83 protein-coding genes and 14 pseudogenes (1 of these 97 only partly in view) are annotated in these 108,453 nt (G+C 71.7%); 35 read left to right on the top strand and 62 right to left on the bottom strand.

Features of this window, described 5'->3' with window-relative positions; all coding sequences use genetic code 11:
- Nucleotides 1-190, bottom strand: a pseudogene (locus ACFSL4_RS13640) (hypothetical protein); the annotation flags it as partial.
- A 47-nt stretch (nucleotides 191-237) separates the two neighbouring features.
- On the bottom strand, nucleotides 238-498 hold the full coding sequence (locus ACFSL4_RS13635; protein ID WP_381082141.1) for a transposase: 261 nt from the start codon (nucleotides 496-498) through the stop codon (nucleotides 238-240).
- 66 nt (nucleotides 499-564) lie between these two features.
- On the opposite strand from ACFSL4_RS13635, the pseudogene ACFSL4_RS13630 reads away from it, so the two are divergent.
- Nucleotides 565-888: pseudogene (locus tag ACFSL4_RS13630) on the top strand (biotin transporter BioY); the annotation flags it as partial.
- 370 nt (nucleotides 889-1,258) lie between these two features.
- Here the strand turns inward: ACFSL4_RS13630 and ACFSL4_RS13625 are convergent.
- From ACFSL4_RS13625 to ACFSL4_RS13605, 5 genes are read right to left on the bottom strand one after another with little or no spacing between them, the layout of a single operon-like run.
- Nucleotides 1,259-3,574, bottom strand: a complete 2,316-nt coding sequence (locus ACFSL4_RS13625; RefSeq protein ID WP_381082139.1) for a lantibiotic dehydratase — start codon at nucleotides 3,572-3,574, stop codon at nucleotides 1,259-1,261.
- 54 nt (nucleotides 3,575-3,628) lie between these two features.
- On the bottom strand, nucleotides 3,629-3,889 hold the full coding sequence (locus ACFSL4_RS13620; RefSeq protein ID WP_381082137.1) for an acyl carrier protein: 261 nt from the start codon (nucleotides 3,887-3,889) through the stop codon (nucleotides 3,629-3,631).
- On the bottom strand, nucleotides 3,886-4,938 hold the full coding sequence (locus ACFSL4_RS13615; RefSeq protein WP_381082134.1) for a threonine ammonia-lyase: 1,053 nt from the start codon (nucleotides 4,936-4,938) through the stop codon (nucleotides 3,886-3,888). The genes ACFSL4_RS13620 and ACFSL4_RS13615 overlap by 4 nt, the downstream gene beginning before the upstream one ends.
- The gene (locus ACFSL4_RS13610) at nucleotides 4,935-6,422 is read right to left on the bottom strand and encodes an amino acid adenylation domain-containing protein (protein WP_381082131.1); all 1,488 of its coding nucleotides are present in this window, start codon (nucleotides 6,420-6,422) and stop codon (nucleotides 4,935-4,937) included. The genes ACFSL4_RS13615 and ACFSL4_RS13610 overlap by 4 nt, the downstream gene beginning before the upstream one ends.
- Complete coding sequence (locus ACFSL4_RS13605; protein WP_381082128.1) at nucleotides 6,410-8,773, bottom strand: lantibiotic dehydratase; 2,364 nt, start codon at nucleotides 8,771-8,773, stop codon at nucleotides 6,410-6,412. Before ACFSL4_RS13605 ends, ACFSL4_RS13610 begins: the two co-directional genes overlap by 13 nt.
- Nucleotides 8,774-9,142: 369 nt before the next feature.
- Between ACFSL4_RS13605 and ACFSL4_RS13600 the strand changes: the two genes are divergently transcribed.
- The 3 genes from ACFSL4_RS13600 to ACFSL4_RS13590 all read left to right on the top strand — a co-directional run bounded on the left by ACFSL4_RS13600 (nucleotide 9,143) and on the right by ACFSL4_RS13590 (nucleotide 10,978).
- Complete coding sequence (locus ACFSL4_RS13600; protein WP_381082157.1) at nucleotides 9,143-9,331, top strand: MbtH family protein; 189 nt, start codon at nucleotides 9,143-9,145, stop codon at nucleotides 9,329-9,331.
- Nucleotides 9,324-10,106, top strand: coding sequence for a 4'-phosphopantetheinyl transferase family protein (locus tag ACFSL4_RS13595; protein ID WP_381082126.1), 783 nt, complete (start codon nucleotides 9,324-9,326; stop codon nucleotides 10,104-10,106). Before ACFSL4_RS13600 ends, ACFSL4_RS13595 begins: the two co-directional genes overlap by 8 nt.
- A gap of 131 nt (nucleotides 10,107-10,237) precedes the next feature.
- On the top strand, nucleotides 10,238-10,978 hold the full coding sequence (locus tag ACFSL4_RS13590; protein WP_381082123.1) for a Type 1 glutamine amidotransferase-like domain-containing protein: 741 nt from the start codon (nucleotides 10,238-10,240) through the stop codon (nucleotides 10,976-10,978).
- A gap of 165 nt (nucleotides 10,979-11,143) precedes the next feature.
- Here ACFSL4_RS13590 and ACFSL4_RS13585 read toward each other — a convergent pair whose 3' ends face one another.
- Complete coding sequence (locus ACFSL4_RS13585; protein WP_381082120.1) at nucleotides 11,144-11,746, bottom strand: helix-turn-helix transcriptional regulator; 603 nt, start codon at nucleotides 11,744-11,746, stop codon at nucleotides 11,144-11,146.
- Nucleotides 11,743-12,351 carry a LuxR C-terminal-related transcriptional regulator gene (locus ACFSL4_RS13580; protein ID WP_381082117.1) on the bottom strand — a complete coding sequence of 203 codons (609 nt, stop codon included), beginning with the start codon at nucleotides 12,349-12,351 and terminating at the stop codon, nucleotides 11,743-11,745. The genes ACFSL4_RS13585 and ACFSL4_RS13580 overlap by 4 nt, the downstream gene beginning before the upstream one ends.
- A 401-nt stretch (nucleotides 12,352-12,752) precedes the next feature.
- Here ACFSL4_RS13580 and ACFSL4_RS13575 point away from each other — a divergent pair, with 401 nt between their 5' ends.
- From ACFSL4_RS13575 to ACFSL4_RS13565, 3 genes are all read left to right on the top strand, one after another.
- Nucleotides 12,753-15,860: a type 2 lanthipeptide synthetase LanM family protein gene (locus ACFSL4_RS13575; RefSeq protein WP_381082114.1), complete on the top strand. Its 3,108-nt coding sequence runs from the start codon at nucleotides 12,753-12,755 to the stop codon at nucleotides 15,858-15,860.
- Between the two features lie 63 nt (nucleotides 15,861-15,923).
- The gene (locus tag ACFSL4_RS13570; protein WP_381082112.1) at nucleotides 15,924-16,157 is read left to right on the top strand and encodes a hypothetical protein; all 234 of its coding nucleotides are present in this window, start codon (nucleotides 15,924-15,926) and stop codon (nucleotides 16,155-16,157) included.
- A 161-nt stretch (nucleotides 16,158-16,318) separates the two neighbouring features.
- Nucleotides 16,319-19,234 carry a helix-turn-helix transcriptional regulator gene (locus tag ACFSL4_RS13565; protein ID WP_381082109.1) on the top strand — a complete coding sequence of 972 codons (2,916 nt, stop codon included), beginning with the start codon at nucleotides 16,319-16,321 and terminating at the stop codon, nucleotides 19,232-19,234.
- A 16-nt stretch (nucleotides 19,235-19,250) separates the two neighbouring features.
- Here ACFSL4_RS13565 and ACFSL4_RS13560 read toward each other — a convergent pair whose 3' ends face one another.
- From ACFSL4_RS13560 to ACFSL4_RS13530, 7 genes are all read right to left on the bottom strand, one after another.
- On the bottom strand, nucleotides 19,251-20,516 hold the full coding sequence (locus ACFSL4_RS13560) for an MFS transporter (RefSeq protein WP_381082106.1): 1,266 nt from the start codon (nucleotides 20,514-20,516) through the stop codon (nucleotides 19,251-19,253).
- Between the two features lie 33 nt (nucleotides 20,517-20,549).
- Entirely contained in the window at nucleotides 20,550-21,779 is a 1,230-nt protein-coding gene (locus ACFSL4_RS13555) for a cytochrome P450 (RefSeq protein ID WP_381082103.1), read from the bottom strand.
- On the bottom strand, nucleotides 21,776-29,029 hold the full coding sequence (locus ACFSL4_RS13550) for an amino acid adenylation domain-containing protein (RefSeq protein ID WP_381082100.1): 7,254 nt from the start codon (nucleotides 29,027-29,029) through the stop codon (nucleotides 21,776-21,778). Before ACFSL4_RS13550 ends, ACFSL4_RS13555 begins: the two co-directional genes overlap by 4 nt.
- A gap of 64 nt (nucleotides 29,030-29,093) precedes the next feature.
- A complete protein-coding gene (locus tag ACFSL4_RS13545) occupies nucleotides 29,094-35,381 on the bottom strand; it encodes an amino acid adenylation domain-containing protein (RefSeq protein ID WP_381082097.1) in 6,288 nt (2,095 codons plus the stop codon).
- A 442-nt stretch (nucleotides 35,382-35,823) separates the two neighbouring features.
- Nucleotides 35,824-36,462, bottom strand: a complete 639-nt coding sequence (locus tag ACFSL4_RS13540) for a TetR/AcrR family transcriptional regulator (protein WP_381082094.1) — start codon at nucleotides 36,460-36,462, stop codon at nucleotides 35,824-35,826.
- On the bottom strand, nucleotides 36,459-38,183 hold the full coding sequence (locus tag ACFSL4_RS13535; RefSeq protein WP_381082091.1) for an AMP-binding protein: 1,725 nt from the start codon (nucleotides 38,181-38,183) through the stop codon (nucleotides 36,459-36,461). The genes ACFSL4_RS13540 and ACFSL4_RS13535 overlap by 4 nt, the downstream gene beginning before the upstream one ends.
- 22 nt (nucleotides 38,184-38,205) lie before the next feature.
- Nucleotides 38,206-41,484 (bottom strand): carboxyl transferase domain-containing protein, encoded by a 3,279-nt coding sequence (locus ACFSL4_RS13530; protein WP_381082088.1) that lies wholly within the window; start codon nucleotides 41,482-41,484, stop codon nucleotides 38,206-38,208.
- Here ACFSL4_RS13530 and ACFSL4_RS13525 point away from each other — a divergent pair.
- On the top strand, nucleotides 41,483-42,142 hold the full coding sequence (locus ACFSL4_RS13525; RefSeq protein WP_381082085.1) for a CocE/NonD family hydrolase: 660 nt from the start codon (nucleotides 41,483-41,485) through the stop codon (nucleotides 42,140-42,142). The two genes, ACFSL4_RS13530 and ACFSL4_RS13525, sit on opposite strands and share 2 nt — an antisense overlap.
- A 112-nt stretch (nucleotides 42,143-42,254) precedes the next feature.
- Here ACFSL4_RS13525 and ACFSL4_RS13520 read toward each other — a convergent pair whose 3' ends face one another.
- The 9 genes from ACFSL4_RS13520 to ACFSL4_RS13480 all read right to left on the bottom strand — a co-directional run bounded on the left by ACFSL4_RS13520 (nucleotide 42,255) and on the right by ACFSL4_RS13480 (nucleotide 51,533).
- A complete protein-coding gene (locus ACFSL4_RS13520) occupies nucleotides 42,255-42,437 on the bottom strand; it encodes a hypothetical protein (RefSeq protein WP_381082083.1) in 183 nt (60 codons plus the stop codon).
- A 906-nt stretch (nucleotides 42,438-43,343) separates the two neighbouring features.
- Nucleotides 43,344-44,372: an aldo/keto reductase gene (locus ACFSL4_RS13515; protein ID WP_465269756.1), complete on the bottom strand. Its 1,029-nt coding sequence runs from the start codon at nucleotides 44,370-44,372 to the stop codon at nucleotides 43,344-43,346.
- Nucleotides 44,369-45,343: a Gfo/Idh/MocA family oxidoreductase gene (locus ACFSL4_RS13510; RefSeq protein WP_381082080.1), complete on the bottom strand. Its 975-nt coding sequence runs from the start codon at nucleotides 45,341-45,343 to the stop codon at nucleotides 44,369-44,371. Before ACFSL4_RS13510 ends, ACFSL4_RS13515 begins: the two co-directional genes overlap by 4 nt.
- Before the next feature lies 1 nt (nucleotide 45,344).
- On the bottom strand, nucleotides 45,345-46,652 hold the full coding sequence (gene ligA / locus ACFSL4_RS13505; RefSeq protein WP_381082077.1) for a protocatechuate 4,5-dioxygenase subunit alpha: 1,308 nt from the start codon (nucleotides 46,650-46,652) through the stop codon (nucleotides 45,345-45,347).
- A gap of 25 nt (nucleotides 46,653-46,677) precedes the next feature.
- The gene (locus tag ACFSL4_RS13500) at nucleotides 46,678-47,598 is read right to left on the bottom strand and encodes an amidohydrolase family protein (RefSeq protein WP_381082074.1); all 921 of its coding nucleotides are present in this window, start codon (nucleotides 47,596-47,598) and stop codon (nucleotides 46,678-46,680) included.
- Nucleotides 47,599-47,600: 2 nt separating this feature from the next.
- Nucleotides 47,601-48,290 carry a 4-carboxy-4-hydroxy-2-oxoadipate aldolase/oxaloacetate decarboxylase gene (ligK, locus tag ACFSL4_RS13495; protein ID WP_381082071.1) on the bottom strand — a complete coding sequence of 230 codons (690 nt, stop codon included), beginning with the start codon at nucleotides 48,288-48,290 and terminating at the stop codon, nucleotides 47,601-47,603.
- Between the two features lie 17 nt (nucleotides 48,291-48,307).
- Nucleotides 48,308-49,333, bottom strand: a complete 1,026-nt coding sequence (locus ACFSL4_RS13490) for an amidohydrolase family protein (protein WP_381082068.1) — start codon at nucleotides 49,331-49,333, stop codon at nucleotides 48,308-48,310.
- 27 nt (nucleotides 49,334-49,360) lie between these two features.
- Nucleotides 49,361-50,572, bottom strand: coding sequence for a 4-hydroxybenzoate 3-monooxygenase (locus ACFSL4_RS13485; RefSeq protein ID WP_381082066.1), 1,212 nt, complete (start codon nucleotides 50,570-50,572; stop codon nucleotides 49,361-49,363).
- 193 nt (nucleotides 50,573-50,765) lie between these two features.
- Nucleotides 50,766-51,533, bottom strand: coding sequence for an IclR family transcriptional regulator (locus tag ACFSL4_RS13480; protein ID WP_381082064.1), 768 nt, complete (start codon nucleotides 51,531-51,533; stop codon nucleotides 50,766-50,768).
- Nucleotides 51,534-51,608: 75 nt separating this feature from the next.
- On the opposite strand from ACFSL4_RS13480, the gene ACFSL4_RS13475 reads away from it, so the two are divergent.
- Entirely contained in the window at nucleotides 51,609-52,310 is a 702-nt protein-coding gene (locus ACFSL4_RS13475; RefSeq protein ID WP_381082061.1) for a substrate-binding domain-containing protein, read from the top strand.
- A gap of 436 nt (nucleotides 52,311-52,746) precedes the next feature.
- On the opposite strand, the pseudogene ACFSL4_RS13470 reads toward ACFSL4_RS13475, so the two are convergent.
- Nucleotides 52,747-52,979: pseudogene (locus ACFSL4_RS13470) on the bottom strand (ISAzo13-like element transposase-related protein); the annotation flags it as partial.
- A gap of 405 nt (nucleotides 52,980-53,384) precedes the next feature.
- Between ACFSL4_RS13470 and ACFSL4_RS13465 the strand changes: the two are divergent.
- Nucleotides 53,385-53,597: pseudogene (locus tag ACFSL4_RS13465) on the top strand (D-arabinono-1,4-lactone oxidase); the annotation flags it as partial.
- Between the two features lie 18 nt (nucleotides 53,598-53,615).
- Here the strand turns inward: ACFSL4_RS13465 and ACFSL4_RS13460 are convergent.
- A complete protein-coding gene (locus ACFSL4_RS13460; protein WP_381082055.1) occupies nucleotides 53,616-53,804 on the bottom strand; it encodes a hypothetical protein in 189 nt (62 codons plus the stop codon).
- 86 nt (nucleotides 53,805-53,890) lie between these two features.
- On the opposite strand from ACFSL4_RS13460, the gene ACFSL4_RS37700 reads away from it, so the two are divergent.
- Both ACFSL4_RS37700 and ACFSL4_RS37695 read left to right on the top strand, forming a co-directional pair.
- Nucleotides 53,891-54,931, top strand: a complete 1,041-nt coding sequence (locus ACFSL4_RS37700; protein WP_465269755.1) for a transposase — start codon at nucleotides 53,891-53,893, stop codon at nucleotides 54,929-54,931.
- A 12-nt stretch (nucleotides 54,932-54,943) separates the two neighbouring features.
- Entirely contained in the window at nucleotides 54,944-55,630 is a 687-nt protein-coding gene (locus ACFSL4_RS37695; protein ID WP_465269754.1) for a hypothetical protein, read from the top strand.
- Nucleotides 55,631-55,660: 30 nt separating this feature from the next.
- Here ACFSL4_RS37695 and ACFSL4_RS13445 read toward each other — a convergent pair whose 3' ends face one another.
- Nucleotides 55,661-56,332 (bottom strand): ScbR family autoregulator-binding transcription factor, encoded by a 672-nt coding sequence (locus tag ACFSL4_RS13445; RefSeq protein WP_381082052.1) that lies wholly within the window; start codon nucleotides 56,330-56,332, stop codon nucleotides 55,661-55,663.
- Nucleotides 56,333-56,435: 103 nt separating this feature from the next.
- On the opposite strand from ACFSL4_RS13445, the gene ACFSL4_RS13440 reads away from it, so the two are divergent.
- The 5 genes and pseudogenes from ACFSL4_RS13440 (at nucleotide 56,436) to ACFSL4_RS13420 (ending at nucleotide 60,862) form a co-directional block, all read left to right on the top strand.
- The gene (locus ACFSL4_RS13440) at nucleotides 56,436-57,476 is read left to right on the top strand and encodes a ScbA/BarX family gamma-butyrolactone biosynthesis protein (protein WP_381082050.1); all 1,041 of its coding nucleotides are present in this window, start codon (nucleotides 56,436-56,438) and stop codon (nucleotides 57,474-57,476) included.
- 218 nt (nucleotides 57,477-57,694) lie between these two features.
- Complete coding sequence (locus tag ACFSL4_RS13435; protein WP_381082047.1) at nucleotides 57,695-58,447, top strand: acyl-CoA dehydrogenase family protein; 753 nt, start codon at nucleotides 57,695-57,697, stop codon at nucleotides 58,445-58,447.
- Nucleotides 58,448-59,128: 681 nt separating this feature from the next.
- Nucleotides 59,129-59,604: pseudogene (locus tag ACFSL4_RS13430) on the top strand (transposase); the annotation flags it as partial.
- 148 nt (nucleotides 59,605-59,752) lie between these two features.
- Nucleotides 59,753-60,289: a hypothetical protein gene (locus tag ACFSL4_RS13425; protein WP_381082045.1), complete on the top strand. Its 537-nt coding sequence runs from the start codon at nucleotides 59,753-59,755 to the stop codon at nucleotides 60,287-60,289.
- Between the two features lie 366 nt (nucleotides 60,290-60,655).
- Nucleotides 60,656-60,862, top strand: coding sequence for a hypothetical protein (locus ACFSL4_RS13420; protein WP_381082042.1), 207 nt, complete (start codon nucleotides 60,656-60,658; stop codon nucleotides 60,860-60,862).
- A 435-nt stretch (nucleotides 60,863-61,297) separates the two neighbouring features.
- Here ACFSL4_RS13420 and ACFSL4_RS13415 read toward each other — a convergent pair whose 3' ends face one another.
- Nucleotides 61,298-61,612 carry a hypothetical protein gene (locus ACFSL4_RS13415; RefSeq protein WP_381082039.1) on the bottom strand — a complete coding sequence of 105 codons (315 nt, stop codon included), beginning with the start codon at nucleotides 61,610-61,612 and terminating at the stop codon, nucleotides 61,298-61,300.
- A 128-nt stretch (nucleotides 61,613-61,740) separates the two neighbouring features.
- Here ACFSL4_RS13415 and ACFSL4_RS13410 point away from each other — a divergent pair.
- A pseudogene (locus ACFSL4_RS13410) lies at nucleotides 61,741-61,896 on the top strand (sensor histidine kinase); the annotation flags it as partial.
- Here ACFSL4_RS13410 and ACFSL4_RS13405 read toward each other — a convergent pair.
- From ACFSL4_RS13405 to ACFSL4_RS13390, 4 genes and pseudogenes are all read right to left on the bottom strand, one after another.
- Complete coding sequence (locus ACFSL4_RS13405; protein WP_381082036.1) at nucleotides 61,871-62,779, bottom strand: COG4705 family protein; 909 nt, start codon at nucleotides 62,777-62,779, stop codon at nucleotides 61,871-61,873. The pseudogene ACFSL4_RS13410 and the gene ACFSL4_RS13405 sit on opposite strands and share 26 nt — an antisense overlap.
- Nucleotides 62,780-62,932: 153 nt before the next feature.
- Nucleotides 62,933-63,067, bottom strand: a complete 135-nt coding sequence (locus ACFSL4_RS13400; RefSeq protein ID WP_381082033.1) for a hypothetical protein — start codon at nucleotides 63,065-63,067, stop codon at nucleotides 62,933-62,935.
- 264 nt (nucleotides 63,068-63,331) lie between these two features.
- Nucleotides 63,332-63,847: pseudogene (locus tag ACFSL4_RS13395) on the bottom strand (AMP-binding protein); the annotation flags it as partial.
- A 70-nt stretch (nucleotides 63,848-63,917) separates the two neighbouring features.
- A pseudogene (locus ACFSL4_RS13390) lies at nucleotides 63,918-64,130 on the bottom strand (SDR family NAD(P)-dependent oxidoreductase); the annotation flags it as partial.
- 139 nt (nucleotides 64,131-64,269) lie between these two features.
- Between ACFSL4_RS13390 and ACFSL4_RS37625 the strand changes: the two are divergent.
- A pseudogene (locus tag ACFSL4_RS37625) lies at nucleotides 64,270-64,519 on the top strand (IS701 family transposase); the annotation flags it as partial.
- Nucleotides 64,520-64,795: 276 nt separating this feature from the next.
- Here the strand turns inward: ACFSL4_RS37625 and ACFSL4_RS13385 are convergent.
- The 3 genes and pseudogenes from ACFSL4_RS13385 to ACFSL4_RS13375 form a co-directional block, all read right to left on the bottom strand.
- Nucleotides 64,796-65,518: a potassium channel family protein gene (locus tag ACFSL4_RS13385; protein ID WP_381082031.1), complete on the bottom strand. Its 723-nt coding sequence runs from the start codon at nucleotides 65,516-65,518 to the stop codon at nucleotides 64,796-64,798.
- Entirely contained in the window at nucleotides 65,511-66,923 is a 1,413-nt protein-coding gene (locus ACFSL4_RS13380; protein WP_381082028.1) for a TrkH family potassium uptake protein, read from the bottom strand. Before ACFSL4_RS13380 ends, ACFSL4_RS13385 begins: the two co-directional genes overlap by 8 nt.
- A 146-nt stretch (nucleotides 66,924-67,069) precedes the next feature.
- A pseudogene (locus ACFSL4_RS13375) lies at nucleotides 67,070-67,526 on the bottom strand (sensor histidine kinase); the annotation flags it as partial.
- A 1,106-nt stretch (nucleotides 67,527-68,632) separates the two neighbouring features.
- Between ACFSL4_RS13375 and ACFSL4_RS13370 the strand changes: the two are divergent.
- From ACFSL4_RS13370 to ACFSL4_RS13360, 3 genes and pseudogenes are all read left to right on the top strand, one after another.
- A complete protein-coding gene (locus ACFSL4_RS13370) occupies nucleotides 68,633-69,064 on the top strand; it encodes an NfeD family protein (protein ID WP_381082027.1) in 432 nt (143 codons plus the stop codon).
- Between the two features lie 4 nt (nucleotides 69,065-69,068).
- On the top strand, nucleotides 69,069-70,106 hold the full coding sequence (locus tag ACFSL4_RS13365) for an SPFH domain-containing protein (RefSeq protein WP_381082024.1): 1,038 nt from the start codon (nucleotides 69,069-69,071) through the stop codon (nucleotides 70,104-70,106).
- A gap of 430 nt (nucleotides 70,107-70,536) precedes the next feature.
- Nucleotides 70,537-70,710 (top strand): annotated as a pseudogene (locus ACFSL4_RS13360) (transposase); the annotation flags it as partial.
- A gap of 13 nt (nucleotides 70,711-70,723) precedes the next feature.
- On the opposite strand, the pseudogene ACFSL4_RS13355 reads toward ACFSL4_RS13360, so the two are convergent.
- From ACFSL4_RS13355 to ACFSL4_RS13345, 3 genes and pseudogenes are all read right to left on the bottom strand, one after another.
- Nucleotides 70,724-71,118 (bottom strand): annotated as a pseudogene (locus ACFSL4_RS13355) (hypothetical protein); the annotation flags it as partial.
- Between the two features lie 181 nt (nucleotides 71,119-71,299).
- Nucleotides 71,300-71,734: a hypothetical protein gene (locus tag ACFSL4_RS13350; RefSeq protein ID WP_381082022.1), complete on the bottom strand. Its 435-nt coding sequence runs from the start codon at nucleotides 71,732-71,734 to the stop codon at nucleotides 71,300-71,302.
- Entirely contained in the window at nucleotides 71,731-72,165 is a 435-nt protein-coding gene (locus ACFSL4_RS13345; protein ID WP_381082019.1) for a MarR family winged helix-turn-helix transcriptional regulator, read from the bottom strand. The genes ACFSL4_RS13350 and ACFSL4_RS13345 overlap by 4 nt, the downstream gene beginning before the upstream one ends.
- A 227-nt stretch (nucleotides 72,166-72,392) precedes the next feature.
- Between ACFSL4_RS13345 and ACFSL4_RS13340 the strand changes: the two genes are divergently transcribed.
- Both ACFSL4_RS13340 and ligA (ACFSL4_RS13335) read left to right on the top strand, forming a co-directional pair.
- Nucleotides 72,393-72,683, top strand: coding sequence for a hypothetical protein (locus tag ACFSL4_RS13340; protein WP_381082017.1), 291 nt, complete (start codon nucleotides 72,393-72,395; stop codon nucleotides 72,681-72,683).
- Between the two features lie 559 nt (nucleotides 72,684-73,242).
- The gene (gene ligA / locus ACFSL4_RS13335) at nucleotides 73,243-75,339 is read left to right on the top strand and encodes an NAD-dependent DNA ligase LigA (protein WP_381082014.1); all 2,097 of its coding nucleotides are present in this window, start codon (nucleotides 73,243-73,245) and stop codon (nucleotides 75,337-75,339) included.
- Nucleotides 75,340-75,460: 121 nt separating this feature from the next.
- Here the strand turns inward: ligA (ACFSL4_RS13335) and ACFSL4_RS13330 are convergent, their stop codons facing one another.
- From ACFSL4_RS13330 to ACFSL4_RS13320, 3 genes are all read right to left on the bottom strand, one after another.
- On the bottom strand, nucleotides 75,461-76,201 hold the full coding sequence (locus tag ACFSL4_RS13330; protein ID WP_381082011.1) for a DUF6193 family natural product biosynthesis protein: 741 nt from the start codon (nucleotides 76,199-76,201) through the stop codon (nucleotides 75,461-75,463).
- Between the two features lie 562 nt (nucleotides 76,202-76,763).
- The gene (locus ACFSL4_RS13325) at nucleotides 76,764-77,765 is read right to left on the bottom strand and encodes an alpha/beta hydrolase (RefSeq protein WP_381082008.1); all 1,002 of its coding nucleotides are present in this window, start codon (nucleotides 77,763-77,765) and stop codon (nucleotides 76,764-76,766) included.
- Nucleotides 77,766-77,866: 101 nt separating this feature from the next.
- Nucleotides 77,867-78,184, bottom strand: a complete 318-nt coding sequence (locus ACFSL4_RS13320) for a putative quinol monooxygenase (RefSeq protein WP_381082153.1) — start codon at nucleotides 78,182-78,184, stop codon at nucleotides 77,867-77,869.
- Between the two features lie 143 nt (nucleotides 78,185-78,327).
- On the opposite strand from ACFSL4_RS13320, the gene ACFSL4_RS13315 reads away from it, so the two are divergent.
- The 3 genes from ACFSL4_RS13315 to ACFSL4_RS13305 all read left to right on the top strand — a co-directional run bounded on the left by ACFSL4_RS13315 (nucleotide 78,328) and on the right by ACFSL4_RS13305 (nucleotide 80,792).
- Complete coding sequence (locus ACFSL4_RS13315; protein WP_381082005.1) at nucleotides 78,328-79,233, top strand: AraC family transcriptional regulator; 906 nt, start codon at nucleotides 78,328-78,330, stop codon at nucleotides 79,231-79,233.
- Nucleotides 79,234-79,389: 156 nt separating this feature from the next.
- Complete coding sequence (locus tag ACFSL4_RS13310; protein ID WP_381082003.1) at nucleotides 79,390-80,139, top strand: SDR family oxidoreductase; 750 nt, start codon at nucleotides 79,390-79,392, stop codon at nucleotides 80,137-80,139.
- 293 nt (nucleotides 80,140-80,432) lie between these two features.
- Nucleotides 80,433-80,792: a DUF6204 family protein gene (locus ACFSL4_RS13305; protein WP_381082000.1), complete on the top strand. Its 360-nt coding sequence runs from the start codon at nucleotides 80,433-80,435 to the stop codon at nucleotides 80,790-80,792.
- A gap of 950 nt (nucleotides 80,793-81,742) precedes the next feature.
- Here the strand turns inward: ACFSL4_RS13305 and ACFSL4_RS13300 are convergent.
- The gene (locus ACFSL4_RS13300; protein ID WP_381081997.1) at nucleotides 81,743-83,326 is read right to left on the bottom strand and encodes a class I adenylate-forming enzyme family protein; all 1,584 of its coding nucleotides are present in this window, start codon (nucleotides 83,324-83,326) and stop codon (nucleotides 81,743-81,745) included.
- Nucleotides 83,327-83,330: 4 nt separating this feature from the next.
- Nucleotides 83,331-84,320: a phosphotriesterase family protein gene (locus tag ACFSL4_RS13295; protein WP_381081994.1), complete on the bottom strand. Its 990-nt coding sequence runs from the start codon at nucleotides 84,318-84,320 to the stop codon at nucleotides 83,331-83,333.
- A 411-nt stretch (nucleotides 84,321-84,731) separates the two neighbouring features.
- On the opposite strand from ACFSL4_RS13295, the gene ACFSL4_RS13290 reads away from it, so the two are divergent.
- The gene (locus ACFSL4_RS13290) at nucleotides 84,732-85,697 is read left to right on the top strand and encodes a helix-turn-helix domain-containing protein (RefSeq protein WP_381081992.1); all 966 of its coding nucleotides are present in this window, start codon (nucleotides 84,732-84,734) and stop codon (nucleotides 85,695-85,697) included.
- A 267-nt stretch (nucleotides 85,698-85,964) separates the two neighbouring features.
- Here ACFSL4_RS13290 and ACFSL4_RS13285 read toward each other — a convergent pair whose 3' ends face one another.
- Nucleotides 85,965-86,162, bottom strand: coding sequence for a hypothetical protein (locus ACFSL4_RS13285; protein WP_381081990.1), 198 nt, complete (start codon nucleotides 86,160-86,162; stop codon nucleotides 85,965-85,967).
- A 112-nt stretch (nucleotides 86,163-86,274) separates the two neighbouring features.
- Nucleotides 86,275-86,640, bottom strand: coding sequence for a hypothetical protein (locus tag ACFSL4_RS13280; protein WP_381081987.1), 366 nt, complete (start codon nucleotides 86,638-86,640; stop codon nucleotides 86,275-86,277).
- 231 nt (nucleotides 86,641-86,871) lie between these two features.
- Here ACFSL4_RS13280 and ACFSL4_RS13275 point away from each other — a divergent pair, with 231 nt between their 5' ends.
- Nucleotides 86,872-87,930 carry a PucR family transcriptional regulator gene (locus ACFSL4_RS13275; RefSeq protein ID WP_381081984.1) on the top strand — a complete coding sequence of 353 codons (1,059 nt, stop codon included), beginning with the start codon at nucleotides 86,872-86,874 and terminating at the stop codon, nucleotides 87,928-87,930.
- Nucleotides 87,931-88,131: 201 nt separating this feature from the next.
- Here the strand turns inward: ACFSL4_RS13275 and ACFSL4_RS13270 are convergent, their stop codons facing one another.
- The 3 genes from ACFSL4_RS13270 to ACFSL4_RS13260 all read right to left on the bottom strand — a co-directional run bounded on the left by ACFSL4_RS13270 (nucleotide 88,132) and on the right by ACFSL4_RS13260 (nucleotide 91,690).
- On the bottom strand, nucleotides 88,132-89,196 hold the full coding sequence (locus ACFSL4_RS13270) for a cobalamin B12-binding domain-containing protein (RefSeq protein ID WP_381081982.1): 1,065 nt from the start codon (nucleotides 89,194-89,196) through the stop codon (nucleotides 88,132-88,134).
- Nucleotides 89,193-90,839 carry a PP2C family protein-serine/threonine phosphatase gene (locus tag ACFSL4_RS13265; RefSeq protein WP_381081979.1) on the bottom strand — a complete coding sequence of 549 codons (1,647 nt, stop codon included), beginning with the start codon at nucleotides 90,837-90,839 and terminating at the stop codon, nucleotides 89,193-89,195. Before ACFSL4_RS13265 ends, ACFSL4_RS13270 begins: the two co-directional genes overlap by 4 nt.
- A gap of 302 nt (nucleotides 90,840-91,141) precedes the next feature.
- Nucleotides 91,142-91,690 (bottom strand): hypothetical protein, encoded by a 549-nt coding sequence (locus tag ACFSL4_RS13260; RefSeq protein WP_381081978.1) that lies wholly within the window; start codon nucleotides 91,688-91,690, stop codon nucleotides 91,142-91,144.
- A gap of 269 nt (nucleotides 91,691-91,959) precedes the next feature.
- Between ACFSL4_RS13260 and ACFSL4_RS13255 the strand changes: the two genes are divergently transcribed.
- Complete coding sequence (locus ACFSL4_RS13255) at nucleotides 91,960-92,142, top strand: hypothetical protein (protein ID WP_381081975.1); 183 nt, start codon at nucleotides 91,960-91,962, stop codon at nucleotides 92,140-92,142.
- A 568-nt stretch (nucleotides 92,143-92,710) separates the two neighbouring features.
- On the opposite strand, the pseudogene ACFSL4_RS13250 reads toward ACFSL4_RS13255, so the two are convergent.
- The 4 genes and pseudogenes from ACFSL4_RS13250 to ACFSL4_RS13235 all read right to left on the bottom strand — a co-directional run bounded on the left by ACFSL4_RS13250 (nucleotide 92,711) and on the right by ACFSL4_RS13235 (nucleotide 95,329).
- A pseudogene (locus ACFSL4_RS13250) lies at nucleotides 92,711-93,190 on the bottom strand (HIT family protein).
- Nucleotides 93,191-93,295: 105 nt separating this feature from the next.
- Nucleotides 93,296-94,069 (bottom strand): hypothetical protein, encoded by a 774-nt coding sequence (locus ACFSL4_RS13245; protein ID WP_381081972.1) that lies wholly within the window; start codon nucleotides 94,067-94,069, stop codon nucleotides 93,296-93,298.
- Nucleotides 94,070-94,556: 487 nt separating this feature from the next.
- A complete protein-coding gene (locus tag ACFSL4_RS13240) occupies nucleotides 94,557-94,925 on the bottom strand; it encodes a DUF202 domain-containing protein (protein WP_381081970.1) in 369 nt (122 codons plus the stop codon).
- On the bottom strand, nucleotides 94,922-95,329 hold the full coding sequence (locus ACFSL4_RS13235; protein ID WP_381081967.1) for a YidH family protein: 408 nt from the start codon (nucleotides 95,327-95,329) through the stop codon (nucleotides 94,922-94,924). The genes ACFSL4_RS13240 and ACFSL4_RS13235 overlap by 4 nt, the downstream gene beginning before the upstream one ends.
- Nucleotides 95,330-95,667: 338 nt before the next feature.
- On the opposite strand from ACFSL4_RS13235, the gene ACFSL4_RS13230 reads away from it, so the two are divergent.
- Entirely contained in the window at nucleotides 95,668-96,003 is a 336-nt protein-coding gene (locus ACFSL4_RS13230; RefSeq protein ID WP_381081964.1) for a MarR family winged helix-turn-helix transcriptional regulator, read from the top strand.
- Between the two features lie 33 nt (nucleotides 96,004-96,036).
- Here the strand turns inward: ACFSL4_RS13230 and ACFSL4_RS13225 are convergent, their stop codons facing one another.
- The gene (locus ACFSL4_RS13225; protein ID WP_381082151.1) at nucleotides 96,037-96,636 is read right to left on the bottom strand and encodes a TetR/AcrR family transcriptional regulator; all 600 of its coding nucleotides are present in this window, start codon (nucleotides 96,634-96,636) and stop codon (nucleotides 96,037-96,039) included.
- 55 nt (nucleotides 96,637-96,691) lie between these two features.
- Here ACFSL4_RS13225 and ACFSL4_RS13220 point away from each other — a divergent pair, with 55 nt between their 5' ends.
- On the top strand, nucleotides 96,692-97,156 hold the full coding sequence (locus ACFSL4_RS13220) for an SRPBCC family protein (protein WP_381081962.1): 465 nt from the start codon (nucleotides 96,692-96,694) through the stop codon (nucleotides 97,154-97,156).
- A gap of 151 nt (nucleotides 97,157-97,307) precedes the next feature.
- Here ACFSL4_RS13220 and ACFSL4_RS13215 read toward each other — a convergent pair whose 3' ends face one another.
- Nucleotides 97,308-98,324, bottom strand: a complete 1,017-nt coding sequence (locus ACFSL4_RS13215; protein WP_381081959.1) for an amidohydrolase family protein — start codon at nucleotides 98,322-98,324, stop codon at nucleotides 97,308-97,310.
- Between the two features lie 396 nt (nucleotides 98,325-98,720).
- The gene (locus ACFSL4_RS13210; RefSeq protein ID WP_381081956.1) at nucleotides 98,721-99,722 is read right to left on the bottom strand and encodes an EamA family transporter; all 1,002 of its coding nucleotides are present in this window, start codon (nucleotides 99,720-99,722) and stop codon (nucleotides 98,721-98,723) included.
- 41 nt (nucleotides 99,723-99,763) lie between these two features.
- Here ACFSL4_RS13210 and ACFSL4_RS13205 point away from each other — a divergent pair, with 41 nt between their 5' ends.
- Entirely contained in the window at nucleotides 99,764-100,288 is a 525-nt protein-coding gene (locus tag ACFSL4_RS13205; RefSeq protein WP_381081954.1) for a MarR family winged helix-turn-helix transcriptional regulator, read from the top strand.
- A 282-nt stretch (nucleotides 100,289-100,570) separates the two neighbouring features.
- Here the strand turns inward: ACFSL4_RS13205 and ACFSL4_RS13200 are convergent, their stop codons facing one another.
- Nucleotides 100,571-101,473 carry an SDR family oxidoreductase gene (locus tag ACFSL4_RS13200; RefSeq protein WP_381081951.1) on the bottom strand — a complete coding sequence of 301 codons (903 nt, stop codon included), beginning with the start codon at nucleotides 101,471-101,473 and terminating at the stop codon, nucleotides 100,571-100,573.
- A 79-nt stretch (nucleotides 101,474-101,552) separates the two neighbouring features.
- Here ACFSL4_RS13200 and ACFSL4_RS13195 point away from each other — a divergent pair, with 79 nt between their 5' ends.
- Together ACFSL4_RS13195 and ACFSL4_RS37690 are read left to right on the top strand one after the other, a co-directional pair.
- Nucleotides 101,553-102,149 (top strand): TetR/AcrR family transcriptional regulator, encoded by a 597-nt coding sequence (locus tag ACFSL4_RS13195; RefSeq protein WP_381081948.1) that lies wholly within the window; start codon nucleotides 101,553-101,555, stop codon nucleotides 102,147-102,149.
- A 75-nt stretch (nucleotides 102,150-102,224) separates the two neighbouring features.
- A pseudogene (locus tag ACFSL4_RS37690) lies at nucleotides 102,225-103,001 on the top strand (transposase); the annotation flags it as partial.
- A 608-nt stretch (nucleotides 103,002-103,609) separates the two neighbouring features.
- Here ACFSL4_RS37690 and ACFSL4_RS13185 read toward each other — a convergent pair.
- The 5 genes from ACFSL4_RS13185 to zwf form a co-directional block, all read right to left on the bottom strand.
- On the bottom strand, nucleotides 103,610-104,647 hold the full coding sequence (locus ACFSL4_RS13185; protein ID WP_381081943.1) for a cytochrome d ubiquinol oxidase subunit II: 1,038 nt from the start codon (nucleotides 104,645-104,647) through the stop codon (nucleotides 103,610-103,612).
- A complete protein-coding gene (locus ACFSL4_RS13180) occupies nucleotides 104,644-106,143 on the bottom strand; it encodes a cytochrome ubiquinol oxidase subunit I (protein WP_381081941.1) in 1,500 nt (499 codons plus the stop codon). Before ACFSL4_RS13180 ends, ACFSL4_RS13185 begins: the two co-directional genes overlap by 4 nt.
- A complete protein-coding gene (locus ACFSL4_RS13175) occupies nucleotides 106,140-107,438 on the bottom strand; it encodes an NAD(P)/FAD-dependent oxidoreductase (RefSeq protein ID WP_381081938.1) in 1,299 nt (432 codons plus the stop codon). The genes ACFSL4_RS13180 and ACFSL4_RS13175 overlap by 4 nt, the downstream gene beginning before the upstream one ends.
- 132 nt (nucleotides 107,439-107,570) lie before the next feature.
- Nucleotides 107,571-108,389: a Cof-type HAD-IIB family hydrolase gene (locus tag ACFSL4_RS13170; protein ID WP_381081936.1), complete on the bottom strand. Its 819-nt coding sequence runs from the start codon at nucleotides 108,387-108,389 to the stop codon at nucleotides 107,571-107,573.
- A 13-nt stretch (nucleotides 108,390-108,402) separates the two neighbouring features.
- Nucleotides 108,403-108,453, bottom strand: the end of a protein-coding gene (zwf, locus tag ACFSL4_RS13165) for a glucose-6-phosphate dehydrogenase (protein WP_381081933.1). It continues 1,386 nt past the right edge of the window; the window shows 51 of its 1,437 coding nt (coding positions 1,387-1,437); its start codon lies beyond the right edge, outside the window; it ends in the stop codon at nucleotides 108,403-108,405.

Genomic DNA, 108,453 nt, shown 5'->3' with positions numbered 1-108,453 from the left:
ACTGCACCTGTGTGGTGCGATGCTCTGGCTCCGAAGCATCGCACCACACTCGTGATCCGAACTCCAGACAGGACCTAGAGGTCTTCAACTCCCCCAGCAGAAAATTGATGCGGGCCTTCAGCCCCTTGGACGGCTCCCGCATGAACGCCTCCCAGCCGGCCCGCTCAAGGGCACCATCGATGTCCCCCACTGGTCACCTCCCGTCCGTGAACAGGCTGTGACCGTAACGCTGGGGGATCAGGCGGGCGCCTGCAGCGGGAACGAGGTCCACGACCAGGCACTCGCCCACACCGGAGGCCGTGGTGGCGCCGGCTCGGCCACCAGCCGGTCCGACGACGGCGACCCGTTGCGCCGTGCCCGCGAGACCCAGCTGTGCAGCGTCCCGGAACGGATGCCCAGATCCTCGGCCACCTCCGGGATCGGCTTCCCGGTCTCCGTCACGATCCGCACCGCCCCCTCACGGAACTCAGCGTCGTAGACGCGCTTCCTGGATGCCATGACCCCCAACCATCCCTCCGGTCACGGTCTCCACAGTAGGAGGGGAGCCTCACCGCCGGAGTCCCCTGGTTCGCGGGCCACGCCCACGGCGCGGGCGGCCCGGCCTTCGGCTACGTCATCGGCTTCGTCCTCGCAGCCGCGCTCGTCGGCGAACTCGCCCGCCGCGGAAACGACCGCAGCGTCGTAGGCACCATCGGCCTCATGGCACTCGGCAACACGGTCGTCTACCTGGTCGGAGCGACCTGGCTGGCCATGGCCGCCGGCCTCGGCCCGACACGGGCTGTCGCCCAGGGCGTCACCCCGTTCCTCGTCACCGACGCCCTGAAGATCGCCGTGGCGGCGGGACTGCTCCCGCTGGCCTGGAAGGGCGTGACGCGGACGGGGCGCTGAGGGACCGGCGGCGGCCCGCCGACACGAGCGCTGCGGTTCAGTGGCATTCCCGCGCGAGCGGTGCAGGAGCGAATGCCGTCGCCCGGGCCGCCGCAGAGCGGACCGCGCGCCACTCGGTGCCAGCTCCGACCAGGTGGTCCCGGGCGCCGGAGCAGCGCCCAAAACCGCCCGCCCAGGCGGCTCTGCGGCGTTGCTCCGGCGGTGTGCACCGCTTCCGCCGCCACGCCGTGGTCCGGGTCGCGGCGACCGCCCGTGCGCCGGCCACCGGAGACGGGACCGCGCGGACCCGCATCGGCGCACCCGGCGGGCTCGGGAGGCCGTACACGCCCAAGGCCATGGGCAAGGGCGGCCGGCCCGTGCGAGCCGTCGGTCACCCGCCTGAACTGGTCTCGCAGGCCGACGGCGCTCCGTCCGTGTCGAAGGCGACGAATCTCAGCTCCGACGTGTAGCGCCGGCCTTCGTCGTCCGTGAGCCAGGTCTGTTCCGGGGTGGGCAGCATTTCCGTGAAGGTGACCGTGGCCGTCGGGTCCTTGCGGGCCGCACGGCGCAGCGCCTTGGCCAGGATGGTGACGTAGACGGGGCTGTCGAAGTCGGCGTAGAACGGGCGGGGCTCGGCCGGGGAGACGACGAACACATAGCGCGGCAGGCCGAGTTGCGCGCGCCAGTGCCGGGCGCGGACGAAGCGCCTGGCCTCGTCCTTGTCCTCGGCGAACTCCGCGTCAGCCGCGCGCAGTCGCCAGGTCTCCCGGGCGACGACCATCCGGTCGACAGTGACCCGGGGGGTGTGGTCCGCCGGCGGGAGGAGCTGGAAGAGGTCCATCGACAAGGTGGTCAGGACATGGGAGAAGACGTCCACCGCCGGGAAGAGCGAACCGTCGGGGAGCCGGACGACGAGGGCGCCGTCGCGTTCCTCGACCCGGGAGTCGGCACTGCGCACGATCCGGGGACCTGCGGGATCCGCGGTGAAGTCGGTGAGGGCCACCTGATGGTCCTGCGGCCGTAGGAGCGCGTGGCGGACCCGCACGGACAGGCGTGCCCGGTGCTCCTTGGGGATCAGCGGCGTGAGGCGCGGGCCGGGGTGGTCTCGGTCGGTGAGCGCGATCAGCTCGGCGATGTCCGGGTGCTGGTGGGTGAACAAGGACGCGCCCAATGTGTTGGCGGCCAGGTGCAGTTCGCCAAGGACGAGGGTGAAGTCGCCCCGGGCCACCGACGCGGCGCCGTCGGCTGCGATCATCACGTCGGGGCTCAGATAGCGGGCCGCCGTCCAGCCGCCGCCCATGCCGCCGAACTCCTGCCGTACCGCGGCCGCGATGTCCGCGGACCGTACGGTCACCCGGCGGACGTCCGCGGGGGCCGCGAGGATGCGCTGCCAGCGTGCGGCGAAGTCACTGTGGAGTTCGCTCGCGGCGGTGCGGGCGGCGCCGTGCAGCACCGGCAGGCACGCGAACCAGAAAGCCGCGAGGTCCACCGGGCCCTCGGCCGCCAGCCGGTCGTAGACGCGACGCGTCTCGGCCGTCACGGTCGCGGCCAGTCGTGCGGTCAGCCAGCCGGCACTGTCCATCAGCAGCCGGAGCGGGCGCAGGGCGTCGAACACGGCCGGGCCGAGGCGGGCGGTGGCGGAGCGGCGGCTGTCGGAGTACACCAGCGCCCTGCAAGGTGCCGTCGACGCGGACTTCTCCCGCACGGCGGCCGTCTCGGTCAGTTCGGTGAAGTCCCGCTCCAACTCGGCCAACGCCTCAACCAAAGCGTCCGCATCGCCGGCCGCGGCCACCCTCGCGCGCCCCCGCTCCAGCCGGTCGAGCGCATCGAGCCCCCGGCGGCGCGGCTGCGGCGCGCCGACAGTGTCGAGCCAGGCCCGCAGGGAGCGGTCGGGGTGGGTGCCGGCGGGCATCTCCAGCCGCCACACCACCCAGCGCCGGGTGACCAGGTCCGACAGGACAGCGGGCACGTCGGTGCCGGGCAGGTCCACAGCAATCGACCGCGCCGGCCTGACACCGTCGCATCGGGCAAGGACCGCCGCCGCCTCGGCAGAAACGGTCACCGACCGCCGGCCAGGCACCCGGACCCGATCGCCGTCCAGCGCCACGAAGGGCACCCGCCGGGGCGCGATCCACTCGCGCAGAGCAGGATCGGCGTCCAAAGTCCTCGCCAACGCGTCGACACCCCAACTCGCCCAGTAGACAGTGGAATCGGCGATCAAGCCGAACCCCGGATCAACGACGGCACCGGGCGCTGCCGCGTCCCAGCGGCCCCAGCCGACCGGGCCGAAGAACCCGATGGTGTCGTTCTTCACACAGAACCGCTGCCAGTAGTGCGCGACAAGCTCCTCACGCTGGCGCGGCATGCTGCTGCGGCTGTCCACCCCCGGCGTCCAGCGCAGGAACGGGGCGATGCCGGAGGCGAGGACGGGGCGGTTCTGCCAGGCCACCGCCTTCCGGAAGGACGGCATGCGGGCGATGTCCTGGAGGGTGCGCGCGGTCTTGGCGGCCGTCTCGGAGAACAGGCGCGCGAAGTCCTCCCAGGCGGCCCCGCCGAGGGGATCGCCTGCGGCGAACTTGTCCGCCGCCTCGGCGAGACCCGCCGGGGCCAGGCGCAGCACTCCGTCGGCGGGGAATCCCGGCCCGCGCAGGGCGAACTGCTCCCACAGCCGCCACCGGCCGAGGGACGGCACGAGGTCTTCGGTCATGGCACGGCACTCCTTGGCGAGCGGGGACGGACGGACGGTGCGCAGACGCGGTGGTCAGGCGGTGCCGTAGTCGGCGTCGACGACCTCGGCCAGGTCACGCGGGGTGGGATAGGCGAAGACCAGGGAGACCGGAACATCCGCGCCGAGGTGTTCCTGGAGGCGCCCGGTGATCTGGAACGCGGTGAGCGAGTCGCCGCCCGCCTCGTAGAAGTCGGTGTCCGCACCGAGGTCCGGCAGACCGAGGACCTCCCGGAAGATGCCGACGAGCAGGTCGAGCGTGCCGGTCGAGGCGACGGTGGCGGTGTTCTGTGTCATGGCGTGTGCTCCTTCGTGGGGAATCCGGTGGGGGCGTGGTACAGGGCGTGCAGGCGGGCGGGAGTGTTGCCGCCCGAGACGATGGCCACGGCCCGTTCGCAGCGGTCGGCCCGCAGCGCTCCGGCCAGGGCGACGGCTCCGCTGGGTTCGGCGTCGACGCCGTGCCGGCGCAGCAGCGCGGTGGCGGCGAGGATCTCGGCGTCGCCGACGGCGATCAGGTCGTCGACGCGGTCACGGATGATCGGATACGGGACCCGTCCGGGGTGCTGCCCCCGCAGCCCGTCCGCGACGGTCGCGGAGGCCGGGAGCCGGACGGGGTGGCCCGCGGCCAGGGAGCGGGCGTAGCGGGGGGTGAGGGCGGGTTCGACGCCGACCACCCGGACCGGTCGGCCCTCGGCGGCGAGGCAGACTCCCGCCAGGAGTCCGCCGCCGCCGGTCGGGACGTAGACCGTGTCGGTCTCCCGTGCGTCGGCGAGCAGTTCTGCGCCGGCGGTGCCCTGCCCCGCGATGACCAAGGGGTGGTCGGAGGACGGGACGAGGAGGGCGCCGGTCTCGCTCGCGAGCGCCCGGGCGCGTTCCTCCCGCTCAAACACGCCTGCGCCCGCCTGGACGGTCTCGGCGCCGAGTGACCGGATCGCGGCGGCCTTGGCGGGGGCCGCCCCCGCCGCGAGGACGACGGTCAGCCGGATGCCGAGCGAGCGGGCGAGGTGGGCGAGGGCGATGCCGTGGTTCCCGGAGGACCCCGTGACGACCCGGTCGGCGCCGAGGGCCAGGACGGCGTTCGCGGCACCGCGCATCTTGAACGAGCCGCCGGTCTGCAGGTTTTCGGCCTTCAGCAGCAATGCGGCCCCACACACCCCGGTCACCGGGCCGGGCAGCAGCGGTGTGCGGACGACGTACGGGGCGATCCGGGCCGCGGCGGCAACCACATCGGCCCCCGCAGGGACGGTATCCGGGTCGGCAGCGACCACTGCGGCGCCGCCGACGGCATCGGTGCCGGTGCCGCGGGGCGCTCCGGCCGTCGGCAGCCGCAGGCCGGTGGTGGTCATGCCGTCCCCCCGGCGACCAGAGCGCGGCGGTCCGCCTTGCCGGCCCGGTTCGTGGGCAGCGTGTCGTGGCGCTGGAAGCGGCGGGGCATCAGATGGGGCGGCAGCGACCGGAACAGATGGGCGCGCAGCGCCGCGTCCGCCGTCGCGGCCAGGTCGCCGGTGACATGGGCGAGCAGGTACACACGACCCCGGTCATCTGTGTGCGGCACGACCACGGCGCCGGTGACGCCCGGAAAGGCCAGCAGCGCCCCCTCGATCTCGGCGGGGTCCACGCGGTAACCGCGGATCTTGACCTGCCGGTCCGTGCGGCCGGCGTAGTGAAGTCCTTCCGGGCCCCACCAGCCGAGATCGCCGGTGCGGTAGAGGCGGGCGCCGGGCGGCCCGAGGGGGTCGGGGAGGAAACACCCGGCCGTGCGGGACGGCCGTCCGCCGTAGCCGCGGGCCACGCCCGCCCCACCGATGTACACCTCGCCCACGGCGCCGTCCGGGACCGGTGCGAGGTCCGCGTCCAGGATCCGCACGAGGGTGCCCGCCCGGGGCGCACCCACGAGGTCGGCGGACGGGTCGGGGTCGGCGGGGACGTTGTGGCGGGTGGTGGTCATGGTGCACTCCGTCGGGCCGTACTGGTTGACGAGCCGGCCGGGCACGAGCGTGCGCCCGCCTGCGGCGAGGAACGGCCGCAGCGACTCCCCGCTGGAGGCGACCAGCGTGACCCCGGCCAGCGGATCGTCGAGCCCCGGCTGTCCGGCCAGGTGCGAGAGGAAGGACGGGGTGACGCTGAGCAGCGCCGTCACCCGGTGGTCGCGCACGGTGCGGGCGAACGCGTCGGGGCGCAGCACCCGGGCCCGCTCCACGATCACCACGCGGGCGCCGGCGAGCAGCGGTGCGAAGGTGTCGCGTATCGAGGCGTCGTAACCGAGCGGCGCCGTCTGGAGGGCGACGGTGTCCGGGCCGAGGCCGAAGGCGCGTGCGGTGTCGCGCAGGTAGGCGTCCAGAGCCTGGTGCTCGACCAGGACGGCCTGGGGCTCTCCGGTGCTGCCGGAGGTGTGGCTGACGTAGGCGAGGGACCGGGGCTCGACCGGTGGCGGTGGTGCGGCGGCCGTGGGCGCGGGCTCGTCCAGCGGCACGGTGGGCACCTCGAGGTTCGGGACGCGGGCGTGCCCGGTGCCGGTCAGCAGCAGACGGGCGCCCGCGCTGCGCACGAAGGCTGCCAGGCGGTCGCGGGGCTGGCCCACGTCCAGGGCGAGGAAAGCGGCTCCGCAGCGCAGGACCGCGGCCATGGCCGCCACGGCGTCGGCGCCGTGCTCGACGGCGACGGCGCACACCGTCTCCGGTCCCACGCCGTGGGACCGCAGGAGCCGGGTCAGTTCCTCGACACGGGCGGCGAGCCGGCCGTACGTCGTCTCGCCGGTGGGGGTCTCCAGCGCGATCCGCTCCGGGTGGCGGGCGGCGTGCGCGGCGATGTCGTCGGCTACCGTGCGCATCGGGACTCCCCCGCGCCGGTGGCGCTCTGGCCGCCCGCTCCGGTGACTGTCTGGTCGACGGCCACGAACCGCAACTCCGACGTGTGGCGGTGCCCTTCGTCGTCGGTGAGCCACGCCTGCTCGGGCGTGGGCAGCATCTCGCTCACCTTCAGCCGTGCCCCTGCGTCCTTGCGGGCGAGCCTGCGGGCGGCCTTGGCAAGGATGGTGACGTACACCGGGCTGTCGAAGTCGACGTAGAACGGGCGGGGTTCGGTCGGGGACACGACGAACACGAAGCGCGGGAGTTCATGCCGCTGCCGCCAGTGCCGGGCCCGGACGAAACGGGCGGCCTCGTCCTTCTCGTCGGCGAAGTCCACCTCCGCGACGGGCAGTTGCCAGGTCTCCCGGGCCACCACCATGCGGTCGACGGTGATGCGCGGGGTGTGATCGCCCTCCGGGCGCAGGGTGAAGCGGTCCATGACACGCTGGGTGAGGGCGTTGGCGTACACGTCGAGCAGGTCGTGGGTGGTGCCGTCGGGCAGGACGGCGACCAGCCGGCCGTCTCCCCGGTCGGTCACCCGGACGTCCGAGCCCAAAACGGTGCGGGGGCGGTGCGGGTCGCCGGTCTGGTCGACCACGGCCACGTAGTGGTCCTCGGGCCGATCCAGCGAAGGGCGGCTGCGGGTGGACCACTTCAGGGGCAGTTCCTTGGGAAGCATGGGCAGCAGCCGGGGCGCGGGGAAGTCCCGGGTGGTCTCGGCGATGAGCCGGCCGCGGTCGGGGTGCTGGTACACGAACAGGGAGGCGCCCATGGTGTTCAGCGCGCAGTGCATCTCGCCGAGGACGAGTTCGACGTCGGCGCGGGCCAGCGCGGCCTCGTCCTCCGCGACGACCAGCACGTCGGGGCTGAAGTACCGCGCCAGCGACCAGCCGTCGCCCGGCTCGTCGAACTCCCGGCGCACCGCCTCTGCCAGTTCGGCGCTGGTCCGCCGTACCCGGCGCGCCCCCGGAGGAAGGTCGAGGATGCGGGCCCACTTGGTGCGCAGTTCCGCCTGCACGGCGTCGATGAGGTCGCCGGCCTCGGGGTGCGGAGAGGGCAGGGTGTTCAGCCACAGGGTGCACAGGTCCACAGGCTCCCCGTCGGCGTGCAGGCGGTCGTACACGGTGCGCAGGCGGGCACGGACGGCGCCGGCGAAGCGGTTCGTCATCCAGCGGGCGGCCGTCAGGCACAGCTGGAGGGGCTCCAGGTGGGCGAGCAGCCCGGCGCCGGCTGTGGCGGTGGCGGAGCGGCGCGCGTCGCAGTACACCAACCCCCGGCAGGGCGCGGTGCGTTCGCCCTTGGCGCGCTGGGCCTCGCTGTCGGTGAGCGCGGCGAAGTCGGTTTCCAGAGCGGTGATCGCGGCGGTCAGCGCGGTGGCGTCGGAGCCGGCCGCGCGCACCGCGTCCCGGCCGCGTTCCAGGACGGCGAGTTTCGCCAGCGCGCGCTGCCGTACCGCCTCGTCGGGGACGCGTTCCAGGATGCGCCGCAGGGCGCGGTCGGGATGCGTGGCCGCGGGCACCTCCAGCCGCCAGTGCACCCAGCGGCGGCGCACCAACTCGGTTACGATCTCGGCCACTTCAGCGGCGTCGAGGCCGAGCTCGGCGGCGATGACACCGGTGTGCCGGGTGCCGTCGCACCGTTGCAGCACGGCCATCTGGCGTGCGCCGACCGGCTGCGCGGGACGCCCCGGGACACGTACCGTGCCGTCCGCGCACCGCGCCAACGACACCCGGCGCGGCGGGATCCAGCGCATCAGGTCGCGGTCCTCGGCCAGTACCTTGGCCAGGGCGTCGATGGCCCAGCCGGAGAAGTACACCTCCTGCGCGGCGAGGAAGCCGTGCCCGGGATCCACGGTGACGGCGTCCGGTGCGGACGTGTCCCAGCGGCCCCAGCCGACCGGGCCGAAGAACCCGATGGTGTCGTTCTTCACGCAGAACCGCTGCCAGTAGTGCGCGACGAGTTCCTCACGCTGGCGCGGCATGCTGCTGCGGCTGTCCACCCCCGGCGTCCAGCGCAGGAACGGGGCGATGCCGGTGCGCAGGACGGCGGGGTTCTGCCAGGCGAGGGCCGCCTGGAAGCGGGGCTGCCCGGCGACCTCCTGCAGCCGGCGGGCGGTGCGGACGGCGGCCTCGGACAGCTCCGCGGTGAAGGCCCGCCACTCGGGACCGGACAGGTCGGTGCCGGGGCCGAACTTGTCGGCGGCCTCGGCCAGTCCGGGCGGCGCGAGGCGCAGCACCCCGTCGGCGGGGAAGCCGGGGCCGCGCAGCGCGAACTGCTCCCACAGCCGCCAGCCTCCTCCCGGCAGTAGAACGGGTGCGTGTTCGTCCGACATCGCGTGCTCCTTCCGGATGGGGGTGCGGGACCTCGCGGCGCGGGCGGCGCGGTGGCACCGCTTCACCGGGCTCCGCGGCCCGCCGCGCGGCCCGGCCGGACGGTGGGCCCGCCGCGCCGGTCGCCGGGCGCCCCGGCCGGACAGCACGGTCCCCCGCCGCGGCCGTGGACCACCAGAGAAGATCCGGCAGCAACGCGCGCCGCGGGCTCGGCGCGTTCGGCCCTGCCCCGTCCCGCCGCCCGCGGGCACGCTGGCCCCGTCGGCCCCTGACCTGTGGCCGGCTCCATCACCTGCGGGAGGTTCACCGTGACGCAACCCAACCTCACGACCTGCGCGGACGGCGAGGAGTCCCGCCCGGGCACCGACGAGGTGTACCTCGTGGTGCGCAACGACGAGGAGCAGTACTCGATCTGGCGGGCGGACCGCGAGCTGCCCGCCGGCTGGTACCCGGAGGGACGGCGCGGCAGCCGGCAGGAGTGCCTCGATCACATCGACGCGGTCTGGACGGACATGCGCCCGCTCAGCCTGCGCCGCCGGCTGGCCGGGGCAGATGTCTGACGGCCGACCGGGCGGGCTCCTCGGTCTGTCGGCGCACGCCCCGCCGTCGCCGGTGCCGCCGGAGCGGCTGTGCCCGGCCGTGCTGGACCTGTCCGGGCTGCGCCGCCGGACGGACGTCCCGGGTCCGCGTCCGCTGCGGGAGCCGCTGGAGCTGTATCTGGCCCAGGTCGCCGCGCAGGACGAACAGGCCCTGGAGCGCGCCCGGGAGTTGCTGGACGCGGAGGAGCGGGCGCGGGCGGCGGCCTTCCGGCACGACCGGGACCGCGATGCCTACGTGGTCGCGCACGCGGCTCTGCGTGGAGTGCTCGGCGTGCTGCTCGGCGTCCGCCCCCAGGCGCTGCCGCTGGCTCGTGAGCCGTGCGCGGGCTGCGGCGGACCGCACGGCCGTCCGACGCTGCGCACCTCCGGGGTGCACTTCTCGCTGTCGCACAGCGGGGGGCTGGTGATGGTGGCGCTCGCCCCCGCCCCGGTCGGTGTCGATGTGGAGGGGCTGGTCAAAGTCCGGGCGATGCTCGGCGCGCAGTCCGCGCTGCATGTGGCGGAGGCGGAGGAGCTGGCACGGTTGCCCGCGCCCGAGCGTCCGGCGGCGTTCACCCGGACCTGGGTGCGCAAGGAGGCGTACCTCAAGGGACTCGGCACCGGGCTGGTGCGCAATCCGGCGCTGGACTACGTGGGCACCGGTCCGTTGCCGGGGGTCCCGTCGCCGGGGTGGACCCTGCGGGATGTGCTGGTCCCGGCCGGCTACGCGGCGGCTGTGGCCCTGCGTACGCCCTGACAGCGTGCGGACAGCGGTGAGGGGACCGGTTCAAAAGCCGGTCCCCTCACCTCCGTTGCCGCCCTGCGAACCGGAGCGGTCTGCACGGCTTCCACACCCCGTGCGGGCCCTCCCACGTTACGATCAAGCGCGTGACCGCTCCGGAGCCGACCATCCTCGCCACCTCGGGGGGCCATCGCGTCGGCGCCCGCACCCGGGTGCTGTTCGATGCCCTGGTCCACCACGCGGTCGACCTCTCCGGCGTGCACGGCAGGCGTCCGCGCATCCTCTACGTCGGTACGGCGGTGGGCGACGCGGAACACGTCACGGCGCGGGTGGCCGAGGCGGCCCGGGTGGCGGGGTTCGACCTCACCCCGCTCCAGTTGTTCCCGATGCCGAACGTCGATGACGTCGAGGGCACGGTTCTCGACCACGACGTGGTATGGGTGATGGGTGGCTCGGTGGCCAACCTGCTGGCGGTGTGGCGGGTGCACGGGCTGGACGCGGTGATGCGGCGCGCGTGGCGGGCGGGAGTGGTGCTGGCCGGCGTGAGCGCGGGTTCCATCTGCTGGTTCGAGGGTGGCACGACGGACTCGTTCGGCCCCGAACTGCGGCCGGTGACCGATGGTTTGGGCCTGCTGCCGTACGGCAACGGCGTGCACTACGACTCCGACCCCGGCCGGCGTCCGCTGATCCATCGGCTGGTCGCCGACGGCGTCTTCGAGGCTGCCCACTGCACCGACGACGGGGTGGGCCTGGTCTACCGGGGCACCGAGCCGGTCGAGGCGGTGACGGAGCTGCCCGGCAAGGCCGCCTATGTGGTGCGTCGCGACGGCGGGCGGGTCGTGGAGGAGCGGCTCGAACCGCGGTCGCTGCCGGCGGCGGCCTCCTGACCGGGTCCGGACGGGACCGCGTGGGGTGACGGGGGACGGGAGTCCTGCATGATCCCCGGCCCGTGGATCCCCCGTCTGTGGGTCCCCGGCCCATGGATCCCCGGCCCATGGATCCCGTCCCTCGCGTCGTCATCCCGCCCCCGCGTCGTCGTCTCTCCCCCCGGCTCAGACCAGGCCGTGACGGACGGCGTGGGCGACAGCGTGGGCCCGGTTGCGGACCTGGAGGCGGGCCATGATCTCGTAGATGACGTTCTTGACGGTGTGTTCCGAGCAGCCCAGCAGGCGGGCGATGTCCGCGTTGGCGCGGCCGTCGGCCATGAGGCGCAGCACGGACGACTGGCGGCCGGTCAGGGCGGCCGGCCTGCCGCCGGTGGGCGCCGACTCGCCGGGCCGGGGGCCGGGGACCAGCAGATGGGCGAGTTCCGTGTAGGGGATGCCGCGGTGCGGCTGTGCGGCTCGGCGCACCGCCGCCGCCAGGGTCTCCACGGCGAGGTCCGCGGCCGGCAGGACGACCGCCCCGGCGCGCAGGGCCAGCAGCCGGCCGGCGCGCCCGACGGTGTCGCACACGAGCACCAGCGGTCCGGCCTCCGGTGCGAGGCGCAGGGCCCGTTCGGCGTCCGCGGCGACCACCACGGTGACGGTCCCGGCGTCGCCCGGCTCGAACACGCAGGTCAGTCCGGCGCGGCGGGCGAGGGCGCGGACCTGGTCCGCGCCGCGTGCCGGCGGGACGCGGACCACCGCGGGCGCCGCGGTCAGGGCGGGGGTCACAGCAGGCCCGCCCTGAGCGCGTAGGCGACCGCGTGGGCTCGGTTGCGCAGCCGGAACCGCTGGGTGATGTCGTGCACGACGGTGGTGACGGTGCGCGGCGAGTAGCTCAGCCGCTGGGCGATCTCGGCCGTCTCGTGCCCGTCGGCGACCAGCCGCAGGACAGAGCGCTCCCGGTCCGACAGCATGCCGTCGGCCCAGACGCCGCCGTGCCGGGCGTCGGCGGGGCGGTTAAGGATCTGGTCGAGGAGGCCCGGTGGCAGGGTGCAGTCGTCCCGGGCGGCGGCCAGCACCGCGTGGGCCAGCCGCGAGGCGTCGGCCTCCCGGCGCAGCAGCAGGCCCCGGGCACCGGCGGCGAGACCGTGCACGACGTCACCGGAGGCCAGGGTGCCGGCCACCAGGACGACGGCGGGCCCGTGACGGTGGGCGCGGATGGTGCGCACCATGTCCAGTTCGGCCGGGCCGAGCCGGTCCACGGTGAGGACGGCCACCCGCGCGTCCTCGGGCTCGCACACGGTGAGTTCCGGGCAGGCGAGCAGGGTCGTGCGGGTGCCGGCCTCCAGCACCGGGTCGAGGGCGAACACGCCGACGGGTACGGATGCTCCCATCTACTGCTCCCAGGAAGGTCGTCCGCCCGGTCGTGAGCAGCTCGGGCGGTCAGGGGTAAGGACGTGGGCACCACCGTGCCGTCGTCGCCGGTGCGGGGGCATCGGTAACCGGTCCCCACCTTTCCCGCGGACCACCCGGTCCCCTCCCCGCCTGCCCCGCCCTCCGCCGCGCCGTGCCGCGCCCCGGGCGGCCGTACGGCGCAAGGGCCCGGGTAGGGGGCCGCAGGCGCCCGGCCATGGGGGTACCCGGAGTCGGGGCGAGGCGGGCCCCGGCTGCGTTTTCGGGTCCTTCCGGGGCGGTGGTAGCCGGGCCGCGTCCCCGGGGTGGGTGGGGGCCGCTGCAGAATATGGGGGCCGCTTACCCATGTGGGGGCCACCGGGGATCTGCGACGTTCTTTCCCGTGACCGAGACCTCCAGCCTCCCGACTCCCCAAAGCGCCGGGCTTCCCTCCGAGTGGTGGGCCCCCGCGTTGTCCCTCGCGGAACGGCTCGCCGCCCCCGGGCTGCCCGAGTCGCCCGCGGGACCGGCCTGTGCCGGCGCGGCGCCCTGGGCCGTGGGGGACCCGGAGGGCTTCGCCCTGCGGCTCGCCCGCCTCGGGGTCGGCGTGGCCACGGCGGCGGCTCTGGCGACGGAGCCAGCCGCGCGGCTGGCCGCCCGGGCCGCCAAGCCCGACTGGGCCCGGTTCGTCGAAGCGGTGCTGGAGTCGCCCGCCGGGGAATCCGCCGGGCCGGGCGCCGGCGGCGAGGGGCCCGACGCCTTCGCACCGGTCGTACGACCGCTCGTCGCCGCGGCCACCGCCCGGCTGACCGCCCTCCTGCCGCCGGTTGCGGCAGCCGAACGGGCGGTGTGGCGGGAGGCGTTCGAGCGGCGGCTGACGCACCAGCTGGTCCGGCAGGCGGCCCGCACGCTGGTCCATGAACTCGACCGGGCCCGGCGCGCGGGGCGCCTCGCGGGCGACGGGCCGCGCGAGCGGTTCGCCTCCTTCGTCGCCGCCACCGGCACCCGGCGGGGCCTTCGCACACTGTTCGCGGCCTACCCGGTGCTGGCGCGGATGCTCGGGCAGACCTCGCTGGACACGACGGCCGCGACGGCCGAACTGGCGGCGCGGTTCCAGGCCGACCGGGCGGAACTCGCCGCCAGGCTCCTCGGCGGACGCCGTACCGGCTCGCTCACCGGGGCCGACCTGGGCCGCGGGGACGCCCACCAGGGCAACCGGTCCGTCGCGGTGCTGCGCTTCGACAGCGGCGAACGGCTCGTCTACAAGCCCCGGCCGCTCGACCAGCACGCCCTGCTCGACGACTTGGCGGCCTGGCTCAACGCGAGGGTGCCCGGCCTCGCCCTGCGCACCGCCCGCACGCTGCGCCGCGACGCCTACGGCTGGCTGGAGTTCGTCGAGCACCGCTGGTGCCGGTCGGTGACCGAGACCGATGCCTTCTACCGGCGCCAGGGGGCTCTGCTGGCGCTGCTGTACGCGGTGGACGGCGCCGACATGCACTACGAGAACGTCATCGCGTGCGGCGACCAGCCGGTCCTGGTGGACGCCGAGACGCTGCTGCACACCGGGCTGGCGCAGGCCATGACGGCGGGCGCGGACCCGGCCGCGGACGCCCTGCACGCCTCCGTACACCGCACCTGCCTGCTGCCCCACCTGCTGATCGGCGAACACGGGGCGCTCGACATCTCCGCGCTCGGCCGGTCCACCGACGGCACCTACCCGAGCGAGGGCCTGCGCTGGGAGGACAGCGGCCGGGACACCATGCGGGCGGTGCGGGCGCCGATGCCCAGCCCGGCCGCACAGAACCATCCGCTGCCCGCCGGCCGCCCTCTGACGGACGCCGACCACCGGGCGGCCCTGATCGAGGGGTTCCGCACCGCGTACGCGGCCATCGCCGAGCACGGTGGTGAACTGCTCTCCGACGAAGGCCCGTTGGCCACCCGCGCCGACCGTCCGGCCCGGCTCATCGTCCGCTCCACCCGCCTGTACGCGACGCTGCTGGAGGAGTCGGTCCACCCGTCGCTGCTCGGCGACGCGCTCGCCCGGGACGGCGTGTTCGCCGTGCTGTGGAGCGAGTCCGAGCACGATGAGGCACGCAGCCGGCTCGTCGAGCACGAGACCGCCGCCCTGTGGCGCGGTGACATCCCGCTCTTCGCGCATGTGCCGTCGGGTACGGGGGTCCTGGCGGACAACGGCACCTGGGTGCCCGAGGTGCTGGGGGTGGCGAGTCTGGCATCGGTGTTCGCGAAGATCGCCCGTATGGACGAGGTCGACTGCCACGACCAGGAGTGGATCATCTCCGCGACGCTGGCCACCCGGGACGCCGCCGCGCCGTCACCCCGGCCCAGGTCGGAGCTGGCCGTGGGGCGGCCACCGGCCGTCGTACCCGATGCGTCGCGGCTGCTGGCCGCCGCGTGTGGGATCGCCGACGAGATCGCCGCCCGCACCGTACGCGACGGCGACCGGACCAACTGGCTCGGTCTGGAACGGGTCTCCGGACCGCACTGGGCGGTGCTTCCGATGGGCGCCGGTCTCGCGCAGGGCTATTGCGGGGTGGCGCTGTTCCTGGCCCACACGGACGCGTTGGCGGGCGCCGGCCGGTACGCCGCGCCCGCCCGGGGCGCGGTCCGGCCCCTGGCGGCCGTGCTCAAGGCCCTGGCCGGCGACCCCGAACTGAGCGCGGCCGCGGGGCCGGGCGCCTACGACGGGCTCGGCGGCATCGTGTACGCCGTGCTGCGGCTGTCGGCCCTGCTGGACGAGGATCTGACGGCCTGTCTGCCGGATGCGATCACCGCGCTCGGTCATGCCGCCGCGGCCTGCTGTCATCCGGGGCTCGCCGGAGGGACGGCCGGGGCGTTGGCCGCCGCCGTCGCGGCACACGAGCAGACCGGCGATCCTTCGGCACTGCGGCTGGCGGACGGCGTGGCGGACCGGCTTCTGGCCACCGTGTCCGCAGCCGGTTGCGGCCCGGCAGACCTGGCTCCCGGTTTCGCGGACGGCGCGGCGGGCATCGGCTGGGCGCTGCTGCGCTACGCCGCCCTGCGGCCCCGGCGCGCCGCCCGCCACGAGTCCGCCGCCCACGGCCTTCTCGGCGCCGCGCTCCGGGACACGGTGGCCGCCCCGGCGGACCTGTCGTGGGCCACGGGACTCGCCGGAGTGGCGGCCGCCCCCGCCCGACGCCACCCGACGCCGGCCCTGTCCCGCGCGGCGGACCTGCTGGCGGACACCGAGGTGGGCCTGGACCTGAGCCTGTGGCAGGGCGCACTCGGCACCCTGGATGCCCTGGCGGCACTCGCCGCCCAGGGCGACACGACCGCCGCCACGGCCCTGGACCGGGACACCGGCCGGGTGCTCGCCGTGGTCGAGGCGCAGGAGCACCGCTGTGCGACCCCCGACCATGTTCCCTCCCCCGGGCTGCTGACCGGACTCGCCGGCATCGGCTACGGACTGCTCCGCCTGGCCCACCCCGCGAACGTCCCGTCCGTCCTGTTCCTCGATCACCCCCGCGACTGACCTGCACGAACCGACCTGCACGAGCTCACCGCACACCGGCACGGCACCTCCACCTCCGACCCCGTGCGCCGCACGGGACACCAGAAGGGGATCACCGTCATGGACAAGAACCTCACCGCCACCGCCGCCGAGGCAACCGAGACCGCCGCCGACGAGCAGGACGCGGCGGGCGGGATCAGACTCCGGGGCCGCAACCGGGCCTGCGCCCGTGCCCGCGTGCTCGCCGGCATGGTCCTGACCAGCGGCATCGTCATCACGCTGTCCTCCATGGACACCTCGGTCTCCGCGCCGAACTGACCTTTGCGACGCCGTACTTCGGGTGCGGCGCGGATCGGCCCGGTCCGCGCCGCCGTACTCCTGCGCCTCCGTACTCCTGCGCCGCTGCCGACGCGGTCGCAGGGGTGTCCGGCCCAGGCGATCTGCCGCGGGCCCGGGAAGGCGCATTATCATCTGCGTTCATGCGTTCCCACGCGCCTTCTCTGGTCGGGCGGGATCCCCAACTCGCCTTTCTCGAACGCGCCATGGCCGATGCGAGACAGGGACACGGTGGTGTCCACTTCCTCGTGGGCGAGGCCGGCGTCGGCAAGTCACGGCTCGCGGCGGAAGCCGTCGGCGGTGCGCTCGGCCACGGGATGCGGGTCCTGCGCGGCCGCAGCAGCACCACAGGCCCCGCCGTGCCGTTCCGTCCCCTGACCGAGGCGCTGATGTCGCTGTTCCGCGGCGGCGAGCCGACGGACGATCCCCTCCTCGGCCCCTACCGGCCGGTCCTGGGACGGCTGATACCCGAGTGGGACACCGGGGAACGTGAGAGCAGCTCGATGGTCATCCTGGGCGAGGCGGTACTGCGTCTGCTCATCGCCGCCGGGCGCGGGCGGGGCCAGCTGCTGCTGCTGGAGGATCTGCACGACGCCGACCCCGAGACGCTCGGCGTCCTCGAGTACCTGGTGGACAACCTGGAGTACACGCCCGTGCTGCTGCTGGCCACCGTGCGGACGGACTTCAGTGACGCCCTGGACCTCGCGCAGTCTGCCCGCCGCCGCGGGGCCGCGACCCTGGTCGACCTCCAGCCCCTGTCTCGGCCCCAGGTGCACGACATGGTCTGCGCCCAGCTCGGCGTCGACGGGCCAAACGAGGTGCCCGCACAGGTCCTGGAACGGCTGTGGGATGACAGCGCGGGCAGCCCGTACCTGGTCGAGGAACTGCTGCAGTCCATGATCGGGGCCGGCACCCTGGTGCAGGGGCCGGAGGGCTGGCGGGCGGTGGGCGATCCACGCCGCGACGTTTCCTCGACGCTGGCCCGCGGCATTCTGCGCCGTATCGACCGGCTGGGCGGCCAGGGGCTGACGCTGCTGTCGGCCGCCGCGGTCCTCGGACGCCGCTTCCCGCTCACCGTGTTGCAGCGCATGACCGGCGTCGACGACCGGGCCCTGCTCAGTCATCTGCACGCGGGCGTGGCCGCCCGCCTGGTGGTCCCCGACGAGCCGGCGCCCGACTGGTACTCCTTCCGCCACTCCCTCACCGTGGATGCGCTGTTCACGCAGATGACGCCGGGCCGGCGAGCGGATCTGGCCAGGCGGGGCGCGGAGGCCGTCGAGGAGCTCCACCCCGGCCTCGGCGACGGCTGGTGCGCGCTCGCCGCCGGGCTGCGCAGCGAGGCCGGGGACCGCCTCGAGGCGGGACGGTTGTTCGCGGACGCCGGCGGCCGGGCTCTGGTCGCGGGCGCGCTCGGGTCCGCCGTGACCCTGCTCAGCCGCGCCGAGAGCCTGCTCTCCGACGCGGACGATCCGCAGATGCGGGCCGCGGTCCTGGAGAATTTGCTGCCGGCGCTCGCGGAGGCCGGTGACTTCGCCCGCGCGTTCGACCTGGCCGACGACCTGCACGCGCTGGGCGGCTCGGGACTGAGCCCCGTGCGCCTGGCGACCCTGCACACGCGGCTGGCCAAGGTCGCCCACACGGCGGGACGATGGAGCGACGGCAACCGGCAGGTCGCCCGCGCCCGCGAAGTGCTGGCGGTCGCGCCGGACGAGGCGACGGCCGCCGCCGTCGACGTGACGGCCGCCTACCTCGCCCTCGACACTCCGGGCGCGGACCGCACCCAGCACGCGGAGAAGCTGGCCCGCTCGGCCGCCGACACCGCCGAGCGCCACGCGCTGCCCGTCGTCGCCTGCCAGGCCCGGGAGCTGCTCGCCACCGTGGCCCGGGAGCGGGACCCGGAGGAGTCCCAGGCGATGCTCGAACAGGCCCTCACCACGGCGGAACGCCACCGTCTCCCCCTGCAGCGGATGTACGCGGCGACCCGCATGGGCGGCAACGCCTGGCTCGCCGAGGGTGACACCTCGGGGCTGGTGGCGGCCCGTGCGGAGGCGCTGCGGCTCGGCTCGGTGAACATCGTGCACACCGTGGACGGCATCCTCGTGCTGGACGCGGTGCTGCGCGGCGCCTACGGGGCGGCCCGGCCGGCCGCCGCCGAGTGCCTGTCGGTGGTACGCCGGCTGCGCCTTGCCCCGGCCGTGCGCTACGTCCTGATGGCGCAGGCCGTGCTGGAGGCGCACCGCGCGGACCGTGCGGCGATGGAGGCGACACTCACCGCGTTCGCCGAATGGGACGGCGCCGGCTCGCAGGAGGAACCGCTCTGCCTCGGTCTGGCGCGCGTCTTCTGCGCCCTGCTGGAGGAGGACCGCGACCTGGCGCGCGCCGAGCTCAGGACGCTGCTGGCGCTGGAGGCAGACAACCCGTCCACCTACCACCTCAGCGGCACCCACGGTCTCGTCCTGCTGCTGGACGTGCTCGCCGGGGACGCGGACCGGGCCCGCCACAAGGAGGTCACGGCCACCGCCATGGCCCGGATGCGCTGGAACCGGCAGTTCGTGCTGCTCGCCGACGCGGTGCTGCTGGGCCGGGAGGGCGCAGGCTCCCGGGCGGCCGGATCGGTCGGGGCCGCGCTGGCGGTGGCGCAGCCGTATCCGCTGGCCCTGCATCTCGGGCTGCGGCTCATCGCGGACGCGGCGCACCGGGACGGCTGGGGTGATCCGGTGGGCTGGTTGCGACGGGCCGAACACTACTTCCACGAGAGGGACATCACCGCCGTCACGGGCGCCTGCCGGGCCGGGCTGCGCCGGCTCGGAGCTCCGGTGCACCAGCACCGCACCGGCACCACCGGCATCCCCGAGGAGCTGCGCGCGCAGGGTGTGACGGTGCGCGAGTTCGAGGTGTTCCGGCTGCTGGCGGAGCGGCTGAGCAACAAGGACATCGCCGACCGGCTGTTCATCTCGCCGCGCACGGCGGAGAAGCACATCGCGAGCCTCATCACGAAGACGGGTGCGGCCAACCGCGCGGATCTGTGCGCTCGGTCGGCCGCCTTCCGGACCTCCTAGGTCCTGTCGTCCGGCCCTATCTCATCTCGCGCACCGCCCGGGACCCGAGCACCGCAAGACCCGTCAGGGCGAGCACCGCGGCCACCGTCCCGAACAGGGCGAGCGCGTCGATCCGGGCCAACGCGCCGCACATGATCAGCGACAGCGGGGCGGCGGCGTAGCCGAGGACCATGTCGACGGAGACGACCCGGGTGAGGACGTCGTTGGGGATGTTCCGCTGGATCCAGCTGAGGCCGAACACGCCCTGGAAGCCGATGCCGAAGCCCATGACGAGCACGGTCGCCACGACGGCCGGGGTGCTGTGCAGCAGGCCGAGGACGGCCATCCCGGCGCCCAGCCAGCCGGCCAGGGCGGCCACCAGCAGGCCGACCCGGGGCCGGCCGCCGAGGGCGCCGCCGGCGAGCGTGCCGAGCACCGCGCCTCCGGCGAGGGCGCCGTTGAGGACGCCGAGCGTGGCCGAGCCGCCACGCAGCACGTCGTCGGCGAGGGCGGCGAATCCGACCGTGAAGGGCCCGGCGTAGCAGAAGTTGACGGCGGTGTCGAGGGCGACGACGGTCCGCAGCCGGGGATCGCGCCAGGTGAAGGTGACGCCTTCCCGGATGCGGGCGCCGAGCGACGGCTGGTCCCGCGTCTTCTCCGCGGCGGGGCGGGACGCCTTGCGGCGGGACGCCTCCGGGCGGGTGCGGATGCTCGCCACGCACCAGCCGCACAGCGCGAAGCAGACGGCGTCGACGAGGAAGGCGACGGGCGCCCGGGTCATGGCGATGGCCACACCGCCGATGGCCGGTCCGACGACGGCGGCGGTCCGCGCGCCCGCGCCCAGCAGCGCGTTGGCGGGAGTGAGCAGGTCCTCGTCCACGACGGAGGGCAGGATCGAGACGCGGGCGGGCTGGAAGAAGGCGTCGACCGCGCCGAAGGCGGCGGCGGCGGCACACAGCATCCACACCGTCAGATGACCGGTCAGACCGGTGATGCCGACGGCCGCCATCAGCGTGGCCCGGGCCCAGCTGGAGGCGACCATGAGGGTGCGGGTGGACCAGGAGTCGCCGAGGGTGCCGCCCACCAGGGTGAGCAGCGCTCGGGGTACGGCCTGGAAGGCCAGCACATAGCCGAGGGTGAGGGTGGAGCCGGTCAGTGAGAGGGTGATCCAGGAGAACGCGACGACGCTGAATCCGTCGCCGAGCAGGGACAGCGACTGTCCCAGCCACAGGAGCCGGAAGGGCCGGTGGCGTGCGGGGGTCCACAGCCGCGGACCGGCGCCTGCGAGGGTGGTGGCCATCATGTGCCTTTCGTCGTACGGGGGGCGGAGGTCCGGTCAGTAGCGGACGGGCAGGGCGGTGAGGCTGCGGTTGAGCAGGGAGGGCTGCCACCTCAGCCGGCCGGGTCCGGCCAGGGTGAGACCGGGGCGCTCGGTGATCAGCGTGCGCACGGCGGCCACCGCCACCAGGCGGGCCAGTGCGGCGCCGATGCAGAAGTGCGCGCCGAAGCCGAAGCCGAGGTGGGTGGCGCCGCTGCGGCGGACGTCGAACCGGCCGGGGTCGGGGAAGCGGGCGGGGTCGCGGTTGGCGGCGGCGGTGACCAGGAAGATCCGGTCGCCGGCTCGCAGGGTGCGGCCGTCGAGGTCGAGGTCGCGGGCGGCGGTGCGTATCGACATCTTCGACGGGCCGTCCAGACGCAGGGTCTCCTCCACCGCCCCCTGCGCCAGGTCCGGGTCCTGGCTCACGGCGGCGAGCTGGTCGGGCCGGGTGTGCAGGGCGAGGACGGTGTTGGCGATGAGGTTGCTGGTGGTCTCCCCGCCGGCGAACGCCATCTGGGTGAGCATCCCGACGAACTCCTCCTCGCTGACCGACTCCCCCACCCGGCCTTCCCGCAGGACCTGGCTGATCAGGTCGTCACCCGGCTCGGCGCGGCGGCGGGCGACGAGGGCGGCGAGGTAGCCCTCCAGGCTGACCAGGGCCTGGAGGGAGGCCCGGTACTCGCTCTCCTCCTGGGCGGTGCCCAGGACGAGGTCGGCGACGCGGGCGTTCCAGTACCAGAAGGAGGGCGCGTCGGTGCGGGGGATGCCCAGCCAGCGGGCGAACACCAGCGCGGGCAGGGGCTTGGCGACGTCGGCCATGAGGTCGCCGTCGCGGCCCGGGACGGCGCCGCGGGCAAGGACCGCGCGGGTCGCCTTCTCGCTGAAGGAGCGGTAGCGGGCGACGGCGCGGGCGGCGAACGCCTCCTGGAAGACCTGCCGCAGCCCGCGGTGCCGCGGCGGGTCGTTGAAGACCATCCAGCGCGACAGGATCGTGAAGGCGCGCTCGGCGTCCTCGCGTGCGCCCTGCGGCACGGCGTCCATCAGGGGGCGTACCCGGTCGGCGGAGACGGCCGGATCGCGCAGGCAGCGCATCACCTGGTCGTAGCCGGTGACGAGCCAGGCGTGGTGGAGGGGGCTCCAGTGCACCGGCGCGTGGTCGCGCAGCGCGTCGAGGTGCTCGTACGGGTCGGAGATCATGTCCGCGGCGAGCAGGTAGCGCTCGGCGAAGGCGGGGGCGGGGGCGGTCATCGCAGGTCTCCTGCCTGGATCGTGACGAGCAGTTCGGCGATCTCGGCCACCCGGGGCTCGGCCATCATCGACATGTGGTCGCCGTCGCTGATGTGCAGGGTGAGCCCGCCGCCGGCCACCGCGCGCCAGCGCTCGACATAGGTGTCGTAGTCGACGTCCAGGCCGGGCATCGTGCGGCCCCGGGGCAGCCCGGCGGCCTCGCTGCCGACGACGAGGTGCACGGGGCCGGGGTAGGGGCGGACCTCGTAGGCGGCCAGAGCGGCGAGCAGGGAGTGCCACACCTCGATCGGGGCCCCCTCGACCAGGGCCGCCTCGGCCGGGCTCATGCCCGCGCCCAGCAGGGTGGCGGTCAGTTCGGCCGTGGCCCGCTCGCGCTGCGGGGAGGGCGGCATGCCGCGCAGCCGGTCACGCAGGCGCAGGGCCTCGCGCAGGTCCGCGGTGACGCCGTTCAGACGCTCCCTCGCGGCGGTGTTGGGCAGATACGGCTCGATCAGCACCAGTGGCGCAACGGTGTGTCCGGCCCGGTGGAGCTGGGTGGCCATCTCCAGGGCGATGTTGGCTCCCATGGACCAGCCGAGCACGGCGTGCGGGCCGGTGCCACCGCGTTCGGTGATCTCGGCGACGTAGTTGGCGGCGATACCGGTCACCGTGCTCGGGTCGACCCCGCCGAGCAGCCCGCGCGCCTGGAAGGCGTGCACGGGCCGGCCCGGCGGCAGGGCGCGGGCGAGCGGGACGAACCAGGCGGCGCTGCCTCCGGTGGGGTGCACGCACCACAGGGGCTCCCCCGTGCCCTCGCGCAGCCTCACCTCGGAGGTCACGACGGCGGGCAGGCCGTCGCCGGCCGCCCTGGTTGCGTGCTCGGCGAGCCGGGCGATGGTCGGATACTCGATCAGGTCGCCCACCGACACCGGCAGACCGCGTCCCGCGGCCATCAGGGAGACCCGGACCGTGGACAGGGAGCTGCCGCCGATGCGGAAGAAGTCGTCGTGGACGCCGATCCGGGACAGTCCGAGGACGTCGCGCCAGATCTCTGCGAGGATCTTCTCGGCCGGGGTGGACGGGGCGGCGTACCCGGTGTCGGCGCGCTCCAGTTCGGTCGGCGGCAGGGGCAGCGCACGTTTGTCGATCTTGCCGCTGCGGTTGACGGGCATCTCGTCGAGAAGGACGAACCGGGCGGGCACCATGTAGGCGGGCAGCGACGACCGCAGCGCGCCGCGGAGTTCCTCGGAGGTGGGCCGCCCCGGCCCGTGGACGACGAGGTAGGCGACGAGGGCCGGTTCGCCGCCGGGCAGGTCGGTGCGGTGCAGGACGACGGCCTGGCTCACCTCCGGCAGGCGGCGCAGCGCGTGCTCGATCTCGCCGAGTTCGATGCGGAAGCCGCGCAGCTTCACCTGTGCGTCGCGGCGGCCGAGCCACTCCACGGATCCGTCGGGCCGGTGCGTGCCCACATCGCCGGTGCGGCACAGCCGTTCCCCGGGGGCGCCGTAGGGGTCGGGGACGTAGGTGGCGGCGGTCAGCGCGGGCCGGCCCAGGTAGCCGCGGCCGACGGCCTGTCCGCCGAGGTGGATCTCGCCGGGTACGCCGGCCGGGACGGGCTGGAGGTCGTCGTCCAGGACGTGGATGCGGGTGTTGCGTATCGGGGTGCCGATGGGCGGGTGGCCCTGTCCGGGGCGAAGTTCCGCGGCGACGGACCACACCGAGGTCTCGGTGAGGCCGTAGACGTTGTGGAAGCGCCGGCCGCGCGACCAGGTGTCGGCGAGTTCGGCGGGGCATGCCTCGCCGGCGACCTGGAGGACGCGCAGGTCGGGGAAGTCGTCGCCGCCGAGCACGGCGAGGGCGCTGGGCGGGAGCATGGCGCCGGTGACGCGGGCCTCGCGCAGGGTGCGGGCCAGGTCGGGGCCGGGGCGCAGGTCGTCCTTGGGCGCGGTGACGAGCCGGCCGCCGTTGGCGAGGGACCAGGTCAGTTCGAGGATCGAGGCGTCGAAACCGAAGGAGGCGAACTGCAGCACGCGGTCGCCGGGGGTGGGGCGGATCAGATCGCGTTGCCCTTCGATCATGTTGGACAGGCCGCGGTGCGGGATGGCCACGCCCTTGGGGGTGCCGGTGGAGCCCGAGGTGTAGATGATGTAGGCGAGGGTGTCGGCGTCGGGCTCCCGGCCCGGCACGGGCCCGACGGGCGCGGCGGGCTCGTCGAGGTGGATCACCGGTCCGTCGAAGGGCACCGTCCCGTCCAGCGCTCGCTGGGTCAGCAGCACCCGCATCCCGCTGTCCTCGGCCATGAACGCAAGCCGTTCGGCGGGGTGCTGCGGGTCGAGGGGGACGAAGGCCCCGCCGGAGCGCAGTACCCCGAAGGCGGCGCGCACCAGGTCCGGGCCGCGCTGCGCGCAGATGCCCACGACGGTCTCCGGGCCCACCCCGAGCCGCCGCAGTCGTCGGGCGAGCTGTTCGGCCTGCTCCTGGAGTTCGGCGTACGTCATCTGCCATCCGCTGTGCTCGACGGCGACCGCGTGCGGGGTGCGCCGGGCGTGTTCGGCCATGTGCTGGTGGAGCAGCAGGGGCGAGGAGGGCGTCTGCGGTCCCCGGGCCCAGACGTCGAGGGCTATGGTCCGGGCCCGGCCGGTGAGCGCGGGCCGGGTGACGGGGGCGTGCGGGTCGGCGACCATGGCCTCCAGCTGCGCGCGGTAGACGTCGGCGAGTTGCTCCGCGGTGGCGGGCGCGACGAACTCCGGGTCCGCGTCGAGGGTGAAGGCGTTGACGCTCGCGTTCACCAGCAGCGGGAACATGGTCCGGGCGATCTCCAGGGAGTCGTCCCAGGACTCGTGCGAGAGCCGGTGGAAGTTGACGTAGTTGAAGACGGTGTCCGTCAGGCGCGGTTCGGTGGGCCGCAACGCGGCGATCCGCACGAGCGGGACCCTGCGGTGCGGCATCATCTCCTGCTCGGCGGCGAAGACGTCCCGCAGATAGGACAGCCAGCTGCCGCGCGGGCGGGCCACGCCGAACGGCACGGTGTTCAGAAACAGTCCGCGCATCCGGTCGGCGCCGGGCACTTCGGGACGCCCGTTGGTGACCAGTCCGATGCTGTGGCCGGCGGCGTCCGCGTCCCGGTCGGCGAACAGGCTCATGGTGTGGTGGAAGGCCGTCATCAGGACGGTCCGGCGGGGGACGCCGGCCTGCTTGGCCAGGGCGCCGATGCGTTCGGCGAGATGGGCGTAGGAGCGCCGTGCCTCGTGTACCGGGGGCTCGCCGCCGGCCTCGCCCGCGGGCCGCCGGCGCAGGGTGACGGGCCGCAGTTCGGCGAGCCGGTCGCGCCAGTACCCGAGTGATTCCTCGCTGTCGAGGGCGGCCCGCTCCAGGGCGACGTACTCGGCGAAGGCGGGCGAGTCCGGCGGCTGCGGGGCGGTGCGGTGGGCGACGGCCTCGCGGTGCAGGGCCAGCAGGTCGGCGACGAGGGAGGTCAGACTCCAGCCGTCGAGGACGACATGGCAGTCGGTGAGGACGAGCCGCAGGTCGTGGTCGGTGACGTGGTGGAGGTGGATGCGCACCAGGGGGGCTGCGGCGAGGTCGAAGCGACGCTCGAACTCGGCGTCCACGAAGGCGCGCAGCCGGGCCCGCTGCTCCTCGCGCGGCAGCCCGCGCAGGTCCGTGTAGCCGACGGGCAGGTGGGCGCTGCGGTGGACGAGCTGGAGGGGCTCGCGGTAGGAGACGAGGTCGACGGAGGTGCGCAGGATGGGGTGTCCGGCGACCATCGCGTCCACGGCGGCCTGAAAGGCGTCGAGGTCGAGGCCCTCGGGGACGGTGATCTTCAGGTCCGTGACGTTGTGGTAGGCGCCGCGCCGGGGGTCGGCGAGCATCTCGTGCAGCATCCCCGCCTGGAGCATGGTGAGCGGGTAGGCGTCGGCGAGTTGCTCGGGCAGGCGGTCGGCGTCGGCGGGGTCGAGCTGGGAGAAGGGGGCCACCGGGTCCGGGGTGTCCCCGGCGTTGCGGACCAGCGTGGCGAGGGCGGCCAGGGTGCGGGAGCGGAAGACGTCCGCGACGGTGAACCCCAGCCCGGCGAGACGGCCGAGGCCGACCAGGCGCAACGCCAGAATGGAGTCGCCGCCCAGGTCGAAGAAGTTGTCGGTGCGGCTGACGTGCTCGACGCCGAGGACCTGGCTCCACACGCCGGCCAGGGCCTGCTCGGCCGGTCCCCGGGGCGGCACGTGTGCGCGCTGTCCGGCCCGGTCCGGCCGCACGGAGGCGAGCGCGGCGCGGTCCACCTTGCCGTTGGCCGTCAGGGGCAGCCGGTCGTGGCGGACGAACAGCGCCGGGACCATGTAGTCAGGCAGGGTGAGCCGGAGTCCCTCGCGCAGTGCGGGCGGGTCGAGGGGGCGCCCCTCGGGTGTGACGACGTGGGCGGCCAGCCGGGCGGTGTCGCCGTCGCGGCGGGCGACCACGGCCGCGTCCCTGACGCCGGGCAGGACGCGCAGGGCGGTCTCGATCTCGCCCGGCTCGATGCGGTAGCCGCGGATCTTCACCTGGTGGTCGGCGCGGCCGACGTAGCCGAGCCGGCCGTCGGGCAGCACCCGGACCAGGTCGCCCGTGCGGTACATACGGGTGCCGGGCGCGCCGAAGGGGTCGTCGAGGAAGCGTTCGGCGGTCAGTTCGCTCCGGTTGCGGTAGCCGCGGGCGACGCCGCCGCCGGAGACGTACAGCTCGCCGATGCTGCCGGGCGGGACGAGCCGGCCCCAGGGGTCGAGGACGTAGCCGTGCTGTCCGGCGAGCGGGCGCCCGATGGGCGAGCGTGTGGCGCCGTCGACGTCGTGCTCGGTGATGGTGCGGATGGTGACGTGGACGGTGGTCTCGGTGATGCCGTACATGTTGACCAGCGCGGGCCGCGGTCCCGGGGTGGTGAACCAGTCCCGGTAGTCGCGCACGTCGAAGGCGTCGCCGCCGAAGACGACGGTGCGCAGGGCGAGGCCGGTGAAGTCGGCGCCGGTGTCCCTCAGGTGGGCGCGCAGTCCCTTGAAGGCCGCCGGTGTCTGGTTGAGGACGGTGACGTGGTCCTCGCGCAGCACCCGGTGCACGGCGGCCGGATCGCGGGCCTCCTCCGCGGTGAGGACGACGACGCGTCCGCCGCTGGTGAGCGGCGCCCACAACTCCCAGACGGAGAAGTCGAAGGCGGGCGAGTGCATCAGCGTCCAGACGTCGGCGGGCCCGAAGTCGAAGTGCCGGTCGGCGGCGCCCAGCAGCCAGGCCAGGTTGCCGTGGGTGATCTCGACGCCCTTGGGCCGGCCGGTGGAGCCGGAGGTGTAGATGACGTAGGCGAGGTCGTCGGGATCCGGGAGGATGTCGCCGCTCTGCTCCGGTGCACGGTCGTCGTCCGCGTCCAGCACGATCACCCGCACGGGCAGATCGTCGACGGTGGCGCGGGTGGCGGTGTCCGTGACGATCCAGTCGACGCCGGCGTCGGTGACGCTGAACTCGCGGCGGGCCTTGGGGTGGGAGGGGTCCAGGGGCAGGTAGGCGGCACCGGCTCGCCACACCGCGAGCAGGGCCACGGCCAGGTCGGGGGTGCGGTCGAGGCAGACGCCGACGAGCGAGCCGCGGGTGATGCCGGCGGCGCGCAGCCTGCGGGCCAGCGCGGACGCCTCGGCATCGAGCTGCGCGTAGGTCAGGGCGCGTCCCGATCCGCTGACCGCGAGCGCGTGGGGCGTGGCGGCGATGTGGTCGGTGAGGCGGTCGGGGGCGGTGCGCGGGGCGGGGCAGGCGTCGTCGTGGCCGGCGCGGGCGGGCCCGTCGGGCCCGAGCAGATGGGCGCGTTCGGCGGGGGTGAGGGGGTCGACGGCGCTGAGCGGGGTGTCGGGCCCGGCGCAGAACGCCTCCAGCAGGGCCACGGTGTGCCGGGCGAGGGCGGCGACGGTCGTCTCCTCGAACAGGTCGGGGCGGTAGACGAACACCAGGTCGGTGCGTCCGTCGCCGTCGCGCAGATCGAGGGTGAGGTCGAACTTCGCGGTGGTCAGGTCGATCGGGTACGGCACCCCCCGGATCCCGCCCAGGCTGATGCCGGACGCTCCGGTCTCGGTGTGCGTGTAGAGGACCTGGGTGAGCGGGTTGCGAGTGAGGTCGCGTTCGGGACTGAGCGCGTCGACGACCTCCTCGAACGGCACCGACTGGTGCGAGAACGCCTCCAGGACCGTCTCCCGGGTGCGGGCGAGCAGCACGGCCGGGGTCGGGTCGTCGCTGAAGTCGCCGCGCAGTACCAGGGTGTTGACGAAGAAGCCGACGAGCTGCTCGGTCTCGGCCCGCTCCCGGTTGGCGACGACGGTGGCGACGGCGATGTCGTGCTGCCCGCTGTGGAAGGCCAGCGCGGCCTGGAACGCGGCCAGCACCGTCATGTAGGGCGTGGTGCCGGCGCTCCGGCCCAGCGCGGCGAGTGCGGCGGTCAGCGCGGGCGGCAGGGTGACGCGGTGCGCCGCCCCGAGACGGCTGGGCGTGTCGGGGCGGGGATGGTCCGTGGGCAGCTCCAGCGGAGCGAGTCCGGCGAGCCGGGTGCGCCAGTGGTCGAGCGCGGCCGACCGGTCGGCGTCGCACTGCCAGATCGCGTAGTCGGTGTAGTCCAGGGGCAGTTCGGGCAGCCGGTGGCCGCGTCCCTCCGTTCTGGCCCGGTACAGCTCGGTCAGGTCGCGGACGAGGAGGTCGAGGGACCAGCCGTCGGAGACGATGTGGTGCATGCCGAGCACCAGCACGTGGTCGTCGTCGGCCGCGCGCACGAGGGTGGCCCGGAAGGCGGGTTCACGAGCCAGGTCGAACGGGCGTACGGCGACGGCGTGCACGGCCGCGGTCAGGAGCCGTTCCCGCTCCTCGCCGGACGGCGCGGACGCCTCGGTCACGTCCAGGACCGCGGCGTCGGCGGTCAGCACGCGCTGGCAGGGGACGCCCTCGTGCTCGGGGAAGACCACGCGCAGCTGCTCGTGCCGGGCGACCAGGTCCGCGACGGCCGCGCGCAGGGCGGGCACGTCCAGCGGGCCGGTGAACCGCCAGGCCGCGGGGAGCAGATAGGTGGGCGCGCCGGGGTCGAGCCGGTCCAGGAAGTAGAGGCGCTGCTGTGCGGCGGACAGCGGGATCCGGTCCGGGCGGGGCCGTACCCGGGCCGGCCCGTCGTCCCGGTTGCCGGACCGGCCGCTCAGCCGCTGCTCCAGCAGGCGCCGGGCGGCCGGGGACAGGCCGCCGCCCACGGCGAGCGGGCCGGGACGCACGTCGGACGTGGTCATGGGGCACTCCGATCTCAGGTCTGGGAAAGGGAAGTCGATGAGCGGCGGGCGTGCCGCCGGGCGCTCAGAGGTCGGCCGTGAGGGAGAGCTCGATCTCGTCGTCGCTCATCTGCGAGATCAGCTCCAGCAGCCGGCGCTCCACCTCGGCCGCGAGCCGCTCGACGGTGGGGTGCTCGAACAGGTCCCGGACCTGGAGCGGGCAGTCGAAGGCCGTCCGCAGCCGGGAGGCGACCGACACGGCGCGCAGCGAGTGCCCGCCCAGGGCGAAGAAGTCGTCGTGGACGCCGACCCGGGGCAGGTCAAGCACCTCGCACCAGATCTGCGCGACGACGGTCTCGGCCGGGGTGCGCGGCGCCACAAAGGCGTGCGGCGCGCGGGTGCGCGGCTCGGGCAGCGCGGCCGTGTCCAGCTTTCCCTGCACGGTCAGCGGCAGGGTGTCCAGCAGGACGAAGGCCGACGGAACCAGGTAGTGGGGCAGATGAGCCCGGCAATGGGACTCCAGCGCCTGCTCCGACAGTCCGCTGCCCGCGGCGTAGCCGACGAGGGCCATCTCCCCCCGCACCGTTCGGGCCACGACGGCCGCGCCCCGCACTCCGGGGTGCCCGCGCAGCACGGCCTCGGCCTCAGCGGGTTCCACGCGGAATCCGCGGATCTTGACCTGGTCGTCGTTGCGGCCGAGGAACTCCAGTTCACCGCAGGGCAGTCGGCGTACCACGTCGCCGGTGCGGTAGAGGCGGGAGCCGCTGCCGCCGAACGGGTCGGGCACGAAGCGTTCGGCCGTCAGTGCGGGCCGGCCCAGATAGCCGCGGGCCACTTCCTCTCCGCCCACGAGGAGTTCACCGGGCACACCCTCCGGGGTCAGGTCCCCCCGGGGGTCGACCACGTAGGTGCGGCGGCCGCCCAGCGCCCGGCCGATGGGTACCCGGCCGGGCGGTACGGTGTCGACGGTGTACGCGGTGGCGGAGATCACCGTCTCGGTGGGTCCGTAGGTGTTGATCACCGGCACCTCGGGCAGGTGCGCGAACCACCGCGCCAGGGGGTCGGCGGGCAGTGCCTCTCCCCCGGTCACCAGCAGCCGCAGCGAGGCCAGTCGGGGTGCCAGCGTGTCGAGACTCGCCACCAGCTCCGCCCAGTAGGACGGGGTCAGTTCCATGACGGTCACCCGCTCGTCGGCGACCCGGGCGGCGAGTTCCTCGGGCGCCCAGATCTCGTCGGGGCGCACCAGTACGGTCGCCCCGGTGCTCAGGGCCGGCAGGATCTGCTCCAAAGAGGCGTCGAAGGACGTGGAGGCGAAGGTGAGCACCCGGTCCCGCTCGGTCAGGCCGAACCTTTCGCGGGCGGCGGCCACATGGGCGTCCAGGGCGTGGTGTTCGACGCCGACGGCCTTGGGGCGGCCGGTGGAGCCCGAGGTGAAGATGACGTAGGCGAGGTCGCCGGGGTGGGGCGTGTGGCGGGGGGCGCCGGGCACGGGGCGGACGTCGTCGACGGCGACGGCGGCGGCGAGCGCGGTGACCGTGTCACGGGTGCGCGCGTCGCACACGACGTGCCGCACCGCGGCCTCCTGGAGCATGTGCCGCAGGCGTTCGGCGGGAAGTCGCGGATCGAGCGGAACGTACACGCCGCCCGCCCGCCAGACGGCGAGCATCGCGGCGACGGACCACACCCCGCGGCCGACGCACACGCCCACGGCGTCGCCCGGAACGACTCCCGAGCGGGCCAGGGCGTCGGACAGTCCGCCGGTCAGCGCGTCGAGGCGGGCGTAGTCGACGGCGGTGCCCTCGCAGACGACGGCCGTGGCCTCCGGCCGGCCCGCCACCCGGAACGGGGCGGCGGGCGCCGTCCGCCGCCCGGCGGTCGCGACCAGGTGGCGCCGCTCGTCCGGCGAGATCAGCGGCGCCTCGTCGAGCCGCGTGCCGGGGTCGGCGAGCAGCGTCTCCAGCAGCCGGCCGACGTGGTGGGCGAACCGGGTGGCGGTGTCCGGTTCGAACAGGTCGGTGGCGTACTCGACGTTCAGCGCGAACCGGCCGGGCCGGACGACGAAGGTGGCGGTCAGGTCGAACTTGGCCGATCCCCACGGCAGCGAGACGCCGGTGGTGTCGAGGCCGGGCAGCGCGGAGCCTCCCGTGGAGGCGTCCTGCACATCGACCATGACCTGGAACAACGGGTTGCGGGACAGGTCGCGTTCGGGACGCAGCCGTTCGACCACCCGCTCGAACGGAACCTCCTGGTGGTCGAAGGCGCCCAGCACGGTGTCCCGTACCCGGTCGACGAGGGCGGCGAGGGTCGGCCGCCCGGACAGGTCCGTGCGCAGCACGAGGGTGTTGACGAAGAAACCGACGAGCGGCTCCAGTTCGACTCGTCCGCGGCCCGCGACGGGTGTGCCCACGCACACGTCGGTCTGTCCGGACCAGCGGGCCAGGACCGCCTGCGCGGCGGCCAGCAGCACCATGAAGCGGGTCGTGCCGCGCTCGCGGGCGAAGGCGTCCACGCGGTCGACGAGACCGGCGGGCAGATCGACCTCGACGGCGCCGCCCCGGCCGGTGAACACCGCGGGCCGGGGCCGGTCCGTCGGAACATCCAGCGCGGGAGCCGCCTGCAACGTGCTCTCCCAGTAGTCGAGTTGCCGGTCCAGTACGCCGCTGTCGGCGCGCTCGCGCTGCCACACGGCGAAGTCGCCGTACTGGACCGGCAGGGGTGGAAGCTGAGCACGGCCGCCGGCCAGCCGGGCCCGGTAGTGGTGGCCGAGCTCGTCCAGCAGCACGCCCTTGGACCAGCCGTCGGTGACCGCGTGGTGCAGGGCGAGCAGGACGACGTGGTCGTCCTCGGCCAGCTCCCACACGCCGGACCGCAGCAGGGGTGGCCGGCCGAGGTCGAAGCGGCCGGTGGCGTGGGCCACGGCCATCCGCCGTACGGCGTCCAGGCGGGAGGACTCGTCCGGGTCCTCGGCCGCCCGTTCCCACCGAAGCGGGACCTGCATCGGGTCGCAGACCTGCTGCACGGGGCGACCGTCGGACTCCAGCAGCGCCGTGCGCAGCACCTCGTGCCGCTCGACCAGGTCGTCCAGCGCCTGTTGCCAGGCGGTGCGGTCGAGGCCACCGCGGACCCGCCAGCAGTACCACAGCAGGTAGGAGTCACCCCGGTCGGAGGTGCGGTCGAGGAACCACAGGCGTTCCTGGGCGAAGGACAGCGGCAGCGGCCGGCTGCGGTCGACCGGTACCACCTCGCCGGCACCGGAGGCACGGGCGGCGGCCACGCGGGGGGCGAAGCCCCGGACGGTGGGGTTCTCGAACACGGTGCGCAGTTCGATCTCGCGGCCCAGGCGCTGGGCGATGCGCGAGACCGCCATGGTGGCGAGCAGGGAGTGGCCGCCGAGGTCGAAGAAGCCGTCGTCGATGCCGATCCGGTCCAGTCCGAGGACGTCGGCCCACACCTCGGCCACGATCCTTTCCGTCTCGTCGCGGGGCGCGGTGTGGGCCGAGCCGGCGGAACGGGCGTGCGCGGGGTCGGGCAGGGCGGAGCGGTCGAGCTTTCCGGAGACCCCCAGCGGGAGTGCCTCCAGGACGACGAACTCGGAGGGCACCGCGTAGTGCGGCAGGAAGCGGGCGCACCAGGCCCGCAGGCCGGCCCGGTCGGGTGCGGTGGGCGCGTCCGCAGCCGGTACGACGTAGCCGATCAGGCCCCGGCCGGTGGCGCGGTCGGGGCGGGCGGCGGCCGCGGAGACCAGCGGGCAGGCCCGCAGTACGGCCTCCACCTCGCCGAGTTCGATCCGGAAGCCGCGGATCTTGACCTGGTCGTCGCGGCGGCCGATGAAGTCCAGTTCTCCCCCGGGCGTCCAGCGGACGAGGTCACCGGTGCGGTAGAGGCGGCTGCCGGGTGGTCCGAAGGGATCGGGCACGAAGCGTTCGGCGGTCAGTGCGGGCCGTCGCAGATAGCCGCGGGCCACTTCCGCGCCGCCGATGAGGAGTTCACCGGCGGCACCGACCGGCACCGGCTCGTCGTCGGCGTCGACGACGTACACCCGGCGGTCGCCGAGGGGACGGCCGATGGGCACACTGCCTGCGGGCGGCTCGTCCGCGTCGTAGGTGGTGGCGGTGACCGTGGTCTCGGTGGGTCCGTAGGCGTTGCACACCCGCGCCCAGGGCACCGCGGCGCGCCAGGCGGCGAGGGCGTCGGGCGGTACGGCCTCGCCGCCGAGGACCAGCAGGCGCAGCGAGGACAGGGCGGCGGCCAGGCGCCGGTCGAGGGAGAGCGTCAGTTCGGACCAGTAGGTGGGCGGCACGTTGACGACGGTCAGGCAGTGGCGTTGCACGATCTCGGGCACCTGGGTGGGCAGCCACGGCTCGTCGGGGCGCATGACGACCATGGCGCCCGCCCCGAGAGCGGGCAGTACCTGGTCGAGGGAGGCGTCGAAGGAGAAGGAGGCGAAGGCCAGCACCCGGTCCGCGGCGGTGATGGCGAGCCGTTCCCGGGCGGCGGCCACGTGGGAGGCGAGGGCGGCGTGTTCGACGCCCACCGCCTTGGGGCGGCCGGTCGACCCGGAGGTGAAGATCACATGCGCGAGTTCACGGGGGTGCGGCCGGTGCCGCGGGCCGTCGGCGTCCGGGGAGACCGTGGTGACGTCGACGGTGACCGGCGCGAGCCTGGTGGCGGCGGCCGCCGTCGCCGGGTCGGTGACCACGCAGGCGAGGCGGGCCTCCTCGGCCATGAACCGCAGTCGTTCGACGGGCAGTTCGGGGTCGAGCGGCACGTATGCGCCGCCGGCCCGCCAGACACCTTCGATGGCGGCGACGGACCACGGTCCGCGGCGCAGCAGTACGCCCACCGGGCTGCCCGCACCGACGCCGGCGTCGCGCAGGGCCACGGCGAGGCCGCCGGTCATGGCGTCCAGTTCCGCGTAGCTGGCACGGTCCGCCCCGCACACCAGCGCGGTCGCCTCGGGCTCGCCGGAGAAGGCGACGGGCGGCGGCGGGCCGGCCGGGCGGTCGGGAGCGTGGTGCCATTCGGGGCGGGGGCGGGCACCCCCGCCGGGAAGGACCGGCAGCGCGCGCAGCAGCCGGCGCACGGGGGTGTCGGGGTCCGCGAGAACGGCCCGCAGCAGGGCGACGTAGGCGCGGGCGAACGCGCGCATCGTGGCGGCGTCGAAGAGCGCGGTGGCGTACTGCAGGAGTGCGGCGATGCTGCCGTCGGCGCGCAGGGTCAGATCGAGGAAGACGTCCAACGAGGTCTCGTTCAGCGGCATGTCGACGAGCGTCACGTCGAGGCCGGGCATCCGCACCGGGCGGATCGGAGCGTTGAGCAGGGTGAACGACGCCTGCGCGAGCGGGTGCCGGGACAGGTCGCGGGAGCCGCCGAGCGCACCGACCACGAGGTCGAAGGGCGCCTCCGCGTGCGCCAGGTCCACGGGTACGCGGTCGCGGACCCGGCCGAGGAGCTGGGCGAAACCGGGTCCTCCGGACAGGTCCGTGCGCAGCACGACGGTGTTGACCAGTGGGCCGATCAGGCGGCCCGCGTCCCGCTGGGCGCGATCGGCGAGTGTGCTGCACACGGCGACTTCGGTGCGGCCCGCCCAGTGGCCGAGAAGCGCCTGGTAGGCGGTGAGCAGGAGCATGTAGCGGGTGGCGCGGCGTGAACGGGCGAGGGCGTCGACATCGGCGACCAGATCGGCGGGCAGGTCGAAGCGGACGACGTCCCCGGCGCCGTCCCACACGCGCGGCCGGGGCCGGTCGGTGGGCAGGTCGAGCGGGGTGATGCCGGTGAGCCGCTCGCGCCAGTGGCCCAGAAGGCGCTCCAGCCGTTTGCCGGAGAGGCGTGCTGCCTGGGCGCGGGCCAGCTCGGAGTACTGCACGGCGGGGACGGCGACGTGCTCACCGCGGTATCCGGCGGCGAGTTCGTCCAGCAGGATGCCCCACGACCAGCCGTCGACGGCGATGTGGTGCACCTCGACCAGCAGCAGATGCTCGTCGGGAGCCACGCAGGCGAGCACGGCACGGATCGGGTGCTGTGTGGCGAGGTCGACGCGGCGCCCGAGATACCGGGCGAAGAGGTCGTCCGGGCCGGTCGCCTCGGCGTGCTCCAGCACGGTGGCGGCGGGGGTGTCGACGACCGGGACCGGCTCACCGTCGACGGCGGTGAAACGGGTACGGAGCACCTCGTGCCGTGCCACGATTCCGGAGAGAGACCGTTCCAGCCGGTTCACGTCCAGATCCCCCCGCAGCCGCAGGACCAGCGGGAGCATCGATCCGGTGGAGGATCCCGCCAACTGGTCCAGGAACCACAGCCGGCGCTGCGCGAAGGATGCCGTGCGGGTGTCGACGTCGTTCGGTGCCCCCTCCGGGGCGGGGCCTGCTGTCACTGTGAGCCTCCAAGCCGTGTTTTGCAGCAGACTGCCGCCGGCCTGGCGGGACCCATAGAGAAGAAGACGCAGCACCGCGAGCAGACCGGACTGCCGGACCGGCCCACTTCACCGGCGAGGGCCTCGGCCGCGTCCGCATCGCCACCGGACCGGCGCCGGCCTGGGAGATGCCGTTGAGCCTCCATGCTCTCTCCGGGCAGGCCGACCGCCCTGTGTCCGGGCGGTGGCGCGCCACGACACTCCGCTCGCCGGCCCCGTCCGCACGCACGCTCCTGCGCCTGGCCCCTCCACGCGGCTACTCCCCGGACTTCCTCACCCCGGCCGCCGGATCCGATATCGGCTGCTTCTGCGTCTGGACGGGGCAACCGGACCGGTACCCAGTGCCGGCTGTACCGCTGCCAGGAACGCAGCCTCTACAACTGGAACGGGTTCGGCTCCTGGGTCAGGCCCTGCGGGCGTCGATTCCAAGTAGGCGCAAGTACATGGCGTTGAGCGTGTCCACGGTGTTCTCGAAGCGCACCGGGTCGGTGATCCGGTGCCGCGCAAACTGCGCGAACATACCGAGAACGGCGTCGGCGACCGCTTCGGCGTCCGCCGCCGGATCGGCCTGCCCGGCAGCGGTGAGCCGCTCGACGTAGCGGATCACCCGCCGCCGCGGCCTCTCCTGGATCTCCGTCCAGATCGCTGCGATCGCGGGGTCGGCGAGGGCCTGGTGCTCGATGACCGTGAGCAGATCGAGGTGCTGGGCATAGGCCGCCAGGAAGGCGGCGCTGGACGCCCGGCCGAGGGCCACCGGGTCGTTCTCGTCGACGCCGGGCACCTCGTGTGCGGCGAGGAACTCGTCGCGCACCGCCGAGGCCACGGCATGGAAGATGTCCGCCTTGGAGGTGAAGTACAAGTAGAACGATGCGCGTGAGACATGCGCCGCCTGGGTGATGTCGGCGATGGTGGCCGGTGTGTACCCGTTCGCGGCGAAGACGTCTTCCGCGCAGCTCAGGAGCCGGGTGCGGGTTTCGTGGTCCTTTCCCTCCCGTGAGGTGCGCGCCCGTGCCCAGGCTGCTTCGCCGGCTTCCTTGGTCATGACGGGCTGTGCCCGCGTTCGTCGAGGATCTGCTTGCGCAGCTTGTATTTCTCGATCTTGTTGGTCGGGGTGCGGGGTAGGTCCTTCACGATGCGTACGATACGTGGCCGCATGTACTTGGGCATCGCCGTGCGCGCATGGTCGTGCACGTCCTGGACGGTGAGCCGGGTGCCTTCGGCCGGGACGACGAAGGCGACGACGTCGTCCTCGTCGCCCTCCTCGGACGGGACTGCGAAGACGGCGCAGTACCGGACCCCGGAGAGCTGGTTGATCATGTCTTCGACCTGGTAGGACGAGAGGTTCTCGCCGCGGACCCGCATGCGGTCGCCGAGCCGGTCCACGAAGTAGAGCATGCCGTCCCCGCCGCGCACCGCGGCATCTCCGGTGTGCAGCCACAGGTTGCGCCACGCGGTGACCGTCGCTTCCGGCTTGCCCAGGTACTCGATCATCGTCAGGCCGGGCAGCCGGGGTCGGATCGCCAGTTGTCCGGGCTCCTCGACACGGCATTCGCGATCGTGTTCGTCGAGGACCGCGACCTCGCAGAACGGTGTGGGCAGGCCCATGAACCCCTTGCGGGTGACAGAGTCGGCGTCCAGGACCGGCTGTCCGCGCAGTGCCGCCACCTCTTTGACCTCGGTGTGTGAGAGGCCGCGATAGAGGTGGGCCGGGGTTCCCTGCCCCTCTGCGGTCTCCTCGACGAACGCGCTCAGCGCGGCACCGGATTCCGTCTGTCCGAATCCGGCGAAGACGAAGTCGAAGCCGAATCGGCGCGCGACCTCGGCATGATGAAGCGGGAGGGGCTGCAGGTAGACCTTGTTGAGGGTGTTCGCGCGGTCGTCGGCGGTGGGTTCCCGCTGCATCAGCCAGGGGATCATCACGTCGAGCAGGATCGCGGTCGTGGCGCCGCGTGAGGAGATCCGTCTCCAGAAGTCATGGGGACTGAATCGGTCCCAGACCGCCACCTCGCATCCCGTCCATGCCGCTCGCGCGACGTTCGCGATCGCGCCGCCCACGTGGTACATGGGCAGGTCGCTGTAGATGACGTCGTCGGCGGTCAGCGGCATCCGCAGACCGAAGGTGTACTGGGCCATCCACCGGTAGGGCTGCACCACGCCCTTGGCCGGTCCGGTGGTTCCCGACGTGTACACGATGTTGGCCGGGTCGTCGAAGCCGACCTGGATGTCGGGGCGCTTCGCCTCGGCGGTCAGCGACGCCCAGTCGAGTGTGTGCAGGCGTGGATGGGGCGCCGGGACGTCGGCGACATGGTCATGGGCGTTCGGGGGCGGTGCGTACACCACCAGCAGTGGCGGTGCCTGCAGTTGGCCGGCCACGTCGTTGACCGCGGGAAGCAGCCGGGTGTCGGTGACGAGCAGCGAGGGTGCGGTGTCGTCGAGCTGGTAGGCCAGAAGCCGGCCGCTGAAGCCGAAGTTCACGGGGCAGTAGACGGCTCCGGCCTTCCAGATGCCGAACATCAGCAGAGCGGCGACGTACGAGTTCGTGGTCAGTACGCTGACGCGGTCCCCCTTGGCGATGCCGTTCGCGGCGAGGTTGCCGGCGATGTGATCGCTGAGCCGGCCGAATTCGGCGTAGGTATGGGTGATCCGGTCCTCGCCGTAGTGGAAGAACACTCGGTCTGCGCGCGTGCGGGCCCAGTGGTCGAGGCGCTCGGTGATGATGTCGCCGTCGGCCTGCAGGAGGGCGAGCAGGGCGTCGTTGTCCACCGTGATTCCTTCCGTGGGGATGTCAGGGGCGGGTGCCGAACGCGGGCCGGCCGAGAAGCGTGGGGATCAGCCGGTATGCGTCGCGCACCCAGTCGCACAACAGCGGCCGGCTGTCCCGGGGGTCGATGACGTCCTGGACGCCGAACTGCTCCGCGGTACGGAACGGTGACCCCAGGTCGGCGAGTTCGTTGCGCAGGCGGTCGGCTTCGGCGGCCGGGTCGGCGGCGGCCTCGATCTGTGCGCGGAAGGCGGCCTCGACACCGCCCTGCACGGGCAGCGACCCCCAGTCGCCGGACGGCCAGGCCCAGCTGCGCATGGCACGGTGGCGGTTGACGATACCGGCGCCGCCGACGCCGTAGACGCGGCGCACGATGAGTTCGGCCTGCGGTACCCGGGCCTGGTAGACGGCGCTGATGGCGCGTGCGCCGTGCCGGATGGTGCCTCGCCGTTCGGCGGCCGGTCCGATGGTCATGCCCGCTTGGTCGGTGAGGCTCACGACCGGCAGGTGGAAGGTCTCGCACAGGTCGACCAGGCGCGTGATCGCGAGCGCGCCCTCGACCGACATGGTCGCGCCTTGGAAGGGGTCGGCCGCGATCACGCCGACCGGATGGCCGTCGAGGCGGGCCAGTGCGGTGACGGTGCCACCGCCGTATTCGGCGTACGTGAACACCGAGCCGGCATCGAAGATCGCGTCGAGGACCGGTCCGATGGCGTAGGGGCGGCGCTTGTTGTGCGGAATCGCCGACAGCAGGAAGTCCTCGCGGCGATCGACCGGGTCGGTCCCCGGCACCACGGGAGGGCCCTCGTACACGCTCGTGGGGAGATACGACAGGAAGGCCCTGATCACCTCGAACGCGGCGTCCTCGGACTCGACGATCCGCTCGACGGCTCCGCTGGAGCGGTGCATCTCGGATCCACCGAGTTCGTCCTTGGTGAGGATCTCACCGGTGGCACTGCGCACCAGGGGCGGCCCGGCCGTGAAGAGCTGACCGACGCCGTCGACCATGACCGCCAGATGGGACATGACCAGCCGTGCCGCGCCCAGACCGACCGTCGGCCCGAGGCAGGCGGCCGCGACCGGGACCACCGACAGACTGTCGACCACCGCGTCCCAGGCGGGGTTGATCGGGACATAGGTGTAGCCGGCGTCGAGGGCCATCTTCACGCTCCCGCCCCCGCTCTGACCGTCCAGCAGCCGGACCATCGGCAGCCGCATCTGATGGGCGTACTGCTCGAGGTAGATCTGCTTGGCGTGGATCGCCGCGTCGCCGGCACCGGCGCGCACCGTGAAGTCGTCGACACCGAGCACGACCTTGCGCCCGTCGAGGTGCGCGGTGCCCGCGATGAAGTTGGTCGGGGACACCGACACGGCAGCGCCGCGCGCGTCGCGGACCGCGAAGCCGGCCAGTGCGCCGATCTCGGCGAAGGTCCCGGGGTCGGCCAGCGCGGCGATCCGCTCCCGGGCGGTCATGCGGCCGGTGCCGTGTTGGCGGGCGATCTTCTCCGGGCCGCCCAGGGCGCGGGCGAAAGCCTCGCGCCGCGCGATCTCCCCGACCTCCGCCGACCAGTCCTCGTCCATGTCCTGTTCGGCGGTCCGGGACCGGCCCGGAGCGGGGCGTGCGGGAGGTGTCGTCCCGTCGGCGGCGGCCTGGACGAGCACGAGCGGTGTGCCCGTCTCCACGACGTCGCCGGGAGCGGCCAGGAGCCGCAGCACGTGCAGGTGCCTGTCCGCACGGAGCACGTGCTCCATCTTCATCGCTTCAAGCACGAGCAGCGGGGCCGCGGCGGGCACGGCCGTACCGGCCTCTGCGGAGACGGAGACGACCACGCCGGGCATGGGTGCACACACCGCCTCGGCTCCCTCGGGTATGACCGGTGACGCGTTGTGCGTGGCCGGTCCGGCCGGTGCCGCATCGGTCCGGTCCGCGGGGAACAGGGCGGAGGACAGGGAATGGGAGGCGAGGTCGGTGAGACGGGCCGGAAGGTAGGAGGTGTCCCACTTGCCGGTCAGGAAGCCGGGGTCGGTGAGGATCGCATGCAGCAGCGTCCGGTTCGTCGCGACACCGTCGATGCCGAACTCGGTGACCGCCATGGCGGCGCGGTGTGCTGCGTCGTGGAAGTCGTCCCCGACGGCGACGATCTTGGCGAGGAGAGGGTCGTATCGCGGGCCGACCGTCCACCCGGCATAACCGGCGGTGTCGACGCGCACCCCTGGGCCGGAGGGCAGGGTGAAGCCGGTGATCGTGCCCGTCGCGGGGTGTGGCTCACCGGAGTGGTCCAGCCTCTCCGCATTGAGGCGGGCCTGTACGGCGAAACCGCGGGCGGCCGGGGGTTCGGCCAGTCCGCAGTCGGACAGACGGGCCCCCTGAGCGAGCCGGATCTGGGTGCTCACCAGGTCGACCCCGGTGATCGCTTCGGTGATCGTGTGCTCGACCTGCAGGCGCGGGTTGGCCTCCATGAACCAGAACGCGTCACCGTCGACGAGGAACTCGAAAGTGCCGATGCCGTGGTAGCCCGCGGTGGCCGCCAGACGCGTCGCGGCGGAGATGATCTGTTGCCGTGTGTACGGGGCGAGCGAGGGGCTCGGAGCGACCTCGATCAGTTTCTGGTGGCGGCGCTGGATGCTGCAGTCGCGTTCCCACAGGTGGGTGACGGCACCGTGGATGTCAGCGGCCACCTGCACCTCGATGTGCCGGGCGGTGGGCAGCAGTTCTTCCACATAGAGCGCGCCGTCGCCGAAGGCGGTGCGGGCCTCCGAGGCACAGCGGGCGAACACGTCCTCGAGGTGTGCGGCGTCATGCACCTCGCGCATGCCCCGGCCGCCGCCGCCCGACACCGCCTTGACCATCATCGGGCCGTGTGCCTCGAAGAAGGCGCGCGCCTCCTCGGCCGTGACGGGCCCCGACGATCCCGGCGGCACCGGAATCCCAGCCTGTTCGGCGGCGCGGCGGGCCGTCACCTTGTTGCCGAACTCCGCGAGCACCTCGGACCGGGGCCCGATGAACGTGATCCCGGCCTGCTCACACGCCCGCGCGAAATCGGCGTTCTCGCTCAGGAAGCCGTATCCGGGATGGACCAGATCGGCATCGCACGATGCCGCCGCCGCGACCACTGCCTCGATGTCCAGGTACGCGCCGGGACCCGTCCCGGCCAGCGGCAGGGCGAGGTCGGCGCGCATGACATGCAGGGCATGGGCGTCGTCCTGGGCGTGGATCGCGACCGCCGTATGCCCCAGGCGACGGATCGTCCGGGTGATCCGGACCGTGATCTCTCCCCGGTTCGCCACCAGGATCCTGGCCATGCCTCCCCCTTCGCTGACACTGACGTCATCGTCAGCGCCTTGTATAGCACGCCGCCGTGGAGTGCGTCACCGCCGCGGGGCGGCGGATCCCGCCGGCACTGTCGCCGGTCTCACGGCCGGGCACGACGCCGCACACCGGCGGCGAAGGGGCACGGGCGCGTACCGGGCGTCCGCTGCCTCCCCTACCGCCGGTCCTCGCGACAACAGCAGCCTGGAGGCTCGGCACGACGTGCTGACGTTCACCCGCCCCCCGATGACCGAGCCCGTGGACATCCTCGGACCGGTCTCCGCGCGGCTGACCGTCTCCACGGACACCGGTCATGCCGATGTCTTCAGCCGCCCGTGCGACGTGGATGCACAAGGCCGCTCCGTCAACATCTGCGACGGGCTGGGCCGGCTGCGGGCGGACGGGCAGGAACCGTCACGGATCACCGTGCCGATGAGCTCCACCGCCCACCGCTTCGCCGTCGGTCACCGCATACGCTGGCAGATCAGCAAAGGCGCCCATCCGCGCTACGCCCGCAATCCCGGCAACGGAACGTCTGCGGTGGACACCACCACCTTCACGCCCGTGCGCCTCACGCTCCATGCGGAATCGGCGCTGACGCTTGCGACGCATGCCCGCAGTTCCGGGCTCGGTCCTGAGGAAGGCGGCTGACGAGCCAAACCCGCAGCGAACGATCCACGGCACGGCGGCGTCGAGGACCAGGCCGGGCAAGCGGGCTGGTCCTCCCGATCCGCCGCCGCCGTGCACGGCGGCACACTGGACGTCAGGCCAGGGCGGCCTGAAACGCCTTCATACACGAGAAGCAGTGCCTGTCCGTCGGCTCGCGTCCACTGGGCTCCTCCTGCTTCTCCTTGTCCACCCCGCACAGGGTCGAGGTCTTGTCCGCCGTCAGGACATGCCATACCGGCTCCCCTGAGGGGTCTGTGCCACACCACATTTCATGCATCTTCCACTCCCTCCAGGTTGGTGGAGGCCCCTCCCATACGAGCACGGCTCACACGACGGCGACCCCTGGAGGCGGCCGAGCGGGTGACCTTCGGGCAGGCGGTCTTGCGATCCGGACGGTCGGGCCCGTCGTGCGAGCAGGCGCATGCGGGCAGGGGCAGGACTTCCAGGATGTCCGCGATCAGGGTTGCCGCGCGCACCGCGCCGAAGGAGAGCCGGGTGGACACCTCTTGGCCCAGCACGTTCCGGCGTGCCGTGGATCCCCACGGTGACGCTCGACTCCCACCAGGGCCGGTCCCGGCCGTCGGTATCGACCAGCCAGGACCGGGTCTCACGCGTCTCGCACAGGGCAGCTCCGCCGGGCCCGGCATGGCCCCGAGGCGGAACCGGCCGGGCTGGAGGTCCAGGGCAGCCGGCGGCAGTGCGTGCACCTTGCGGTCCTGGGGTGGGGCGCCCTCGACGAGCGGTCCGGGAGCGGGGTGGCGGGCATGGAGCCGGCCAACATCGCCCGTGTCCTGAGCGTGGTGTGCACCCCCCGGGGGTCGGGGGCATCACCTCGTACGGCGGCCCGGCGGCCACCGGACTGGAGCTGGTGATCGCGCCGTATCCCGAAGCTACGAGGCCCTGACGTCTGCTCCCAAAGCTGCCCGGGCACTCACCGCCGGATCCCGCAGGGAGGGATGCGCCGGGCGAACGCCTCCTCGTAGTTCTGCCACTGCTGAGGCCCTCTTGCCGGCAACGGCTGAATCGTGTGCCGTGGGCACCGGATGGAAAGTGGACCTCACGCTGTCAGTCGATGTTGGTCATTCCACCGTGTGCCTTGTCCGTCCGGCCGGGGTTGCCGCACTCTTTCGTGCGGCAACCCCGTTCACCTGGACGGATGGTTGTGGAGGGTTTCCGTGCCCCTTCAGCCTGCTGTTCCGCAGCGCTCCGTGTCGATCTCGGCCAGGGTGGTCTCGTTGTAGCGGGCCCCGTGTACCGTCGCGGCGTTCAGCACCTGTCCTGCCGCATCGACAGCCTCGCTGGGTACATCGAGGTCGAGGACCGACATGTTCTCCCGCAGGTGATCGACCGAACGAGTGCCGGGTATGGCAACGAGATGCCCGCCACGCGACAGCACCCACACGAGCGCCAGTTGGGTCAGCGTGCAGCCGGCGTCGCGGGCGATCCCCTCGAGCTGGGTGCGCAGGCCCAGGTTCGCAGGATAGTTCGCCGCGCCGAAGCGCGGCATGTTCCGCCGGATGTCCTTCTCCACCAGCGACGCGGGGTCGGGCGGCTCGGCCGTGAGAAAGCCACGGGCCAGCGGGCTGAAAGCCACCAGTGCGACGCCGAGTTCGGCGGCCGCGGCGAGTGTCCCCTGCTCGGGGTTGCGTGACCAGAGACTGTATTCGTTCTGCAGCGCGGCGATCGGGTGCACGGCGTGGGCCCGGCGCAGCGTCTCGGCAGACGCCTCGGAGAGCCCGAGCATGCGTACCTTCCCGGTCTCGACGAGCTCGGCCATCGCCCCGATGCTCTCCTCGACCGGGACCTGCCGGTCGACCCGGTGCAGGTAGTAGAGGTCGATGACGTCGGTGCGGAGCCGGGCCAGTGCCTCATCGGCGGTACGCCGGATGGTCTCGGGCCGGCCGTCGATGACGCGCTGGCCGTTGACGCCGGTCATCCCGCACTTGCTGGCCAGCACGATCCGGTCCCTGTGACCGGCGAGAGCGCGGCCGAGCAGCTCCTCGTTGGCGCCGAAGCCGTAGAGGGCGGCGGTGTCGAAGAGCGTGACGCCCTCTTCCAGAGCCGTGCGCAGCAGGTGCTCGGCGTCTTCCGGCGTGGGTGGGACGCCGTAGGCGTGGCTGAGGTTCATGCAGCCCAGCCCGACCGCCGGCACCTCGAAGGGACCGATCCGGCGCGGTGCGCGGCCCGGGCTCACCATCGGTGCCGTGGTCACGACTTCGAGGCAGCGGCGAGCTGCTCCTCGAGGGCCGCCAGCGTCCGGTAGCAGGGCATCACCTGGGCAATGGAGGCGTTCGGCTCGCGGCCCTCGCGGATGGCGGCGACGAATTCACGGTCCTGCAGCTCGATGCCGTCCATCGAGACGTCGACCCCGCTCACGTCGATCGGCTCGTCCTTGCCTGTGACCAGGTCGTCGTACCGCGCGATGTAGGTGCCGGTGTCGCCGATGTAGCGGAAGAACGTGCCAAGCGGCCCGTCGTTGTTGAACGACAGCGACAGGGTGCAGATGGCTCCGTTCTCCGCGCGCAGCTGGATCGACATGTCCATCGCGATGCCGAGCTCGGGATGGATCGGTCCCTGGACCGCGTTGGCCTGCACGATCGGTGACCCGGTCTGGTAGGCGAACAGGTCGACGGTGTGCGCGGCGTGGTGCCACAGCAGGTGGTCGGTCCAGGACCGCGGCCGGCCGAGGGCGTTGAGGTTCGTACGGCGGAAGAAGTACGTCTGCACGTCCATCTGCTGGATGGCGTACTCCCCAGCCTGAATCCGCTGCCGCACCCACTGGTGGCTGGGGTTGAAGCGCCGCGTGTGCCCCACCATCGCGACGAGCCCGGTGCGCTCCTGCGCCGCCAGGCACGCCTCGGCGTCGGCCAGCGAGTCGGCCAGCGGGATCTCGACCTGGACGTGCTTGCCCGCCTCGAGGCAGGCCATCGTCTGCGCGGCGTGCATCGGCGTGGGCGTCGCGAGGATCACGGCGTCGACGTCATCCATCGCCAGCACGTCGTCGAGGCTGGCGACGCCGCGGCCCACGCCCTGCTCTTCGGCGAACTTCTCGGCGCTCTCCAGGGTGCTGCTCACGACGGCGGTCACCTCGACGCCGTCGATCCGGCTGAGCGCGGCCGCGTGCTTGGCACCGAAGGCGCCGCCCCCGGCGAGGGCGATCCGGACGGTCTGTTCGTCAGTCATGTCACTCCTTCGCGGCGGGCGCCTCGGCCCGCGGGTGGTTCTCCAGGATGAGGTGGCCGACGGCGGTGTTGGACGCCGGCACATGGTAGAAGCGGTGCTTGACCTCGACCTCTCCGGACCCGTCGATGTCGCTCATCGCCCCGCGGGCGATCAGCCACATGACCAGCTCGATGCCCTCCGAGCCCGCCTCCTCGACGTACTCCAGGTGCGGCACCTGCGACAGGCCGACCGGGTCCTCGATCAGCTTGTCGAGGAAGGCGGTGTCCCACTCGCGGTTGATGAGGCCGGCGCGGGGGCCCTGCAGTTGGTGGCTCATCCCACCGGTACCCCATACCTGGACCTTCAGCGGCTTGCCGTAGGACTCGATCGCCTTGCGGAGCGACTGGCCGAGCTTGAAGCATCTGGCGCCCGAGGGCACGGGGTACTGCACCACGTTGACGTGGAACGGGATCACCTTGCACGGCCACGTCTCGACGTCCCCGAACATCAGGGAGAGCGGGACGGTCAGGCCGTGGTCGACGCTCATCTCGTTGACGAGGGTGAGGTCGAAGTCGTCCCTGATGAGCGAGTGCGCGATGTGCGCGGCCAGGTCGGGGTCACCCTCGATGCCCGGGACCGGCCTGGGTCCGTAGCCCTCGTCGGCTGTGGGGTAGGCTGCGCCGGTGCCCAGCACGAAGGACGGGATCAGCGACAGGTCGAACGCCGTCGCGTGGTCGTTGTAGACCAGGAAGATCACGTCCGGCAGGTTCTCCTTCTCCCACTGCTTGGAGAGCTCGTAGCCCTCGAAGACCGGTCTCCAGTAGGGCTCGTCGGTGTTGTGATGGTCCATTGCCGCGCCGATCGCCGGCACGTGCGAGGTGAAGACCGCGCCGGTGATCGTGGCGTGCTCGGTCGGCGGCGTCGGGTCGTCGTACGCCGCCTCGAGGACGGCGTGGTCGATCCGGTTGCCCGCTATGGAGCGGCCACCGTTGATCATCATGGCGCGGTACTCCTGCTCGGTCATGCCGGTCATCGAGCCCGCCATCTGCTGGAACGACAGCCCCAGCGTCGCGCCCCACTTGGAGAGGAAGTAGATGTTGCCGCCCTCGCGCATCGCGGCGTTGAGGTCGCGGTCGAGCAGCGCCTGCTTCTGCTCCTCCCGCAGCGGCCACTCGTCCATGTAGGCGCGCTCGTCGGCGAGGTAGCGCTCGCGGTTGCCCGCCTTCATCAGCGACATGCAGAACTGGTTGAGGTGGTACCCCTTGGCCGACTGCTCGGCGTCGAAGACGGTCGTCCCCGGGACCAGCTTGTAGGTCTTGTCCAGCGACATGGTGGGCCTCCAATCGTGCGTTGGGTCAGTCGGCGTCCGGCCAGTAGAGGCGCATCGGGTTGTCGACGAGGAGCTTGTGCCGCAGCTTCGGCGTCGGCGCGATGTGCGGGATGAAGTCGACGAGCAGGCCGTCGTCGGGCATGTGGTCGGTGAGGTTCGGGTGCGGCCAGTCGGTGCCCCACAGCACCCGGTCGGGGAACTCCTCGACCACGCGTCGGGCGAACGGGACGACGTCGAGATATGCCCGCTGCTCCTCGTCGAGGGCGGGTGGGCCGCTGACCGACAGACGCTCCGGGCAGGTCACCTTGCACCAGATATCGGGCCTCGCCCGCATGAAGTCCAGGAACGCCCCGAACTCCGGGCCGTGTGGATCCTTGGTCACGTCGGGGCGGCCCATGTGGTCGATGACCAGGGGCACCGGAATGGAGAGGAAGAAGTCGCGCAGGTCCGCGAGGTCGGCCGCCTCGAAGTAGATGACGACGTGCCAGCCGTACGGCGTGATCCGCTCGACGACGTCCCACAGGTCCTGCTGCGGCACCGTGTCGACGAGCCGCTTGACGAAGTTGAAGCGCACGCCGCGGACACCGGCCTCGTGCAGCTCGGCCAGCTCGGCGTCCGAGACGCCGGGCCGCACCGTCGCGACGCCCCGGGCCAGGCCCCCCGAGGCCCGCAGGGCGTCGACCATGGCGCTGTTGTCGGCGCCGTGGCAGGTCGCCTGGACCACGACGTTGCGGGCGAAGCCCAGATGGTCGCGCAGCTCGAAGAGCTGGTCCTTCGACGCGTCGCAGGGGGTGTACTTCCGCTCGGGGGCGAACGGGAACTCCGCCCCCGGGCCGAAGACGTGGCAGTGCGCGTCGACGGCGCCCTCGGGCGGCCGGAACTGCGGCCGGCTCGGACCGGCGTACCAGTCCAGCCAGCCGGGGGTCTTCTCGAAGATCGCTGTCATCCTCAGTCCTCGTAGCGCAGCCCGAGCTCGGCCAGCGGGCCGCGCATTCCGTACATGTCCAGGCCGAGCTCGCCCGCGCGGAACCGCGCGCGCTTGCTCTCCTCGTTGGCCTCGCGCTTGGCCGACGCCTCGGCAACCTCTGCGGCCCGCTCGCGCGGCACCACGACGACACCGTCGATGTCCGCCACGACCACGTCGCCGGGTCGGACCAGGGCGTTGCCGCAGACCACCGGCACGTTGACCGAGCCGAGCGTGGCCTTGACCGTGCCCTTGGCGTTGATCGCCCGTGAGAAGACCGGGAAGTCCATCTCCTCCAGGTCGGCCACGTCGCGCACGCCACCGTCGATGACCAGGCCCTTGCATCCCCGGGCGCGGAACGAGGTGGCGAGCAGCTCGCCGAAGAAGCCGTCCTCGCTCTCGGTCGTGCAGGCCGCGACCACGACGTCGCCTTCCCGGATCTGCCCGGCGGCGACGTGGAGCATCCAGTTGTCACCGGGCTGCAGCAGCACGGTCACCGCCGTACCGCACAGGCGGGCCTTCGGGTAGACCGGGCGCAGGTACGGGCGCATCAGCCCCACCCGGCCCATGGCCTCGTGGATCGTCGCCACGCCGAATGCCGACAGCGCCATGACCGCGTCGGCGTCGGCGCGGGTGATCGACGTGTGCACGACGCCGACCTCGGTGTGCTCCATGCCTTCTTCTCCTGGGGTCAGCGGCCGACCGCAGCGAGGCGGGCGGCGAGTCGGGGGTAGACGCGCAGGGCGTTGCCGCAGTAGATGCCGGCCCGCTCCTCATCGGAGAGGTTCGGGGTCGCCTCGACGTACCGCTTCGTGTCGTCGAAGTGGTGACCGGTGCGCGGGTCGATGTCACGTACCGCGCCGATCATCTCGCTGGCGAAGAGGATGGCCTGGCTGGGGATCACCTGGGTGAGCAGGTCGATCCCGGGCTGGTGGTAGACGCAGGTGTCGAAGAAGACGTTGTCCAACAGCGTCTCGGGGTCCGGCTTGCCCAGCGCCATCGCCAGCCCGCGGAACCGGCCCCAGTGGTAGGGCACCGCGCCGCCGCCGTGTGGGATCACGAAGCGCAGCGTCGGAAAGTCGGTGAACAGGTCGCCCTGGATCAGCTGCATGAACGCCGTACTGTCGGCGTTGAGGTAGTGGGCACCGGTGGTGTGGAACGCCGGGTTGCACGATGTACTGACGTGGATCATGGCGGGGATGTCGTAACCGACCATCGCCTCGTAGATCGGATACCAGCTGCGGTCGGTCAGCGGTGGAGCGGTCCACTTGCCGCCCGACGGGTCGGGGTTGATGTTGATCGTCACCGCGCCGAGCTCCTCGACCGCACGGCGCAGCTCGGGGAGGCAGGTCGCGGGATCGACGCCCGGCGACTGCGGCAGCATCGCGCCCATCGCGAACCGGTCGGGGTAGAGCGTGCTCACGCGGTGGACCAGGTCGTTGCAGATCCTCGCCCAGACCGAGGAGACCTCGAAGTCTCCGATGTGGTGGGCCATGAAACTGGCCCGCGGGGAGAAGATCGTCAGGTCGCTGCCGCGCTCGTCCATGAGCCGCAGCTGGTTCCTCTCGATCGCCTGGCGCAGGTCGTCGTCGGTGATGACCAGATCGTCGGGGTCGGGCGCGCTGCCGGGGTCGCCGACCGCCGCCACCTGCCTGTTCCGCCACTCCGCCAGCTGCGGCGGCGCGGTGGTGAAGTGACCGTGACAGTCGATGATCATGCGTTGTCTCCTGCTCGTCATCCGGGGTCAGCCCAGGGTGCTGGTGGGCCAGCCGGTGTACTGCTCGGCGAGGTAGGTGCGGCCGGCGCGCGTGCCCACCACGTTGTCGAGCTCGCCGAGCTGGCGCCGGAGGTCGAACGGCGTGCTGCCCGGCGCGGTGTGCAGCAACTGGGTCATCCAGTAGGAGAAGTTCTGCGCCCGCCAGACCCGCTGCAAGGCGCGCGGCTGGTAGTCGTCCAACGCGGCCTCACCCTCGCTGCCGAGCGCCCGCAGCAGGACACCGGCGAGCACCTTCACGTCGTGCAGCGCAAGGTTGAGCCCGCGGGCGCCCGTCGGCGGAACGGTGTGCGCGGCGTCGCCCGCGAGCGCCATCGAGCCCCGGCGCATCGGCTCCTGCACGAACGAGCGGAACCGCAGCACCGTCTTCTCGAAGATCGGCCCCTCCTTGAGCCGAAAGCCGTCCTCGCCGGCCACCCGAGCCTGGAGCGTCTCCCAGATGCGGTCGTCCGTCCAGGTGTCGACGGACTCGTCGGGGTCGCACTGGAAGTACATCCGCTGCACGGTCTCGGTGCGCTGGCTGACCAGCGCGAACCCGTGCTCGGAGTGGGCGTAGACAAGCTCCGGCGCGCTCATCGGCGCCTCGGTCATGATGCCGAACCAGGCGAAGGGATACTCCTTGGCGTAGCGCACCCGCCGGTCCTCGGGCACCAGATCGCGGCACATGCTGCGCGACCCGTCCGCACCGACCACGTACCGCGCCCGGATCTCGTGGCGCATCCCGTCGGTCGCTGTGCAACGGACCCGGGGGCTGTCGGTCGCGATGTCGAGGACCTCGGTGTCCTTGATGCCGAAGTGCACCGTGCCGCCGTCGCGGTCCCGGGCGTCGGCCAGGTCGATGAACACGTCGGTCTGCGGGTAGAGCCACACCGACTCGCCGACCAGCTCCTTGAAGTTGATGCGGTGCGGCCGGCCGCCGAATCGGAGCTCGACACCCTCGTGCTCATAGCCGTCGCGCAGGATCCGGTCGGAGACGCCGGTCTCGATCAGGTCCCGGGCCGCGTCGGCCTCAAGGATGCCGGCCCGCTGCGTGGTCTCGATCTCGTGCCGGGTGCGGGTGTCGATCGCGATCGTCTCGACCCCCGCGCGACCGAGAAGGTGCGCCAGCATCAGGCCGGCCGGACCGGCCCCGACGACGACTACTGGAACCGAGGTGACGGTGTCGATGGCGGCATCGGCCATGGCATCTCCCGAGTGGCTGCGAACGTCTCGAACACCCCGAACGCTCGCACCCGGGACCGCGGCCGATCAGTAGCGTTTCCGCCAGGCGGAAAGCCCGCTCGGACAGTCGGGCGGGCACGCGTGCCGAGCTCATCAGAGATCCGGTAGGCAGCCCTCAGGAGTGGCTCACGCAGCCCGCCGGGCGGACACCTGCTCAGACAGTCGCATGGGCACGCCTGCCGAGCTCATCAGAGATCCGGTAAGCAGCCCTCAGGAGTGGCTCACGCAGCCCGAGCGCACGGCTAGCGCTACGCGCCGCGATGACGATCCCCAGAGCAGCGCTCACGGGCCCGGTCCGGCCGGTCCGCACGGGTGCGGCCACCGCGACCGTGTCTTCCGAGAGCTGCCGGTCACTGACGAAGACCTGCTCGCGGCGAATACGATCCAGCTGTGCGCGCATCGTCTTCGGGTCGGTGACGGTGTGCGGGGTCCAGGCTCGCAGCGGCGATTCGAGGACCGCCTCTTGGATGTCCCGGGGCGCATGCGCCAACAGCACTCGGCCCATCCCGGTGGAGCCGATGGGGAACCGGGACCCGACCATCGTCACCAGCTCCACCGAGCGGTGCCCGGCGATCCGTTCGACGAAGACAAGTTCCGTGCCCTCGCGCACCGCGAGCTGAATGTTCTCATGGGTCGCCTCGTAGAGATCCTGCATGAACGGCAGAGCCACATCGCGCAGGATCTGGGTGCGGGGGCATCCTGAGGCAATCTCCCACAGCCGCAGCCCGACATGCCACGCCCCGTCCTCCCCGCGCTCAAGCGCTCCCCACCGTGCCAGTTCTGTGACCACTCGGTGCGTGGTACTCACGGCCAGGCCCGTGCGCTGAGCGATCTCGGACAGCGTTTGCGTCTGGCGCTCGCGACCGAATGTCGAGAGGACCTTGAGGGCTTTTCCAGCCGCCGTGCTGCGGGTTGTGCTCACGTGGTCAGTCTCGCAGACCGGCGTTTGAGCTGCCTTGTCGCGCGCCGTACCATCGGCCGGGCACAAGGAGGCGACGTGGACCGACAGATCTGTGGGCTGTCCTCGATGGCGACGCGGCTGATTCTGGCCGAACTTTCCGAACACATCCGACTCGCTCACGGGATTTTGGTGCGCTTCGAGTCAGCCGGGGGGGTCGAGATCGCGCGGCGGGTGCGCGAGGGCGCCGAGGCCGACTTGCTCGTGCTTGCCGATGGAGCATTGGCCGAGCTGGAGAGCGGAGGGTACCTCCTCAAGGGCACGGTGCGCCCGCTATGGGTCTCCCAAGTCGTTGCCGCCGTGCCGGCAGGATCACCAGTTCCGGCCCTCGGCTCAGAGTCCGACCTCCGAGCCGCTCTACTGGCTGCGAAGAGCATCGCCTACTCCACCGGACCCAGCGGTACGGCCCTCGTCGATCTGATCGCCCGGCTACGTCTCGCCGACACGCTCCGAAGCCGGCTTGTCCAAGCTCGACCGGGGGTGCCTGTCGGCAGCCTGCTCGCGTCCGGTGAGGCCGACCTGGCTTTTCAACAGCACAGCGAGCTGCTGGACCTGCCCGGCGTTGTCATCGCCGGCCCGCTGCCCGGCAACACCGCGATCAGCTCGACGTTCAGCGGAGGCGTACTGGCTTCTTCGACCCAGCCATGTCGTGCCTCCGAAGTTCTCAGTATTCTCGGCTCCGGCACGGGGTCGAAGACCGCCCGCGCCAGGGGCATGCGGGCCCCTCGGGCTCAGGACTGACTCCAGGCGACAACGCCGTGTGTCAGTGGTACTCGGTCTCCTGGGGATTCGACATACCCGTTGCGTTGCCGGGCGCCTCGGAGGGACGGACCGGGTCGGGGCCGGTACAGCAGGCATCGATGTCGGCCTGGTCGGCCTCACGACCTGGTCCGGCACCGGTGTGGGCGAGCTCCTCGCCGCCTGGGGCCTCCTCCGGCACGGCCTCACCGGCCGCCGGTCCGGCAGCGGGCTCGGCGGAACGGAGGTGGCCTGGTGCGGTCGACGAGGTGCGCGATCTCGTCGACCCTACGGACGAAGGTGGGGTCCGCGCGCGCTCCCGTCCAAAGTCCGGCCGGTGGACCCCGAGCGCGGTCGAGTGGTGGCACGGCGCGTCCGGACCGGAACAATCTGCGTCAACGGATACATGCCCGGCCCCGGCACCCCCTTCGGCGGCGTCCCCGCCGCCGTCCGCGTTGATCAGCAAGCAGCTCGCAGCCGGTAGGCGTGGCGGCCCTCTTCCTGCCACCGGCGGCGCAGGGCCGCGAACGCGGCCGTGTCGTGATCGGTGCCCACCACGACGAAGCCGGTGTTACGGCCGAGGTCGTAGATGCCGTACGGGATCGCGGTGCCCACCGCCTGGGAGGGGAAGTCGTGGTCGAGGACCTTGACCGGCGTGCCGGGCGGCGCCCACACCGCTCAGTGGCGTCCTCGACCAGGGTCGGCAGCGCCGCGCGCGGCCCCGGGTCCTTCACCGCCGCGGGTGGGCGGCCCGCGCCCGGACGGCGGATGCGGCCATCCGGCTCAGCGTCGTCCTCCAGCTCGGCCGGCCCCCGTGAGATGCAGCCGGCAAAGGCCCCTGCCGCCTCGGCGACGGCGGCGATCCCACCGTGACCGAGCTGCTGGGCCTTTGCCCCGTACAGCAGCCGACGCTGACGCTCGTTCAGGTGCGGCGACACCGCTTCCGGCTTCGCCCGCAGCGGACCGATCAGCTCATCGAAACGCCCTGTACCACATCGACGAACCGAAGTCCCGCAAGCAACCCGTAGATAATCGACGACCCTCACGGCGCGAGGGGATTGACACCACCGACGGTACTTCGACGCGATGGAGGCCGTCCTCGGCGCGGTCGGCGGCCGCCCGCACCGGGGCAAGATGCACACGCTCGACGCGCCCCGGCTGCGCGCCCGTTACCCGCGCTTCGGCGACTTCACGGCACTGCGTGACCGGCTCGACCCGGCCGGACCGTTCACCAGCGACCACCTGGACACCGTCCTGGGCGCCCCGCCCGCCGCGGACGGGAAGGGATGAGCCAGGTCCCTCGCGGGATCACGCCGCCCGGCTACCGGCGAGATCCTGACCTCGTACCAGGTGGAGGACGCCGCCGCCGTGCGGGCCGCCGGGGCCCGCACCCGCGAGGCCGCCAGCCCGGTGGAAGCGGCCCGGCTTCGCCGAGCGCAGGAAGCGGTCGACTGCGAGGAAGCACAGCATCGTGCGCCGCTCGGACGAGGCCGCCATGCAGCCCTAGGTCCTGTCTGGAGTTCGGATCAGGAGTTTGGTAGATCGCCTGCGCGCGGGGGCTTGTTCTTGATAGGCCGTCAGTCATGGCGCGAGGCGATCTCACCGACGAGCAGTGGGCCCTGGTCGAGCCCCATCTCCCGATTGCCGCGGTTGGGCCCGTCCCTGACCTGCGGAAACACTTCAATGCGGTGATGTGGCGGTTCCGGACCGGTAGCCCCTGGCGTGACCTGCCAACCGAGTTCGGACCTTGGCAGAGCGCGTACGACCGCTTTCGGATCTGGGCGACGCAGGGCGTCTTCCAGAGCCTGATGCAGGCAGTGATCGCCGAGGCCGCCGCCCGCGGCCAGACCGACCTGGGCCTGGTCAGCGTGGACTCGGCGACCGCCCGGGCCCACCACCACTCCTGCCGCACCTGGTGGACGGAGGCGCGGTCGTGCTCACCGCCACCGCCCCGACCCCAGCCTCCGTGCGCGCAGTCCCGGTTGCGATGTGCGGGCCAGCGCTCCTGGCTGACCCGCCTGGACGCAGAGGCCGGCAATCTGCGCGCGGCGCTCGACGAGGCGGTGCGCCGCGCCACCACCGGGCAGGCCGATGAGGCCGTACGACTCGCCACCGCCTTGTCCTGGTGGTGGCTGCTGCGCGGCCGTCTCACCGAGGCGCGGCGCAGCCTGTCCACTGTCCTCGCCGCCACCTCCGACACCGCCGCCCCCGAACTCGCCCTGCTGCATGCTGCGTTCGTGCTCCTCACCGGCGACCACATCGAGGTGTCTGCCACGGCGGCCGAGGCCGTCCCCGACCCGGTGCGCCGCGCCCGTGCCCTCTGGCTGTGTGCGTACGGCCTGTTCAGCGTGGGCGAGGTGACCGCCGGTGCGAAGCTGAACGCACGGGCGCTGGACCTCTTCCGCAGTGCGGGCGAGCAGTGGGGCACCGCCGCCGCGCTCGGTCTGCGGGCCACGCTCGCCCTGGTCCGCGGCGACCTTGACGGGCTCGGCCGGGACGGACTGCGCAGCGCCCAGCTCTTCGGTGAACTGGGCGATCGATGGGGCCAGTTGCAGACCGTCTCGCCGCTCGCCGCGCTCGCCGAGATCAAGGGCGAGTACGGCGAGGCGGCCCGCCTCCAGTGAAAGGGGTTGCGGATGGCCCGCGAACTGGGTCTGGCGGCCGAAGTGTCGGCGCGGCTGTCCGGTCTCGGCCGGCTCGCGCTGCTCGACCGCGACTGGGACCAGGGTCGCAGCCTGCACGAGCAGGCGCATCGCATCGCCGCTGAACAGGGCTACACCTACGGCGAGATCCACTCCGAGATGGGCCTCGCACTCGGCGCGCGCCGCTCCGGCGACCTCGACGCGGCCGAGGCATACCTGCTGCACATCCGCGACGGCTACGCCGGCGTCTCCTCGGAGGCGGGCGACCACCTGCTCCGCGCCGAGCTCGGCTTCATCGCCGAACTCCGCGGCGACGCCGACCAGTCCGCCCGCCATCACCTGCGCGGCCTGGACGTTGCCCGCTCCCTCGGTGAGCCGCGCGCGCTCGCCCTCTCCTTGGAGGGCCTCGCGGGTGCGGCGGTTCTGCGAAGGCGGGGGTCCGCGGCCGAATGCGCCGCGCTGCTGCTCGGGGCGGCGGACGCGGCCCGCCGTGGGGTGGGTGCGCCGCTGCCGCCCGCCGAGCGCGGTGACGTCGACCGGGTCACGGCGACGGCACGGGCGGTGCTGGGCGCAGCCGCCTTCACTCAGGCGTTCGAGCGGGGGGCGCGGCTGACCGGGGAGGAAGCAGTGCGCCATGCCCGTACGACGCTCAACTGGCCGGAGAACGCGGCGGACGGCTGAGACCAAGCCGGCGGTCCGGTGCCCGGAGCGTCAACACCGTGGTGGAGCGGACGGACACAGCCCGATGTCCTGCTCGGCCGACGGAATGATCGTCCGCACCAGGTCGGTGGTGCGCTCCACCAGGTCGGCACGGTCGTCGAGCACCCACGAGATGTGCTGGGCACCGAAGAAGGCGGAGACCAGGACGGTGGCGAGTGTGCCGGGCGACGGGAGGCCGTCCCCTGTACCCGCTTCACGATCCCTGGCCAGCCATGAGGTGATCAGCTCGGTGTACGCCTCGTACGGCAGCGGGAGCCGGACTCCGATCAGCTGCCGCTCGAGCTGCAGCCGCGCTCCGGCCTGGATGACCGTCTCGTCCCGGAACGCCGTGGCCGTCCGGAGCAGGAGTTCGGCGACGGAGCCGACCGGTGGGAGGCCCAACGGCTCCACGGCGTCGGCGATCTCGCCGATCCGGCGGTAGAACAGGTCGGTCACCGCCAGCGCGAGGGCGTCCTTGTTGTCGTAGTGGAAGTAGACGGCCCCCTTGGTCATCCCGGCGGCTTCGGCCACGTCCAGGATGGTGACCGCGGGGTAGCCCTTGGCAGCGAACGCCTGGGCGGCGGCCGCGAGTATCCGTTCCCTCGTCCGTACGGCTCGCTCCTGCTTCAGTTCCCTTGTGTGCGCGGCAAGTTGAGGACCGAAGGTTTCACCGGGCGTTCCCATGGCGATCTGTTTACTCTCTATTGAAGAAACCTGCTCGAAGGTATGTTTAATGTCGGAGGGACAGGCACCGTCGGCCTGCCCCGAGTTCTGAGGGGGAGAGACGATGCATCAGTGCCGATCTCGGCGGGAAGTTCCTGACGGTCTGGTCCGTCCGGATCCGGAACTCGACTTCCAGCGGACGGTGTGTCGACGACTGGTCCACCGGGCCGCGGTGGCGGAGGTCTTCATCACGGATTCGGTGGTGCTGGGCGAGGACCACTTCCTGGTCGGCAGCCAGTGGCCGCGCGACCACGCGCTCTACCACCCCGACGCGCACCGGATAAGCGACCCCCTGCTGTTCGCTGAGACGATCAGACAGGCACTCGTCTACCTCGCCCACCGCCACTACGCAGTCCCGCTCACCCACCGCTTCGTGGGCTACGACATGGACTTCGAGATCACCGACCCGGGGGCGCTGTGCGTGGGCGGCCGGCCGGTGCCGGTGGAACTGGAGGCGCACTGGCAGTGGACCGATCGCCGACCGCCCCGCCGTTACGGCGCCCGGCTCGAGGTCGGGCTCTCCGTCGGCGGCCGGAGCTGCGGCCGAGGCAGCCTGCGGATCGTGGCGCTGGACGAACGCAGCTATCGGATCGTCCGCGGGCGCGTCGGCGGAACCGAGTCCGGGGCCGTCGCGTCCGAGGAGCCGCGCCGGCATGTGGAGCCGGAGCTGGTCGGTCGCCTGCGGAACAAGGACAGTGTGCTGGTGCCCGGAGCGTCGGCTGCCGAATGGCTGCTGCGGCCGGACCTCGATCACGCCATTCTGTTCGACCATCCCACCGATCACCTGCCGCTGATGGTGCTGCTCGAGGGTTTCCGTCAGCTGGGGCACCTGATAACCCATCCGGCGACGCCCCGGCCCGGCGACCGCGCGCTCACACTCGTGTCGGCGGCCGTCGACTGTCTGGCTTTCGGGGAACTCGACGTACCGACCCGGCTCGTCGTCCGCGAGGAAGCGACGGCCACGAATGCGCCGGCCGAGCGCCGGCTGCGCCTCGACGCGCTTCAGGGGGACACTCTGGTCGCCAGCTGCGGTTCGGTGTGGGCCCCCGTACGGCTCGCGACGACGGAAGAACGGCTGGTCGGTCTGCCTGTGCCCTCTCTGTAGGGACTGAGGGTCGATGCCGGCGTCTCGCGCGCAAACGTGACAACACCCCATAGCTCGCCCCCTCTTGCTGTCTCGGCATGGCCGAGAGCCGCTTACATACCGTGGAGAAGGAATCTTACTGGAGAGTGGCCGAAAAGCGAAGGGTTCCCACGCGCGGTCGAAGGCGGCTGTGTCCTCCAACGGCACCTCTTCCGCGCGCAGATTGAGCGAAGGACTCCATGACTGATACCGAAAGAGGACGAGTTCGGGCCACGCCCCGCGGGCTGTCCGGGGCACTGCGTCCACCAGCCGTGGGACAGGCGGCCGATGCGGCTCTCCGGGACACCCGCACGGCGCAGCGCGAGCGGCGGTTGACTGCGAACACGGTCGCCGCCCTGGAGGCCGCGGGCTTCGCGCGCCATTTCGTCCCGCGGCGCTGGGGCGGCGAGGAAGGGACATTCAGCGAGGTGTTCCGCGCATCCGTCCGGGTCGGAGAGGGGTGCGCCTCGGCCGCATGGTGTGCCGTCCTGTGGGCGGCACACGGGCGCTTCACGGCGCTGCTGCCCGAGGAGGGGCAGAAGGAGATCTGGGGCGAGGGCCCCGACGCCCGGATCGCGGCCGCCCTCATGCCCGCTTCGGGGAACGCGAGCAGGGTGCCCGAAGGGTGGCGGCTCCAGGGCGAGTGGGATCTGGTCAGCGGCGTCGATCACGCCCACTGGGTTCTGCTGGCCGCACCGGAAACCGATACGCCGGGCCGTCCGGTGCGTGTCTTCGCCGTCCCGGGAAGCCTCGTGAGCGTCCGCGACACCTGGAACGCCACGGGGCTGCGCGCCACCGGCAGCAACAGGGTCGTCCTCGACGCGACCGTGTTGCCCGACGCCCGCAGCGCCCCCCTCGCCACGATGCTCGCCGGCGGCGCCACGGAGGGCCTGCCCCGATGCCACTCGGCGCCCGCGTGGGACGCGATGCGCTGGAGATTGGCCCCCGCGTAGCCATAGCGTGTGAACTCGTGGGCCGACGCGTCCAAGAATCGCTCGTGAGTCCGCGAAGCCCTCTCCCTGTTTGGTCATGATTCCCCTCCGTCGGCACCTGGTCACTCTGAATGACAGTCGCTAACGAATCTTTTCTCGTTGGCGGGCGGCTTACAAGCCCGGGTGCGGATGCGTCGGTGATCTCGTGTCCGTCGGTGTCGCGGAGTTCGCAGAGGGTGCCGTTGCCCAGCAGGCAGCCAGGCGGGTGACCAGGACCGCAGCAAGTGCGCAGAGGGCAAAGTTGTGGTGTCTGCCCTTGTTGACGACGAGGTCGTGGTAGCAGACGCCTCGGCCAGTGATCCAGCCGCGCCGGAAGTACCGGACCCGACGCACCCCGCGCAGCTCCCGAAGCCAAATGTCAGCGCCTCCCCGCACCGTGGTTTTGACGGCACTTCACACAGAAGGGGAGGCAGCGGGTTGGCCGGCATCGTGTGGCATACGAAACTGCGCATCCATCTGGATCTGAGCAAGGACGACCTCGGGCACGAGGAACATTCCGGGCTCCGGGAGATCACGGGATCACCCTGCCTGGCATACCCATCGGGCCGACTACGCGCACCGCAACGACACACACTGGACCCGCAGCGACAACCCGCCCGCCAGCCGCCGGCGAACGGGACGAGCGACAAGCAGTTGATCGCGATGCTCGTGGACCGGGTCCGCACCGAGGGGCTGCAGCTGACCGGCGAGGGCGGGCTGTTGCAGCAGCTGACCAAGCGGGTGCTGGAGTCCGCCCTGGAGGGCGAGATCACCGACCACGTCGGCTACGGCAAGCACGACGCGGCCGGGAAGAACAGCGGTGACAGCCGCAACGGCACCCGGGCGAAGACCGTGCTGACCGATGTCGGCCCGGTCGAGGTACGGGTGCCCCGGGACGCCGCCGGACGTTCGAGCCGAAGTTCGTCAAGAAGCGACAGCGGCGGCTGACCGGGGTGGACGAGATGGTGCTCTCGCTGTCGGCCAAGGGCCTCACACACGGTGAGATCGCCGCCCATCTCGCCGAGGTCTACGGGGTGGAGACGCCCAAGCAGACTATCTCGGACATCACCGACAAGGTGGTGGAGGGCATGGCCCAGTGGGCCAACCGGCCACTCGATCCGGTCCTGTTCGTGGACGCTGAGCCGGCCGCTGCCGGCACGGCATCCGACGCCGCCCTGACTCCCTTCAAGCACAACCGTCATGCTCACCCGCGTGGCGTCGTGTTCCCTGACACCACGCGGGCGAGCATGTGCGGACCCAGTCCTCGCCCCGCACCGGGAGGATGCGATGCCCGGCCGCGCCGACCATGTCCGCCCCGAGGGCTTCACACCAAGGGGAATCTTGCGGCGACAGCCGTTGGAGCAGTGGCTGTTCAGCGGCATCTACGGACTGGTGCTGGCCAGCGCCATGGTGGCCGCGCTGGACGCGACGGGCGAGAAGGCCGTTCCCGGTGCGGACGCGCTGTGGGTACTGATCACCGCGCTGGCGTCCAGTGCCGCACATGGATACGCGCATGTGATCGCCCAGCGTGCGTCCGTCCCCGGGGCAGCCACCACGAGCAGACTGCGGTCGGTGCTCGCCGAGTGGCCACTGGTCGCCGCCGTGCTGCCCACAGTGGGGATACTGCTTGCCGCAGTGGCCGGGTGGTGGGCAGAGGCCACGGCTGTAGACACGGCCCTGCTGCTCAACACCGTCGCCTTGTTCGGCTTGGGCGCCTCGGCCGCCCACACCGCTGGGCAGGGATGGCCGTCCTCGTGCCGGGCAGGGGGCCTCGATATGCTGATCGGCCTGGTAATCATTACGGCGAATGCCCTGATCCATTAGCTTCCGCCGGGTGCCACGTCGGCGAGAAGGGCCGCGACCCCTTGATCCATGACGCCCTTCCTGTCCCGCCGCTGCCGACGTCGACAGCCTGCGTCGCGTCGTCTTCACCTCAGAGTCCGGCCGGTCAGGCTCAGGCGGGGCGGTGGTAGCAGGTGATGGAGACCTAGAGGGTGTTTCGAAGGTCCTGTGCGGTGCCCGCGGTGTCCGGTGCGTGCTCTCGGCGTGCCGGACGAAAGCCCTCGTACTGGACGTACTCGGGGTTTCAGCCGGTGCGGCGAGTGGGAGTGCCCCCTGCTCGAAGAGCCCGGGGGGAGCGTGCCGGGCGCCGTGGGCGCTGTGCGGGACTTTCGAAACACCCCCTAGGGCGTGCCGAAAGTGGATCTTGAACGTGAAATGTTCTTGCTTCGTGGCACGTGGAGATCTGACGGACGCGCAATGGGCGGTGCCGGAACCGCTGTTGCGCAGAAAGAGCCGCCCGGCGGCGTCGGCGTCGAGCCCGACGACCACGGGCTCGGGCGCTCGCGCGGCGGCCTGACCACCAAGCTGCGCCTGGCCGTCGAACAGGGCCGATAGCCCATGTCCATCGTGTTCACGGCCGGCCGGCGCGGCGACTCGCCGCAGTTCGAGCCCGCCCTGAACGAGATCCGCGTCCCGCGCCTTGACCCGGGCAGGCCGCGCACCCGGCCCGATCGCGTGCGCTTCGACAAGGCGTACGCCTCCCGGAAGAACGCGCTCACCTGCGGCGGCGCGGGATCCGCTGCACCGTCCCGGACAAGGCCGGCCAGGCCAGCAACCGCAAGAAACGCGGCTCGGACGGCGGCCGACCACCGAAGTCCGACCCGCAGGGCCATAAGGCTCGGCAGGCTGTCGAGTGGGGTATCAGTCGCCTCAAGCGCCACCGGGCGGTGGCCACGAGGTACGACGAGCTCGTGGTCCGCTACGAGGCGACCGGTCTCGAAGCGGCCATCAACGAGTGGCTGTGACCAGCACGGTCACTCCATGTCCGTCTCAAGACGCCGGGCGGCCTGGCCGCCGGGTGACCCTGCGGATCGCGCCCACGAGCAGCGAGGCAAGATCCAGCGCCAGGATCAGGGCGGCCAGCATCAGGCAGGCACGCGCCGCCATCCAGGACCCGGCGGCGATGGCGCGTGCGTATGAAGCCACCCAGGGCCCTGCACTTCCAACGTCCCAGACAGGCCGCCGCGGGTAGGAGGCGCCGACTGCTTCGCTCAAGAGCCAGCTCGAAACGGCGAGCATCATCAGGCCGAAGGCCGCGATCGCAAGTCTCTTCAAAACCGGGCGTCGCTTCAGTACCTCACCCATGTGTTCCCCCTCTTCGGCGCCCTGGCAACTATACGGACCGACGCGCGCTTGGCTCCCTGCACCGCACCGAAGCGGATTCCAGCTGCGACGTCGAGCGCGACATGCACTGTCGATACACGCCCCAGCCGCCCGGCCGCCGCGCCGACTCCGGCGACGGACACGACGGCGCGGGCATGGGGCTGCCGCCGGCACGGCCCCTGGCCCGCGCCGTCGGTGGTGCGGTGTCCTACCGCCCCGGGCACGCGCCCGGGGCCAGATTCACGGTCGGCCTGCCCGCCGGGTGACCGGAGCCCGCTGCTCCTTCAGCGACCGGTCGGCGGTCCGGCGCTCCTGCACCTGGGCGTAGGCCATCAGCCCGAGCAGGACGGCGAGCAGGGCGGCGGACGAGCCCGCGGTACCGAGATCCAGGCCACCCTTGGCGACCGGCTTGGTGAGGAAGTCCCCGGCGGTTGCGCCCAGCGGGCGGGTGAGGACGAAGGCGATCCAGAACAGCAACACGTTCGGCACCGCCGGCAGCTTCATCAGCACGACAAGCGCGGCCAGCCCACCGGTTACCAGCAGGGCACCGCCGGCGTAACCGAGGCCGGAGCTGTCGGAGAGGAAATCGCCCATCGAGGTACCGAGGGTGTTCGACACGAGGATCGCCGACCAGAACAGGACCTCGCCCCTGAACGTGACGATGTCGCGGATCCGGAACGTCATCCCGCTCAGCTTCCAGGCGAGGAAGATCGCCAGGAGGATCGAGATCAGGATGGCCGCTCCGAGGGGGTAGCCGAGGCCGAGACCCTGCGGGCCCCAGCCCAGTGCTGTGGCACCGTTCGAGAGGTACTCGGCGCTGGCGTCGCGGTTCATGAAGTCGGACATCGTGGTGCCGGCCATGCTGGTCGACAGGATCACGGTCCAGTAGAAGAACGGGTTGTAGCGGCTGGATCTCAGCTGGACCGCCAGCGTCACCACGAAGATCAGGAACAGCGCGGCCGTGGTGAGGAAGTAGCCCAGCTTCAGGGTCTGCGAGAAGAGGTCGCCCGCCGTCTCGCCCAGAGTCGTAGCGGCGATCTTCATGATCCAGAACGCCAGCGTGACCTCGGGCAGCTTCTTCATCACCGACCTGGTCCTGGTCGACGCACTCGCCGCGTCGACGCCGGTGAGGATCTCAAGTTGCTCCAAGACGACCACTCCTGTCCGGTTGAAACGACAGTGCGCCCGCCCCGGAACCGGGACGAGCGCACTGTGAGGTGAGCCGGCCGTCGGCGGCGGCCGAGATCTCCGACCGTGGCAGAGGAACTCCAAGAACATTCTGAACGTAGGCCGAGCAGCAGGTCAGGCCGCGTGTCGGGCGCCCCGCTCAGGCTCGGTGATGTCCTTGCGCGCCACGCCGAGGTACACGACCAATCCCAGGATGACCGTCAGGAACAGCACGCTGGTGATCACGGTGCCCACGCTCGCCTGCGGCATGAACGACAGCACCCGAGCCTGACCACCGGGACGGGACCCGGGCGCGGCGCGGGCCGGCGCGCCGCACCGCGGGGCTTGACTGCCGGCCGGCAGTCAGGCGTAGAAGCGGGAGACGCTCTGCAGGACGCAGGCCGGCTTCGGCGCCCCCTCGGTCTCGATGGTGCCGTCGACGGTGATCTGGACACCGCCGGGGACGTCCTCGGCGGCAGTGAGCCCCGCGTCCAGGCGGATGCGGGAGCCCACCGTGACCGGGGAGGGGAAGCGCACCGCCCCCTTGGGGTGCCCGGTGGTTCCGGAGGTGTACAGGATGATGCCCACCTCGTCGTGGCCGACCGGTTCGTCGACCCGGTCCGCCGACGCCTGACGGAGCAGGTGCTCGTAGTCGGGGCCGACGGCGATGTGGGTGCGTACGTCCGTCAGGCCTCGCATGTCCTCGACGATCCCGCCGTGGGAGGGCGCATGGACGAGGACGTGGGCCCCGCAGTCCTTGAGCTGGTAGGCGATCTCCGGTGCCGCCAGCCGGGTGTTGAGCGGGACGAAGACCGCGCCGAGCGTGCCCGAGGGGAACAGGGTCTCCAGGAAGCTCGGACGGTTGGCGCCCATGTAGGCGACCCGGTCCCCTCGCCGGACGCCGACCGCGCGCAGGGTGTGGGCCAGGCGGGTGGTGCGCTCGTACAGCTCGGCGTAGCTGATGACCTGGTCGCGGTGGACCAGGGCGGTGCGGTGCGGGGTCTTGCGGGCCCGCCGTGCGGGCCAGGATCCCAGTCCCTCGTTGCGCATCGTGGCGCCCCTTCACGAGTTCTGCGGGCGGCGGGGTGCGGGTGCTGGCCGCGGGTGCGGGTGTGGCCGCGGGTGCGGCTGCCCGCGCGCAGGTGAAGGTGCCCCTCAGGTGGACGCCGACGACCGTGTCGAAGTCCTCGTCGGACATCTTCCACAGGACCCGGTCCCGCAGGATGCCGGGGTTGGTCACCATGATGTCGAGCCGGCCGAGGGTCTCCACGGCTCGACCGACCAGCCTGTCGGCGGCCTCGGCAGTGCCGACGGCGACCGCTTCGGCGACGGCCTCGTCTCGCCCTGCATCAGATCAAAGAGGCGTGCACCTTCTACGTCTCACCGGAGTCTGACAGACAGGGGCCTTGCCGCCTCCGGCGCCGGTGATGGACGCGGCGGCCCGATCGGCGGCGGTCTCGTCGGGGCTGAAGATGGCTGTCCGTCGTCCCTACCTGGCCGCGCCGGGACCGCTGGAAGCGTACGCAGCCCAGTTCGATGACCCCTTCGTCAGCCTCGCGCAGCGGCGTGGGTTTCGCGAGCACCTGACCGGACTGCCGACGCCTCAGGATCGGACTTCGTGTCCGCCTGGGGAATGCCAAGCAGGTCGACGATCGGCAGTCTCGGCTGCTGCGCGCACGGACGGCGACCGCTCTGCATGACGGCGGAACCACCGTAATCGACATTCCGCGGACCACAAGGACACCCACGCGATCGTCCTGATGTTCGCCGGAGCGTCGGCCCGATCACTCTCGCCAGCGCCCTCGCGCTTCGGCACCGCGACCGTCAATACACCCTGCCCCGCGGAGCGCCCCGTCGTGGGCTGAACCACCTGCGAAGAACACGCTCGCCGCTTCCCTGCTGACGTCACAGAGCAGCGAGCCCGGTTCGGGGCAGGCCAGAAGGCTCTCCCAACGGGTTCCGTACGGGATCCGCATGCGGCGGTGTCGCCGTCGTAGTTCAGCCGAGTTCGGCGAAGGATTCCACGGCCTGGGTCTTGCCGGTGACGATGATGACGTCGCCCTTGGCTATGACGGTCTCGGCGGTGGCGTGGGTGAAACCCTCGCCGGGCCGTTTGATGCCGACGACGGTGACCCCGTACCTGCTGCGGACCCCGCTCTCGCCCAGCGGAACACCCGTGGCCACCTCCGGAGCGACGGTCTTGACCAGGGCGTAGTCGTCGTCGAACTCGATGAAGTCCATCATCCGCCCGGTGACCAGGTGGGCAACGCGCTCACCCATCTCGTGCTCGGGCAGAACCACGTGGTGGACGCCGAGGCGCTCCAGGATCTGGCCGTGCTGGCGGCTGATGGCCTTGGCCCAGATATTGGGCACCTCGGCCTCCAGCAGGTTGGAGGCGATGAGGATGGACGCCTCTACGTCGGTGCCGATGCCGACGACCGCGCTGGTGAACTCGTGCACACCCAGTTGGCGCAGTGCCTCGGGGTCGGTGCAGTCGGCGACGGCGGCGTGGGTGAGGTCGTCGCTGATCTTCTGGACGAGCTGGGGGTCGCTGTCGACGCCCAGGACGTCCCAGCCGCGGCGCATCAGCTCGTTGGCCAGAGAGCTGCCGAAGCGTCCCAGGCCGATGACGGCGACGCGCTGGTCGCCGTGGGGGCTGGCGTACTGGGCCGCGAGCTGCTTGGTGCGGCGGCGGCGCAGGTTGTGCAGGTAGCTAGCCAATGACGGGTCGCTCCTCGGGTAGCTGGTAGCGGCGGGTGCGCTCGCGCAGCGCGAGCGCCGAGACCAGGGTGACCGGGCCGAGCCGGCCGACGAACATGAGCACGATCACGATCAGCCGGCCGACGGTCGGCAGATCGCCGGTGATGCCGGTGGACAGGCCCACCGTGCCGAAGGCGGACACCGCCTCGAAGAGCACCTGCTCGAAAGGCTTGTCCACCACCACCAGCAGAGCGAGCGTCGCGGTCATCACGAAGCCCATGCCCGCCAGGGCGACGGTCAGCGCCTGGCGCAGCACGTGCGGTGCCAGCTTGCGGCCCATCACACCCGAGTGCGGCTCGCCGCGCACCTCGGCCACCATGGCCGCGCCCAGCACGGCGAACGTGGACACCTTGATACCGCCCGCGGTGCCCGCGCTTCCCCCGCCGACGAACATCAGCATGCATGTCATCAGCAGCGTAGCGTCCGTCATCGCGCCGATGTCGACGCTGTTGAACCCGGCCGTGCGGGACATGGCGGAGTGGAAGAACCCGGCGAGGATCTTCTTGTGCCAGTCAAAGGGGCCGAGCGTGCCGTCGTTGTCCCACTCCAGGGCGCAGGTCAGCACGGTGCCGAGGACGAGCAGCGCGGCGGTGGTGAGCACCGTGAGGCGAAAGTGCAGTGACCAACCGCGCCGACCGGTGACCTTGCGTCGACGGTGGTGACGCAGCAACTCCAGCAGTACGGGGAAGCCGATGCCGCCGAGGATGACCGCGACGGCGACGGGTAGGGTCACCCACGGGTCCTGGGCGTACTTCGTGAGGCTGTCGGCGCGCAGCCCGAAGCCGGCGTTGTTGAACCCGGAGACCGCGTGGAAGAAGCCGAGGTACGTCGCGTCCCAGATGGACTCGCCGTAGCCGAAGCGCAGCCGCAGCGCGAGTACGGCGCCCACGGCCAGCTCCACCGTCAGCGTGCAGCCGGCAACCCCCAGCAGCACCCTGCGGACGTCGCCGATGCCCAGGCTCTTGGTCTCCGCCTGCGCGGTCAGCTGCATCCGCAGCCCCAGCCTGCCGGAGATCAGCAGTCCCAGCAGCGAGGCCATGGTCATGATGCCGAAACCGCCGATCTGGAACAGGGCCATGATCACGCCCTGGCCGAAGCCGCTCCAGTACGCGCCGGTGTCCACCACGACCAAGCCCGTCACGCAGACCGCCGAGGTGGAGGTGAACAGGGCCGTCACCAGATCCGCGGACGAGCCGTCCTCGGTCGCGAGCGGCAGCATCAAAAGACCTGTGCCGAAGAGGATCACCACGCCGAAGCCCGTGACCACGGTGCGCGCGGGGTGCGCCGTGAACAGTGCCCGCCATCCCCGCGCCGCCTTGGAGGGGCGCGTCGCCCTCGTCGGCCGCGCATCCGCACGTCCGGTCACACCTCGGCTCCTTCACCTGTCGTGTTCCGCCAGGACATCGTCAAGGATCCGACAGGTCGCCGCCAAGATCCCGGCGGCACACCCTAACCGAACACACGGCCGGGGCCACCGTCCACCTCCCGCACACATGTGCGGCGGCGCGGCCGTCAGGTCATCGTCGTGGCCGCCACATCGGGGCGGGCCCGCGGCCGACCGGGCGCCGCTTGAAGCGTGAGGACCATGGTGAGCCCCGCCGGGGGTGTCCTCGGCGAAGCCCCGGGCAGCCGCGAGACCGGGCCCGACGCCGGCGCCACGCGGGGCGTCACCGTGGCGCTGGAAAGCTCGAAGATCCGCTCCTTGGCGTCGTCGGGCACGCCCGGGCCGCGGTCTGCGACCCGCAGCTCGACGTGGTTACCGAGCGCACACCGGCAGAAACGTGGACGGGCCGGCCGTCGGAGCTGTGCTTGACGGCATTGGCGGTCTCCTCCGACGGCCTCTGTCGACGGCGACCATGGGCAGTGTCCCGGGGATGTCGAGGCCGACGCTGTCCTCGGGCACGCCCACCAGGGCATCGGAACCACTTCGTCGAGGCCGGTTCTCCCGGATCAGCGGGGTGACCGTGCCCGCCCCCGGCCACGGCACCACCCCCACCGCTTCGGCCGCAGCCCCCGACCAGTGCCGCAGTCGGGCCTGGCGGTGGTTCTCCTGTCGTGCCCTCTCAGGCCGACCCGTCGAAGCGGGACGTCCCACCCAAGGCTGGCAGAGAGGGCGGCGCTTGGCTCGGCCATCGAGACTCCACCGCAGCACCGGGCCAATCAGCCCGCCGAGCCAGAGCACCAGCAGTGCGACTGCCCGGACACGGATGCCCCATGGGCTGATACGGCGCCAGACTCGCTTCAGCCCCGCAACGAGGCGACGGCCAGGGGCAGTGCGAACGCCGACCAGCCGATCAGTCAGAGCCATCGAAACACAGCCAAACCCCCGCAGACGGAAGGCCGACACTGCGGCCGAAGAACGCGAACGACTGCCAACTCCCGTTGCGGCACACGCCGGGAGCGCGTCCTCGCACAGGACCGGGCGGTTCAAGGGCTGCCAGGACTCACTCCTCTGCCCCACTCCTCTACCTCACTCTTCTGCAACTCGACGTCAGCCAGTTACTTCCATCTTTCCGTCGGCCTCTGCGGGTGCCGCGGTGGCGGAGCGCGAGGTGCCGACCCGCTGGGTGATGCCCTTGAGCAACGAAGGCGAGAAGGCGCAGCCCACAGTGCACCGAGGTGGTGCGCAGCGAGGGTGAGGCGCATGCCGTCGAGGTTCTCGGCGACGGCCGACAAGCGGTGACTCTCTGACGGCAGATCAGAAGGACCCGCATGGTGCTCTTCCTCCGGCCATGGACCCCAAGGCCGTATTCCGCTGCGGCGTCCGGCGCTTGGCTGTCGTGAGCACGACCGCGGTCGGGCAAGGCCATCCGCACCGGCCCGGCTGAGGTGCTCTTCGAGCCGGTCTGCCGGGTCCACGCCAGATTGACTCGCTCTGGGGGGAGTAGTGATCTTCCTTGCATGGGTAAAGTAGGGGCAAAGAGTGTGAGTAGCCGTTTGGGGTGCGCTGGGCTGGCACGCTCCGATGGATCGGCAGGGTCTTCTTGCTCACGGGTACTTGCGGTTGTCCCGTGCCGGGATCCACTGATGGGAGTCAAGCCCCTCCGCACCCGCACCGGTCAGAAGAGGCACACAATGGATCTGTGGCTGATCTGGTTGATCATCGCAGCCGTGTTGGCTGTGGCGGAGATCTTCACCCTGACTGCTGCGCTCGCAATGCTGAGTGCTGCCGCGCTGATCACGGCAGGGTCCGCCGCGGTCGGGCTGCCGCTGCCCTTCCAGCTCTTGGTGTTCACCGCCGTGGCTATAGCCACGGTGCTGTTCGTGCGCCCCATTGCGCTGCGCCACCTGCTCCAGCCTCAAGTGCAGCGATTCGGTACAGACGCACTGGTCGGCAGGGCTGCCTATGTCGTCTCGGAGGTGACGGGCCTGGGCGGCAGGATCCGTATCGACGGCGAAGAATGGACGGCCCGCGCCTACGACGAGACGCTCGTGATCCCTGCCGGAAAGACCGTCGACGTCATAGAGATCAACGGAGCCACCGCGATCGTCTACCCCCGGGACTGAAACCATGGAAACCTCGGCGTTCTTGATTGCCGGCCTGATCGTCGCACTGTTCGCGGTTTTCACCATCGTGCGGGCGGTCCGTATCGTCCCCCAGGCACGTGCTCGTAATGTCGAGCGACTCGGCCGCTACCATCGGACCCTGAATCCTGGCCTCAGCCTCGTCATCCCGTACATCGACCGGGTTCATCCGCTGATCGACCTGCGGGAACAGGTCGTCTCCTTCCAGCCGCAGCCGGTCATCACGGAGGACAATCTGGTCGTCGAGATCGACACCGTCCTGTACTTCCAGGTCACCGACCCACGAGCGGCCTTCTACGAGATCGCCAATTTCCTTCAGGCGGTCGAGCAGCTCACCGTCACGACCCTGCGCAATGTCGTGGGCTCCATGGACCTGGAAAGGACCCTCACCTCGCGGGACACCATCAACAGCCAGCTCCGCGGTGTGCTGGACGAAGCCACCGGCAAGTGGGGCTTGAGGGTCAACCGTGTGGAGATCAAGGCCATCGATCCTCCGCAGACCATCAAGGACGCGATGCAGAAGCAGATGCGGGCCGAGCGGGACAAGCGGGCCGCGATTCTCACCGCCGAGGGGCAGCGCCAGTCGCAGATTCTCACCGCCGAGGGCGACAAGCAGGCCGCTGTCCTGCGCGCCGAGGGCAACCGCACCGCTGCGATCCTCCAGGCCGAGGGCCAGTCGCGAGCCATCGACGAGGTGTTCCAGGCCGTACATCGCAACGACCCCGACCCCAAGCTGCTCGCCTGGCAGTACCTCCAGACATTGCCTCAACTCGCGCAGGGCTCGGGAAGTACCTTCTGGGTGATCCCCAGCGAGGTCACCTCGGCACTCCAGGGCGTATCCCGCGCCTTCAGCGAAATGCTGCCCCAGTCGCCGGCCACCCGCGAAAAAACCCCAGACGACACGGCTGCCGGAGCGGCCAGTGACACGGCCCAGGCCGCAGAAGCCGCAGCCGCCGCCCTCGCCGACGCAGCCAGGGCCGATCGTGCCACCCCCGGCTCCCTCCCGTCCGCAGGGCCAGGGTGATCAGCAGCCACCAGGCAGTGAGCGACCGGGCGAGCCGCCACCGGCGTGCACTTCTGCTGTCGCCGGAGGGCTCCGAATATTGTCGCTCCTCGGTGTGCCGGCCGGTCGGCCAGTCGTTCGGCGCCGGTGCACCCGGTGGACCAGGCGAGCGGTGTGCGCCCCCGCGAACAGAGCAGGCCACAGCGGCCGTCCCGGCCTGGCGCCAGCCCGGCAGCACAGTGGCCAGGACCGCGAGGGTTCCGGCGGCCATCGCCTTGCCGCCAGCTGCGAGGGCCCACCCGTGACGGGCGCTGCCGGGGTGCTGGAACTCGCCGATGGTGGTCTTGATGACCAGGGCGGCGGCCGCGATCACAGGGGCCAGCAGCGATGTCCCGGCGCCCCTCAGAGCCGCCCGGCGTTGCAGAAGTCGGTGATCCAGGTGGCGATCTTGATGCGGGCCTCAGCGGCCGCCCGGCTGATCGGCCGCACCGGACGGGCTCACCGCTTTCCCAGCTCGGCGGCGTTCTCGAACTACGTCGGTGCCGTCCCGGTGGAGATCGCCAGCGCGGACGAGGCCCGCCACCGGCTCTCGCGCTACGGCGAGGGCCAGCTCGCCTCCGTCCTCCACACCGTCGCGGGACGCGGACAGTGGCTCGGCCGCCAGGCTCCATCACGGGCGTGTTCTCAACCCAGAGCCCGGCGATGCTCACCGAAACACCGCCGGTGGGTGAGGGGTTCCCGATGTCCCACATCGGCCGCAGAAACCGTGACCGGGGATTGGTGTCTTGCGTCGCGCCTCTGTGGCTGGACGGAGCGTCAGATCCGCCCGGATCATTCCGTTTCGGGTCTCGGAGCATCGCCAGTGGCACCAAGCCGCGCTCCGCTCAAGGCCAAGTTGCTCAGCCGCCTCGGCAAGCTGCTCCCAGAACGTCAGGGGCAGCGGTTGCCCGTCCCCTAACTCCCCCAGCAGGCTCGGAGCGATCTGCCATTCGTCGTGGGCGAGGTAGTCCCAGACGTCTCGCACCGAGACGTCGTAGCTGGACCGTTGATGGAGATCACTCCGCAGTGGTGCAGGAGGCGGTCGAGGATGGCGGTGGCGTGAACCGGGGTGGGACAGGGCCGCGCGGGCCCCGGCCTGACTCACAGCTCGCCTCGTGCGTTCGGTTCTTGGCGTGGCCTTCTCGTGAAGCCGGTTGGCTTCCGTTCTTGGGCCGCTATCGGCTGGGGGCCGTCCAGGGGAACGGGGCGAGGTCGGGCTCGACCCAGCTTGTGCGGGCCTGGGCGCCGGCCAGCGTCGTGGAGCGGTAGAAGCGCGTGAGCAGGCGCTTGTCCAGTAGCGCGGGATGCCGTTCGGCGAAGGTGGCGAAGTCCGGCTGTTCGTGCGCGGCTGCGTGGTGGGCCACCAGCTCCACCCAGGCCCGGCTGACCGTGACGTGGTACTTCTGGGGCGCCCCCGCGTAGCGGGCGGTGCGCTGGATGCCGTCGCTGACCAGGGCGATGGCCGCGGGCATGCCGACGCGGCGCACTGCCAGCCAGGTCAGGTGGACGTGTTCGCGGTGGCCGAAGGTGCTGGCGGATGCCGTTGCCTCGGCCATCAGCTCATCGAAGACACGGGTGCTCTCGGACGCCCCGGGTTCGGTCTTCCTCATAGGGATACCTCGGCCAGGGCGCGCAGGACGGTGTGGAAGTCGGCGACGGCCCCGGTGGGCAGGCCGTCGAGTGCGCGGGCTTCTACGGCGGCCAGGGTCTGTCGGATGGTGTCGGCAGCCGGGCGGCCGGAGGAGGTCAGCTCGATGACCACGACCCGGCGGTCGCCCGGCCGGGTGCCGCGCGTGATGTGGCCACGGCGCTCCAGCCGGTCCAACACGCTGGTCAGCGTGGTCGGTCGGGTGCCGGCTGCGGCGCCGAGCTCGGAGACGGTCCGGCCCTGGCCGTCCGCCAGGATGGCCAGGGCGTTGATCTCGGAAGCGGTCAGATCGAGGTCAACCAGCTCGGCCATGAGGATCTGCAGTGTGGCATGAGTAGCGCGCTGCAGTGCGAGCAGCGCCGAACCGTACGGTGACGCGGAAGATGAAGTCACGATATCGGAATATACGATGTCGTAGTAACTGCTGCAAGCCGACGGCAATCGCTCCCCAACTCGCCAGTGAGTCCCTTGCCGTCGGCATGGGTGACAAGCGGCCCCGCCCGCGCTGGTGCCGCTGCTCTACGTCCGCGGCGGCGCTCCGGTCCCGTGACGGGCGAAAACACGTTGGCCGGCCGACGCCGAGCCGCGACGATGCCCCTGTCTGCCCAGGCGGAAAATCTTTGTTCGTTTTCGTGTGTGCGGGGTGTGGCGCCCATCTGACCGCCCCGCTGTCCGAGGTTGCCCTGCCGGCCCATGCCCATCAGAAGTACGGGAACGGGATTCAGCTCCCCGCGCTCATGGAGCCGGGCACGTTGCGCGACGACCCGCCCCCGCCGCGCCCCCATCACCTGTTCCGGGCCGACTCGGGAACGTTCCAGCACACCCTGGCCCGGCTAGCGGCCGTCCGCAGCCCGTGGCTGCGCGAGATCCTCGAGAACCTCACCCAGCACATGCACACCCGCCTCTTCTAAGAACTGCCCTCCGTGCGAAGGCGTGCTCCACGCGGGCGCGGACTTTGCGGTGGGAGGCGTTGTGTTCCTCCTTCACCGGCACCTCAACAACCGAGATCAGCCGTTGAGTTGGGCCTGGCTCACATTCGGCGGTGACGGAATGTGTCCTGGCGTCGCGCTCGGTGACATCCGGGCCGGCTGTGCTGGTTGCCTCGGCTTTCTGCCCAGGTGGTGCGGGGAAGGACCGGCGCGTTGTCCACGAGGGCGCGGCCCACAGTCGAGGACCCAGCCTCGCATGCGGATCGCTCCTCAGGCTTCCCGCGACCCCATGAGCTGCGTCTTTGCAGAGAGGGCACGGGGCGAGCCGCCGTTACCTTGCGTCACCACCGGATGTGCGGCAGAGCCGAATGTGAGCCAGACCCGCTCACCGTACAGACCCCATGGAGGGTGCCGGCGTGGGAGTGGGACAGGTCGTGATCCGCCCGGCCGGAGCCATGAGAACCATGTCAGTGGCAGAGCCACGACCGCCGGGAGCCGCCTACGAGCATCGTTGTCAGTGGTGGCAGGCAGGATGGCGGGCATGACGACACCCGTTGAGCAGATTGTGGATGCCGCCGCCTACGCGCAGGCCGTCGAGACCTCGGTGAAGGCCGCGGCCGCCTACTACGCGGGCGGTACCTCACCCCTGGATGACGACGCCTACGACCGGCTGATGCGAGGCATCGCGGCCTGGGAGGCCGATCATCCCGACCGGATACTGCCCGGCTCGCCGACCGGGAAGGTCGCCGGCGGTGCCGCCGAGGGCGACATACCCCACACCGTGGCGATGCTGAGTCTCGACAACGTGTTCTCGCCGGAGCAATTCGCCGCCTGGGCGGCCTCCCTGGGCCGCCGGCTCGGCCACGAGGCGGAACGCTTCAGTGTCGAGCCGAAACTCGACGGGCTTGCCGTCGCCGCCCGCTACACCCAGGGTCGGCTGACCCGGCTGGTGACCCGCGGTGATGGGATGGCCGGGGAAGACGTCTCACACGCGATCGGCACCATAGAGGGCCTCCCGGATGAACTGGCCGAACCGGTGACGGTGGAAGTACGCGGCGAGGTACTGATGACCACCGCACAGTTCGAGCATGCCAACGCGGTACGCACCGCGCACGGCGGGCAGCCGTTCGCAAATCCGCGCAACGCCGCAGCGGGCACACTGCGCGCCAAGGACCGTGCCTACACCGTGCCGATGACGTTCTTCGGCTACGGCCTTCTGCCGCTGCCCGACACCGAGACCGGCCTGGCCGCACAGCTCGGCGCCCTCTCCCACAGTGAGCTCATGTCCCTGACCGCCAAGCTCGGCGTGAACACGACCGCCGCCACCGAGGTGCCCGGCATCACCGCAGACACGATCGAGCAGGTCCTGGCCCGTGTGAAGGAGATCGCCTCCTTGCGCGCCGAGTTGCCGTTCGGTATCGACGGCATCGTCATCAAGGCAGACCTGGCCGCCGATCAGCAGGCTGCCGGATCCGGATCGCGGGCCCCGCGCTGGGCGATCGCCTACAAACTGCCCGCTGTCGAGAAGATCACCCGGCTGCTCGAGGTGGAGTGGAACGTGGGCCGAACCGGCATCATCGCGCCACGCGGGGTCCTGGAACCGGTCGAGATCGACGGCTCCACCATCACCTACGCCACCTTGCACAACCCGGCCGACATCACCCGCCGCGACCTGCGCCTTGGCGACCACGTCATGGTCCACCGCGCCGGCGACGTCATCCCGCGCGTCGAAGCCCCTGTCGCCCACCTGCGCACCGGCGCCGAGCAGCCGATCCCGTTCCCCGAGGTGTGCCCGCGGTGCGGGTCCGGCATCGACACCAGCCAGGAACGCTGGCGCTGCGAGCAGGGCCGCAACTGCCATCTGGTCGCCCCCCTCTCCTACGCCGCAGGCCGCGACCAGCTCGACATCGAAGGCCTGGGCGCCACCCGCGTCGTGCAGCTCGTCGAAGCCGGCCTCGTCACCGATCTCGCCGACCTGTTCACCCTCACCCGCGACCAGCTCCTCAGCCTGGAGCGGATGGGTGAGACCAGCACCGACAACCTGCTCGCCGCCCTGGCTGCGGCGAAGACGCAGCCCCTGTCTCGGGTGTTGTGCGCGCTCGGCGTCCGCGGGACGGGCCGCTCCATGTCCCGACGCATCGCCCGCCACTTCGCCACCATGGACAGCATCCGAGCTGCCGACGCCGAGGCTTTGCAGCAGGTGGAAGGCATCGGTGCCGAGAAGGCACCGTCCATCGTCTCCGAACTCGCCGAACTGGGCCCGCTGATCGACAAGCTTGTGGCAGCCGGGGTGAACATGACCGAGCCCGGCGCCACTCCCCCGTCGCGGGCCGCCGCGGACTCCGGCATCGGAGGCGCCACGCCAGGGGCCCCCGCCCCGACCGCCGGTCCGCTCGCCGGGATGAGCGTCGTGGTCACCGGCGCGATGACGGGGCCACTCCAGCAGCTCAGCCGTAACCAGATGAACGAACTCATCGAACGGGCCGGAGGACGCGCCTCCTCCAGCGTGTCCAAGAGGACCGCCCTGGTGGTGGCCGGCGAAAACGCCGGATCCAAGCGTGCCAAAGCCGAGGACCTCGGCATCCGTCTCGCCACACCCGACGAATTCGCCGCCCTCGTCGCCGACTTCCTCAGCTGACACGGCCACGAGCGATACGTGTGCGGCAGCGGGCTGCCTGAACCAGCCTTCACGCGCAACCGGATGCCGAGCCCGTGCGGACGGTGGTCGGCACGGCGACAGGCTCAGGTGCGAGGCAAGGTCATCCGCCGAGCACGATCGGGCCGATGCCGGACGGCAGATGTCGCACGGCCGCTGCAACGGCCTCGTGCGCTGTGGCGAACCGGCCCAGGTCCTGGCCGATGATGCCCCTGCCCACCCCGTACGTGCCGTCGCTGTTCGCGGCCAGACACGGTCCAACAACAGTCAGGCGTGGGCGGGTGCTGGTCGAGAAGCGCAGAGCCCAGTGGCTCGTGAACGGATAAAGAGCGCGCAGGGCCGGCTCGGCGTGCGCCGCCTCGATCAGGGCTTGGTACGCCTCCTGCCAGGCGTGCTCCAGTTCGCCTGCCTCCTGGCGCAGGCTTTGCCACTCGGATTCCGTCAGTCGTGCGGGATCACGGTCGGGGACCTCGAACCGGCCGGTCAGGTGCACGAAGGGCGCCGCCCGGCGGATACCGTCCAGCAACGCCCCGTCATGCCACGCCCGAGCCGCCCTGGCGAGCTCCGCGAGGTCGTCCGTCCTCCCGTCGATCAAGGCCAGGCTCTGGAACGCTTCCTCGCCACGGATCGACCACCGCCGTTCGTGCAGCCACGCGCTGATCCGCAGCGGCTCACGGTGCGGCAGGGTGCTCGTGACGGTCGCGTGGAGCAGCGGATCGGAGTCGGGGGACGTGACGGGCACGGCGCCGAGGCAGGCTTCCGCCTCGGTCCGGAGCGCTGTGGCGAGGCTGCCGCAGGCCGCGACGTCGGAATACAGGAGGGCGGGATCCGGAGAGGTGGGCACGGCTCGTGATTGTGCCCGAGCCACTGATTCCTGGGGTCGGCGGCCTTGATCGATCACGGAAGAGATCGGTTCATCCTCCAGTACCCCGGCAATCGATTTCGTGGTCTCAACGGGCCGGCCGAATGCGGGGGTGCGGAAGGCAGCGGAGCACGCGACCAGCGGACAACGGAGCGCCGGAGTCCGCGGCCGAACTCAGCAGGGTCACGGTCACCAGGGCAACCGAGACACTCGGGCGCACACACCCCCTGGCTCTGTCCGCCCCCATTGCTCACGCGGCCGACCTGAGGGGCGTGAGCGACGGCCGGCACGCTGAGCAAGTGGAGCTGGAGGCCCTGACGGACCTCGATGCGACGCCGGGCACCCGACACGTCCACACCGTCTCGGCCCGCTCCCGCAACCGCCCGTACCGGGACTTCGAATCCTGCGCAGTTTGAGCCGGGGTCGACTCGGTATGAGCGGTGCGAAGCGGGCGCTGGTGCGGGATCTGCTGCCGGTGCCGGCCTGGATGGCGGGCCGGGGCGGGGCGGAAGGCCACCGCCACCGGCAGACGACCGACACGGCGCTACCTCGTCGATGGCGTCAAGTGGCGCGCCGTGCCCGTCGCCTTGTTCGGGGGCAGGAGTCGGGCGAGCCATTCGGTACGGGTTCGGCGGGCTGTGGCCGAGATGTGCGCGTGGGGGTAGAGGGCGTCGAACCCGTGGAAGCCGCCCGCCCAGACGTGGAGTTCGGCCTGGCCGCCGGTCGCCCAGATACGGGTTGCGTAGTCGGTGTCCTCGTCGCGAAAGACTTCGGCGGAGCCGGTGTCGATGTAGGTGGTCGGCAGGCTGGAGAGGTCGTCGGCCAGCGCGGGCGAGATGTACGCGGACACCTCGTCGTCGGTGAGGTCCCCGAGAACGGAGCGCCACCCGAACTCGTTCATCTCGCGTGTCCAGACGCCGGGCCGGCCGGAGTACTGGCGGCTGGAGGTACTGGTGTTGCGGTGGTCGAGCATGGGGCAGATCAGTATCTGCGCGGCGATGGCCGGAGTGCCGAGGTCGCGGGCCAGCAGGGTGACACCGGCTGCGAGGCCGCCGCCCGCGCTGGCGCCGGCGACGACGATCCGGGCGGGGTCGATGCCCAGTTCGTCGGAGTGTTCGGCGATCCAGAGCAGGCCCTGGTAGCAGTCGTCGACGAGGGCGGTGCCGGTGGCCTCGGGTGCGAGCCGGTAGTCCACGGAGGCCACCACCGCGCCGAAGGTGTCGAGCCACTCCAGCGGGATGTCGAGCTGCGAGAAGCGGTCGCCCATGACCATCCCGCCGCCATGCATCCAGTAGATGCAGGGTGCGGCGGTGGTGCGGTCGGTGTTCGCGGGGCTGAAGACCGACAGGGGGATCGGGGCACCGTCCTTGGCGGGCACGGTGATCTCGCGCCGGTCGACCGGCCGGTGTGCGAGCAGGGACTCGACGGGCGGCGAGGGGAGCCGGCGCAGTTGCGCGAGTGTTTCCGGGCTGAGCTGGGACATCAGCGGCATGCCGGCCAGCAGATCACGCAGTTCGGGGTCAAGGGCGGGCCGCGTCATGGTCATGGGCCTTTCGTGGGATGGTGCCGAACGGTCGGATGAGGACGGTCGGGTGTCGCCTCGGCAGGCGCCCGAGGCGCCGGGAGGGCGGGGGTCGGTCCAGGGGCTCAGAAGGCGGCCTTGCCGCGGACCGGGACGTAGTCGGTGTACTCGGGCTCCTTGGCCAGCAGTCCGGCGATCCGCGCCACGATGGCCTGGGCGGCCTCGCCGGCGAAGAGCCGGTGGTGCTCCTCCTCGCTGGTCCAGCCCTCCGTGACGTGGACGACGTCGGGGTCGGAGGCGGAACGGGAGACGAGGTAGACGACGCAGTGTTCGCTCGCGCCGGGGCTGCCCTCGTTCAGGCCGGTCAGCAGCAGGTCGACCAGCCGGTCGCCCATGCCGGGCTCTGCGGTCAGGGTGGCGTTGAAGCCGTAGTTGACGATCACGGCTGCCTTCTTCTCGGTGATGGAGTGTGGTGATTCCATTCAACCGGTCTGAACTGCGGAAATGTTAGAGCGAAGCTCGCTCCTACTTGCACAATCCTCGCGTTCACGGGAGCACGGCTGCTGATTGGTGCTGCAATGGAGGCATGTGCCTCGAAGAGCTCCGCACCCTGCTGGCCCGGCATGCCCGCCCCGACTGGACCACGGCCATCGACGGCGTCCTGATCTCGAAGGTCGACCGATCGGATCCGCCGGCGCCCTCCATGTCCGGTACGGTGCTCGCTGTCATCGCCCAAGGCGCCAAACGCCTCGCCCTGGGCGACAGGGTCTACGAGTACGGCCCCGGCCAGTACCTGGTCGCATCCGTCGATCTGCCCGTCACCGGACAGTTCACCCAGGCCGATCCCGGGCAGCCGGCCCTCGGCTTCGGTCTCACGCTGGAGCCGTCCGCCGTCGCCGAGTTGCTGCTGCAGGCCGGTCCCGCGGACACCCCCCGCTCAGGCAAAGGCGCCCCGTCGGGGATCTCCGTCAGCGACGCCCCGCCCGCGATGCTCGACGCGGTGGTCAGGCTGCTGCGCCTGCTCGACGAACCCCGCGACCGCGCCGTACTGGCCCCGCTGGTCAAACGCGAGATCCTGTGGCGCCTGATCACCGGCGAGCAGGGCACGGCGGTGCGCCAGCTCGGCCTGGCCGACAGCAGCCTCAGCCATGTCTCCCGGGCCGTGCGCTGGATCCGCGAGCACTACGCCGAGCCCTTCCGGGTCGAGGACGTGGCACGCCTGTCCGGCATGAGCGTCTCCGCCTTCTACCGCAACTTTCAGGCGGTGACCGCGATGAGCCCCATCCAGTTCCAGAAACAGATCCGGCTCCAGGAGGCCCGGCTGCTGCTCGCCACCCACCCGGGCGACGTCACCGGAGTCGGCCACCGCGTCGGCTACGACAACCCGTCGCAGTTCAGCCGGGAGTACCGCCGCCAGTTCGGCGCACCCCCGAGCCGGGACGCGGCCCGCCTGCGGGGCACCGTACGCACCCCCGCAGGCGCCCTGCCCTGAGCGGAATGAACCACAAAGGAGGATCGTGCAAGGGGAAGCGAGGATCGTCCTACTATTTGCGCAGGTCAGAGCGATTCAATGGGATCACCGGTTCTCCCGCGGAACGGGAAAATACCCGTCCATCCGCGGATCCCACCACATCGCAGGGGTTACAGCATGAAGACAGTCCTGATCACCGGCGCCTCATCTGGATACGGACGAGAGACCGCCCTCTGCTTCCACACGCGGGGATGGAACGTCATCGCCACGATGCGCACCCCGCGTGCGGGCGTCCTGCCTGAGTCCGACCGGCTCCGCGTCGTCGAGCTCGACGTGACCAAGCCCGAGTCCGTCACCGCCGCCCTCGAGGCAGCGGGGCCCCTCGACGTCCTGGTCAACAACGCGGGCATCCCGTCGATCAGCGTGTTCGAGGGCACCCCCATGGCCCGAGTGCGGGAAGTTTTCGAGACCAATACGTTCGGCGTGATGGCCACGACACAGGCCGTGCTGCCCCAGTTCCGCGAGCGCGGCTCCGGCGTGGTGGTCAACGTGACCTCCAGCGTGGTGCTGGGACACATGCCGCTCTCGGCCGTCTACAAGGCGAGCAAGATGGCCGTCGAGGGGTTCACCGCATCCCTCGCGCTCGAGCTCGCGCCCTTCGGTGTGCAGGCGAAGACGGTCGAGCCGGGCGCCTGTCTGACGACGAACTTCGCAGCCAGGGCGACGAACGGCGGGTCGCTGGAGGAACTGGTCCCGGCGCCCTACGTACCGTGGGCGAAGAAGGCCATGGACGACTTCACGGGCCAGGAACTGTTCACCAAGGAGAGCGACGTCGCCGAGACGGTGTGGCGGGCCGTGCACGACACCACCGGCCAGCTGCGGTTCCCGGCCGGTGCCGACGCGGTCTGGCTCGCCCAGGCGAAGTGATCAGCCGGCCAGTACCCGGCCCGGCGCGGTGACACCTGGTGTCGGCCTCGCACTGCCGGCTGAGCACCGCCACGGGCACGGCGCGCCGCACGACGCGATGAACCATGGCCGCATCGACGTGGAGGACCCGCGGAGGGTACTGGCCATACTGCCGCAGCACACCGTGGGGGAGCTTCACCGGTGGCGTCACCCATGGCTTGGGACGCGCGCCGCCACATGACCGGGAGCAGTACCGCGTGGTTCCCGCCGGAAATGCGGTGGAGTTCGCCGATCTTGCTGGTTAGTGTCGTGGGATGGGTACTCGCACTTTCCGGATCACGGTCCGCGGAGTCTTCGACGGGCTCAGCGCCGATCAGCGGGCCGAACTCCTGGCCCGCGCCGCAGAGCACGACGTTCTGCGCGCGTCCTTCACACCCGGGGGACACCTCAGTTACGACCTGACGGCGCGATCCGCCTTCACCTTCCGGTTCCTGGATTCCGGGGAGGAAGAGGAGGACATCCTGGAGGCGTCCGAACGCGCTGAAGAAGCGGCGAAGGCGTGGCTGACCGAGCGCGGCTACGGCTACAAGAACGTACGCTCCCAGGCCGAGGACCTCTCCCAGGCACCGTTGGGCAAACGGCAGCGCCGCGCCGCAGCCCAGAAGAACGCCTGATTCTGCAACCGCACTCTCATAGCCCGGTGACGGCCGCAGGCAGCGCCCCGGACGCGTGGCCTCGCAAGCATCCGGGCATCGAGATCGTCTGCCACGACGGGTCCGCGACCTGCGCCGAGGCGATCCGCCGAGCCCTGCCCAGGGCAACGCAGGTCGCCGACCGGTGGCCGCGAGCCGCGAGCCGCGGCAGCCCGTTCGGCGCTGTCTCTCACCGTACGGGGACTCGCCCCGTACCCAGACCGCTGCGGCCGCGCCGGGCCGCTCTCTCCGCCCCGTACCACTCGCGCACACGCCGGCACGTGACTTGAGCAGGGCCCTCCCGAAGAAATAATCGAGTTGGTGATCCCGCGGGATTCCCGTACGGGGCGCGGCGCATCGGTGTCCGCCATCCGCCCTTCGGTAAGGAGAGGCTCCTGCCGGCAAGGGCCGGCCCGTCGTGGAAATGACGGCCGTTGAACCGTTGATTCCGCGTACGCGGAGCCCGGGGCCGTGGGCATCACCAGGGCAGGCCGGCCGCCCGCGGCGGGGGTACCGGCCGGCAGGGAGACGGCCGGGCGGCAGACGGCAGGCTTGCAGGCTTGCAGGCTTGCAGCCCCGGCACGGCCGGAGGGGCCCGCGGTGTTGTCCGCATCGGTCCGCAGTCCCCGCCCGGGGGATGGCGTCCCACCAGGTGTCGCCAGGTGGTGTAGGGGATCAAGACACCGGAATGCGCAGGCCAGGCACGTTGTCCCCGCTCGACCGGGTGCCCACTCGCCCTACTGGGAGGCTTCGTGGGCTGCGGCCTCCACGCAGATCGCCATGGTCCTCGAAGCGGAATGCGTAGCGCTTGATCCCCCACACCACGTCGCGGGACACGACCGCCCGGGGCCACCACGAGCGCGGCCTGGCCCAGGCGGGTCGTGCGGCCCCGCCCTCATGACGGACACACGGGCAGGCCCGATGCGCGCCTGTCACTGAGGCGGATCACCGGTCGGGCAGTTCCTCGTGCGGGCGCGGGGCTGACGTCCCTGACGTCCGCGGACGAGGGTTCCCCACTCGGTCTCCCCCCGCAGGGCGCCCTTGAGCACCTTGCCGCCCGGGTTGCGGGGTAGCGGGGTGTCGCGGACGGCGACGTACTGCGGGATCTTGAAGTCGGCGAGCCGTTCCGCCAGGTACGCCAGCATCGCCCCGACGTCGAACGAACCGGCGGCAGCCGGGACGACGACCGCCCCGACCTTCTCCCCCATGACCTCGTCGGGCACGCCGAGGACCGCTGCCTCGGCGACCCCGGGTGCCCCGGCCAGGGCGTTCTCGACCTCGACGCAGTACACGTTCTCGCCACCGCGGTTGATCATGTCCTTGGCGCGGTCGACGATGTGTACGAGGCCCTCGTCGTCGATGCGGGCGAGGTCACCGGTGTGCAGCCAGCCGTCGACGAAGGTCGCGGCCGTGGCCTCCGGTTTGTTCCAGTAGCCGGCCACGCGGTTCGGCCCGCGTACCAGGAGTTCACCGACGCCGGTGCGGGGGTCCGCGTCGGCGAGTCCGAGGTCCACGACGGGTGCCGCGAAGCCGACCGAGTCGGCGTGGTCGGTCGACCACTCGTGGGGCAGGAACGTCGCGATCGAGGCGACCTCGGTCAGACCGAAGCCGTTGCCGACCCGGGCCGACGGGAAGGCGTCCTTGATCCGCGCGACCAGGGCGGGTGCGATAGGGGCTCCCCCGTAGGCGGCGAGGATGACCCCGCTGGTGTCCAGCGACGCGAAGTCCGGGTGCGCGATCACGAGGTTGTAGATCGCCGGAACGGTGATCACGATGTTGATGCGCTCCTCGGCGATCGTCGTCACGAAGCGTCCGACGTCGAAGGCCGGCAGGATCACCGCCGTTCCACCGACGGCGAGTTGCACGAGCAACTGCGTGTTGCACCCTGTCACGTGGAACAGCGGCACGGAGATCAGGTTGCGCAGCGCGGGCCCGTCGCTCCGGTCCACACCGAGCACCCGCAGGGTGGTCTCGATGTTGGACAGGAAGTTCTCGTTGGTGGTGACGGCGCCCTTCGGAAAGCCGGTCGTGCCGCTGGTGTAGAAGATCGCCACCGGGTCGGTGTGCGCGGAGTCCTCGTGCGCGGCCGGTGGTCCGGCGGGCAGCGGTTCACCGGGCCGGAAGACGTACGCGGCTCCCGAGTCCGTCAGGACGTAGTCGACCTCGGGCTGCGCGAACCTGGTGTTGACCGGAACGACGATCGCGCCGGCGAGCACGCTGCCCAGGAAGGCGCACACCCAGTCGGCTCCGGCCGGCAGGAGGATGGCGGTGCGGTCGCCGGGTGCGATGCCCCGCTGCCGCAGGCCTCCGGCCACCTCGCTCGCGCGCGCCCACAACTGGGCGTAGGTCAGGCGGGGCCCGCCGACCTCGACGACCGCTTCGACGTCGGCATACGCCTCGGCGGAGGCGCGGATCGCTTCGAGGAGGGAGACCGGCAGGTTGTCGTAGCGGGCGATGCCGTCCGGGCCGCGCGTGATGCCGCTGGTGTCGAGCGGGCCGTGCTCGGTGTCGGTCATCCGCTCACGCCCCGGCCGTGAAGTAGCGCCGCGGGTTGTCGACCAGCATCGCGTCGATCTGCTTGTCGCTGACACCGGCCTCGCGCAGGGCGGGCAGCACGTCCGTGGGGATGTGCAGGAAGTTCCAGTTCGGGACCGCGGACTTCACCAGCTGCTGGTAGTCCTCACCGGAGAAGTAGTCCATGTAGCAGGCGGCGTCGTGCGCCAGCACGATGCGGTCGGCGTAGCCCTGCGCGCACAGCGCCGCGATGGTGGCGACCCGGTCGCCGGTGGGGTTGTACATGTCCAGGCCGAAACGGTCGCAGCCTATGGTCGCACCCGAATCCATGATCCACTTCAGGTAGTCCAGGTCGTTGGTGTCGCCGGCGTGGCCGATGACGACCTTCGTCAGGTCCACACCGCGCTGCCGGTAGAACTCGATCGCGAGCCGTCCGGTCTGGTGCCCGGCATTGGTGTGCACGGTGATCGGTGCGCCGGTCCGGACATGGGCCTCGCAGATGGCCGCCTGCACGCGCTCCTGGTCGTGGGTCAGTCCGCGCTCCTCGACCACGCCCTTGAGGAACGCGGCCCGCACTCCGGTGTCTGCGATGCCGTCGGTGACGTCCTTGACGAACAGTTCGGTCATCGGGTCCGGTCCGTCGAAGAGCGTTCCCGGGCCCCGGTAGTGGAAGTAGTGCGGGATCTCGTCGAAGGTGTAGAGGCCGGTCGCTACCACGATGTTGATGTCGACCTCGGCGTTGACCCGCTGGATGCGCGGGATGTAGCGGCCGAGGCCGACGACGGTCGGGTCGACGATGGTGTCGACGCCCGCGGCCTTGAGCTCACGCAGTTTCTGAACGGCGTCGGCCAGCCGCTCGTCCTCGTTCCACCACTCCTGCCCGTAGTTGGCCATGATGTCGGGGGTGAGCACGAAGACGTGCTCGTGCATCAGCGTGGTTCCCAGCTGATCCGCTGTGATCGGGCCGCGAACGGTCGCGACATCGTGGACAGTCATGACTGCCTCCAGGTCGTGCTGCGTCACCATTGACGCCCCGCAGTGAAGCCGGTCGCAGCCGAGCCTGTCGTCGCCCCGTGCGCACAGTTGTGTCGTCAACGCGTGCTGCCGTCGTGGGCGAGAGGCGGCGGTCCACCTGGGAGGACACACCCCGTCCCCTAGGGGTGTTTCGAAAGTCCCGCACAGCACCCACGGCGCCCGGCACGCTCCCCCAGGCTCTTCGAGCAGGGGGCACCCCCACTCGCCGCACCGGCCGAAACCCCGAGTACGTCCGGTACGAGGGCTTTCGTCCGGCACGCCGAGAGCACGCACCGGACACCGCAGGCACCGCACAGGACTTCCGAAACACCCCCTAGCCCGCCGAATCCCGGGGCGGATAGTCTGCCGCCTCAGCGGAGGGAGGGAATCGAAATGGCGGGGACATACCAACTGGACGGTCTGACCACCGGTGACCGCTCTGCGGCCGGTGCCGCGGCGCAGGAGGCCTGGCGCGACTGGTGCTGCCGGGTCCATGGCCATTTCGACTTCGAGTTCGACGACCACTCCTACCGCGGACGGGTGGTCCGCCAGCACACCCGGACCTACCAGCTCATCGCCTGGACAGGAGAAACGGAAGTCGTCAAACGCAGCGCGCGCAGCATCCGCCGCGACCCCCGCGGTCACTACGAGCTCCTCGTACCCCTGCGGGGTCGATTCAAAGTCGGGCACGACGACGAGGCTTCCTGGATCAGGCCGGGTGACATGGCCCTCATTCCGATGGACCTGCCCTCCGCCGTCGCGCACGCCACCGGCGCGGCCGCCCTCACCCTCCTGGTACCCGTCGGTCTCGTCGAGCAGCGCTTGGGGCCGGCCGTCGTACGCAGCCAGAAGATCGTCGGGGACAAAGGGCTGTCCCGAGTCAGCCGGGACTTCGTGGTCAGCCTGCTCCGTCAGCGGGCCCACTTGTCCGGCCCGGAGTTCGACGCTGCCTGCGATCGGGTCGTCGACCTCGTGTGCCTGGCGGTGGACGGCGGGCAGCGGCTGCCCGAGCAGACAGCCGGCGCCGCGGTCGCCGATGCCGTCAGACGGTACGTCCGCGAGCATGTGACCGATCCGGGACTGTCGGTCTCGGCGATGGCCTCTGCGATCGGCTGGTCGCCCCGCTACATCCAGGCCGTGCTCGCACGTGAGGGGACCACCCCCACCGAGCTGATCCGCACCCAGCGGCTGGATCTGGCGCACGCCAAGCTGTCCAACCCGAACCTCGCCGGCCAGACGATCACCGCCATCGCTGCCTCCGTCGGTTTCACCTCCTCCAGCGCCTTCAGCCAGGCGTACCGGCAGCGATTCGGCTGCTCCCCCCGCGATGCGCGCCCTCTTCACCGCCGCGGGCAGTAGGGCAAAGGGACACCTCGGAACGGGGCCTTCGGTCGGGCCGATGGCCTCCTGACCTCATGCGGGCTCCGGCACCTCCTGCGGTGTCGCCAAGAAGGCCGAGATCGTCGCCGTACGCGTCCTGAACAACGCGGGATCGGGCACCACCGCCCAGGTCGTCGCCGGGGATCGCCGGGCGACCGGACGTCGCCGTGATCCGGACGTCGATGTGGTGGCCCGGACAGCGGTAGCCGTTCTTCTCGATGCGCCCTGCGCCTGCCGGTCTGCCCGTCACCAGCGCTCGCGCAGGAAATGGTTCTGGTGGGCGTGGGCCCGGCGCCGTGTGTCCCGGATGCCGCGGGTGGCGGCGGCCTCCGTGCGCAGGGCTTCGGGGTGGGGTGCCATCCGCCGTCGGTCCCGGCGGACCAGCACGACCGTGGAGACCGCCACGATCAGCACGGCGACGGCGAGAGGGATCAGGAAGGACATCGACACTGCTCCTTCCGCCCGGCTGCGCGCCGGGCATGGGGGTTCGCAGGCAGAAAACGGTGGTGGGCGGCACGGGTGACGGCGGACTCGGCACCGGGCGGGCGAACCCGGCTCACCGGGGGAAAAGGCGGTGCAGAGGCCGGACGAACCGGCACGTCAGCCGCCAGGCGACGAAGAGTGCTCCGGCCGGCGCGAGCAGGCGCAGCGCCGCGGTGACGGCGCCCGGCGGTGTGAGGGCGACCAGCGGTGCGGTCGCGCCGACAGCGAGGAACCAGGCGAGCACCGTCACCGAAGAGAGCGCGACCGACACCGGTACCCCGTCCATCCCCCAGGCATCGAGATCGAGGTCCGCGTCGAAGCTGTCCACGGCCGTGACGCCGAGGGCGACGAGCAGCCAGAAGCACACGACCACGACGAGGGCGGCGGTGAGCAGGATCGAGGGAAGGCCGGTGGCGGCCACCACGAGCATCCGCATCATCACGCCCCCTCCCCCGCACGGCACACATGAACGGCGCGCTGCGGCCTTCGGTCCCGGCCCGGGCATCTGCCGGTGTCCGGCACCGGAACCGTCCGCAGTACTCCCCGCGCGTCATGATGCGCGGCGGACACCCGGGAGCGCATTGCCGGTCCCCGGCAGTGTTCACTAGGGTCTTCATGCCGGTGAGCCGCCAAGGAGCGTCACCGGCACGTCAAGATTCCAGGGGGCGGCGTGACGGACCGGGAGATTCCCGAGCAGTATCTGGACGGCTATACCCGGATACTGGGTGAGGCGTCGGCCACGGGCCGACGCCTCACCCGCCAGGAGATCGAGTCACGGCGGACGCTGGGGGAGCAAGCCGCCGACGCGGGCCACGGGCTGCGTGCCCTGGTCGGCGCCCACTTGGCGGCGGCCCGCTCCGCCTGGCCCGGCACAGCGGGATCGGCCGACAGCACACTCGCCGCCATGCACCAGGCGATCGACGCCTTCGCCGAAGGATACGAACGCGCCCAGCGCCTGGCCGTGCGTCAGGAGGAGGCGGCGCGCCGCGAGTTCATCGACGATCTCCTCTACGGGCGCAGTGACCTGGGCCGCCTCGCCGAACGCGCCGAACGCTTCGGTCTGCGCCTGTCCCACGCCCACGCGGTCGCCGTCGCGCAAGGCCCGAACGCCTACCACGAAAGCGATGCGGTGCCCCGGCAGGTCGAGCGCGCGCTCATCGCCCGATTCGGCGACCGCAGCGTCCTGGTCACCACCAAGGACGGACGGCTGTTGTGCATCGTCCCCGGCCACGAGGACGAGATACTCCCCTACTTCGCCAAACAGGCGTACGCCGCCACCGACGGCGGCCGGGTCGCCATCGGCCGGGCGCAGCCCGGACCGGGCGGCGTCGTCCAGTCGTACGAGGAGGCGCTCAACGCCCTCGAACTGGCCGAGCGCCTCGGACTCGACGGCCCCGTGCTGCACGCGGCCGACCTGCTCGTCTACCCCGTCCTCACCCGCGACCGGCAGGCCATGGCCGACCTCGTGGTGAACACGCTGGGCCCGCTCACCTCGGCCCGCGGCGGTGCCCCGCCACTCCTGGACACACTCACCGCGTACTTCGACTCCGGCTGCGTCGCCGCCGAGGCCGCCCGGCGCCTGTCCCTCAGTGTGCGCGCCATGACCTACCGTCTCGAACGCATTCACCAACTCACCGGCGCCGACCCCTCCGACCCCGCCCACCGGTACATGCTCCAGACCGCGGTCATCGGCGCCCGGCTGCTGGACTGGCCCGCCAGGGGCATCTGACACCCCGGCCGCTCAGCGGCTGCGCGTGCGCACCGGACTTTCCGCCGGAGACCGCGGGCCACGTCCACCCCGCCCGCGAGTGGACGATCGGCAGACCCGGACGATCGTCAGACCCGGTTGCCGGAGAGAGAAGAGCGGTGCGGTCGGCTCGACGCCACCGCGCGCACCGCGCGGCGCCGGGCGTCGTCCCGGCCCCCGCCCTCAGGCCGGTGGAACGGCGTGGCCCGCGGCCGCCAGCTGGCGCCGCCCGGCGTCCAGCAGCGCGGCCGCCCGTGGAAGGCCGCACAGCGACCCGGACAACGCCGCCAGGGCCGTGCCCAGAACGGCGGTGGGCGCACCGCGGGCGTGGAGGAACTGCACTTCGAAGGAGAGGTGGTCGGTGAGGACCTGCGGATCGTCGACGTAGTCGGCCGCGGCCACGACGTCCGGGAGACGGCCCAGCTCCTCCAGGACGGACTCGGCGTGCTCGGTGCCGGGGTCGCGCAGCCACGGGTACCGCTCGCGCAACCGGGCGAGCAGCCGGCCCAGCGACTCGGACCGCCGCCGGACGATCCGGGAGTACTCATCGTCGGCGAGGTGCTCCAGGGGTGCCGCCTCCGCTGGGGCTGGCGGCCACCGCGCGGCGAGCATCCCAGCGGCGGTGACCGGATCGGGCGCGTACAGGCCGGCCCCGAGGGTGCGGGCCCAGACGCCCTCGGGCCCGAAGCCCGAACCGCCCGCGAGCACCGGCACGCCGGCGTGCCGGCAGCACTCGACGAGACGGTGCGCGGCAGGCAGCCGCACCGGGATCATGCACGACAGGCCCACCAGGTCGGGCCCCCGCCGGTGCACATGGGACAGCAGGTGCGGGACGAGAACGTGGGCGCCCAGGAACGTCAGGTCGAAGCCGCGCAGCCGCAGTACCTCGGCGGCGATCCGAGCCGGCAGGGTGTGGCGCTCCCCCTCGACGCACGCGAACACCACACGGCGGGCCGGGGCGAAGTCCGGAGGCCGCGGCGGGCGGGCCACGGCGGCCACGGCCCTCACCACCCGCTCGCTCACATGGGTGGCGGCGTGCTCCTGGGCCACGCTCCACTCGGTGGACACCCACCGGGCGCCGACGGCGGCCTGCGCCGGAGCGATCAGCCGGAGCAGGATGTCCTCCGCCGAGGTCCCGGACCGCAGCAGGCCCAGGGCGAGCGCGGTGGCCCCGGCCTCGTCGGCGTGGGCGAGGTGGTCGTCGAAGGCGGCGCGGACCTCCGGCGCCGCGGCGGACAGGCCGGTCACCGGGGGGCTCCAGCGGCGGCGGGCGAACCGGGTGAGGCCTGCAGCGCCAGCACCGCGATGTCGTCGTGGGCATGCCCGGCCAGCCAGTCGGCGGTGCGCAGTTCGATCCGCTCGGCGACCGCGCCGGCGGGCATCCCCGCACAACCCGCCAGGTCGTGCGCCAGCCGCTGCTCCCCGTACTCCTCGGCGCCTTCGGGGCCGCCCCGTGCCTCGGTGACCCCGTCGCTGTACAGCAAGATCAGCTCGTCGCGCGCCAGGCGGACTTCGGCCTGGGCGAATTCCGGGCCGGGCAGGGCCCCCACCAGCATCCCGCCCACGTCCACAGCCTCCACGGCGCCGCCATGGCGCAGCACCAGCGGAGGCATGTGCCCACCGCCGGCGAGCACGACGTCCAGGGTGTCTCCGGCGCCCGGGCGGGCGGTGCCCATGACCACACTGACAAACCGGCCCGAGTCCGCTTCGAGCAGCGACTGGTTGAGCACCTCGAGCACACACAGCGGCCGGGACTCGACGTGGGCCAGGGTCCGCAGGCTCTGGCGGACGTGGCCGGTGAGCACGGCCGCCTCGACGCCCTTTCCGCAGACGTCCCCCAGGGCGAAGTCCACACCGCCGCCGTCCCGCGCGGGTTCCACCTGGTAGAAGTCGCCGCCGAAGCCCAGCGCCTCCGGGGCGGGGCGGTAGGCGGCGCCCAGCCGCACCCCCGGCACCTCGGGCAGCGGTGCCGGGTCCAGGCCCGACTGGAGCACGGCCGCGGTGTGGGCCTGCTGGGTGTAGAGCGCCGCGGCCGACAGCGCCATACCGGCCCGGAAGGCGTACTCGCGCCTCACGGCGGCGTCCGCGGTGTCCAAGCCCCGGGTTCCCGCCGACCGGACGAGAACCAGCGCCCCAGTCGGCGCCCCGCCGCCCGGCAGTGCCATCACCAGCGTCTCGCCTCCCGTGCCCGGAACCGGCGGCGCCGCCCCGCCGAGCGCACCGAGTTCGCCCGGCCGGCAGGGAGCGGGCCGCAGCCACAGGCCCGACAGGGCCCGCACCAGTTGCGGCACACGGTCGAGCAAGGACGCCGGCAGCACGCCCGACTCCGCCGCTGCGCCCGGCGCCGCGCAGCGGTACCACTCCGCGTGGCCTCTGCGCGGCGGCAGTATGAGCACCGCGGCGTCAGCCAAGGCCGGCACGGCGAGTTCCACCACCCCCCGGGCGGTGCGGCCGTGGTGCAGGGAAGCGCCCAGCCGTCGGACCGCTTCGCCGAGGAACGCCGCGCGGGACCGCTCGGCGCGCAGATCGGCCTCGCCCTGGCAGACCGCGGTCACGTCACTGACGAGCCACACCGCACAGTCCTCCACCGTGCTCCTGCGCCCGGTCAGCCGCCGGCCGCGGAAGTCGGCCTCGAAGCGCGCGGCCGAGTCGACGGCCGCCTGCCCCAGGGGTCCGGCCGAGACGGGGTCCGGCACCATCCCCGGCCGCAGGCCCGGGAAGTAGACGCCGGTCAGGCCGTTGCACCAGCGCACCACACCGGTGGCGTCGCAGACCACGACCGCCTGGTCGACGAGGTCGAGCAGGGCGTTCAGCAGCTTCTGCCCGGGACGGCCCCGTGTCTCCCCGGCACCGCCGTGCGCCGCCGGGCTCGGGGCCCGCGTGCCCGTCACCGGGCCCGCGCCCCGGGAGGACGTGCCCCGGCACTGCATGAAACGCGGCCGGCTTCCTCGCCGGCCGGCAGAGGAGAGATACGCACCGCCGCTCCACACTCCGGCGCCGGAAAATTCTTTACATCCGATTTCTCATGATACAGTCCGCTTTCGTCCCTTGCCGGGGCCCCGCGCGCAGGAGCCGGGCCCTGCCGTGCGCCACCGCGCCGGCCCGGGGCCGAGCCCGGCTCGACGAGGCCGTCCGGGTCGCGGTGCCGGACGCACCGTGGGGTCTTCACAGGCGCCGGCACCGTCCCGGTCGGTCAGGGGTTCAGCAGGTCGGGACGCCGGGAAGCCAGGCGTCGGGGACGTCGATGAAGATGTTGGGGATGTAGTCGCCGTAGTCGGGCAGATACGACCAGGCGTCGTTGCTGTAGCCGTCCTAGTTGACGAGCTGACCGTGGACCTGGCACTTCACGCGTACGGTCGTCGGGCCGGCCAGGCTGGCCACGCGGGTGGAGTTGGGTCGCCTGGGCCCGGATGCTGACGTCCGTGCCCCAGGTCGGGAACGACGTGGTGTCACCGCCGTCCGTCCGGAGCCAGCTGACGGTCACCCAGCCGTTGTCGTTCAGGCCGACGTTGCAGAAGGTGCCGTCGGCCAGATCGATGCCGGCCCGGTTGGCCACCTGGCGGCCGAACTCGTCCCGCCCGCCGCTGCGTCCGTTCTGGTAGGCGGCCTGCGCCTCGGGCAGGCCCCGGGAGAGGTCCTTCCACTGCTCGCGCCGCGAGGAGGGGTTCCAGTGGTCGTCGTGCGTGTTCCAGGGGCCGACGTCCCAGACGGGTGCCGCCTCGCAGCGCGCCGGCCCGTACACCTGGACCGAGCACTCGCTGCTTCCGTTGGCGAGAGGGCGCGCCGTGAGGGCAGGGCCACGAAGTGGTCGTTGCTGCGTATCACGTGACCGTTGGCGGCGGTGCCGCCGACCAGTCCCTCGCGCGCGGCGTAGACGCGGACCGAGAAGGAGACGGCGGTGAGTGCGGGCTGCGCGGGAGAGGTGCCCTGATCGTCCGCGGTCAGTGTCAGGCCGCGGACCGCGGGCGTGGCACCGGCCTTCGTGCTCCACAGGGTCAGCCGAACTCGCCGGTGGTCACCACCCTCAGCGGTCCCACCAGCATCCGGGTCCTGCGCCAGAAGCAGGGCGACACGGTCAACGCCGAGGGCTACACCAACAACTGGTGGGGCAAGCTGCGCGACCAGAACGGCTTCATCAGCAACATCTGCATCGACAACCCCGCGTACCAACTGCCCGGCGTATCCGTCTGCTGACCCGCTCCACCGCAGGCGCCGGCCCGGACCCGAGTGTCCGGGCCGGCAGGTTCCCGCCCACCGGCCACCCCTTGCCCCGGGCCGGCCGGCCCGAACGGGAGTGTCCGCTCCTTCTGTCTGCACATCGCCCACCGGGCTGCGGAAGAACCAGCCCGCTGGGCGCTGCGGGTGGTGCGCTGCCCGGTTGGACGCCGTGGGTGGTGCGCTGCCCGATCAGCGATGAGGAGATCAGCAAGGCCAGGGACCGCAGGCACCGCAAGGCCCCGACGGACCAGCGCGCCCGAGCAGACCCGTCCAGCAGACCTGCCCCATCTGCGAACACGAGTTCACCACCACCGCGGGCCGAAAGCGCACCCACTGCACCGAAGAGTGCCGCATCATCGCCCGCACCATCGAAGACGTCCGGGAAAACGCACCTGTCCGATCTGCGGCGACCCCTTCGAAACCCCGAAGACCTCCCGCCGGATCCGCTGTTCACCGGCCTGCCGCAAGGATGCGGGACGCAGACGCGACCAGGCTCGCGACGAAGACCGGGCCCGTCGACCTGACGGTCGCCGGGCCCGCACCATCAGCCCCTCAAACGCAACCCGTCCAGTTCACTGCCGATCGCATCCCGCAGCACATCGTGCTGCGGACCGAGCGTGAACCGCTCTTCACTCCACCGCTAACGCGGATACAGCCACACCGGCCTGCCCACCAGCTCGGCCGGCTCCCACTCGAACCGCGGCCAGACATGGGCGTGCAAGAACGGGGCCGTGTTGCCGAGGATCTCCAGGTTGACCCGGCGGAAATCGGGGTCCAGCCGTCGGCAGGCCCGCTCAACCGCTTCTCCGAGTTGGTCCATTTCGGACAGAAACGAAAGCCGCTTGGTCCTCGGCAGGTCGGACAGCCGTTGAACACCCGGCTCGTCCACGAGGAGAACCGAGTACCCGGGCAGGAACTGAACGTCGCCGATCACCGCGAAGCCAGACTCAAGCCGCCGCAGTACGGTCGGGTTCTCGCCCCGCAGAGCAGCCCCGATCCGGTCCATCCGCCACTCACCAGTCACGGCCCGAGCCTACCCACCAGCGATCAAGACCTGCTCCTCTCTCCCCACCCTCCCCACTCACGTCAAAGACCGGCCGAGCGAGGCGAGGAACGGCCCCGGCAGTTTTCAAGAATCGCCGTCACCAGCCGGCACCGGGTCGAGCAGGTCGAGATAGCCCATCTTGGCCTCGTTGGCCCGCTGGATATGTACCGGGTTCAGGACCTCGGCCAGGTGCGGCAGGCCGAGCCCGACGGCGGTGGCGCGGATGCGGGTGCCGGTCAGCTCGCTCGACGGGCTTCCTCGGTCGGGGCGGGGGAGGTGAAGGGGCGAGTGCCGGTCAGCTCGTCGTAGACCTGTAGCGGACAGCGGCGGCCGACCTCGACGCGGGCGGCTGCGGCTCGGTTCAGCACAGCCTGCAGCGGTCCGGTCTCCGGCCCGACCGGCCGGCGGCGGGGGTGCCTCTATGTCTTTCGTCAAGCCCGAGCTGGTCATGCGGCGACCGCTTCGGGCAGGCACGAGCAGGACGCGATGCGCAGGCCAGCCGGACCCCCGCGTCGCGACCTCCGCGTGAGCGCCATCGGTGCCCACCGTGACGACCACCACCGCGGCAGCGAAGCCCAGCGCTCCGAGCAGTGCCCCGACAAGGGCAAGCCCCCATGTGCCGGTGACGAGGTGAGAGGCGCCGACCAGTCCTCCCCCGAGGATCAGGCCCACCAGCGCACCGGCCGGCAAGCCACCCCCGATGGGCATCCCGCCGGTCTGCAGGGCCCGAGCGGCAACCCGGGTGTCCCCTCCCCTGAGAAATTCGGCCACGGCCACCCCCGCCGCCGAAGCGGCCCATGGGATGCCCGGAACGCCTGCGATCAGCAGGCCGCCGACCCGCACGCTGCGCCGCAGCATTCCCTGCCCGTTCACATCATGGCGTCGCAGTGGCCGGCGAAGGCTTTCCCCTGCCTCGCGATCGCGCCAAGACCACCCACTCGACCAGCGGATTCGTCCCCGACCACCCACTGCATGAGGTGCTGGGGCACCCGACCGGCGCGTCGGGCCCCGACCATGCCCACCAGGTGAGAGCAGCAGACAGCCAGGGCCCATCGCGATCAGTTCGGCGCGGCCGACCCAACCGAAATGGCGAGGTCAGAGCCGTTCCGTCATCGAGAGAAGGACTGTGGTCATTGCGGTCGCACCCTGGGAAGAGCGCGTGCCAGACGGTGGGAGCGGTGCCGGGAAGGTCCGCTTCCGATGCCGAACCGGCATCGGAAGCGGACCTTCCGCTGGGTGTGTACGCGCGTTGCTCGGCGACCTGCCCGGGTACGGATGCGGGTCTGCCGGCGCCGACGGGACCTGCACCCCAAGGCGGTATGTAATTGTGGAGCGTCTCACCCATTCATATCAGGTGGAGGCGGGAGTTGACTTCGACCACAGTGGCCAGCACCTGCAGTGTGACGACCGCCACCGCGGTGATCCGTATCTGGTTCTGGGCGACGACGCGCCCCTTGATGCCGCGCGCGCGGACCACGCCTGCCGCTCGGCGGTAGCGCGCATGGCCTGTCCGGTATACCCACATGGCAAAGAAGATCGTTGGGACCCCGACGACGAATCCGAGCAGATGGCTGTCCCCGTCCCTGGCGTGCATCAGCAAGCCGCCGACCGCGAGGAACGAAAAGCCGGTGCGTCGCCAGGCATGGTCGGTGCGTTCCGGTTGCAGGCCGGGGTCCACGGCCGCGGTGGTGGGACGGCTCACGTTGCCGTTCATCCGCCCTTCTTCGAGATCAGGATGGCCATGAGGACCAGGACGAGGACGGAGACGATGCTCAGCCCGACCGCGACGTTGCGCAGCATCTTCGACTTGGCGGGCAGCGGGTCACCCAGCCGCATGGCCCGCTCATGGGCAGCCCAGTTCCCGTACGCCGTCACGGAGATCATCAGACTCAGGCCGGAGAGGATCAGCGCGAGCAGTTCGCGTCCGCCCTTGATGCCGAAATACGGTGCGAACTGGATGACTGCGACACCGGCACCCAGCAGGGCCAGCGAGGTGCGCACCCAGGCCAGGAAGGTCCGCTCATTCGCCAGGGAAAACCGATAATCCGGGTCTTTGCCGCACTCGTACAGCGGAGGTTGACTGTCGCGCAGTCGGCTGAGCAGCCGGGCGGGCTTCACAGTGGCAGTAGTCCCATTTCTATCCGTGAAGGACATTTCGTAAATTTGTCCCTTTTCTAGGCTGCATCCTGGCCGAAGTTCGCCGGCCTGCCGGGTCACCGGGGGAGCCGGGCGGGCCGACCGCTGCCTACCGGGTGCACCGAATCTCGATACAGATATGAGCAGTTAGACATATGCATAACTGATTATACTCTAGCCGCATGAGGCCCTTGCCCGTCGATGGCACCCGCCCTGCCGGTGGCACATCACGTGCCCGGCTGCTCACCGACACGGTCACCCGGCTGCGTCGGTCCCTCCGCTTCTCAACGGGGGGCGAACGCCCTTGGGAGATACTTCCGATGGCCCAGCTCGAACTGCTGCAGGACCTTGCGGAGCACTCCCCGGCCCGCATCGGCGACATCGCCGCGCGCAAGCGCCTCGCGTTCAGCACGGTCAGCGGACTGATCGGTCAGATGATCAAGAACGATCTCGTTGCCCGCGCCATCGATCCGGCCGACCGCCGCGCCTCCGCCGTCACCCTCACCGAAGCGGGCAGAATCCGGCTGGAGGCCTGGACGCGTGGTCAAGAGCGACGGCTGGACAGTGCGCTCGACTCGCTGGACGAAGCTGACCGGTCCGCGATCCAGGCCGCGCTGCCTGCCCTGATACGGCTGGCCCGGCAGCTGGACGAGTAACGGCGCTGCCGCAGCCGGACGTCGGCGGCTTGCTCAGTCCGAGCCGTAGTACAACCGGAGGAACTCCTCCATCGCCGCGTCGACGCCGGCGCGGTCACCGCTGGCGAGCAGGTCGAGCAGCAGACCGCGGACGGTGGCGAGTCCCAGCCTGGCACGGTTCCGGGCCGCCGCAGGGTCCATGCCCGCGGCGACCTCGGCGGCCACGAGCGGCTCCAGCCAGTTCGTCACAAGCCCTTCGAGGACCGGGACAGCCTCGGGGCGCCCCCGCAGTGCGTGCCCGCAGATCTCGAAGAAGAGCCGCTCCTGACCGGCCAGCCGAGGGTCTGTCAACTGCCGCCACAGAAGCCGCGCGACATCCGCGGGCGAGAGACCGGGCTCCGCGCGGAGCCGGGACAGCAGCTCACGCTGGCGCCGCTCCGACGTCCGGACGATCTCGACGAGCAACTGTTCCTTGGAGCCGAAGTAGTGGATCAGCATGCGATGGCTGACGCCGATCGCGGCGCCCAGGCGACGCAGACTGAGGTCCGCTATGCCGTGTGCCGCGACGTGGTCGACGGCCGCGTCCACCAGCTGTGCGCGCCGGTCCCCGCCCGTGCCACGCCCGGCCTCCCCGGCCGCGTGCGAGTCATCCATGTTCACCACATCGCGAGTGTACCAATTGGTACACGGCTCATGTACCGTGTGGTACATGAAGTCCGTCACCGTGTCGATCGACGTGCCGCAGACGCCCGAGCAGGCCTATGACTTCCTCGATGTCATGGCTCACCACGAGCGATTCACCGACCACTACCTGACCGACTGGCGCTACAGCGGCCCCGACCGCGGCACCGGATCGTGCGCCACGGTCACGGCCGCGCTGGGCGGAACGAAGACCGACGTCACCATCGAGGTCGTCGAGGCCGACGCACCGCGGCGCATCGTCGAACGCAACGTCAGCGCGGCCGGCCGGCGCCTGGCCCACGGCACCTACGCCATTGAGCCCCTGGGGACCGGCGGGAGCCACATCTCGTTCACGTACACCTGGGCGCGCGCTCCTCTCGCGGACCGGCTGCTGGCCCCCGTCGTGCGGTCCACGATGCGGCGCGCCAACCGCACGGTCATGCGGCGTCTGGCCGTCGAGTTGGCTCGCCACGTGTCCACTGCCGGTTCCTGACGTCGATGCGTACCGGCTGTCCGGCCCGGTACCGGGGCCCGGGGCCCCACAGCAGTGCCCCCGGACAGCCGGGCGCAGACCCGCCCGAGCCGGCGCTCGACACATAACCGGGTCCAGACGCATGGTCCGTCGGTGGCAGCAGCTTGCCTCTTCACACTCCGAACAGTCCCGCCGCGTTGTCGTGGCACACCGCCCGCAGCCACTCCTCCCCGAGACCGAGCCGCTCCAGGGCGTGGAGCTGATGCACGTACGGATAGGGGATGTTGGGGAAGTCGGAGCCGAGCAGGACACGGTCACCGAGCCCGGCCAGCCGGGGCAGGACCCGTCGGGGGAACGGCATGAGCCCCTCGGTGAAGTCGGTGAACGCCATCGTCGTGTCCAGCCGCACCTCCCCGTACCGGTCGGCCAGGCCGAGGAACTCCTCGTACTCGGGCATCCCCAGATGCGCGACCACCAGCCGCAGCCGGGGATGCCGCGCCAGCACCCGCGCGATCGGCTCGGGGCCGGTGTGCTTGCCGGGCGCGGGCCCGGAGCCACAGTGGATCACCACGGGTATCCGGGCCTCGGCCAGCAGCCCCCATGCGGGATCGAGGAGTTCGTCGGCCGGGTCGTACGCCCCCACCTGCACATGTGCCTTGAAGACGCGCGCGCCCGCCTCGACGGCCTCCCTGACGTAGGTCTCGACGCCCGGCTCGGGATACAGGGTGGCGGTGTGAAGGCAGTCGGGGGTGCGGCGGGCGAAGTCGGCCGCCCAGTCGTTCAGCCACCGGGCCATGCCCGCCTTGTGCGGGTACAGCATCGCGGTGAAGGCGCGTACACCGAACTCCCGCAGCAGAGCCGCCCGTTCCGCCTCCTCCCGCCGGTAGGTGATCGGCCATTCCAGCCCCCCGGTCAGCGGCCCGAGCGCGTCGAAGTAGCCCCAGACCTTGCGCAGGACGCGCTCGGGCATGAAGTGCGTGTGGACGTCGACCAGCCCGGGAAGACCGAGCCGCCCCCAGAAGCGGCGGACCTCACCGGCCTCCTCACCCGCAGCTATGTCGCTCATGGTCCCTCGCGAACCCGTGGCTGCGCCGGCGCGCGGCGACCCGTGCATGGTGCGAGGGGCCGTGGGCGGGGTGGGTCCGGCAGAACCGGCAGGCTCCGCAGATGCCATGCGGTGATCGTTCATATCGCCCACGATCGCCCCTGGTGCGGTGGCGGGTCCACTCCCTCGCGCCGGGGATCCGTGAGTGATGCATCACCCGGCCCTCCGGCGGCGAGGAGGCCCCGGCACGGCACGCAGGTCCGGCCTGCGGTGTGCCGCAGGCCGCCCGCCCGGTCGGCTGCTCCGGGGAGCGCCGGCCGGAGCCGGTCTTCAGGCGGCCGTCGAGCAGGTGCTCAGGACTGCCCGCCGGGATTGCGTACAGAGCGGGGAAGCTCATCCGCCTTGCGGCGCGCCCGACCCCGCACCGTCGATACGTTCGCCGCCAACGCAACGGTCGTGATCCCTGCCCTGCGACCGGCCGAAGGGGTCGCCTGCCGGAGGTGAAGACGTACGGTCCCGCCGCTGTCGCAAGGCGCGCTGTCACGGCGCTCGCCCTTCACTCCTCTCGTACGAACCCGTGCCGGAGCACTGCCCGGCACCAGTGCTCCTCACCGGTGAACTGCACATGGACGGCGCCGGCGCGGGGCACCTGCCGGGCACAGGGAGGCGAGGCGCCTGACCATCACGGCGTCGGCCCGCGCGCGTGGGCCGGCCAAGGACGACTCCGACCAGGACGAGTACCAGTCCGCCCAGTTGCCGGACCGTCAGCACCTCTCCGGCGACCACGGTGCCGAGCAGCACACCCGTAACGGGGTTGAGCAACCCGATGAGGCCCACTGTCCCCGCCGGCAGGTGCCGGAGCCCGGTGAACCAGGCGGCGAAGGCCAGCGCGGTGGCGATCAGCGCGGCGTAGCCGAACGCAAGGAGCACTCGTGCGGAAAGCGCCGGCGGAGGGCCCTCCGCTGCCGCGGCGACGGGCAGCAGGAACAAGCCTCCGGCGGTGAGCTGCCAGGCGGTCGAGGCCAGGACATCGGCACCGGCGCCCCAACGCTTGGCCAGGATATGGCCGAAGGACGACACCAGCATGGCCGAGGCCGAGGCGAGGACTCCCGGCACGCTCACCCCCTCCGCCCCCGTGAGAAGCATGACGCAGACCCCGCCGAGCCCGATCGCGGCGCCGGCCAGGTGTGCGACGCCGGGCCGTTCGGAGACCAGCACCCAGGCGATGAGCATCATCGCCATCGGAGACACGGCCATGACGGTCGAGGCGACGCTGGTCGGAAGCGACTGGGAGGCGGCATAGACGAGGACGAAGAACACGCTCACATTGAGCAGCCCGAGCACCGCGGACCGCCCCCACCACGCGCCGCGCGGCCCCTGCCTGCACAGGGCCAGCAGGACGAGACCGGCGGGCAGCGCACGCAGGGCCGCCCCGTACAGCGGGTTGTCCGCCGGGAGAAACTCGTGGGTGACGAAGTAGTTGGTCCCCCAGGCCACCGGCGCGACCGCGGTCAGTACCACCCATCGTATGTTGGCTTCCATGGAAGACAATATAGCTTCCCGGGAAGCTATATTGTGTGTCCATGGAAAGCTCTCAGCCGCTGGACCGCGTAGCCCGCATTCAGGCCGACTGGCACCGCGAACGGCCCGATGTCGATGTCACCCCACAGGGAGTGATCGGCCGACTGCACCGCCTGGCCGGCCGGCTCACCGAGGAGCTCCGCCTCGTCTACGGCCGCTACGGTCTGAGCGAGGGAGAGTTCGACGCGCTGTGCGCGCTGCGCCGCGCCGGAGCCCCGTACGAAAGGGCACCCGGCGAGCTCGCGGCGCACACCATGGTCACCACCGGCGCGATGACGAAGAGAATCGACCGCCTGGAGCGAGCCGGGCTCGTCACCCGCCGCCGTTCCGACGACGACCAGCGTGGCCGGATCGTCGCCCTCACCGGACCCGGACGCGAGCTGATCGACCGGGCGTTCACCGATCACATGCGAAACGAACGCCACCTGCTGGATCTCCTGACCGCCGCCGAGGCCGAGTCGCTCCAGGCGCTGCTCACAACCTGGCTGTCCCGTTTGGAACATCAGCCCGCTTCCGGCAGCGAGTGACCCTCCGTCCTTCCGGGGCCGCGACCAGCGCCTGGAGGCCCTCGACGTGCTCGACCGTTCCCCTGCAGGTCCCGCCCCGAATGCCAATGCCGCAGCCGGTGCCGGTGCCGGTGCCGGTGCCGGTGCCGGTGCCGGTGCCGGTGCCGGTGCCGGTGCCGGTGCCGGTGATCACAGGAGAGACCATCGCCCCCACATGACCAACGCGCTTTTATCTGCGGGGAGTTCGCCCTCGTGGTCGATCTGGGCCGGCCGAGGATCATCAGGCGCCGGTTCCCGCCGCGGTCAGTCGGCGGTGGGATCGACGGTGAAGTAGTGGCCCTTGTCCAGGTCCTCCAGGAGGCCGGGGCCGACCGGGTGCCATCCCAGCAGTCCGCGGGTCAGCGCGCTGGAGGCCGGCTGGTCGATGGAGAGGACGGCACCCAGGAAGCCGAAGTCCTCGGCCGGGCGGGAGGCCGTCGGCAGGTCGAGGTGGCGGCCGATCACCTCAGCGATGTCACGGATCGGCACCCCTTCGTCCCCGACAGCGTGCAGCATCGATCCCGCCGGGGCCTGCTCCAGGGCCAACCGGAACAGTCGGCCGGCGTCCGCCACGTGCACTGCGGGCCAACGGTTGGAGCCGTCGCCGCTATAGCCCGCCACCCCCTTTTCCCGGGCGTCGGCGATCAGCCAGGAGACGAAGCCCGGGTCTCCTTCTCCGTGCACGGTCCGGGGAAGCCCCACGACGCACGAGCGGACACCGCGTGACGCCAAGTCGAGAGTCGCCCGGGCGTTCGCGGCGCGGCCCGCCATGAGCGAGCCGGGCGGAAACTCGGGACGGTCGCGCTCGGTCGCCATCGTGCCCGGTATCGCGGGCGTACCGGAGGCGATGACCAGGGGCTTGCCGGAGTCCCGCAGTGCCGCGCCGAAAACCTCGACGGCGCGCGCATCGGTCCGCACGGATTCGTCGAACCGGGAGAAGTCATGGCCGAACGCGAGGTGGACGACGCCGTCGCACCCGGCTGCGCCGGCGCGCAGGGTGTCCAGGTCCTCGAGGCCGCCGTGGAGCACCTCCGCCCCTCTGGCGGCGACAACCTCGGCCGAGGAGTCCGACCTGGCGAGCCCGAGGACCTGGTGTCCCGCGCCGATGAGTTCAGGTACGACGGCCGAGCCGACCCAGCCGGACGCGCCCGTGACGAATACACGCATGAAGAACCTCCGTGATGTCAGGAACTGTCATCAGCATAGCGCAGTAATGTCAGGGCCTGTCATCGCGTAGGATCACCCCATGGGTAGATGGGAGCCGAATGCGCGAGGGCGACTGGCGGAGGCGGCGCTGAGGCTCTACGCGGAGCAGGGTTTCGAGCGGACCACGGTCGCCGAGATCGCCGAGGCGGCAGGGCTGACCGAGCGGACCTTCTTCCGGCACTTCGCCGACAAGCGCGAAGTCCTCTTCTACGGGACCGAGATGGCGCTGGACTTGCTCACCCGCACCATCGCGGAGGCCCCGGCCTCGGCGTCCCCGATGGACGCGGTGGGCGCAGCGCTGGAGTCCTTCGGCACCTTCTTCCAGGAGGACCCGGAGCGCGTCCGGCGGCGGGACGCGGTCGTCTCCGCCAGCACCGAGCTGCGTGAACGTGAACTGGTCAAGCTGGACGCCTTCGCCTCGGCGATGGCCGGCGCGCTGCGCGAACGCGGCACGCCGGAGCCGGCCGCCGGCCTGGCCGTCGAGGCCGGCCTCGCCGCCTTCAAGGTCGCCTACGCCCGCTGGGTCGCCGCCGAGCCCGGCAAGGCGGGCAGGACGGACGAGCAGGATCTGCCCCGGCTTTTCCGCACGTCACTGGCGGAACTGCAGAAGATCCTCACGGACCGCACGTCGGCATGACCGCGGCGAAGCACCAGCCCGAGTTGCACCGACGGCCACCGCGGTGAGACCCCGGCAAGCCGGGCCGGATTTCGTTGCCTCGCCGTCGCCCAGGCCATGCCGGGCTTCGCCTCGGAGTCCGGACGGCTGCGGTTCGTCCGCTCCCGGCTGGGCACGATGTTCCCGTGCGTGCCGAAGCAGCCGGGCTGGAACAAGCGACTGCGGGCTGCGTTGCCGCTGGTCAAGCGGGCGATACGGCTCCTTGCGGCGGACACCGGCTTCTGGTTCGACAACCGCTGGATCATCGACTCGACCCCGGTGGAGTGCGGCCGCTCGCGGCCCACGGTGAAGCGGTCGGACATGGCCGCTGGGCCGGATACGGGTACTACGCCGGCCATTCGCGGTTCTTCCGGGGCCTGCGACTGTACCTGGTGTGCGCCCCGACCGGCATGCCGATCCTGTGGGCCCTGGCCAGCCCCAAGCCGGGCGAGCGCGAAGTGCTGACGGCGATGCCGGATCGCGAGCCGGACGCGGTCACCGGCCGACCCGGCCTGCCGTTCGTCGCGGACAAGGGCTTCGTCTCCAAGGAGTTCGAGGCCGATCTGGCCTTGCGCGGAGCGGCGTTGCTGCGGCCGTCGTTCAAACGGGAGAAGCGCCGCGGGGCGAGCCGCTGCTGAAGTCGGTGCGGCAGTTGATCGAGTCGGTGAACGACACCCTCAAGGGCCGGCTCGACCTGGAACGGCGCCGCGGCCGGACCTTCGAGGATTCGCGGCCCGCGTCGCCCAGCGCGTCCTCGCGCTGGTCGCGGCGATCTGGCACGACCACAGGACCGGACAGCCGGTCATGCGATCTCTGATCGCCTACGACCACTGATCACATCGGAATGACTCGTCTGGGCGAGAGCGGGCCGGCGTCGCTGCTGGGCTGCGTGGTGGTCGGCTGTGCCGTCGACGTCGTCCTTGATGCGCTTGGAGGGGATCGGCATGGCATCCGGTGTGGGGCACGGCCGGCCTCGATGGGGTCCCGGGGTGCGGGGCGGACCGCGGCGGAGTGCACCATGACGCCCGACCTGTCATCGCTTCTGCCGGAGCGCCCATGGTCCATCGGCCCGCCCCGCCATTGCCGCTCTCGCTCAGGCGGAAACGCAAGTTACGCACGATCCTGGCCAGCGCGCTGACCAGGCGGGCGGTGGCCGCGCAGGCGGCGCTCGCAGGCGCCCGCCCATGCAATTCAGGTGGGAGTGAGTCGGACCGTGCTCCCGGCCGGCGCCGGGGCCGTGCTGTCCGCACGCATCGACTACGAGACGCACCACCTCAACGTCGGCGCCTGGCCGGCCACCACCGGCCGCGTCGCCACCGCCGTGGTCGCCGGCTCCCCCGGCCCCAGCAGCTTTGGACAGCGAACGGGCACCTCCGCCTCGTCCCGCGCTGTCGCCCCACGCGGTGCTCCCATGTCCCGGAGAGCCCGGCCGGTCCTCTCCACTACCGGACGGTCTTCGTGCCCCGGGGGTCCTCCTCGGCCGACGACTCGAGCTCCCCCCGAGCATCGAGCCGGTAGAGCAGGACGACCGCCGGGCCGACCAGGATCAGCGCGACCACGCTGACGATCACCAGCCAGGTGAGGGTTTCCGGTGCCCCCGCGGCCTGAGCCACGGTCAGCGAGGTGGGCAGCGCATAGGGGCGCTGCGCGACTCCCCAGGCGACGACCACCAGCACGACGGAGGCGACTGCGGTGCCCCGGGACCACAGGGTGCTTCCCCGGATGAGCAGCCAGGCGGTGGCCAGTCCGCCGAGGGCCGAGAGGACCACGAGCACAAGCCCGGCTCCGCCGGTGAGTCCGTCATGTACGTAACGCGCGTCGTCCCGGGTGACGAACAGGCCGACGAGGGCCAGGACGGCGAGCGCGGCGAGGCCGCAGAAGGCGCGCAGCCGGAAGTAGCCGACGAGGTCGTGGACGCCGAGGCGGTACGCGTCTCCGGTGAGGAACACCGCCCCCAGGTAGGCGCTCGCGGCGACGGCCAGCAGCCCGGTCATGACCGAGGTCGGGTTGGTCCATGCCTCGGTCGACGCGTGCCTCGCGCCGGCCGTCACCCGGCCGGAAACCACGCCGCCGACCGCCGTGCCGAGGAAGTACGGGGTGAGCAGGGAGGCGACGGCGAAGGCCGCGCCGTAGATCCGCCGTCCTGACAGACGGCGGGTCGGCTTGCGCAGGGCGAATCCGGCGCCGCGGAGCACCAGGCCGACGGCGGCCAGCGCCAGTGGCAGCCACAGCGTGGCGAACACCGCCTGGAAGACCGTCGGAAAGCCGGTCCACATGACGACCAGGACGAAGATGAGCCAGACGTTGTTGACCTCCCAGACCGGAGCCATGGCGTCGTCGATCAGTGCCCTCGGCCGCCGCCCCCGCTCCGCGCCCCCGGCGACGAGGTCCCAGAACCCGGCGCCGTAGTCGGTGCCCCCACCGCAGGCGTACGCCGCGAGCGCGAGCAGCAGCACCCAGGCAACGAGCGTCTCCATCATGGGGGGTCGTCACTCTCGTGACTCGCGCGGGGCGCCGCCGACGCCCCGGCCGGTGGCCTGGCTGACGGCGCGGGCGGTGGGCCATAGGGCGTCATCCGCTCCGGGGCGTCGTCCGTCGGCAGCGGACCCGGCTGCTCGTCCGCCAGCCGCCACCGGAGGCGCATACGCAGCAACACGGTCACCATCGCCGCGAAGACGCACAGGTAGACCGCGACCACGGTACCGAGCATCGCCCATACGGCGCCCGCCGAGGAGGTGGTCACCGCCTCCGAGACCCGCATGGTCTGGTAGACGATCCAGGGCTGCCGCCCCACCTCCGTGGTGATCCAGCCGGCCTCCACCGCGACGACCGACGCGACTCCGGACAACGCGGCGGCGCGGAAGAACCAGCGCGACCGGGGCAGGTCGTGCCGCCGCCACCACGACCACGCGTACCACAGCGCGAGCAGCATCAGCAGACTTCCGATCACCACCATGATGTCGAACGACCAGTGGACGATCGTGGCCTGACCCGGTGTCGGGCGGTCGCCGACCGGGACGGAGGTGAGTCCCGTCACCCGGGTGCCGGGCCTGAATCCGGCGAGGACCGAGTCGAAGGAGGGGATCTTGACTCCGCCCGACACGCTTCCGTCCGGGTGCAGGCGCCCGAAAACATACTCGGGCACGTGCGTGTCGGTGTTCCAGACCAGTTCCATCGCGGCGAACTTGACCGGCTGCCGGCGGAACAGCGAGCGGGCGATGAAATCGCCGAGCACCAGCTGCACGGGGGTGGAGGCGGCGGCGACAGCGAACGGTACGCAGAATCCGAGCCTGTGATACCGGTCCCGGCGACCGCGCAGCCAGCCCGTCGCGTAGACACCGGCCACCACGAAACCGGCCGTCATGAACATCGCGACCACAAAGTGCCAGTACTGCGGACCGAACATGGGGGTGAACATGGCGGCCCGCGGATCGACGTTGACGGGGCGTCCCGCGGCACCGGAGGCGAAGCCCCTCGGGGTGTTCATCCAGGAGTTGGCCGCGAGGATGCCGAACGCCCCCACCAGGGCGATAGCCGGAAGCGGCGCTCCGAGCCAGAAGTGCGTCCACGGCTTGAGCCTGCGCCAGCCGTACAGGTATACGGAGATCAGGATCGCTTCGAGGAAGAAGGCCCAGGCCTCCACACCGAACCCGATGCCGAAGACGCTTCCCCAGCGTCCCATCATGCCCGGCCACAGCAGGCCGAACTCCATGGAGAGCACGGTGCCGGTCACCACCCCCACCGCGAACTGCACGGCCATCACCGCGGACCAGCGGCGTGCCAGTTGCAGGGCCACGGCGTCGCCGCTGCGCAGACCCCGAAAGTGCATCAGCAAAGTGAGGAAGGGGAACGCCACACCGAGGGGGACCAGGATGATGTGCGTGCCCAGGGAGAACCCCATCAGCATGCGGGCGGGCAGGAGTTGCGCCGGGCCGCCGGTCGCCGACTCGGCCGCCAGCTGAGACAGGACGCTCATGCCGGCCCCGCACGGCGTGAGGTGAAGGCACGCTCCCGGCGGGCCCCCGAGGCGAAGACGACCAACCAGCTGAGGACGGCCCCGAGCCGGTTGCGGAACCCGTTGAGGAAGGCGATGTGGATGAACAGCCACACGAGCCAAGCGGCCGGACCGGACATATGGAGCGGCCCCCGCCGGACGACCGCCCGACCGCGGGAGATGTACGCGGCACTGCCCAGGTCCCGGTACCGGAAGGGACGCGGAGGCCTGGTCCGGCCCTCCACCTCGTGCCGGATCCGCAGGGCCGCATAGATACCGGACTGCATCGCGACCTCCGCCAGGCCCGGCAGCCCGCCGAGGCTCATCATGTCCCCGGCCACCCGGATCTCCGGGTGGCCGGCGATGGTGAGGTCGGGTTCGACGATGATCCGCCCCGCCCTGTCCTGCGCGGCGCCGGTTGCCTTCGCCAGCCGCGTCGCCAGTGGCGGCGCCTGGACGCCGGCGGTCCACAGCACCGTGCCCGCGTCGAAGCGCCTTGGGCCGCCGTCCTTGTCGCGCACCGACAGGCCATGCTCGTCGACGTGTTCGACGAGCGTTCCCAGATGCACCTCCACCCCGATCCGTTCCAGGGTGCGCGCGGCGCGCCGGGACAGCTTCGGGCCGAAGGCGGCGAGTACCGACTCCCCGCCCTCGAAGAGCAGCACCCGGGCCTGGTCCGTGTCGATCAGGGCGAACTCCCGCTCGATCGTGCGGGTGGCGATCTCACGGATCTGCCCGGCCAGTTCCACTCCGGTCGGCCCCGCCCCGACGAGGGCGAAGGTGAGCAGACGCCGACGCTCGTCGGGGTCGGTGGCCGCGTCCGCCGCCTCGAACGCCCGGTAGAGCCTGCGCCGGATGTCCAGAGCGTCGTCGAGGGTCTTCATACCGGGCGCGTACCGGGCGAACTCGTCGTGTCCGAAGTAGGACTGCCGTACCCCGGCGGCTACCACCAGGTGATCGTAGGGCAGCTCGGACGTACCGCCGTCCGGTCGTTCGGCGTGCACCACCCGCCCTTCGACGTCGACGTCGGTGACCTCGGCGAGCAGGCACTGCACGTTCTTGTGGCGGCGCAGCACGGTGCGCAGCGGCCGGGCGATCTGGCCTTCGGAGAGGATCCCGGTCGCGCACTGGTAGAGCAGGGGCTGGAAGAGGTGGTGGGCGCAGCGGTCGACGACGGTCACCGCGACCGGTGTGTTACGCAGCGCCCGCGCGGCGAACAGCCCGGCGAAGCCCCCACCGAGGATCACCACCCGGCTGGGCCTCACGTGGTCGTCCATGCGAAACCCCTGCCTGGTTCGTATAGTCTCGGGAAGGAGGACGTCGGGGACAACGTGTCACCTTCCACCACCGTCCGGGGGTCCCGCACGCCGGTGCACGGCCGCGCGGGGGAACGGTTTCAAACCAATGGGCTAGGTGTTCCGTCCGCGGAGAACAAAGCGCTCGACCGCGTCGGCGAAGCCCTCCTCCTCATTGGACGTGGTGACGTGGCGGGCGGCGCGCTGCACCTGGATGTCGGCGTTGCCCATCGCGATGCTCAGCCCGGAGTGGGCGAACATCAGCACGTCGTTCGGCATGTCCCCGATCGTGGCGATCTGTGCGGGCGGGACCGCGTAGCGGTGCGCAAGGTACTGTGCCACCCGGCCCTTGTTCGCCTCGGGGTGGGTGACGTCGAGGTAGTACGGCTGGGAGCGCGTGGCCGAGACGTGGTTCCCGAAGCGGGCGCGGGCCGCCTGCTCCGCCGCGGCGACCGCCTCCCGGTCGTCGCTGACGCCGAGGACCTTCGCGACACCGTCGGTCAGGCCCGCGTAGTCGTCGACCGGGACGGGGGAGAATCCCACCGTCCAGGCCTCCCGGTCGATGTGCGGGCCGGCCGGATCGCGCACATACCAGTCGGTGCCCCGGTACAGCCAGGCGTGCAGCGCGTGGGACTCCAGCAGCGCCACGAGGGGCGCCACCAGGTCGGCCCGGATGGTCTTCTGCGAGAGGAGTGCCATGTCGCGCCGCGCGAAGACCCCTCCGTTGAAGGCCGCGATCGGCGTGCTGAGATCGAGCGGGTCGGCGAGCATGGACATGCCCCGGGGCGGGCGCCCGCTGGTGATGGCGAAGAGGACTCCCGCGCGTCGAAGGGCGCGCACCGCCTCGACGGCCCGGTCGGTGAGGACCTTGTCCCCGGTAACGAGCGTGCCGTCCACATCGCTGAGCAGCAGGCGTATCGGCGCTTCGGGCACGGCGGCACCCCTCTCAGGTCTGGCGGTGGTCCGGCAGGTACCAGTGGCCGGGGGCGACCAGTTC

Source organism: Streptomyces caeni, assembly GCF_042678285.1.
Lineage (GTDB): Bacteria > Actinomycetota > Actinomycetes > Streptomycetales > Streptomycetaceae > Streptomyces > Streptomyces caeni.
This window is presented reverse-complemented; position numbering and strand designations above follow the sequence as displayed.

What these genes read in the sequence shown, in the direction of transcription:
- ACFSL4_RS13635 (WP_381082141.1), bottom strand. Translation starts at nt 498, where the DNA reads ATGGCATCCAGGAAGCGCGTCTACGACGCTGAGTTCCGTGAGGGGGCG.
- ACFSL4_RS13625 (WP_381082139.1), bottom strand. Translation starts at nt 3,574, where the DNA reads ATGACCGAAGACCTCGTGCCGTCCCTCGGCCGGTGGCGGCTGTGGGAG.
- ACFSL4_RS13620 (WP_381082137.1), bottom strand. Translation starts at nt 3,889, where the DNA reads ATGACACAGAACACCGCCACCGTCGCCTCGACCGGCACGCTCGACCTG.
- ACFSL4_RS13615 (WP_381082134.1), bottom strand. Translation starts at nt 4,938, where the DNA reads ATGACCACCACCGGCCTGCGGCTGCCGACGGCCGGAGCGCCCCGCGGC.
- ACFSL4_RS13610 (WP_381082131.1), bottom strand. Translation starts at nt 6,422, where the DNA reads ATGCGCACGGTAGCCGACGACATCGCCGCGCACGCCGCCCGCCACCCG.
- ACFSL4_RS13605 (WP_381082128.1), bottom strand. Translation starts at nt 8,773, where the DNA reads ATGTCGGACGAACACGCACCCGTTCTACTGCCGGGAGGAGGCTGGCGG.
- ACFSL4_RS13595 (WP_381082126.1), top strand. Translation starts at nt 9,324, where the DNA reads ATGTCTGACGGCCGACCGGGCGGGCTCCTCGGTCTGTCGGCGCACGCC.
- ACFSL4_RS13580 (WP_381082117.1), bottom strand. Translation starts at nt 12,351, where the DNA reads ATGGGAGCATCCGTACCCGTCGGCGTGTTCGCCCTCGACCCGGTGCTG.
- ACFSL4_RS13565 (WP_381082109.1), top strand. Translation starts at nt 16,319, where the DNA reads ATGCGTTCCCACGCGCCTTCTCTGGTCGGGCGGGATCCCCAACTCGCC.
- ACFSL4_RS13560 (WP_381082106.1), bottom strand. Translation starts at nt 20,516, where the DNA reads ATGATGGCCACCACCCTCGCAGGCGCCGGTCCGCGGCTGTGGACCCCC.
- ACFSL4_RS13555 (WP_381082103.1), bottom strand. Translation starts at nt 21,779, where the DNA reads ATGACCGCCCCCGCCCCCGCCTTCGCCGAGCGCTACCTGCTCGCCGCG.
- ACFSL4_RS13550 (WP_381082100.1), bottom strand. Translation starts at nt 29,029, where the DNA reads ATGACCACGTCCGACGTGCGTCCCGGCCCGCTCGCCGTGGGCGGCGGC.
- ACFSL4_RS13540 (WP_381082094.1), bottom strand. Translation starts at nt 36,462, where the DNA reads ATGACCAAGGAAGCCGGCGAAGCAGCCTGGGCACGGGCGCGCACCTCA.
- ACFSL4_RS13525 (WP_381082085.1), top strand. Translation starts at nt 41,483, where the DNA reads ATGCCTCCCCCTTCGCTGACACTGACGTCATCGTCAGCGCCTTGTATA.
- ACFSL4_RS13530 (WP_381082088.1), bottom strand. Translation starts at nt 41,484, where the DNA reads ATGGCCAGGATCCTGGTGGCGAACCGGGGAGAGATCACGGTCCGGATC.
- ACFSL4_RS13520 (WP_381082083.1), bottom strand. Translation starts at nt 42,437, where the DNA reads ATGCATGAAATGTGGTGTGGCACAGACCCCTCAGGGGAGCCGGTATGG.
- ACFSL4_RS13510 (WP_381082080.1), bottom strand. Translation starts at nt 45,343, where the DNA reads ATGACTGACGAACAGACCGTCCGGATCGCCCTCGCCGGGGGCGGCGCC.
- ligA (WP_381082077.1), bottom strand. Translation starts at nt 46,652, where the DNA reads ATGTCGCTGGACAAGACCTACAAGCTGGTCCCGGGGACGACCGTCTTC.
- ACFSL4_RS13500 (WP_381082074.1), bottom strand. Translation starts at nt 47,598, where the DNA reads ATGACAGCGATCTTCGAGAAGACCCCCGGCTGGCTGGACTGGTACGCC.
- ligK (WP_381082071.1), bottom strand. Translation starts at nt 48,290, where the DNA reads ATGGAGCACACCGAGGTCGGCGTCGTGCACACGTCGATCACCCGCGCC.
- ACFSL4_RS13490 (WP_381082068.1), bottom strand. Translation starts at nt 49,333, where the DNA reads ATGATCATCGACTGTCACGGTCACTTCACCACCGCGCCGCCGCAGCTG.
- ACFSL4_RS13485 (WP_381082066.1), bottom strand. Translation starts at nt 50,572, where the DNA reads ATGGCCGATGCCGCCATCGACACCGTCACCTCGGTTCCAGTAGTCGTC.
- ACFSL4_RS13460 (WP_381082055.1), bottom strand. Translation starts at nt 53,804, where the DNA reads ATGGCGGCCTCGTCCGAGCGGCGCACGATGCTGTGCTTCCTCGCAGTC.
- ACFSL4_RS37700 (WP_465269755.1), top strand. Translation starts at nt 53,891, where the DNA reads ATGGCGCGAGGCGATCTCACCGACGAGCAGTGGGCCCTGGTCGAGCCC.
- ACFSL4_RS37695 (WP_465269754.1), top strand. Translation starts at nt 54,944, where the DNA reads ATGGCCCGCGAACTGGGTCTGGCGGCCGAAGTGTCGGCGCGGCTGTCC.
- ACFSL4_RS13445 (WP_381082052.1), bottom strand. Translation starts at nt 56,332, where the DNA reads ATGGGAACGCCCGGTGAAACCTTCGGTCCTCAACTTGCCGCGCACACA.
- ACFSL4_RS13440 (WP_381082050.1), top strand. Translation starts at nt 56,436, where the DNA reads ATGCATCAGTGCCGATCTCGGCGGGAAGTTCCTGACGGTCTGGTCCGT.
- ACFSL4_RS13435 (WP_381082047.1), top strand. Translation starts at nt 57,695, where the DNA reads ATGACTGATACCGAAAGAGGACGAGTTCGGGCCACGCCCCGCGGGCTG.
- ACFSL4_RS13425 (WP_381082045.1), top strand. Translation starts at nt 59,753, where the DNA reads ATGCCCGGCCGCGCCGACCATGTCCGCCCCGAGGGCTTCACACCAAGG.
- ACFSL4_RS13415 (WP_381082039.1), bottom strand. Translation starts at nt 61,612, where the DNA reads ATGGGTGAGGTACTGAAGCGACGCCCGGTTTTGAAGAGACTTGCGATC.
- ACFSL4_RS13400 (WP_381082033.1), bottom strand. Translation starts at nt 63,067, where the DNA reads ATGCCGCAGGCGAGCGTGGGCACCGTGATCACCAGCGTGCTGTTCCTG.
- ACFSL4_RS13370 (WP_381082027.1), top strand. Translation starts at nt 68,633, where the DNA reads ATGGATCTGTGGCTGATCTGGTTGATCATCGCAGCCGTGTTGGCTGTG.
- ACFSL4_RS13365 (WP_381082024.1), top strand. Translation starts at nt 69,069, where the DNA reads ATGGAAACCTCGGCGTTCTTGATTGCCGGCCTGATCGTCGCACTGTTC.
- ACFSL4_RS13350 (WP_381082022.1), bottom strand. Translation starts at nt 71,734, where the DNA reads ATGAGGAAGACCGAACCCGGGGCGTCCGAGAGCACCCGTGTCTTCGAT.
- ligA (WP_381082014.1), top strand. Translation starts at nt 73,243, where the DNA reads ATGACGACACCCGTTGAGCAGATTGTGGATGCCGCCGCCTACGCGCAG.
- ACFSL4_RS13325 (WP_381082008.1), bottom strand. Translation starts at nt 77,765, where the DNA reads ATGACCATGACGCGGCCCGCCCTTGACCCCGAACTGCGTGATCTGCTG.
- ACFSL4_RS13315 (WP_381082005.1), top strand. Translation starts at nt 78,328, where the DNA reads ATGTGCCTCGAAGAGCTCCGCACCCTGCTGGCCCGGCATGCCCGCCCC.
- ACFSL4_RS13310 (WP_381082003.1), top strand. Translation starts at nt 79,390, where the DNA reads ATGAAGACAGTCCTGATCACCGGCGCCTCATCTGGATACGGACGAGAG.
- ACFSL4_RS13305 (WP_381082000.1), top strand. Translation starts at nt 80,433, where the DNA reads ATGGGTACTCGCACTTTCCGGATCACGGTCCGCGGAGTCTTCGACGGG.
- ACFSL4_RS13300 (WP_381081997.1), bottom strand. Translation starts at nt 83,326, where the DNA reads ATGACCGACACCGAGCACGGCCCGCTCGACACCAGCGGCATCACGCGC.
- ACFSL4_RS13295 (WP_381081994.1), bottom strand. Translation starts at nt 84,320, where the DNA reads ATGACTGTCCACGATGTCGCGACCGTTCGCGGCCCGATCACAGCGGAT.
- ACFSL4_RS13290 (WP_381081992.1), top strand. Translation starts at nt 84,732, where the DNA reads ATGGCGGGGACATACCAACTGGACGGTCTGACCACCGGTGACCGCTCT.
- ACFSL4_RS13285 (WP_381081990.1), bottom strand. Translation starts at nt 86,162, where the DNA reads ATGTCCTTCCTGATCCCTCTCGCCGTCGCCGTGCTGATCGTGGCGGTC.
- ACFSL4_RS13280 (WP_381081987.1), bottom strand. Translation starts at nt 86,640, where the DNA reads ATGATGCGGATGCTCGTGGTGGCCGCCACCGGCCTTCCCTCGATCCTG.
- ACFSL4_RS13245 (WP_381081972.1), bottom strand. Translation starts at nt 94,069, where the DNA reads ATGCTGCGGCGCAGCGTGCGGGTCGGCGGCCTGCTGATCGCAGGCGTT.
- ACFSL4_RS13240 (WP_381081970.1), bottom strand. Translation starts at nt 94,925, where the DNA reads ATGAACGGCAACGTGAGCCGTCCCACCACCGCGGCCGTGGACCCCGGC.
- ACFSL4_RS13230 (WP_381081964.1), top strand. Translation starts at nt 95,668, where the DNA reads ATGGCCCAGCTCGAACTGCTGCAGGACCTTGCGGAGCACTCCCCGGCC.
- ACFSL4_RS13225 (WP_381082151.1), bottom strand. Translation starts at nt 96,636, where the DNA reads ATGGATGACTCGCACGCGGCCGGGGAGGCCGGGCGTGGCACGGGCGGG.
- ACFSL4_RS13220 (WP_381081962.1), top strand. Translation starts at nt 96,692, where the DNA reads ATGAAGTCCGTCACCGTGTCGATCGACGTGCCGCAGACGCCCGAGCAG.
- ACFSL4_RS13215 (WP_381081959.1), bottom strand. Translation starts at nt 98,324, where the DNA reads ATGAACGATCACCGCATGGCATCTGCGGAGCCTGCCGGTTCTGCCGGA.
- ACFSL4_RS13210 (WP_381081956.1), bottom strand. Translation starts at nt 99,722, where the DNA reads ATGGAAGCCAACATACGATGGGTGGTACTGACCGCGGTCGCGCCGGTG.
- ACFSL4_RS13205 (WP_381081954.1), top strand. Translation starts at nt 99,764, where the DNA reads ATGGAAAGCTCTCAGCCGCTGGACCGCGTAGCCCGCATTCAGGCCGAC.
- ACFSL4_RS13200 (WP_381081951.1), bottom strand. Translation starts at nt 101,473, where the DNA reads ATGCGTGTATTCGTCACGGGCGCGTCCGGCTGGGTCGGCTCGGCCGTC.
- ACFSL4_RS13195 (WP_381081948.1), top strand. Translation starts at nt 101,553, where the DNA reads ATGGGTAGATGGGAGCCGAATGCGCGAGGGCGACTGGCGGAGGCGGCG.
- ACFSL4_RS13185 (WP_381081943.1), bottom strand. Translation starts at nt 104,647, where the DNA reads ATGATGGAGACGCTCGTTGCCTGGGTGCTGCTGCTCGCGCTCGCGGCG.
- ACFSL4_RS13180 (WP_381081941.1), bottom strand. Translation starts at nt 106,143, where the DNA reads ATGAGCGTCCTGTCTCAGCTGGCGGCCGAGTCGGCGACCGGCGGCCCG.
- ACFSL4_RS13175 (WP_381081938.1), bottom strand. Translation starts at nt 107,438, where the DNA reads ATGGACGACCACGTGAGGCCCAGCCGGGTGGTGATCCTCGGTGGGGGC.